The 108,660-nt window shown below is 64.3% G+C and carries 122 protein-coding genes and 2 tRNA genes (2 of these 124 cut by a window edge); 55 read left to right on the top strand and 69 right to left on the bottom strand.

What is annotated here, in order from left to right:
• Together fmt and def are read right to left on the bottom strand one after the other, a co-directional pair.
• Nucleotides 1-986, bottom strand: partial view of a methionyl-tRNA formyltransferase gene (gene fmt, locus ABV408_RS13895; protein WP_353979510.1) — the 5' portion only. Its footprint begins 37 nt before the window's first position; only the first 986 of its 1,023 coding nucleotides appear in the window; it begins with the start codon at nt 984-986; its stop codon lies beyond the left edge, outside the window.
• Nucleotides 987-1,071: 85 nt separating this feature from the next.
• The gene (gene def / locus ABV408_RS13890; RefSeq protein ID WP_353979509.1) at nt 1,072-1,584 is read right to left on the bottom strand and encodes a peptide deformylase; all 513 of its coding nucleotides are present in this window, start codon (nt 1,582-1,584) and stop codon (nt 1,072-1,074) included.
• Between the two features lie 389 nt (nt 1,585-1,973).
• Here def and ABV408_RS13885 point away from each other — a divergent pair, with 389 nt between their 5' ends.
• Nucleotides 1,974-3,092, top strand: coding sequence for a LysM domain-containing protein (locus tag ABV408_RS13885; RefSeq protein WP_353979508.1), 1,119 nt, complete (start codon nt 1,974-1,976; stop codon nt 3,090-3,092).
• On the top strand, nt 3,089-4,243 hold the full coding sequence (dprA, locus tag ABV408_RS13880) for a DNA-processing protein DprA (RefSeq protein ID WP_353979507.1): 1,155 nt from the start codon (nt 3,089-3,091) through the stop codon (nt 4,241-4,243). The genes ABV408_RS13885 and dprA overlap by 4 nt, the downstream gene beginning before the upstream one ends.
• 92 nt (nt 4,244-4,335) lie before the next feature.
• Here the strand turns inward: dprA and ABV408_RS13875 are convergent, their stop codons facing one another.
• Entirely contained in the window at nt 4,336-5,178 is an 843-nt protein-coding gene (locus tag ABV408_RS13875) for a 5'-nucleotidase, lipoprotein e(P4) family (RefSeq protein WP_353979506.1), read from the bottom strand.
• A gap of 257 nt (nt 5,179-5,435) precedes the next feature.
• Between ABV408_RS13875 and ABV408_RS13870 the strand changes: the two genes are divergently transcribed.
• The 3 genes from ABV408_RS13870 to aroE all read left to right on the top strand — a co-directional run bounded on the left by ABV408_RS13870 (nt 5,436) and on the right by aroE (nt 7,824).
• A complete protein-coding gene (locus ABV408_RS13870; RefSeq protein WP_353979505.1) occupies nt 5,436-5,984 on the top strand; it encodes a Sua5/YciO/YrdC/YwlC family protein in 549 nt (182 codons plus the stop codon).
• 98 nt (nt 5,985-6,082) lie between these two features.
• Complete coding sequence (gene hemF, locus ABV408_RS13865) at nt 6,083-7,015, top strand: oxygen-dependent coproporphyrinogen oxidase (RefSeq protein WP_353979504.1); 933 nt, start codon at nt 6,083-6,085, stop codon at nt 7,013-7,015.
• Nucleotides 7,012-7,824 carry a shikimate dehydrogenase gene (gene aroE / locus ABV408_RS13860; RefSeq protein ID WP_353979503.1) on the top strand — a complete coding sequence of 271 codons (813 nt, stop codon included), beginning with the start codon at nt 7,012-7,014 and terminating at the stop codon, nt 7,822-7,824. The genes hemF and aroE overlap by 4 nt, the downstream gene beginning before the upstream one ends.
• 185 nt (nt 7,825-8,009) lie before the next feature.
• Here the strand turns inward: aroE and ABV408_RS13855 are convergent, their stop codons facing one another.
• Nucleotides 8,010-8,816 carry a M48 family metallopeptidase gene (locus ABV408_RS13855; RefSeq protein ID WP_353979502.1) on the bottom strand — a complete coding sequence of 269 codons (807 nt, stop codon included), beginning with the start codon at nt 8,814-8,816 and terminating at the stop codon, nt 8,010-8,012.
• 164 nt (nt 8,817-8,980) lie between these two features.
• Entirely contained in the window at nt 8,981-9,598 is a 618-nt protein-coding gene (locus ABV408_RS13850) for a hypothetical protein (RefSeq protein WP_353979501.1), read from the bottom strand.
• A 149-nt stretch (nt 9,599-9,747) separates the two neighbouring features.
• Here ABV408_RS13850 and ABV408_RS13845 point away from each other — a divergent pair, with 149 nt between their 5' ends.
• From ABV408_RS13845 to ABV408_RS13830, 4 genes are all read left to right on the top strand, one after another.
• The gene (locus ABV408_RS13845) at nt 9,748-10,623 is read left to right on the top strand and encodes an ATP-binding protein (RefSeq protein WP_353979500.1); all 876 of its coding nucleotides are present in this window, start codon (nt 9,748-9,750) and stop codon (nt 10,621-10,623) included.
• 90 nt (nt 10,624-10,713) lie between these two features.
• Nucleotides 10,714-14,178: an ATP-binding protein gene (locus ABV408_RS13840; RefSeq protein ID WP_353979499.1), complete on the top strand. Its 3,465-nt coding sequence runs from the start codon at nt 10,714-10,716 to the stop codon at nt 14,176-14,178.
• Nucleotides 14,179-14,192: 14 nt separating this feature from the next.
• Nucleotides 14,193-14,582 (top strand): response regulator, encoded by a 390-nt coding sequence (locus tag ABV408_RS13835; RefSeq protein ID WP_353979498.1) that lies wholly within the window; start codon nt 14,193-14,195, stop codon nt 14,580-14,582.
• On the top strand, nt 14,572-16,185 hold the full coding sequence (locus ABV408_RS13830) for a diguanylate cyclase (RefSeq protein ID WP_353979497.1): 1,614 nt from the start codon (nt 14,572-14,574) through the stop codon (nt 16,183-16,185). The genes ABV408_RS13835 and ABV408_RS13830 overlap by 11 nt, the downstream gene beginning before the upstream one ends.
• Nucleotides 16,186-16,283: 98 nt before the next feature.
• On the opposite strand, the gene der is transcribed toward ABV408_RS13830, so the two are convergent.
• The 13 genes from der to ABV408_RS13765 form a co-directional block, all read right to left on the bottom strand.
• Nucleotides 16,284-17,687, bottom strand: a complete 1,404-nt coding sequence (gene der / locus ABV408_RS13825; RefSeq protein WP_353979496.1) for a ribosome biogenesis GTPase Der — start codon at nt 17,685-17,687, stop codon at nt 16,284-16,286.
• A 235-nt stretch (nt 17,688-17,922) separates the two neighbouring features.
• A complete protein-coding gene (gene bamB / locus ABV408_RS13820; RefSeq protein WP_353979495.1) occupies nt 17,923-19,083 on the bottom strand; it encodes an outer membrane protein assembly factor BamB in 1,161 nt (386 codons plus the stop codon).
• On the bottom strand, nt 19,080-19,739 hold the full coding sequence (locus ABV408_RS13815) for a tetratricopeptide repeat protein (protein ID WP_353979494.1): 660 nt from the start codon (nt 19,737-19,739) through the stop codon (nt 19,080-19,082). Before ABV408_RS13815 ends, bamB begins: the two co-directional genes overlap by 4 nt.
• A gap of 118 nt (nt 19,740-19,857) precedes the next feature.
• Entirely contained in the window at nt 19,858-21,147 is a 1,290-nt protein-coding gene (gene hisS / locus ABV408_RS13810; RefSeq protein WP_353979493.1) for a histidine--tRNA ligase, read from the bottom strand.
• 76 nt (nt 21,148-21,223) lie between these two features.
• Nucleotides 21,224-22,339, bottom strand: coding sequence for a flavodoxin-dependent (E)-4-hydroxy-3-methylbut-2-enyl-diphosphate synthase (gene ispG, locus ABV408_RS13805; RefSeq protein WP_353979492.1), 1,116 nt, complete (start codon nt 22,337-22,339; stop codon nt 21,224-21,226).
• Between the two features lie 8 nt (nt 22,340-22,347).
• Nucleotides 22,348-23,412: a RodZ domain-containing protein gene (locus ABV408_RS13800; RefSeq protein WP_353979491.1), complete on the bottom strand. Its 1,065-nt coding sequence runs from the start codon at nt 23,410-23,412 to the stop codon at nt 22,348-22,350.
• Nucleotides 23,413-23,449: 37 nt separating this feature from the next.
• Nucleotides 23,450-24,187 (bottom strand): type IV pilus biogenesis/stability protein PilW, encoded by a 738-nt coding sequence (gene pilW / locus ABV408_RS13795; protein ID WP_353979490.1) that lies wholly within the window; start codon nt 24,185-24,187, stop codon nt 23,450-23,452.
• 161 nt (nt 24,188-24,348) lie between these two features.
• Nucleotides 24,349-25,482 (bottom strand): 23S rRNA (adenine(2503)-C(2))-methyltransferase RlmN, encoded by a 1,134-nt coding sequence (gene rlmN / locus ABV408_RS13790; RefSeq protein WP_035469849.1) that lies wholly within the window; start codon nt 25,480-25,482, stop codon nt 24,349-24,351.
• Between the two features lie 82 nt (nt 25,483-25,564).
• A complete protein-coding gene (gene ndk / locus ABV408_RS13785) occupies nt 25,565-25,993 on the bottom strand; it encodes a nucleoside-diphosphate kinase (protein WP_035469851.1) in 429 nt (142 codons plus the stop codon).
• Nucleotides 25,994-26,239: 246 nt separating this feature from the next.
• Entirely contained in the window at nt 26,240-26,566 is a 327-nt protein-coding gene (locus tag ABV408_RS13780) for an iron-sulfur cluster assembly accessory protein (RefSeq protein ID WP_035469853.1), read from the bottom strand.
• A 26-nt stretch (nt 26,567-26,592) separates the two neighbouring features.
• Nucleotides 26,593-27,780, bottom strand: a complete 1,188-nt coding sequence (locus tag ABV408_RS13775) for an aminotransferase class V-fold PLP-dependent enzyme (protein WP_353979489.1) — start codon at nt 27,778-27,780, stop codon at nt 26,593-26,595.
• Nucleotides 27,781-28,024: 244 nt separating this feature from the next.
• The gene (gene iscR / locus ABV408_RS13770; RefSeq protein ID WP_051895539.1) at nt 28,025-28,510 is read right to left on the bottom strand and encodes a Fe-S cluster assembly transcriptional regulator IscR; all 486 of its coding nucleotides are present in this window, start codon (nt 28,508-28,510) and stop codon (nt 28,025-28,027) included.
• A gap of 121 nt (nt 28,511-28,631) precedes the next feature.
• Nucleotides 28,632-29,405, bottom strand: a complete 774-nt coding sequence (locus ABV408_RS13765) for an RNA methyltransferase (protein WP_353979488.1) — start codon at nt 29,403-29,405, stop codon at nt 28,632-28,634.
• Between the two features lie 198 nt (nt 29,406-29,603).
• Between ABV408_RS13765 and ABV408_RS13760 the strand changes: the two genes are divergently transcribed.
• Nucleotides 29,604-30,398: an inositol monophosphatase family protein gene (locus ABV408_RS13760; protein ID WP_353979487.1), complete on the top strand. Its 795-nt coding sequence runs from the start codon at nt 29,604-29,606 to the stop codon at nt 30,396-30,398.
• A 195-nt stretch (nt 30,399-30,593) separates the two neighbouring features.
• Here the strand turns inward: ABV408_RS13760 and ABV408_RS13755 are convergent, their stop codons facing one another.
• The 7 genes from ABV408_RS13755 to queA form a co-directional block, all read right to left on the bottom strand.
• On the bottom strand, nt 30,594-32,435 hold the full coding sequence (locus ABV408_RS13755) for an autotransporter domain-containing protein (RefSeq protein WP_353979486.1): 1,842 nt from the start codon (nt 32,433-32,435) through the stop codon (nt 30,594-30,596).
• A gap of 214 nt (nt 32,436-32,649) precedes the next feature.
• Nucleotides 32,650-33,783, bottom strand: a complete 1,134-nt coding sequence (locus ABV408_RS13750; protein ID WP_353979485.1) for an AI-2E family transporter — start codon at nt 33,781-33,783, stop codon at nt 32,650-32,652.
• 191 nt (nt 33,784-33,974) lie between these two features.
• A complete protein-coding gene (gene secF, locus ABV408_RS13745) occupies nt 33,975-34,886 on the bottom strand; it encodes a protein translocase subunit SecF (RefSeq protein WP_353979484.1) in 912 nt (303 codons plus the stop codon).
• Between the two features lie 12 nt (nt 34,887-34,898).
• Complete coding sequence (secD, locus tag ABV408_RS13740; RefSeq protein ID WP_353979483.1) at nt 34,899-36,746, bottom strand: protein translocase subunit SecD; 1,848 nt, start codon at nt 36,744-36,746, stop codon at nt 34,899-34,901.
• Nucleotides 36,747-36,850: 104 nt separating this feature from the next.
• Nucleotides 36,851-37,183, bottom strand: a complete 333-nt coding sequence (gene yajC, locus ABV408_RS13735) for a preprotein translocase subunit YajC (protein WP_106419738.1) — start codon at nt 37,181-37,183, stop codon at nt 36,851-36,853.
• A 114-nt stretch (nt 37,184-37,297) separates the two neighbouring features.
• Nucleotides 37,298-38,416 (bottom strand): tRNA guanosine(34) transglycosylase Tgt, encoded by a 1,119-nt coding sequence (gene tgt / locus ABV408_RS13730; protein WP_035475916.1) that lies wholly within the window; start codon nt 38,414-38,416, stop codon nt 37,298-37,300.
• A 177-nt stretch (nt 38,417-38,593) separates the two neighbouring features.
• Nucleotides 38,594-39,637 (bottom strand): tRNA preQ1(34) S-adenosylmethionine ribosyltransferase-isomerase QueA, encoded by a 1,044-nt coding sequence (queA, locus tag ABV408_RS13725; protein WP_164673670.1) that lies wholly within the window; start codon nt 39,635-39,637, stop codon nt 38,594-38,596.
• A gap of 179 nt (nt 39,638-39,816) precedes the next feature.
• On the opposite strand from queA, the gene ABV408_RS13720 reads away from it, so the two are divergent.
• Nucleotides 39,817-39,903 (top strand) — tRNA-Leu (locus ABV408_RS13720).
• Between the two features lie 72 nt (nt 39,904-39,975).
• Here the strand turns inward: ABV408_RS13720 and ABV408_RS13715 are convergent.
• The 13 genes from ABV408_RS13715 to ABV408_RS13655 form a co-directional block, all read right to left on the bottom strand.
• Nucleotides 39,976-40,965, bottom strand: coding sequence for a tyrosine-type recombinase/integrase (locus ABV408_RS13715; protein ID WP_353979482.1), 990 nt, complete (start codon nt 40,963-40,965; stop codon nt 39,976-39,978).
• Complete coding sequence (locus ABV408_RS13710; RefSeq protein WP_353979481.1) at nt 40,965-42,260, bottom strand: hypothetical protein; 1,296 nt, start codon at nt 42,258-42,260, stop codon at nt 40,965-40,967. Before ABV408_RS13710 ends, ABV408_RS13715 begins: the two co-directional genes overlap by 1 nt.
• 330 nt (nt 42,261-42,590) lie before the next feature.
• The gene (locus ABV408_RS13705; protein WP_353979480.1) at nt 42,591-43,334 is read right to left on the bottom strand and encodes a TraX family protein; all 744 of its coding nucleotides are present in this window, start codon (nt 43,332-43,334) and stop codon (nt 42,591-42,593) included.
• Nucleotides 43,331-44,602: a secretin N-terminal domain-containing protein gene (locus ABV408_RS13700; RefSeq protein ID WP_353979479.1), complete on the bottom strand. Its 1,272-nt coding sequence runs from the start codon at nt 44,600-44,602 to the stop codon at nt 43,331-43,333. Before ABV408_RS13700 ends, ABV408_RS13705 begins: the two co-directional genes overlap by 4 nt.
• Nucleotides 44,583-45,656 (bottom strand): zonular occludens toxin domain-containing protein, encoded by a 1,074-nt coding sequence (locus ABV408_RS13695; protein ID WP_353979478.1) that lies wholly within the window; start codon nt 45,654-45,656, stop codon nt 44,583-44,585. Before ABV408_RS13695 ends, ABV408_RS13700 begins: the two co-directional genes overlap by 20 nt.
• A complete protein-coding gene (locus ABV408_RS13690) occupies nt 45,656-46,006 on the bottom strand; it encodes a DUF5455 family protein (RefSeq protein ID WP_353979477.1) in 351 nt (116 codons plus the stop codon). The genes ABV408_RS13695 and ABV408_RS13690 overlap by 1 nt, the downstream gene beginning before the upstream one ends.
• Before the next feature lie 2 nt (nt 46,007-46,008).
• Entirely contained in the window at nt 46,009-47,487 is a 1,479-nt protein-coding gene (locus ABV408_RS13685; protein ID WP_353979476.1) for a hypothetical protein, read from the bottom strand.
• A 172-nt stretch (nt 47,488-47,659) separates the two neighbouring features.
• The gene (locus ABV408_RS13680; RefSeq protein ID WP_106419744.1) at nt 47,660-47,932 is read right to left on the bottom strand and encodes a major coat protein; all 273 of its coding nucleotides are present in this window, start codon (nt 47,930-47,932) and stop codon (nt 47,660-47,662) included.
• Between the two features lie 100 nt (nt 47,933-48,032).
• Nucleotides 48,033-48,131, bottom strand: a complete 99-nt coding sequence (locus ABV408_RS13675) for a tail virion protein G7P-2 (protein ID WP_223161995.1) — start codon at nt 48,129-48,131, stop codon at nt 48,033-48,035.
• A 15-nt stretch (nt 48,132-48,146) separates the two neighbouring features.
• The gene (locus tag ABV408_RS13670) at nt 48,147-48,488 is read right to left on the bottom strand and encodes a hypothetical protein (RefSeq protein ID WP_285950177.1); all 342 of its coding nucleotides are present in this window, start codon (nt 48,486-48,488) and stop codon (nt 48,147-48,149) included.
• A gap of 369 nt (nt 48,489-48,857) precedes the next feature.
• Nucleotides 48,858-49,061 carry a hypothetical protein gene (locus tag ABV408_RS13665; RefSeq protein WP_285950176.1) on the bottom strand — a complete coding sequence of 68 codons (204 nt, stop codon included), beginning with the start codon at nt 49,059-49,061 and terminating at the stop codon, nt 48,858-48,860.
• On the bottom strand, nt 49,058-49,786 hold the full coding sequence (locus ABV408_RS13660) for a hypothetical protein (RefSeq protein WP_353979475.1): 729 nt from the start codon (nt 49,784-49,786) through the stop codon (nt 49,058-49,060). Before ABV408_RS13660 ends, ABV408_RS13665 begins: the two co-directional genes overlap by 4 nt.
• Nucleotides 49,783-49,989, bottom strand: coding sequence for a DNA-binding protein (locus tag ABV408_RS13655; RefSeq protein WP_353979474.1), 207 nt, complete (start codon nt 49,987-49,989; stop codon nt 49,783-49,785). Before ABV408_RS13655 ends, ABV408_RS13660 begins: the two co-directional genes overlap by 4 nt.
• A gap of 109 nt (nt 49,990-50,098) precedes the next feature.
• Between ABV408_RS13655 and ABV408_RS13650 the strand changes: the two genes are divergently transcribed.
• The 5 genes from ABV408_RS13650 (at nt 50,099) to glpT (ending at nt 54,454) form a co-directional block, all read left to right on the top strand.
• On the top strand, nt 50,099-50,392 hold the full coding sequence (locus tag ABV408_RS13650) for a helix-turn-helix transcriptional regulator (RefSeq protein ID WP_353979473.1): 294 nt from the start codon (nt 50,099-50,101) through the stop codon (nt 50,390-50,392).
• A 416-nt stretch (nt 50,393-50,808) separates the two neighbouring features.
• Nucleotides 50,809-51,903: a hypothetical protein gene (locus ABV408_RS13645; RefSeq protein WP_353979472.1), complete on the top strand. Its 1,095-nt coding sequence runs from the start codon at nt 50,809-50,811 to the stop codon at nt 51,901-51,903.
• A 4-nt stretch (nt 51,904-51,907) separates the two neighbouring features.
• Entirely contained in the window at nt 51,908-52,144 is a 237-nt protein-coding gene (locus ABV408_RS13640; protein ID WP_353979471.1) for a hypothetical protein, read from the top strand.
• On the top strand, nt 52,141-52,617 hold the full coding sequence (locus ABV408_RS13635) for a hypothetical protein (protein WP_353979470.1): 477 nt from the start codon (nt 52,141-52,143) through the stop codon (nt 52,615-52,617). The genes ABV408_RS13640 and ABV408_RS13635 overlap by 4 nt, the downstream gene beginning before the upstream one ends.
• A gap of 514 nt (nt 52,618-53,131) precedes the next feature.
• On the top strand, nt 53,132-54,454 hold the full coding sequence (gene glpT / locus ABV408_RS13630; RefSeq protein ID WP_353979469.1) for a glycerol-3-phosphate transporter: 1,323 nt from the start codon (nt 53,132-53,134) through the stop codon (nt 54,452-54,454).
• Between the two features lie 754 nt (nt 54,455-55,208).
• Here the strand turns inward: glpT and ABV408_RS13625 are convergent.
• On the bottom strand, nt 55,209-55,430 hold the full coding sequence (locus tag ABV408_RS13625) for a hypothetical protein (protein ID WP_353979468.1): 222 nt from the start codon (nt 55,428-55,430) through the stop codon (nt 55,209-55,211).
• Between the two features lie 131 nt (nt 55,431-55,561).
• Complete coding sequence (locus tag ABV408_RS13620) at nt 55,562-55,978, bottom strand: hypothetical protein (RefSeq protein WP_353979467.1); 417 nt, start codon at nt 55,976-55,978, stop codon at nt 55,562-55,564.
• Between the two features lie 218 nt (nt 55,979-56,196).
• Here ABV408_RS13620 and ABV408_RS13615 point away from each other — a divergent pair, with 218 nt between their 5' ends.
• Nucleotides 56,197-56,874 carry a Crp/Fnr family transcriptional regulator gene (locus tag ABV408_RS13615; protein WP_353979466.1) on the top strand — a complete coding sequence of 226 codons (678 nt, stop codon included), beginning with the start codon at nt 56,197-56,199 and terminating at the stop codon, nt 56,872-56,874.
• A gap of 162 nt (nt 56,875-57,036) precedes the next feature.
• On the opposite strand, the gene ABV408_RS13610 is transcribed toward ABV408_RS13615, so the two are convergent.
• Entirely contained in the window at nt 57,037-57,447 is a 411-nt protein-coding gene (locus ABV408_RS13610; RefSeq protein ID WP_353979465.1) for a carboxymuconolactone decarboxylase family protein, read from the bottom strand.
• A gap of 139 nt (nt 57,448-57,586) precedes the next feature.
• Nucleotides 57,587-57,910, bottom strand: coding sequence for a glycine zipper domain-containing protein (locus ABV408_RS13605; RefSeq protein ID WP_353979464.1), 324 nt, complete (start codon nt 57,908-57,910; stop codon nt 57,587-57,589).
• Between the two features lie 266 nt (nt 57,911-58,176).
• On the opposite strand from ABV408_RS13605, the gene ABV408_RS13600 reads away from it, so the two are divergent.
• Nucleotides 58,177-58,785 (top strand): LysE family translocator, encoded by a 609-nt coding sequence (locus ABV408_RS13600; RefSeq protein ID WP_353979463.1) that lies wholly within the window; start codon nt 58,177-58,179, stop codon nt 58,783-58,785.
• 41 nt (nt 58,786-58,826) lie between these two features.
• Here ABV408_RS13600 and ABV408_RS13595 read toward each other — a convergent pair whose 3' ends face one another.
• Nucleotides 58,827-60,482, bottom strand: coding sequence for an acyl-CoA dehydrogenase family protein (locus tag ABV408_RS13595; protein WP_353979462.1), 1,656 nt, complete (start codon nt 60,480-60,482; stop codon nt 58,827-58,829).
• Nucleotides 60,483-60,897: 415 nt separating this feature from the next.
• Between ABV408_RS13595 and ABV408_RS13590 the strand changes: the two genes are divergently transcribed.
• On the top strand, nt 60,898-61,941 hold the full coding sequence (locus tag ABV408_RS13590; RefSeq protein ID WP_353979461.1) for a linear amide C-N hydrolase: 1,044 nt from the start codon (nt 60,898-60,900) through the stop codon (nt 61,939-61,941).
• Nucleotides 61,942-61,996: 55 nt separating this feature from the next.
• On the opposite strand, the gene ABV408_RS13585 is transcribed toward ABV408_RS13590, so the two are convergent.
• Nucleotides 61,997-63,064, bottom strand: coding sequence for a GGDEF domain-containing protein (locus ABV408_RS13585; RefSeq protein ID WP_353979460.1), 1,068 nt, complete (start codon nt 63,062-63,064; stop codon nt 61,997-61,999).
• A gap of 457 nt (nt 63,065-63,521) precedes the next feature.
• On the opposite strand from ABV408_RS13585, the gene ABV408_RS13580 reads away from it, so the two are divergent.
• Together ABV408_RS13580 and ABV408_RS13575 are read left to right on the top strand one after the other, a co-directional pair.
• Complete coding sequence (locus ABV408_RS13580) at nt 63,522-64,028, top strand: NUDIX domain-containing protein (protein ID WP_353979459.1); 507 nt, start codon at nt 63,522-63,524, stop codon at nt 64,026-64,028.
• A gap of 96 nt (nt 64,029-64,124) precedes the next feature.
• Nucleotides 64,125-64,619 (top strand): glutathione peroxidase, encoded by a 495-nt coding sequence (locus ABV408_RS13575; RefSeq protein WP_353979458.1) that lies wholly within the window; start codon nt 64,125-64,127, stop codon nt 64,617-64,619.
• 32 nt (nt 64,620-64,651) lie between these two features.
• Here the strand turns inward: ABV408_RS13575 and ABV408_RS13570 are convergent, their stop codons facing one another.
• A complete protein-coding gene (locus ABV408_RS13570) occupies nt 64,652-65,056 on the bottom strand; it encodes a hypothetical protein (RefSeq protein WP_285950164.1) in 405 nt (134 codons plus the stop codon).
• 330 nt (nt 65,057-65,386) lie between these two features.
• On the opposite strand from ABV408_RS13570, the gene fabV reads away from it, so the two are divergent.
• The 9 genes from fabV to ABV408_RS13525 all read left to right on the top strand — a co-directional run bounded on the left by fabV (nt 65,387) and on the right by ABV408_RS13525 (nt 77,152).
• A complete protein-coding gene (gene fabV, locus ABV408_RS13565; RefSeq protein WP_353979457.1) occupies nt 65,387-66,586 on the top strand; it encodes an enoyl-ACP reductase FabV in 1,200 nt (399 codons plus the stop codon).
• Nucleotides 66,587-66,651: 65 nt separating this feature from the next.
• On the top strand, nt 66,652-67,653 hold the full coding sequence (locus tag ABV408_RS13560) for a GlxA family transcriptional regulator (protein WP_353979456.1): 1,002 nt from the start codon (nt 66,652-66,654) through the stop codon (nt 67,651-67,653).
• A complete protein-coding gene (ampD, locus tag ABV408_RS13555; protein ID WP_405049915.1) occupies nt 67,650-68,222 on the top strand; it encodes a 1,6-anhydro-N-acetylmuramyl-L-alanine amidase AmpD in 573 nt (190 codons plus the stop codon). Before ABV408_RS13560 ends, ampD begins: the two co-directional genes overlap by 4 nt.
• Before the next feature lie 456 nt (nt 68,223-68,678).
• Nucleotides 68,679-71,369, top strand: coding sequence for a pyruvate dehydrogenase (acetyl-transferring), homodimeric type (aceE, locus tag ABV408_RS13550; protein WP_353979455.1), 2,691 nt, complete (start codon nt 68,679-68,681; stop codon nt 71,367-71,369).
• 106 nt (nt 71,370-71,475) lie between these two features.
• Nucleotides 71,476-73,572: a pyruvate dehydrogenase complex dihydrolipoyllysine-residue acetyltransferase gene (gene aceF / locus ABV408_RS13545; RefSeq protein WP_353979454.1), complete on the top strand. Its 2,097-nt coding sequence runs from the start codon at nt 71,476-71,478 to the stop codon at nt 73,570-73,572.
• A 353-nt stretch (nt 73,573-73,925) separates the two neighbouring features.
• Entirely contained in the window at nt 73,926-74,582 is a 657-nt protein-coding gene (gene adk, locus ABV408_RS13540; protein ID WP_353979453.1) for an adenylate kinase, read from the top strand.
• A 96-nt stretch (nt 74,583-74,678) separates the two neighbouring features.
• Nucleotides 74,679-75,368 (top strand): tRNA (adenosine(37)-N6)-threonylcarbamoyltransferase complex dimerization subunit type 1 TsaB, encoded by a 690-nt coding sequence (tsaB, locus tag ABV408_RS13535; protein ID WP_353979452.1) that lies wholly within the window; start codon nt 74,679-74,681, stop codon nt 75,366-75,368.
• Between the two features lie 192 nt (nt 75,369-75,560).
• Nucleotides 75,561-76,358 carry an undecaprenyl-diphosphate phosphatase gene (locus tag ABV408_RS13530; protein WP_353979451.1) on the top strand — a complete coding sequence of 266 codons (798 nt, stop codon included), beginning with the start codon at nt 75,561-75,563 and terminating at the stop codon, nt 76,356-76,358.
• Entirely contained in the window at nt 76,346-77,152 is an 807-nt protein-coding gene (locus ABV408_RS13525; RefSeq protein ID WP_353979450.1) for a class I SAM-dependent methyltransferase, read from the top strand. The genes ABV408_RS13530 and ABV408_RS13525 overlap by 13 nt, the downstream gene beginning before the upstream one ends.
• Here ABV408_RS13525 and ABV408_RS13520 read toward each other — a convergent pair.
• The 5 genes from ABV408_RS13520 to ABV408_RS13500 form a co-directional block, all read right to left on the bottom strand.
• Entirely contained in the window at nt 77,110-78,126 is a 1,017-nt protein-coding gene (locus tag ABV408_RS13520) for a DMT family transporter (RefSeq protein WP_353979449.1), read from the bottom strand. The genes ABV408_RS13525 and ABV408_RS13520 overlap by 43 nt on opposite strands.
• A gap of 366 nt (nt 78,127-78,492) precedes the next feature.
• The gene (locus tag ABV408_RS13515; RefSeq protein ID WP_353979448.1) at nt 78,493-79,800 is read right to left on the bottom strand and encodes an arsenic transporter; all 1,308 of its coding nucleotides are present in this window, start codon (nt 79,798-79,800) and stop codon (nt 78,493-78,495) included.
• Nucleotides 79,801-79,887: 87 nt separating this feature from the next.
• The gene (gene arsH / locus ABV408_RS13510) at nt 79,888-80,610 is read right to left on the bottom strand and encodes an arsenical resistance protein ArsH (protein WP_353979447.1); all 723 of its coding nucleotides are present in this window, start codon (nt 80,608-80,610) and stop codon (nt 79,888-79,890) included.
• Between the two features lie 5 nt (nt 80,611-80,615).
• Nucleotides 80,616-81,047, bottom strand: a complete 432-nt coding sequence (gene arsC / locus ABV408_RS13505) for an arsenate reductase (glutaredoxin) (RefSeq protein ID WP_353979446.1) — start codon at nt 81,045-81,047, stop codon at nt 80,616-80,618.
• Between the two features lie 8 nt (nt 81,048-81,055).
• Entirely contained in the window at nt 81,056-81,421 is a 366-nt protein-coding gene (locus tag ABV408_RS13500; protein ID WP_353979445.1) for a helix-turn-helix transcriptional regulator, read from the bottom strand.
• A 164-nt stretch (nt 81,422-81,585) separates the two neighbouring features.
• Here ABV408_RS13500 and ABV408_RS13495 point away from each other — a divergent pair, with 164 nt between their 5' ends.
• The 3 genes from ABV408_RS13495 to nspC all read left to right on the top strand — a co-directional run bounded on the left by ABV408_RS13495 (nt 81,586) and on the right by nspC (nt 84,539).
• Nucleotides 81,586-81,837: a CsbD family protein gene (locus ABV408_RS13495; RefSeq protein ID WP_353979444.1), complete on the top strand. Its 252-nt coding sequence runs from the start codon at nt 81,586-81,588 to the stop codon at nt 81,835-81,837.
• A gap of 300 nt (nt 81,838-82,137) precedes the next feature.
• Nucleotides 82,138-83,337, top strand: a complete 1,200-nt coding sequence (locus tag ABV408_RS13490; RefSeq protein WP_353979443.1) for a saccharopine dehydrogenase family protein — start codon at nt 82,138-82,140, stop codon at nt 83,335-83,337.
• Nucleotides 83,338-83,360: 23 nt separating this feature from the next.
• Nucleotides 83,361-84,539, top strand: a complete 1,179-nt coding sequence (gene nspC / locus ABV408_RS13485) for a carboxynorspermidine decarboxylase (protein ID WP_353979442.1) — start codon at nt 83,361-83,363, stop codon at nt 84,537-84,539.
• 224 nt (nt 84,540-84,763) lie between these two features.
• Here the strand turns inward: nspC and ABV408_RS13480 are convergent, their stop codons facing one another.
• The 3 genes from ABV408_RS13480 to ABV408_RS13470 all read right to left on the bottom strand — a co-directional run bounded on the left by ABV408_RS13480 (nt 84,764) and on the right by ABV408_RS13470 (nt 86,491).
• The gene (locus ABV408_RS13480; RefSeq protein WP_353979441.1) at nt 84,764-84,967 is read right to left on the bottom strand and encodes a hypothetical protein; all 204 of its coding nucleotides are present in this window, start codon (nt 84,965-84,967) and stop codon (nt 84,764-84,766) included.
• On the bottom strand, nt 84,964-85,209 hold the full coding sequence (locus ABV408_RS13475) for a hypothetical protein (RefSeq protein ID WP_353979440.1): 246 nt from the start codon (nt 85,207-85,209) through the stop codon (nt 84,964-84,966). The genes ABV408_RS13480 and ABV408_RS13475 overlap by 4 nt, the downstream gene beginning before the upstream one ends.
• A 352-nt stretch (nt 85,210-85,561) precedes the next feature.
• The gene (locus ABV408_RS13470) at nt 85,562-86,491 is read right to left on the bottom strand and encodes a LysR family transcriptional regulator (protein ID WP_353979439.1); all 930 of its coding nucleotides are present in this window, start codon (nt 86,489-86,491) and stop codon (nt 85,562-85,564) included.
• Between the two features lie 154 nt (nt 86,492-86,645).
• Between ABV408_RS13470 and ABV408_RS13465 the strand changes: the two genes are divergently transcribed.
• On the top strand, nt 86,646-87,281 hold the full coding sequence (locus tag ABV408_RS13465) for a hypothetical protein (protein ID WP_353979438.1): 636 nt from the start codon (nt 86,646-86,648) through the stop codon (nt 87,279-87,281).
• Nucleotides 87,282-87,363: 82 nt separating this feature from the next.
• On the opposite strand, the gene ABV408_RS13460 is transcribed toward ABV408_RS13465, so the two are convergent.
• Entirely contained in the window at nt 87,364-87,567 is a 204-nt protein-coding gene (locus ABV408_RS13460; protein ID WP_035475974.1) for a cold-shock protein, read from the bottom strand.
• Nucleotides 87,568-88,072: 505 nt separating this feature from the next.
• The gene (locus tag ABV408_RS13455) at nt 88,073-88,324 is read right to left on the bottom strand and encodes a hypothetical protein (protein WP_353979437.1); all 252 of its coding nucleotides are present in this window, start codon (nt 88,322-88,324) and stop codon (nt 88,073-88,075) included.
• 206 nt (nt 88,325-88,530) lie between these two features.
• On the opposite strand from ABV408_RS13455, the gene ABV408_RS13450 reads away from it, so the two are divergent.
• The gene (locus tag ABV408_RS13450; RefSeq protein WP_353979436.1) at nt 88,531-88,752 is read left to right on the top strand and encodes a DUF2945 domain-containing protein; all 222 of its coding nucleotides are present in this window, start codon (nt 88,531-88,533) and stop codon (nt 88,750-88,752) included.
• Here the strand turns inward: ABV408_RS13450 and ABV408_RS13445 are convergent.
• Nucleotides 88,749-89,828 carry a nitronate monooxygenase gene (locus tag ABV408_RS13445; RefSeq protein WP_353979435.1) on the bottom strand — a complete coding sequence of 360 codons (1,080 nt, stop codon included), beginning with the start codon at nt 89,826-89,828 and terminating at the stop codon, nt 88,749-88,751. The two genes, ABV408_RS13450 and ABV408_RS13445, sit on opposite strands and share 4 nt — an antisense overlap.
• 60 nt (nt 89,829-89,888) lie before the next feature.
• A complete protein-coding gene (gene hmpA / locus ABV408_RS13440) occupies nt 89,889-91,112 on the bottom strand; it encodes an NO-inducible flavohemoprotein (RefSeq protein ID WP_353979434.1) in 1,224 nt (407 codons plus the stop codon).
• 116 nt (nt 91,113-91,228) lie between these two features.
• On the opposite strand from hmpA, the gene ABV408_RS13435 reads away from it, so the two are divergent.
• The 4 genes from ABV408_RS13435 to ABV408_RS13420 all read left to right on the top strand — a co-directional run bounded on the left by ABV408_RS13435 (nt 91,229) and on the right by ABV408_RS13420 (nt 93,417).
• The gene (locus ABV408_RS13435; protein ID WP_353979433.1) at nt 91,229-91,666 is read left to right on the top strand and encodes an Rrf2 family transcriptional regulator; all 438 of its coding nucleotides are present in this window, start codon (nt 91,229-91,231) and stop codon (nt 91,664-91,666) included.
• 100 nt (nt 91,667-91,766) lie between these two features.
• On the top strand, nt 91,767-92,381 hold the full coding sequence (locus tag ABV408_RS13430) for a LysE family transporter (RefSeq protein WP_353979432.1): 615 nt from the start codon (nt 91,767-91,769) through the stop codon (nt 92,379-92,381).
• Nucleotides 92,382-92,390: 9 nt separating this feature from the next.
• Entirely contained in the window at nt 92,391-93,212 is an 822-nt protein-coding gene (locus ABV408_RS13425; protein ID WP_353979431.1) for an AraC family transcriptional regulator, read from the top strand.
• Nucleotides 93,213-93,340: 128 nt separating this feature from the next.
• Nucleotides 93,341-93,417: transfer RNA gene (locus tag ABV408_RS13420), tRNA-Arg, on the top strand.
• An 8-nt stretch (nt 93,418-93,425) separates the two neighbouring features.
• Here ABV408_RS13420 and ABV408_RS13415 read toward each other — a convergent pair.
• Nucleotides 93,426-94,568, bottom strand: a complete 1,143-nt coding sequence (locus ABV408_RS13415) for a site-specific integrase (RefSeq protein WP_353979430.1) — start codon at nt 94,566-94,568, stop codon at nt 93,426-93,428.
• Nucleotides 94,454-94,798, bottom strand: a complete 345-nt coding sequence (locus tag ABV408_RS13410; RefSeq protein ID WP_353979429.1) for a helix-turn-helix domain-containing protein — start codon at nt 94,796-94,798, stop codon at nt 94,454-94,456. The genes ABV408_RS13415 and ABV408_RS13410 overlap by 115 nt, the downstream gene beginning before the upstream one ends.
• On the opposite strand from ABV408_RS13410, the gene ABV408_RS13405 reads away from it, so the two are divergent.
• Entirely contained in the window at nt 94,791-94,985 is a 195-nt protein-coding gene (locus tag ABV408_RS13405; RefSeq protein WP_353979428.1) for a hypothetical protein, read from the top strand. The two genes, ABV408_RS13410 and ABV408_RS13405, sit on opposite strands and share 8 nt — an antisense overlap.
• A gap of 157 nt (nt 94,986-95,142) precedes the next feature.
• On the opposite strand, the gene ABV408_RS13400 is transcribed toward ABV408_RS13405, so the two are convergent.
• The 3 genes from ABV408_RS13400 to ABV408_RS13390 all read right to left on the bottom strand — a co-directional run bounded on the left by ABV408_RS13400 (nt 95,143) and on the right by ABV408_RS13390 (nt 97,252).
• Nucleotides 95,143-95,487, bottom strand: coding sequence for a hypothetical protein (locus tag ABV408_RS13400; protein WP_353979427.1), 345 nt, complete (start codon nt 95,485-95,487; stop codon nt 95,143-95,145).
• Between the two features lie 99 nt (nt 95,488-95,586).
• Nucleotides 95,587-96,942: a DNA cytosine methyltransferase gene (locus tag ABV408_RS13395; protein WP_353979426.1), complete on the bottom strand. Its 1,356-nt coding sequence runs from the start codon at nt 96,940-96,942 to the stop codon at nt 95,587-95,589.
• A gap of 31 nt (nt 96,943-96,973) precedes the next feature.
• On the bottom strand, nt 96,974-97,252 hold the full coding sequence (locus ABV408_RS13390) for a hypothetical protein (RefSeq protein WP_353979425.1): 279 nt from the start codon (nt 97,250-97,252) through the stop codon (nt 96,974-96,976).
• 110 nt (nt 97,253-97,362) lie between these two features.
• Here ABV408_RS13390 and ABV408_RS13385 point away from each other — a divergent pair, with 110 nt between their 5' ends.
• Nucleotides 97,363-98,253, top strand: a complete 891-nt coding sequence (locus ABV408_RS13385) for a hypothetical protein (protein WP_353979424.1) — start codon at nt 97,363-97,365, stop codon at nt 98,251-98,253.
• A gap of 191 nt (nt 98,254-98,444) precedes the next feature.
• Here the strand turns inward: ABV408_RS13385 and ABV408_RS13380 are convergent, their stop codons facing one another.
• From ABV408_RS13380 to ABV408_RS13365, 4 genes are all read right to left on the bottom strand, one after another.
• Entirely contained in the window at nt 98,445-98,726 is a 282-nt protein-coding gene (locus ABV408_RS13380) for a hypothetical protein (protein ID WP_353979423.1), read from the bottom strand.
• On the bottom strand, nt 98,717-99,010 hold the full coding sequence (locus ABV408_RS13375) for a hypothetical protein (protein WP_353979422.1): 294 nt from the start codon (nt 99,008-99,010) through the stop codon (nt 98,717-98,719). The genes ABV408_RS13380 and ABV408_RS13375 overlap by 10 nt, the downstream gene beginning before the upstream one ends.
• The gene (locus tag ABV408_RS13370; RefSeq protein ID WP_353979421.1) at nt 99,007-99,420 is read right to left on the bottom strand and encodes a LuxR C-terminal-related transcriptional regulator; all 414 of its coding nucleotides are present in this window, start codon (nt 99,418-99,420) and stop codon (nt 99,007-99,009) included. The genes ABV408_RS13375 and ABV408_RS13370 overlap by 4 nt, the downstream gene beginning before the upstream one ends.
• A gap of 825 nt (nt 99,421-100,245) precedes the next feature.
• Nucleotides 100,246-101,022 (bottom strand): helix-turn-helix transcriptional regulator, encoded by a 777-nt coding sequence (locus tag ABV408_RS13365; protein WP_353979420.1) that lies wholly within the window; start codon nt 101,020-101,022, stop codon nt 100,246-100,248.
• Nucleotides 101,023-101,126: 104 nt separating this feature from the next.
• On the opposite strand from ABV408_RS13365, the gene ABV408_RS13360 reads away from it, so the two are divergent.
• A complete protein-coding gene (locus tag ABV408_RS13360) occupies nt 101,127-101,420 on the top strand; it encodes a hypothetical protein (RefSeq protein WP_353979419.1) in 294 nt (97 codons plus the stop codon).
• 161 nt (nt 101,421-101,581) lie between these two features.
• Here ABV408_RS13360 and ABV408_RS13355 read toward each other — a convergent pair whose 3' ends face one another.
• The gene (locus tag ABV408_RS13355) at nt 101,582-101,848 is read right to left on the bottom strand and encodes a hypothetical protein (protein ID WP_353979418.1); all 267 of its coding nucleotides are present in this window, start codon (nt 101,846-101,848) and stop codon (nt 101,582-101,584) included.
• Nucleotides 101,849-101,967: 119 nt separating this feature from the next.
• On the opposite strand from ABV408_RS13355, the gene ABV408_RS13350 reads away from it, so the two are divergent.
• The 8 genes from ABV408_RS13350 to ABV408_RS13315 are packed head-to-tail and all read left to right on the top strand — an operon-like array spanning nt 101,968 to nt 105,744.
• On the top strand, nt 101,968-102,306 hold the full coding sequence (locus ABV408_RS13350; RefSeq protein ID WP_353979417.1) for a hypothetical protein: 339 nt from the start codon (nt 101,968-101,970) through the stop codon (nt 102,304-102,306).
• On the top strand, nt 102,306-103,265 hold the full coding sequence (locus ABV408_RS13345) for a DnaT-like ssDNA-binding domain-containing protein (RefSeq protein ID WP_353979416.1): 960 nt from the start codon (nt 102,306-102,308) through the stop codon (nt 103,263-103,265). Before ABV408_RS13350 ends, ABV408_RS13345 begins: the two co-directional genes overlap by 1 nt.
• Nucleotides 103,246-103,908 carry a replication protein P gene (locus tag ABV408_RS13340; RefSeq protein WP_353979415.1) on the top strand — a complete coding sequence of 221 codons (663 nt, stop codon included), beginning with the start codon at nt 103,246-103,248 and terminating at the stop codon, nt 103,906-103,908. Before ABV408_RS13345 ends, ABV408_RS13340 begins: the two co-directional genes overlap by 20 nt.
• Nucleotides 103,909-103,910: 2 nt before the next feature.
• Entirely contained in the window at nt 103,911-104,072 is a 162-nt protein-coding gene (locus ABV408_RS13335; protein WP_353979414.1) for a hypothetical protein, read from the top strand.
• A complete protein-coding gene (locus tag ABV408_RS13330; RefSeq protein WP_353979413.1) occupies nt 104,069-104,350 on the top strand; it encodes a hypothetical protein in 282 nt (93 codons plus the stop codon). The genes ABV408_RS13335 and ABV408_RS13330 overlap by 4 nt, the downstream gene beginning before the upstream one ends.
• Nucleotides 104,350-104,640: a hypothetical protein gene (locus ABV408_RS13325; RefSeq protein WP_353979412.1), complete on the top strand. Its 291-nt coding sequence runs from the start codon at nt 104,350-104,352 to the stop codon at nt 104,638-104,640. Before ABV408_RS13330 ends, ABV408_RS13325 begins: the two co-directional genes overlap by 1 nt.
• Entirely contained in the window at nt 104,637-105,116 is a 480-nt protein-coding gene (locus tag ABV408_RS13320; RefSeq protein WP_353979411.1) for a VRR-NUC domain-containing protein, read from the top strand. The genes ABV408_RS13325 and ABV408_RS13320 overlap by 4 nt, the downstream gene beginning before the upstream one ends.
• A 28-nt stretch (nt 105,117-105,144) precedes the next feature.
• Nucleotides 105,145-105,744, top strand: coding sequence for a hypothetical protein (locus ABV408_RS13315; protein ID WP_353979410.1), 600 nt, complete (start codon nt 105,145-105,147; stop codon nt 105,742-105,744).
• A 3-nt stretch (nt 105,745-105,747) separates the two neighbouring features.
• Here the strand turns inward: ABV408_RS13315 and ABV408_RS13310 are convergent, their stop codons facing one another.
• Complete coding sequence (locus ABV408_RS13310) at nt 105,748-105,939, bottom strand: hypothetical protein (RefSeq protein ID WP_353979409.1); 192 nt, start codon at nt 105,937-105,939, stop codon at nt 105,748-105,750.
• 451 nt (nt 105,940-106,390) lie between these two features.
• Here ABV408_RS13310 and ABV408_RS13305 point away from each other — a divergent pair, with 451 nt between their 5' ends.
• Genes ABV408_RS13305 through ABV408_RS13285 form a run of 5 tightly spaced genes read left to right on the top strand, consistent with a single transcriptional unit; the run spans nt 106,391 to nt 108,521 of the window.
• On the top strand, nt 106,391-107,068 hold the full coding sequence (locus tag ABV408_RS13305) for a hypothetical protein (protein ID WP_353979408.1): 678 nt from the start codon (nt 106,391-106,393) through the stop codon (nt 107,066-107,068).
• Nucleotides 107,065-107,340: a hypothetical protein gene (locus tag ABV408_RS13300; protein ID WP_353979407.1), complete on the top strand. Its 276-nt coding sequence runs from the start codon at nt 107,065-107,067 to the stop codon at nt 107,338-107,340. The genes ABV408_RS13305 and ABV408_RS13300 overlap by 4 nt, the downstream gene beginning before the upstream one ends.
• A 25-nt stretch (nt 107,341-107,365) precedes the next feature.
• Nucleotides 107,366-107,698: a phage holin family protein gene (locus tag ABV408_RS13295; RefSeq protein ID WP_285950902.1), complete on the top strand. Its 333-nt coding sequence runs from the start codon at nt 107,366-107,368 to the stop codon at nt 107,696-107,698.
• Nucleotides 107,695-108,060, top strand: a complete 366-nt coding sequence (locus ABV408_RS13290) for a hypothetical protein (protein WP_353979406.1) — start codon at nt 107,695-107,697, stop codon at nt 108,058-108,060. Before ABV408_RS13295 ends, ABV408_RS13290 begins: the two co-directional genes overlap by 4 nt.
• Entirely contained in the window at nt 108,057-108,521 is a 465-nt protein-coding gene (locus tag ABV408_RS13285; protein ID WP_353979405.1) for a 3TM-type holin, read from the top strand. Before ABV408_RS13290 ends, ABV408_RS13285 begins: the two co-directional genes overlap by 4 nt.
• Here ABV408_RS13285 and ABV408_RS13280 read toward each other — a convergent pair.
• Nucleotides 108,518-108,660: the 3' portion of a hypothetical protein gene (locus ABV408_RS13280; RefSeq protein WP_353979404.1), read on the bottom strand. It continues 61 nt past the right edge of the window; 143 of the gene's 204 nt are visible here — the last part of the coding sequence; its start codon lies off the right edge, out of view — the gene reads right to left on this strand; the stop codon is at nt 108,518-108,520. The two genes, ABV408_RS13285 and ABV408_RS13280, sit on opposite strands and share 4 nt — an antisense overlap.

Here is a 108,660-nt window from a genome sequence, read left to right as displayed (position 1 = left end):
AGGTCTGGCTGGCCCAGGCGTTGCCCGGCGCCGAGCCGTGACGCCTTGGCGTTGAGCAGGTCGCGCGCCGCCAGCGGCTTGCCGCCCGGCAGCTGCAGCCGGGTGACCCGCAGTACCTCGCGTCCCTCGCTGCCGCAGGCGATGCGCAGGGCGTCGTCCGCCGGGGAGAGCAGGGTGCCGGGGGGCGTGGCGGTCTGGGCGGTGTCCGCCTCGGCCTCGGCCAGCCACAGGCGCACGCTGTCACCGTCGAGCCGTGTCCAGGCCACCGGCCACGGGTTGAAGGCGCGCACCCGGCGCGCCAGCGCCGCGGCCGGCTGGCGGAAGTCGAGTTCGGCTTCCGCCTTGGAGAGCTTGCTGGCGTAGGTGACGCCGTCATCAGGCTGTGGCGTCGGTGTCAGGCTGGCGTCGCTCAGCGCGTCGAGGCCGGCGATCAGGGTCTCTCCGCCGAGGGCGGCCAGGGTATCGTGGAGTGTGCCGCCGGTGGTGGTGGCATCGATCGGCGTGCGCCGCACCAGCAGCATGTCGCCGGTATCCAGGCCGGCATCCATCTGCATCAGAGTGATGCCGCTTTCGCTGTCGCCGGCCTCGATGGCGCGCTGGATCGGCGCCGCACCGCGCCAGCGCGGCAGCAGCGAGGCGTGCACGTTGAGACACCCCAGCCGTGGCAGGTCGAGCACCGCCTGCGGCAGCAGCAGGCCGTAGGCGACCACCACCATCACGTCGGCCGCGAAGTCGGCCAGCGTCTGCTGCGCCTCGGGCGTCTTGAGCGAGGTCGGCTGACAGACCGGCAGGGCGTGATCCAGCGCCAACTGCTTGACCGGGCTCGGCGTCAGCTTGCGCCCGCGGCCGGCGGGGCGGTCGGGCTGGGTGTAGACGGCGACGACCTGATGACGCGAGTCGAGCAGCGCTTGCAGGCTCTCGGCGGCGAAGTCGGGGGTGCCGGCGAAGACGATACGTAGCGCGCGGCCGTCGGTGCTGTGGCTCATGCGGCGGGGTTCCTCTCGAAGCACGAAAGGCCGGCGTCGCGGTGACGGCCGGCCTCGAACGAAGACTGACGTGGGCGAATCCGGATCAGGCGTCCTGATCCTGCTTGTGGCGCTTCTGCATCTTCTTGAGCACGCGGTCGCGCTTGAGCGGCGACAGGTAATCGACGAACAGCACGCCTTCGAGGTGATCGCACTCGTGCTGGATGCAGTGGGCGAGCAGACCGTCGGCGTCGAGCTCGTAGGCCTTGCCGTCACGGTCGGTCGCTTTCAGGTGAACGCGCAGGGCGCGCGGCACTTCGGCGTAGTAGTCGGGGATCGACAGGCAGCCTTCCTGCAGCGGCTGGCGCTCGTCATCCAGCGGCGTGTAGCTCGGGTTGATCAGCACCAGCGGCGAATTGCGGTCGTCGCTGACGTCCATGACGATGACGCGCTGGTGTACGTCGATCTGGGTCGCCGCCAGACCGATGCCCGAGGCGTCGTACATGGTCTCGATCATGTCGTCGACCAGGGCGCGGATCTCGTCGTCGACCTGCGCCACCGGGGCAGCCTTGGTGCGCAAGCGGGGATCGGGATATTCGAGGATGGTTCTGATGGCCATAGCGTTCTGGGTGCCCGTCGGCATGGTTGACGTAATCCTCTATTGTAGAGCCGCGGCGGTGCGTTCTCAAAATCCCGCGACGCGATCTCCCCTATCTTAGGGTTTGTACGAAAAGTCAGCGAGCGAAGGCAAGACAAGGCAAAAAACGGCGAAAACGCGGAGTTTACGGGGTGTAAATGAGCATGTGACTCGCTCCGCTCGCCCTTCGGGCCGTCCTTCGGACGTTCTGAACGTGGTTCAGTGAGACGATTTTTAACCCCGTATTGCCGAGCGCAGGTAGTTTTCGTACAAAGCCGGGGGTGCATTCAAGTCCCGTCGGCATGGGCCGATCTACTCCTGACAGGCGCGGCACCGCCGCGCGACCGATATCCAGCGTCAGGAACAAAGCGATGGCGAACGGCCTGCGGCTCCCACCCACTCGGTTCTTTCGCCGGCTGGTGTCATCGGCACTCGGCTGTGGGCTTTTGCTGTTCACGCTGACCGGGCCGGGTGCCGGCCCGGCGCTGGCCTACACCCTCAAGCCCGATGCCCCGAGTCGCTATCAGGTGCGCCCTGGCGACACCCTGTGGGGCGTGGCGGCGCGCTTTCTCGAAGATCCCTGGTCCTGGCGCGAGCTTCTGCGGCGCAATCCCGGCGTAGCCGGGCCCGAGCAGCTCTATCCCGGCGATGTGCTGGTGCTCGACCCTGGCGCCGGCGAGCCCGCGCTGCGTATCGAGCGCGGGCGTGGTGAGACGGTCAGACTCTCGCCCCAGGTGCGCCGAGCGCCGGTGCGAGAGGCATTGCCCAGCCTGCCGCTGGAGCGGGTACGGGTGTTCCTGGAGGCCTACCGGATCGTCGATCCTGCCCTGCTGGACTCGGCGCCGCGGGTGGTGGCGGGGCAGGGCGGGCGCCTGCTCAGCGGCGCCGGGGATCGGCTCTACGCCCAGGGTCGGCTGCCGCCGGTGGGCACGCGGCTGGGCATCTACCGCGCCGGAGACGACTACCGCGCCCCTGCTGACGGCGCTCCTCTGGGGCGTGAACTCCAGCGCCTGGGCGAGGCGCGGGTGGTGCAGCGGTATCCTGACATGAGCGAGCTGGAAGTGCTCGATGCCGGGCGCGAGATCCGCGCCGGGGATGCCCTGCTGACGCTGGACGATGGCGGCATCACCACCGAGTTCCTGCCGCGGGCGCCGGCCTCGCCGATCACCGCGACCCTGCTCGCGGTGCCTGGCGGTGTGCGCTTCATCGGCCGTGACGACGTGGTGGCGATCGATCGCGGGCGTGCCGACGGGCTCGAGCCGGGGCACGTGCTGCAGGTGATGCGTCAGGGCGAGCGGGTACGCGCCGCCGACGGCGATGGCTGGATCGCCCTGCCGGCGCACGAGGCGGGCGCGGTGATGGTGTTCCGGGTCTTCGACCATCTCGCCTATGCGCTGGTGATGCGGGCATCCGAGGCGCTGGCGGTGGGCGATCTGCTGACCACGCCCCGGGCGCTGGGCGCCAGCGTGGCGCATACGGAGACGCCATGAGTTCGGCGGGGCCGACACTGCGCGATTGGCTGGCGCTGGCCGCACTACCCGGGCTCGGCCCCACGCGGCTGGCACCGCTGCTGCAGCGCTGGCGCGAGCCCGAGTCGCTAGCCTGGCCGCAGGGCTGGCTGGCGGCACTACCGGCTCGGCTGGCCCAGCCGCTGCGGCTGTGGCTCGATCACCCCGCGAGTAGCCCGCTCGAAGCTTCGGTTGAGGCGGCGCTGACATGGCAGGCCGAGAGTCCGCGGCACCATTTGCTGTCTCCTTCCCATCCCGCCTGGCCCGTGCTGCTCGATCAGCTCCCCGACCCGCCGCTGGTGCTGTGGGCCAAGGGCGAGCTGAGCGCGCTGACGCCACCGGCGATCGCCATCGTCGGCACGCGCAAGCCGACCCGTGAGGGGCGCGACAACGCCGCGACCTTCGCCCGTGACTTGATCGCGCGCGGCTTCGGCGTGGTCAGCGGCATGGCGCTGGGTATCGATGGCATCGCCCAGCACACTGCGCTGCAGGCTGGCGGTGCCACCGTCGGCGTGCTCGGTTGCGGCGTCGACGTGGTCTATCCGCCGCGTCACGCTGGGCTCTATCGCGATCTGCTGGCGGGTCGAGGGCTGCTGCTGTCGGAGCATCCGGCCGATACCGCGGCGCATCCGCGCTTCTTTCCGCGGCGCAATCGGCTGATCACCGGGTTGTCTCAGGGGGTGCTGGTGGTGGAAGCCGCGGAGAAGAGTGGCTCGCTGGTCAGCGCACGCCTGGGGCTCGAACAGGGGCGCGAGGTGTTCGCCCTGCCGGGCTCGATCCACAACCCCCAGGCCAGCGGCTGCCTGCGGCTGATCCAGCGCGGCGAGGCGGCGCTGGTGCGCAACGTCGACGACATACTCGCCGAACTGGGGCACTGGACACCGACAGTGGCTGGCGAGCATCTGGACACAGCGCCATCCGAGGCCGCCACGCCACCGGTCACGAGCCCGGAGGCGTCGGTCGGGCAGAACCCGGGGGTATTGGCGCAGCTGAGCGATACCCCGACGCCGATCGACGTGCTGGTAGCGGCATGTGGCGAGTCGGTCGCCACGCTGCAGCTGGCGCTGCTCGAACTCGAGCTGGAGGGGCAGGTGGCGCAGACCGCGGGAGGGTGGGTACGCCGCCGCGGTTGAAAGTCGGATAGACAGGAACGGTGCTCGGCCTCCGGACGTGGCTCGTCCCGGAGGCCGAATACGTTGGGTGGTTGGCAAATCAATCGCGCGGCTCAGGGCGTCTCGGGGCCGCCCCACTGCTGCAGGTGATTGCGCCGGGCGCGGGCTTTCTGCGCGTCGTCCAGGCTCCAGTCGTTGTGATAGAGCGCACCCTCCCAGGCGCCGTAGGCGGGGTTGGGCAGCACGATATAGCGGCTGCCGAAGGCGTCCGGCTGGGCCTCGACGGCAGCGCGACGGGCCTCGGCGGTGGCGCGCTCGAAGCCCGCCGAAAAGTCGCCCAGATTGTCTCCCATCAGCAGGATCACCCAGTGCGACTGCGTCACGCGCTGGCGGCGGGCGGTCTTGTCGCTGCTCTGGGTGCGCGGCAGGAAATGCGCCTCGTCGGCATCGGGGAAGCCGACCTGACGCAGGTTGCGCAACGTGGCCTGGGTCTCGTCGGCGCGCCGATTGGTGATGTAGAACACTGCCACCCCGCGTGAGGCAGCGTAGTCGAGAAACGCCTTGGCCCCGGGCATCGCCCGGGCGCTGGCCTTGTCCACCCACTGGTGCCAGGTGTCGCTCTGATAGTTCTCGCCGCTGGCGATCAGCCACGCCTCGTAGGGGCTGTTGTCGAGCACCGTCTCGTCGACATCGACCACGATCGCCGGCGGCCGCTGCTGCGCGTCGGGGGCGGCGAGCGCGCGGTCGAGATTTCGGCGTGCGAGATTGAACGCCTGATGGCTCAGCGCAGCGTACTCGCCGGAGGTCTGCATCCATAGCGTCGCCATCACCAGCTGATCGGAGAGCGCGGGCGCCGGCGGCTGGCTCGTCTGCTGGGCCGGCTGCTGGGCGCAGGCGCTGAGGCCACCGGCGCAGACCAGGCCGAGCAGCGCGAGGGATAGAGGCGATCGGGTCATCTTGGGCTCCTGAGACAAGCTGAGAGTCGGGGTGACGCTGGGCACGTTTCGGTACGCTGCCACTCGTTTCACTATGGCCGGCGCACGCCGCGGGCGCCATCTTCGCTGGCTGCGGGCCGGCCCTCGGCGTCCTGTGCTGCATGGAGGGCTGTGAAGGGCGAAGATGCGACGGGGTGCGACGCTCGGGCGCGGAGGCGAGCCTGAGGCGGCGTGTTAACATCGCCGCAGCTTGAACCGGGCAACTCGAGGAAGCGGAGATGTCAGAGTGGGCCGCCGCGATTGCGGCGCTGAAACAGGGAGGCGTGATCGCCTATCCCACCGAGGGGGTCTGGGGACTCGGCTGTGACCCGGACGATGCCGCTGCGCTGGCACGGGTGATCGCGCTCAAAGGGCGCGCCAGCGACAAGGGCTTGATTCTGATCGCCGGCAGTCTGGAGCAACTGGAACCTTGGCTCGCCGGCCTGGATGCCGAGCAGCGCGGGCGCCTGGCGGCGAGCTGGCCCGGCCCCAATACCTGGCTGATCCCCGATAACGGGCGCGCCCAGCCGCTGCTGCGGGGCGATCACACCACGCTGGCGGTACGGGTCAGCGACCACCCGCTGGTGCAGCAACTGTGTGCCGCCTGGGGCGGGCCGCTGGTCTCGACCTCGGCCAATCGTGCCGGCGACGCGCCGGCCATGAGCGCGCAGGCAGTGCGCGAGACCTTCGGCGGCGACGTGGCGGCGATCGTCGACGGCCCGCTGGGGGGACGCGATCGCCCCAGCACGATCCGCGACCTGCTCAGCGACCGCGTACTGCGCCCCTGAGCCGGGCGGCTGTCACGCGCCGCGCCCGCCTGACAGCCACCATGCGACCCTTGGCAGCCGGCGCCCCATTTCCCGTACCCCGCAGAAGGACATCGACCATGGCACATTCGCATCTCGATAGCGTCAAGACCTACCTGCTCTCGCTGCAGGACTCCCTGTGTGATTCGCTCGCGGCGCTGGATGGCGCCAAGGGATTTGCCGAGGATAGCTGGGAGCGCGCCGAAGGCGGCGGGGGGCGCAGCCGGGTGATCGAGGAGGGCGCGCTGTTCGAGAAGGGTGGGGTCAACTTCTCCCATGTGTACGGCGCCGAGCTGCCCGCCTCGGCCACCGCCGCCCGCCCCGAGCTGGCCGGGCGCAGCTTCCACGCGGTGGGGGTCTCCTGGGTGCTGCATCCGCGCAACCCGCATATCCCCACCGCCCACGGCAACGTGCGCTTCTTCATCGCCGACAAGCCCGGCGAGGCGCCGGTGTGGTGGTTCGGCGGCGGCTTCGACCTGACCCCCTATTATCCCTACCTCGAAGACGCCCAGCACTGGCACCGTGTGGCGCAGCGCGCCTGCGAGCCGTTCGGGGAGTCGGTCTATCCGCGCTTCAAGGCGTGGTGCGACGACTACTTCTTCCTCAAGCACCGCAATGAGACTCGCGGCGTTGGTGGACTCTTTTTCGACGATCTCAACGAGTGGCCGTTCGAGCAGTGCTTCGCCTTCCAGCGCGCGGTCGGCGACAGCTTTCTCGATGCCTATCTGCCGATCGCCGAGCGCCGCCGCGAGACCCCCTTCGGCGAGCGCGAACGCGAGTATCAGTCGTTCCGCCGCGGGCGCTACGTCGAGTTCAATCTGGTCTGGGACCGGGGTACCCTGTTCGGGCTGCAGAGCGGTGGGCGCACCGAATCGATCCTGATGTCGATGCCGCCGATCGCGCGCTGGGAGTATCAGTGGACCCCGGAGCCGGGCAGTCCGGAAGCGCGCCTGCTCGCCTATCTCAAACCGCATGACTGGCTGAACGCCACCCAGGAGCCGCAACCCGCATGAGCGATCGTTACGCTGTCTTCGGCAACCCCATCGGCCACTCGAAATCGCCGCGCATTCATGCCGCCTTCGCCGCGCAGACCGGCGAAGCGCTGGTCTATGAGGCGATCGAAGCCCCCAGCGACGATTTCGCCGGCGCCTGGCGCGCCTTCGTCGCCGGCGGTGGGCGCGGGGCCAACGTAACCGTACCGTTCAAGCAGGATGCCTTTGCCCTGGCCGAGGTGCATACCCCGCGTGCGCACCTCGCCGGCGCGGTGAACACCTTGTGGCTGGACGCCGACGGCCGGGTCCACGGTGATACCACCGATGGCGTGGGTCTGGTCCGCGATCTGCAGACGCATGCCGCCCCGCTGGCGGGCGCGCGGGTGCTGCTGCTGGGGGCGGGTGGCGCCTCGCGCGGGGTGATCCAGCCGCTGCTCGAGGCCGGCGTGGAGAGCCTGCGCGTGGCCAACCGCACGCCGGCCAAGGCGCAGGCGCTGGCGGCGCTGTTCGCCGGTAGCGGGCAGGTCGTGGGCTGCGGCTTCGAGGCGCTGGAAGGGGGCTTCGACCTGGTGATCAACGCCACCAGCGCGAGCCTCGCCGGTGAGTTGCCGCCGCTGCCGGAGACACTCTTCGCGCCCGAGGCGCTGGCCTACGACATGATGTACGGCGCCGAGCCGACGGTCTTCCTGCGCTGGGCCGCAGCGCACGGCGCGCGCACGGTGGATGGCCTGGGCATGCTGATCGAGCAGGCGGCGGAGTCGTTCTGGCTGTGGCGTCAGGTACGCCCGGAGACTGCGGCGCTACTTGAGACGCTGCGCGCCGAGCTTTGAGGCCGCGCGTTGCTCGTCGCGTTCGGTCAGCCATTTGCGATCGCAGCCCTTGGTGCAGTCGCCGAACGTAGAGCGTGGGCTAAAGACCAGCCGTAAAAACCAGTCGTAAGGCACAGATGGCAGACGGCCGCCGCCGGAGCGTTCCGGCGGCGGCCGTCGTCGTTGCAGGCCAGGATGTCCTCAGCTCACGCCTTGCAGTTGGGCCGACGTCCGGCCGCCTTGGCCTGTTCGTAGCGCGGCACCGCTTCGTCGAGGCGGTTCTTCAGCCCGCTCATGCGCTGGTCATTGCTGGGGTGGGTCGACATCCACGCCGGCGGCTCGCCCTGGCTGTTGGCGGCCATGTTCTGCCACAGCTTGAGGCTGGCGCGGGGGTCGAATCCGGCGTCCGCCATCAGATCCAGGCCCACCAGGTCGGCTTCCGACTCCTGCTTGCGCGAGAAGGGCAGGATCACACCGTATTGCGCCCCGGCGCCCAGTAGCCCCATCACCTGTTCGCCGCCGGCACCCTGCAGCCCGGCGGCGCTCTGCAGCACCGACAGCCCGGTCTGGGTGGCGGCCTGGGTGGAGACCCGCTCGTTGGCATGGTGCGCCAGCACGTGGCCGACCTCGTGGCCGATCACCGCGGCGAGCTGGTCCTGATTGGTGGCGACCTTGAGCAGCCCGGTGTTGACACCGATATAGCCGCCGGGCAGGGCGAAGGCGTTGGCGGTGTCATCCTTGAACAGCTTCACCTGCCACTTGCCGATACCGGTGCTGGCCGGCACCTGGGCGGTGATGGCGTCGGCCACGCACTGCACGTAGCGCGCCTGGGCACCGCCCACCGTGGGCAACTGCTGCTCGTACTGGCTGAAACTCTGCTTGCCCATCTGGGCCAGCTCGTCATCGGAGTAGAAGGCGAGCTGGTTGCGTCCCAGGGGCGAGGTGCTGCAGGCGCTGAGCAGCGCCGCGACGCCGAGAACGCCCAGGGCGCGGCGCGAAAGGGGGAGTGACATGCGGGTCTCCGAATACGAGTCTGGCGTTATCGTTGCTGTCTTGGCTGACGTCGAGTGCGGGGCGCCAGGGCATTGCCCGATCCGGCCGGTCGCGGCGCGTCAGCCCGTCCAAGATACCCGGCCTGCCCGGGCGGTCAACCTGCACGCATCGAGGGCCGCCGGCGTCACTCGGCCGGGGGTATATCGTCAGCGCGGGAGGTGTCGCCGACGTCGAGTTCCAGGGTCGGGGCCGAGACCACTCGCGCCAGCGCCGGCGGCAGTGCCGGGGTCAGGCTGAGATGGCTGCCCGGCGGCAGCTCGCCGCTGGTGCTGAGGCTACGCGCCAGGTCGAGCAGCGCGGCGACCTTCTGCGCGCGGCTGGGCAGGGCGTCGATGCCGCGCGGTTCCAGCGCCGCCGGCAGCGTCACCGTGGTGGTCTCACCCGCGTGCAGCGGCACTGGTTGATCGAACTCGCCGGCGACCGGCTCGGCTCCGGGTACCTGGAGTTCCCAGGCAAAACCCTGGAGTTCGAGCGACGGCGCGTTGGCGGGCAGCGAGAGCGCCAGCGGCAGATCGATGTTCACCGGCAGCCCGGCCAGAGCCAGCCCCGAGCTCAGCAGAGTCAGCTCGTCGATGCCTTCGAGGCCGGGGGCGAAGTGGTAGTTGCCGATGCGCACGTTGTCGACGCCGAGTGAGGAGAGCGCGATACGTCCGAGCAGGACACCGACCTGGGGCAGGGCGAGACAGCCGCCGAGCAGGGAGACCAGCAGCACAGCGCAGGCAAGGCGGATACGAGACGTCATCGTCTCTCCTCGGAGGGAGTCATGGGGAGGCGCCCGGCCGGGCTCGACTGGACCCGACGGCGCGCGCGGCACAAGATACGCCCATCGTGGCGATTGGCAATCCCCTGCCGGCGCCGGACGTGCAATATCGACCCGAGGAGACCCGAGAGATGGATGGAGAGCTGGCCCAACGGCTGAGCCGCCTGCTGGAGCGTGTCGAGGCGTGGCTACCCGAGCAGCCCCCGGCGGTGGACTGGACCCGTGACGTGGCGGCGCTGTGGCAGTCGCATCCGCTGGGCGGCCAACTGGTGCCGGTGGCGCCGCGGGATGCGGTAGGGCTCGACGATCTGATCGGCGTGGAACGCCAGAAGCGGGCGCTGGTCGACAACACTCGCGCCTTCCTGCAGGGGCACCCGGCCAATCATGCGCTGCTGTGGGGCGCGCGCGGCAGCGGCAAGTCGTCGATGGTGCGTGCGCTGCTCAACAGCCTGGCCGGCGAGGGGCTGCGCCTGATTCAGGTCGACCGCCACGATCTGGTCGCGTTGCCGGTGCTGGTCCAGCGCCTGCGCGATCACCATCACCGCTTCGTGGTCTATTGCGACGACCTCTCCTTCGAGGGCAACGACGATGCTTACAAGGCGCTCAAGAGCGTGCTCGACGGCACCCTGACCGGGCCGCCGGAGAATGTGCTGCTCTACGCCACCTCCAACCGCCGCCATCTGCTGCCGGAGTCGATGGCCGACAATCAGCAGACCCAGCTGGTCGACGGCGAGCTGCACCATGGCGATGCCGTGGAAGAGAAGATCTCGCTCTCCGACCGCTTCGGGCTGTGGCTGGCGTTTCATCCCTTCGACCAGCTGGCCTATCTCGAGGCATGCCGCCACTGGGTCGAGCATCTCGGTGGCGCCGAGAGCTGGGGCGAGGCGGCGCGAGCGGAGGCTAAGCGCTACGCCACCCTGCGCGGGGTGCGCAGTGGCCGTGCGGCGTGGCAATTCGCCTGTCAGTGGGTGGGAAGCGAAGCTATTCGCCAAATGCAATATCAGTGAAATGCGTTAAGCTCGTCGTCAGGGCATTTCTCTCGTGAAAAAGTCTGAGAGCCTTGCTCATACTTTTTCAGTGCCGACGAGAGGTTCCGGGTGAAAGTCTTGCGTTTACCGCTGCTGACGACGCTATTGGGTAGCGTACTGCTGACGGCCTTCTTCGGCTTCATGCTGAATCAGGCGCTGGACAACGATCGCGAGGCGTTCCAGCGCGATCTGGGGTTCCAGTCCCAGGAGCAGGGCATCACGGTCAGTGCCACCCGCGCCGGACTCGAGCGCCGGGTTCAGGTACTGGCCACGACCCTGGTGGCCGACCCGGTGGTCCGTGCGGTCATGTCCCAGGCGGCGCAGGAGGCGTCGCCGGATCGGCTGGCGACGCTGCGAGCACGCCTGCGCGACAACATCGGGCCCTACTGGCAGTCGCTGCGGGCTGGCGGTGCGCTGGAGCTCAATGTCTTCCTGCCCGGCGCCGACGATCGCAAACCGTTCCTGCACACCGAGCCGCCTGGCGTCGGCCGGGAAACCATCGCCGACAGCGATTATCTGCTGCAGCAGAGCGAGGCCACGGGAGAGCCGGTCTTCGGCATCGAGTTCGACGGTGAGCGGGCGACCACGGCGGCCATCGCGCCGATACTGGCCCCGGGCGACGAGCGCGGCGGTGCGCTCGTCGGCTTGCTGGAGGTGGAGTTCGGCCTGGTCGCCAATGTCCAACAGCTGTCAGAGCAGCTGGAGAGCGGTGTCGCCATCCTCGCACGCCGAGAGAGTGAGAATGGTGGGGGCCCGCTATGGCGGGTGAACGAAAGTTCCGACGAGCGCATCGTCGAATGGCTTGACCGGCATCGTTTCCCCGAGATACGGACGCGGGCCGAGTGGCGGGTCGTCCAAGGCAATAACCGCCACCACTATCTGTTGACCCTGGTGCCGGTGAGCCGCAGCGGCGATGAGGGCTCTCAGGCCGTGGCGGCGATCGCCATCTGGAAGGACGTCAACGTACAGTTTCAGCACCGCCAAGCGCAGATGCTCGCCACCTGGCTGCGCTGGGGAGTGGCCTGGGGGATCGCCGAAGTGTGCCTGCTGCTGCTGCTGTGGGGGACGCGTCGGGTCACCCGCGAGGCCATGTTGCAGCATCAGCAGCGCCTGGAGCAGCAGAAGACCTCGCTGGTGTTGCTCAACCAGAGCCTCGAGGCGCAGAAAGATGCACTGCAGACACTCAACGATATCGCCGCGCTGCAGGAGCGCTCGTTTGCCGTACTGATGGAGCGCGCGCTCGAGGCGGCGGCGGCGCATCTCGATATGCCGTTCGCGGTCGCCAACCAGATCGATGGCGAGAATTACATCATCCACTCTGGCTACTCGCCGGACAATCGCTTCGTGCGCGGGCAGGTGCTCAAGACCAGCGAGACCTACTGCAGTGCGGTGGTGGCGCGCAGCGATGTGGTGGCGTTCACCGACGCCGACAACGAGGGCTGGCGCGACCATCGCTGCCGTCTGCTGTTCGGACTGAAGAGCTATATCGGCGCGCCGATCTGGGTCCACGGCGAACGCTTCGGTGCGCTCGCCTTCAGCGACGAGCGCGTGCGTGGGCGGCCGTTCGACGAGGCCGACCGCGAGTTCGTGCGCCTGCTGGCGCGCTGGGTCGGCGCGACCCTGATGCGCTGGCAGGAGGTCGAAGCGCGCGAAGAGCTATCCGCACGCCTGACCAAGATCGCCTCCCAGGTGCCTGGGTTGATCTATCAGTATCATCAGGACACCGAAGGGCGCCCCTCCTTCCCCTACGCCAGCGAGGCGATCAAGGCGTATTACGATGTCACCCCGGAGCAGGCCAAGCACGACGCGACGCAAGTCTTCGAGCACATCGTGCCGGAAGACATGGAGCTGCTGCTCGAGTCGATACGTGAGTCTGAGCAGAACCTGACCCCGTGGCACTGCGAGTATCGCGTGAAGCGGCCCGATGGCGAGATCCTCTGGCTGTCGGGTCAATCGGTGCCCGAACGCGAGGAAGATGGCAGTACCACCTGGCACGGCTTCCTGCACGATGTCACCGAGCGCAAGCGCAACGAGCGCTTGAAGGGTGAGTTCATCTCCACCGTGAGCCATGAGTTGCGTACCCCGCTGACGTCGATCTCCGGCTCGCTGGGACTGATCCAGGGCGGGGCGCTGGGCGAGCCGCCGGAGAGCATGCGCTCGATGCTGGCGGTGGCGCATGGTAATGCCAAGCGGTTGATCCTTTTGATCAATGACCTGCTCGACATGGAGAAGCTGGTCGCCGGCAAGATGACCTTCCAGATGCAGGAACAGCCGCTGATGCCGTTGATCGATCAGGCGATCGAGTCCAATCAGGCCTACGCCGATCAATTCAAGGTGCACTATGTGGTCACCGAGCGTCTGGAGCAGACCGATGTCAATGTCGATGCCATGCGCTTGCAGCAGGTGCTGAGCAACCTGCTCTCCAATGCTGCCAAGTTCTCGCCCCCCGATATGCAGGTGGAGGTCCGGGTCGAACCGATCGGCGAGAATGTCCGCGTCAGCGTGATCGACCACGGCCCCGGAATTCCCGATGCGTTCCACGACCGTATCTTCCAGAAGTTCTCCCAGGCCGACGGCTCCAGCACGCGCAAGCAGGGCGGTACCGGTCTGGGCTTGGCGATCACCCGTGAGCTGGTCGAGCGCATGCGCGGCTCGATCAATTTCTTCTCCGAGGAGGGGCAGGGGGCCTGTTTCTTCTTCGAGCTGCCGCGGATCGATCGCCCAGCGGATGCCGAACCCGAGACGGTGCTGCCGATGTCGGAGACCGTTGCCGAGATGCCCGTCGATCCCGGCTCGCGGCTGCTGATCGTCGAGGACGATCCGGATACGGCCCTGTTGCTGGCGATTATGGTACGGCGCTGGGGCTATCAGGCCGAGATCGCGCATACGCTGGAAGAGGCGCTGGGCTGGATCGAACGGCGTAGCTTCGATGCCATCACCCTCGATCTGATGCTGCCCGATGGCAGTGGCCTGACGCTGTTGCGCCAGCTGCGCGAGCAGCCGGCAACACGCGAGCTGCCGGTGCTGGTGGTGTCGGCGATCGCCGAGGAGGGGCAGCTGGAGATCGGGGGCCAGCTCAACGCGGTCGACTGGCTGGCCAAGCCGTTCGACGAGGGCCGCCTGGCCAGTGCGCTGCAGGGCTCGCTCAGCGCCGGCCCGCGGCGGGAGCGCATCATGCATGTGGAGAGCGATGCCGACTTGACTCGGCGGGTCGCCGGCCAGATCGCGGCGAGCATGACGCTGGACGTGGCGCGCTCGGTCGCCGAGGCGCGCTACCTGCTCGACAGTAACGAGTACGGCCTGATCTCGCTCGATCTGACCGAAAATCAAGGACCGGGCTGGGAGATCATTCCGCTGCTCAGCCAGTTATCGCGCCAGCCGGCGGTGATCATTCTTTCCGAACAGGCGCTGGCCCCGACATTACTGGGCCGCGTCGAGACCGCCATCGCACGCCCCGGGCTCTCGGCCGAGGAGCTGATGGCGGCTTTCGATCGACAGTTACGCCACCGCGATGCCGACGGTGAGGAAACCTAAGGGACATTTCTGACATGCAACCGTTACAGCGCGTCCTCCATGTCGAGGACGACCCGTCTATTCAGGAAGTGGCGCGGATCGCGCTCGAAGTGGTCGGCGGCATGCAGGTGGCCAGTTGCGACAACGGCCTGTCGGCGCTGGAAAAGGCCACTGAATGGCAGCCGGATCTGATCCTGCTGGACGTGATGATGCCCGGGATCGATGGCCCCACGACGCTGGGTAAATTGCGCGAGCAGGCCGAGACACGCGAGATTCCGGTGGTCTTCATGACCGCCAAGGTACAGCCCAGCGAGCTGGAGCACTACCGTGAGATCGGCGCCCTCGATGTGGTGATCAAACCGTTCGATCCGATGACGTTGGCGAGCCAGCTGCGCGAGATATGGGAGCGTTCGGATGCAGGATGAGGACGTTCAGGCGCGCCTGGCGGCACTGCGTGAGCAGTACGCCGAGCGCCTCGGCCACGATTTGCAGACGCTGATGGCGCAGGCGCGCGAACTCGCCGCACGCCAGCGCACGGTCGAGCCCGAGGCGCTGGAGTCGTTGCGCCATGGGCTGCACCGGATCGCCGGCTCCGCCGGTACCTTCGGCTATCCGGCGCTGGGGCGGGAGGCGCGCGAGATGGAGCTGTGGGTGCAGGCCGTGCTGGAGACCTCGGTCGCGCCCACCTCGCCGATGCTGACCACGCTGCATGACCGCCTATCGGGTAGCTATCGGCTGCTCGAAGACAGTGCGAAGACGACGCTGGGCGAGCCGCAGGCGGACTTCGAACTGGTGAGCGGTGAGCGTTCGGTTCGGATCGCGATCCTGGCCGAGGGCGACACCCAGGTGCTGCTGCAGTCGCTGAGTGGCTTTGGCTACGACTGCCGCGGCCTGAGCCAGGTCGAGGAGGGCGACGCGTGGCAACCCGATGTGGTGATCATCGACACGGCCAATCTCGAGCCCGAGGTGTGGCAAGCTCGTATCGCCGAGGTGCCTGGCGCGATGCGGGTGCTGCTCAGCGCCGACGGCAGCTTTGAGGCTCGTCTGCGGGCCGTGCGTGGCGGTGCCCAGGGCTTCTTCACCCATCCGCTCGACGTGCCGGCGCTGGAGCGTCGTCTGCGTCATCTGGTGACCCTGCCCCAGCAGGACCCCTACCGGGTGCTGATCGTCGATGACGACACCGAGCTGGCCGAGCATTTCCGCCTGACGCTGAAAATCGCCGGCATCGAGTCGCGGGTGATCGACCAGCCCAGCGACGTGCTGCGTGGGCTGCGCGAGTTCGTGCCCGATCTGGTGCTGATCGATATCAACATGCCGGGCTGCTCGGGCCCGGAACTGGCACGGTTGATCCGCTTCGACGACGACTGGCTGCGCATTCCGCTGATCTATCTCTCGGCGGAGTCAGACGCCCAGCGCCAGGCCCAGGCGCTGGCCCAGGCGGGGGACGATTTCCTGGTCAAGCCGATCTCCGATTTGGCACTGACCGCGGCGGTGACCGCGCGCGCCCAGCGCTCGCGCCAGTTGAGCCAGGCGCTGGCCCGCGATGGCCTGACCGGGCTGATCAAGCACCCGGCAATCAAGGAGCTGATCGAGATCGAGCAGTCACGCACCCAGCGCAGCGGCGCCGAGGCGTGCGTGGTGATGATCGACATCGACCGCTTCAAGTCGATCAACGACACCTATGGTCACGGCACCGGCGACTATGTGATCCGCCTGCTCGCCAACCTGCTGCGTCAGCGCCTGCGTCGGGTCGACCATATCGGCCGCTACGGGGGGGAGGAGTTCGTTGCGGTGCTGCCGGCGTGCTCGCTGGAAAACGCGCGTGAGGCGATCGAACGTATTCGCGAGAGCTTTGCCCAGATGGAGTGCGTGGCGGGGAAGGAGGTGTTTCATGCCACCTTCAGTGCCGGTGTCGCCAGCACGCTCGACTGGACGGACGCCGGGGCGCTGTTGGAAGCCGCCGATCGCGCCATGTACGACGCCAAGCAGGGCGGGCGCAATCAGGTGCGGGTGGCGCGCGCCGCCTAAGGGAAGCGCCCAAGCGCGCACCGCTGCTTCTTGCCCGATCCGCGGCGGCACGCCGAGAAGCGTGCCGCCGACAGGTGCTGAACGTTAGTTGCCGAACCTCAGCGGCGGTTCTTGCGCGCTTCCTTGGTCCTACTGAGCTGACGCGCGCGCGCCTTCTCGCGATCGTTGGCGTCGCTGTGCTTGTCATAGGGGTTGTCGCCGGAGCGGAACTCGAAGCGGATCGGCGTACCCCGCACCTTGAGCACCTTGCGAAAGGTGTTGGTGAGATAGCGCTTGTAGGCTTCCGGCAGCGCCGATGTCTGGTTGCCATGGACGACGATGATCGGCGGGTTGCTGCCGCCCTGGTGGGCCATGCGCAGTTTGATCCGGCGGCCGTTGATCAGCGGCGGCTGATGCTCGCTGACCGCATCCTGCAGCAGGGTGGTCAGGCGGTTGGTCGACCAGTGGCTGTTGGCGCTGGCGAAGGCCTTGTCGACCGACTTGTAGAGATCGCCCACCCCGGTGCCGTGCAGCGCCGAGATGAAGTGCAGATCGGCGTAGTCGGCGAAGCCGAGGCGGCGCTTGATGTCCGCACGCATCTTCTCGCGCGCTTCCTGCTCCAGGCCATCCCATTTGTTCACCGCCAGCACCAGCGCCCGGCCGCTCGACAGCACGTAGTCGAGCAGGTGCAGATCCTGTTCGACCAGGCCGCTGCGGGCGTCGAGCACCATGATCGCGACATGGCACTCCTTGATCGCCTCAAGGGTCTTGACGATCGAGAACTTCTCAGCGGTGAGGGTGACGTTCTTGCGCCGCCGGATACCCGCGGTATCGACCAGCACGTAGGGCTTGCCGCGGCGCTCGAAGGGGATCTCGATGGCGTCGCGGGTGGTGCCGGCTTCGTCGAACACCACCACGCGCTCTTCGCCCAGCATACGGTTGACCAGGGTCGACTTGCCGACGTTGGGGCGGCCGATCACGCCGATGTGCACCCCGGGGTGGCCACCCTGCGGGCCGGCCAGCGGGTCGCGGGCGGGGAAGGGCTCGAGCACCTCGTCGATCAGCGTGGTGACGTTGCGCCCGTGGGAGGCGGCGATCGGCCGCGGGTCGCCGAGGCCCAGACCCCAGAAGTCGGCCATGCCGATCTGTTCGTCGAGGCCGTCGGTCTTGTTGACCACCAGCCAGGTCTTCTTCTGGTTCACCCGCAGGTGATTGGCGATGGCCTGATCCGCCGGCATCAGCCCGGCGCGGGCGTCGACCAGGAACAGCACGATATCGGCTTCGTCGATGGCGGTGAGCGACTGCTCCGCCATGGCGGCGTCGATGCCTTGTTCATCGCCACTGATACCACCGGTATCGATGACGGTGTAGGCCTTGTCGCCGAGCTGGCCGTTACCGTACTTGCGGTCGCGGGTGAGGCCGGGGAAATCGGCGACCAGCGCGTCGCGCGAGCGCGTCAGGCGATTGAACAGCGTCGACTTGCCGACATTGGGGCGGCCAACCAGGGCGATAACGGGGGTCATGGCGATTCGCAAACGAGCAGCGGGAGTATGGCGCCGGCGCGGGATGGGCGCCGACGACGTCAGGATATGGGCGAGGCTGAAAGCGTACCTGCCTCGCGTTCTGGCGCGATTCTAGCATAGACCGCCGCCGGGCACAGACCACGATCCTTCACCGGCGTGCGCCGGGGCACGGCGTACCCCAGACGACGACGGCCCCGCCTAGGCGGGGCCGTCGTCAAGACGCAGCGTGCGCGCCTCAGGGCTTGACGGTCTTGAGGTCGTAGGCGACCAGACGACCATCGTTGGCGTAGACGTAGAGACGCTTGTCGCCGGTCAGCAGCGGCAGGGTGAGGCCGCTGCCGCTGACATGGACGCGCCCGCTCATCTCGCCGGTGGTGGCGTCGAGCAGGTGCACGTAGCCCTCATAGTCGCCCACGGCGATATTGCCGTCGACGAAGGCGGGCGAGGTCAGCCAGCGCCCTTCGAGGGTGTCGGCGTCCCACATCACGCGACCCGAGTCGGCCTCGATGGCGAGCACGTGGCTGGCGGCATTGACCGTGAACAGGTAGTTGCCCACCACCAGCGGGGTCAGGTAGCTCGACTCCTTGCGCTCCCACAGCACCTTGCCGGAGGTCGCTTCGAGCGCCACCAGACGACCGTTGTAGCTGGTCACGAACAGGCGCCCATCGCGGGTCAGCACCGGCTGGCCGTCGAGATCGACCAGCTGGTCGACTTCGGTACGGCCCTGGGGCACCGCGACGCGCATGTCCCACAGGCTCTGGCCGCTGCGGTTGTCGAGGGTGACCAGGCGGCCGTTGGCGAAGCCGGCGAAGGTGACCGGCTCGATGGTCCGCGGCGTGCCAGTGCCGCGCAGGGTCAGCGCCGGCATCGCGCTGGAGTAGATCCACTTTTCCTGGCCATCGGCACGGTCGAGGGCGGTCACCGCGCCGTCGACGCTCTGCGCGATCACCAGCTGGCTGTTGACCTGGGGCGGCGCCAGCACTTCGCTGGAGACTCGCGAACGCCAGGCGATACTGCCGTCGGTGCGATCCACCGCCAGCACTTCGCCGTTGCGGGTGCCCAGATAGAGGCGGCCGGGGTCGGCGCCGATCCCGCTGGAGATCGGTGTGCCGAGCTCCACCTCCCACTGGGTGTCACCGCTGTCGGTGTCGATCGCGCGCAGATCGCCGGTCTGGTCGACGGCGTAGATCGTGCCGCCATCGACCAGCGGGGTCAGCGGGTACTGGGCGCGGCCCAGACCTTCGCCGATGTCCTGACTCCAGCGCTCGTCGAGTTCGACGGTGGCGGGGAAGTCCTTGAGCTCCTTGGGCGGATACTGGGGTTCGACGCTACCGGCGCAGCCGGCCAGCAGGGTCGCAGTCAGCCCCAGGGGCAGCAGTAGGCGGGTCAGTTTCATGGGGTAGCGTCCTTTGCACCGAGATCGTCGAGCTTGAGCTGAAGGCCGTAGAGCGTCTGGTCCGACGCCTGCGCCAGGTTCTGCGCTTCCTGATACGCCTGGCTGGCGTCGTCGTGGCGGTCGAGGGCGACGAAGGCATCACCGCGCACCGCCTGGCGCTGCGCCTCGAGCGCTTCGGGGAAGCTGCCGTCGAGGGTCTTCAAGGCGCTGTCGGCGTCCTTGGCGGCGATCTGCAGGCGCGCCAGTTCGAGCTTTGCCAGCCCCTGCATGTAGGGGCGGTCACCGTCGGCGATCACCGGTTCGAGCGCCTTCCGGGCGCGGGCGTCATCGTTGGCGCCCACCGCCAGCTTGGCCTCGATCAGGCCAGCGAGATCGGCGTAGAGCGTGCCGCCGTGATCGCTTTCGAGCTTGTCGGCCAGCTCGAAGGCCTGGGCGCGCGCCTTGTCATCGATGCTATCGCTGGCGGCGATGGCGATGAGCTGCTGATAGGTCACCGAGGCCTCGGCGGACTGGTTCTCCTGATGACGCTGCCAGGCGTGCCAGCCCAGCACCAGCGCCACGGCAACGACGATGCCGACCAGCAGCGCGGTGCCGTTGGACTTCCACCACTCCTTGATCGCATCCAGCTGTTCTTCTTCGCTTTTCAGCTCCGCCACGGGCGGTCTCCTTACACTGTGTGACTCGGCGCCCGCTCAATCAGGCGCGCTATCGATGCCGTCTCGCGTCGCGCAGATGCCTCCCCCGGCGCCGCGGCAACGGCGCCGAAGGCTGGCGTCATGACTCGCCGACGATGTGTTCGGCGAGCCAGGCGATGGCCGCTTCCTGCTCCAGGGTCTGCTGCTCGCCGTCATCGCGTAGCGGCTTGAGGGTCAGACGGCCGTTGGCGATCTCGTCCTCACCCAGGATCAGCGCGATCCGGGCGCCGCTGCGGTCGGCGCGGCGAATCTGGCTCTTGAAGCTGCCGCCGCCGCAGTGTACCTGAAGGCGCAGCCCCGGCAGAGTGTCGCGCAGACGCTCGCCCAGCAGCAGTGCCTGGCGCTCGGCGCCATCGCCCATCGCCAGCAGGTAGGCGTCGACACTGCCCATGGCTTCGTCGGGGAGCAGGTTTAGGGTCTCCAGCAGCAGCATCAGGCGTTCGAGGCCGATGGCGAAGCCCACCGCCGGCACGGCCTTGCCGCCGAGCTGCTCGACCAGCCCATCGTAGCGGCCGCCACCACACACCGTGCCCTGGCTGCCCAGCGCCGTGGTGGTCCACTCGAACACGGTGCGCGAGTAGTAGTCGAGCCCGCGCACCAGCCGCGGATTGAGGCGGTAGCCGATACCGGCGGCGTCCAGGGTCGCCTTGAGCTGCTCGAAGTGCTCGCGCGACTCGTCGTCGAGATGATCGAAGAGCTGCGGGGCGCCGGCGAGCATTTCGGCCATGTCCGGATTCTTGGAGTCGAGAATGCGCAGCGGGTTGCTGGTCAGGCGTCGCTGCGAGTCCTCGTCGAGCACCTCGCGATGGGCCTCGAAGTAGGCCACCAGCGCCTCGCGGTAGCGCGCCCGGGCCTCGGGCGAGCCCAGCGAATTGAGTTCGAGGGTGACGTGCTCCGACATGCCCAGCTGACGCCACAGGCGCGCCGAGAGCAGGATGATCTCGGCGTCGATATCCGGCCCGGTCATGCCGTAGGCTTCGATACCGATCTGGTGGAACTGGCGATAGCGCCCCTTCTGCGGCCGCTCGTAGCGGAACATCGGGCCCATGTACCAGAGCCGCTGGGTCTGGTTGTGCAGAAGGCCGTGCTCCATCGCCGCGCGCACCACCGCCGCGGTGTTCTCCGGGCGCAGGGTCAGGCTCTCGCCGTTGCGGTCGTCGAAGGTGTACATCTCCTTCTCGACCACGTCGGTGGCTTCGCCGATCGAGCGCGCGAACAGACCGGTCTGTTCGACGATCGGGGTACGAATCTCGCGGTAGTCGTAACGCGCCACCAGCGCGCGCAACTGGCGCTCCAGGTACTGCCACGCGGGCGACTGATCCGGCAGTAGATCGTTCATGCCGCGGATGGCTTGTATCTTGTTGCTCAACTGACACTCCTGCCTAAAGCAAAGCGCCGCGGACTCCCGGCCCGCCGGCGCTGGATGGTTCTTCGAGAGAAAGGGGTCAGGCCCCGCGGGCGATCACGGCCTCGTCGCGCGCTTCCTTCTCCTTGGCCTTGGCCCGGATCAGCGCTTCGAGATCGTCGACCAGATGGTCGTTGCGCAGTTTGCTCGCCGGCTTGCCGTCGATATAGACCAGGTTGGCTGGGCTGCCGCCGGTGAGCCCGATATCGCTCTCCTTGGCCTCGCCCGGGCCGTTGACCACGCAGCCGATCACCGAGACGTCGAGCGGGGTCATGATGTCATCGAGGCGCTCCTCGAGGGCATTCATGGTGCCGATCACGTCGAAGTTCTGGCGTGAGCAGCTGGGGCAGGCGATGAAGTTGATGCCCTTGGAGCGCAGCCGCAGACTCTTGAGCATGTCGTAACCGACCTTGATCTCCTCCACCGGGTCGGCGGCCAGCGAGACCCGGATGGTGTCGCCGATGCCATCCATCAGCAGCATGCCCAGGCCGATCGAGGACTTGACCGTGCCCGAGCGCAGCCCGCCCGCCTCGGTGATGCCCAGGTGCAGCGGCTGCTCGATCTGCGTCGCCAGTTGACGGTAGGCGGCCACCGCCATGAACACGTCGCTGGCCTTGACGCTGACCTTGAAATCGGGGAAGTCGAGCCGGTCGAGGTGGTCGATATGGCGCATGGCCGATTCGACCAGCGCTTCCGGGGTCGGTTCGCCGTACTTCTTCTGCAGGTCTTTCTCCAGCGAGCCGGCGTTGACGCCGATACGGATCGGGATGCCATTGTCGCGGGCGGCGCTGACCACCGCCTGCACCCGCTCCTCGCGGCCGATGTTGCCGGGGTTGATGCGCAGACAGTCGACGCCCAGTTCGGCCACGCGCAGGGCGATCTTGTAGTCGAAGTGGATGTCGGCGACCAGCGGCACGCTGACCCGACGCTTGATCTTGCCGAACGCCTCGGCGGCGTCCATGTCCGGCACCGAGACGCGCACGATATCGGCGCCGGCCATCTGCAGGCGCTCGATCTGTGCGACCGTGGCATCGACATCGAGGGTGTCGGTGTTGGTCATGCTCTGCACGGAGATGGGGGCACCGCCGCCGACGGCGACGTTGCCGACATGGATCTGGCGCGAGATGCGGCGGGTGATCGGAGAGTGCATGTGCATGGTGCTTCTCAGTCTCCCAGCGTGAAGCGGGCGACGTTGTTGCCGCCGGTGTATTGGCCAAGGTCGACCGTCTGGCCGCGGTAGCGCAGCGAGACACCGCTGGCGTTGCCGATGGTCAAACGGAAGGGCGGTTTGCCGCTGGCAGTCGCCTGACTGCCGGCGGACTGCAGACCGCTGAAGATGCGCTTGTCGGTGGCGTCGTAGATCTCGGTCCACGACTGCTGGTTGAAGGTCAGCGAGAGCGTGTTGACGTCGGCACTGGGTGTGCTCTGGGCGCTCTCGTCACTGGATGCCGCGGCGGTCTCTGCACTCTGGCCCGCAGCGTCTTGATCGCTAGTGCCCTGGGTGTCCGCGCCTTGGGTGTCCGTGCCCTGGGGGGCAGCGGTCTGGGCGCTGGTGGCGACGGACTGCGCCTCACGCTCGTCGGTTGCCGGCGGCGTGCCGTCCCTGGTCGACGCGGCGCCGGTGTCGCCGGCGGTGTCGGCAGCGGTCGGAGTATCTGTGGCCGTGGGCATCGGCGGCAGCGCGGTATCACTGTTGGGGGCGAGCTGAGTGCCGGTATCGGCGGCCGGCGCCGCGTCGCTCTTGCCGTCGAGGGAGTCGACCGCGATCGGGGCGTCGTCGCTGCCGCCACCGAACAGGTCGTTGCCCTCGCGGCTCTGCCACCACAGCAGGGTGAGCCCGATCAGCCCGACGATCACCAGCAGGGTGAACAGCCTGAAGATCCAGGCGCCGACCCGTGACGGTGGCCGCGTGGTGTTCACCGGCGAGAGCTTGCGTTCGATGTCGGACTGGCCATGGGCGGCGTTGTAGGCGCTCACCACCTGGCGCTCGTTCATGCCCAGCAGGCGCGCGTAGGCGCGCACGTAGCCACGGCGGTAGGCGGCGATGGGGACCTGCTCGAAGTTGTCCTGCTCCAGACCTTCGACCACGCTGGGTCGCAGGTTGAGCTGCAGCGCCACCTCGTCGAGGCTGAGTCCCTGGCGTTCACGTTCTGCCCGCAGCATCTTGCCGGCGGACTCGGCGTGGGTGCTGTGCTCGCTCTCTTGCTGCTGTTCGTCGATGGCGCTCATGCGCGAAAATCCTTCTGCATTCTAGGGTCCATGCGCCTCAGGAACCGCCCAGCTGTTGACGGTAGAAAGTCGCCCGCGTCGAATCGCCCTGGGCGCTGGCGATGTCACTCGCCAGGCGCAGGCTCTCGGGGCTGGTGCCGGCCACGGTGAAGTAACGCTGCAAGCGTTCCCAGGCGCGTTCGTTATTACCCTGCGTATGATCGATGCGTGCCAGGGCGAGCAGGCTGCGCGCGTTGCGCGGATCGATATCCAGCGCGCGACGATAACTCGCCTGCGCCGCCTGGGCATCGCCTGTCATGTCCTGACACTGGCCCAGATTCGCGAACAGCTGGGCGCGTTTGGTATAGGTGATATCGCGGCTGGCCAGCGTCAGCTGCTGGCACGCCTGCGCGTAGCGCTCGCGCTGATAGAGCAGCGCGGCGTAGTTGTTGCGGATACGGGTGGCATCGGGCGCCGCTGCCAGCGCGCGCTCGAAGAAGCGCGCGGCGAGGTCGAGCTCGCGCTGGCTTTGGTAGAGCAGTGCCAGACCTTCCAGCGCCTCTGCGTCACGCGCATCGAGGGTGAGCGCGTGTTCCAGCGCCTGCTGGGCGCGCGGAAGATTGTTCTCGGCCAGGTACGCCTTGCCCAGGCGGGTGTAGGCGGCGGCCGCATCGCTCTTGCTCTCGGCGCGCGGCGCATTGGAGGCCACCGGGGTGGCGCAGCCGTTGACCAGGCACACCAAGCCCACGGCGATAGCGACAGCGCGTACCGGTGGTGGACAGAATTGGCGGCTCATTGACGGCTCTCCCGCGGTTCGGACACGCATTGCGTGCTGGCCCTTGTTCCGAACGGCTGAAAACAAAGCGGTTTTGGGGCTCCCATCAAAGCGCCGCACCGGATCGAAGTCAAGGCGGCGAGGGTGCGATCGGCACCGGATGGGGGCGCAGCGGAACCGATTCAGTCGGCGTCGAGTTGAATCGACTGAATGTAGCGTTCGTGGCGCTTGGTCCGATCCTTGACCCGACCGACCAATTGGCCGCAGGCGGCATCGATGTCGTCGCCGCGGGTCGAGCGCACCGGTGCGGTATAGCCCAGGTCGTAGAGCCAGCGCTGGAAGCGCATGACCTGATTGCGCGACGGGGTCTCGTAGCCCGAGTGCGGGAACGGATTGAACGGGATCAGGTTGATCTTGCACGGCAGCTCGTCGAGCAGCTTGGCCAGCTGTTCGGCGTGCGCCTGCTGGTCGTTGACGTCCTTGATCAAGGTGTACTCGATAGTGATGTGGCGGGTGTCGCCGCACTTGTCGAGGTAACGCTTGCAGGCGTCGAGCAGCTTGCGAATGTTGTACTTGCGGTTGAGCGGCACCAGCTCGTTGCGCAGCTCGTCGTTGGCTGCGTGCAGCGAGATCGCCAGGCTCACGTCGAGCTCGTCGCCGAGCTTGTCGATCATCGGTACCACGCCGGAGGTGGAGAGCGTGACCCGGCGCTTGGACAGACCGTAGGCGTTATCGTCGAGCATCAGCTTCATCGACGGCACCACGTTGTCGTAGTTGAGCAGCGGCTCGCCCATGCCCATCATCACCACGTTGGTGATCGCGCGGCGACCGTCGGCGGCGCTCATGCGCCCGCCGGCACGCTGCTGGGCGACCCACACCTGGCCAATGATCTCGGCGCTGGTGAGGTTGCGCTGGAAGCCCTGCTTGCCGGTGGAACAGAAGCTGCAGTCGAGCGAGCAGCCCACCTGGGACGAGACGCACAGCGTGCGGCGCGTGCCGTTGTCGGCGGGGATCAGCACGGTCTCGACGTAGCTGCCGTCCTCGACCTCGAGCACCCACTTGCGGGTACCATCGCTGGAGGTGCCTTCGTAGACCACACCCGGGCCGCGGATCTCGGCGTGTTCGGCCAGGCGTGCACGCAGCGGCTTCGACAGATTGGTCATCGACTCGAAATCGTCGCAGCCTTCCTGGTGGATCCATTTCATGACCTGGGCGGCGCGAAACTTCTTCTCGCCCAGCGAGACGAAGAAGGCTTCCATCTGTTCGCGGGAGAGACCCAGAAGATTGGTACGCGGGGTGTCAGTGGCAGCGCTCATGGCAACGGGACCGGCTCGAGAATGGCGGGGTGTCCGGGGGACGTGGGCGACGACCGGCCGCAGCGGCCGGTCGTCTGGCGAATCAGCCGCGCGGGCAGATTTCGCTCTCTTCGAAGAAGTAGCTGATTTCGCGCGCGGCGGATTCGGCGGCGTCGGAGCCGTGCACCGCGTTGGCGTCGATGGAGGTGGCGAAGTCGGCGCGGATGGTGCCCGGCTCGGCTTCCTTCGGGTTGGTGGCACCCATCAGCTCGCGGTTCTTGGCCACGGCGCCTTCACCTTCGAGGACCTGGACCATGACCGGACCGGAGGTCATGAACGCGACCAGGTCGGCGAAGAAACCGCGCTCTTTGTGCTCGGCGTAGAAGCCTTCCGCCTGCGCCTGGGAGAGGTGCAGCATCTTGGCTGCGACGATGCGCAGGCCGGCTTTTTCGAAACGGCTGTAGATGTCGCCGATCGCGTTCTTGGCAACGGCATCGGGCTTGATGATGGACAGCGTGCGCTCGGTAGCCATGAGTTCGGTCTCCTGATCAGTAGAGAAAGGTGGAACCGGCCGCGGTGGCGGCCGGGTATCCGGTTGGGATAGATGAAACGACGCGCCACCGGAGTGGCGCGTCGTCGAAAACGGTTTCGGCCAGGCGCTTTCTACCTCGACACTCTGGACTCTGGGAGAAGGGGCCGAAAAATCGCGCCATTGTAGCCTAAGCATCCGGGGGACGCACCCCAGCCGCGCTGCGCGATCAGACGCTGAAGCTCTCTTTTACACGCTGAAGCTTTCGCCGCACCCGCACTCGTCGGTGACGTTGGGGTTGTTGAAGCGGAAGAAGCGGTTGAGCCCTTCGTTGACGTAGTCGACCTCGGTGCCGTCGAGGATCGCCAGCGCCTCGCGGTCGACCAGCACCTTGACCCCGCGCTCCTCGAAGGCGATCTCGTCGTCGCGCGCTTCGTCGGCGATATCGAGGACGTAGCTGTAGCCGGAGCAGCCGCTCGGCTTGACCGCCACCCGCAGCCCGAGGCCGCTGCCGCGCTCGGCGAGCACGTGGCGGATCTGGTTGGCGGCGGCTTCACTGATGCTGATGCTTTGCATGGCTGTCTCTCCCTGCTCGTGGCGAGTCAATGGCTCGCCTCGCGTTGATGCATGGCGGCACTGGCCGGTTGGCGCAGGCCGTCTAGCGCGCGGCGGATCTCCGCCACGGCGTTGTCTATGTCGTCGGCGCGGGTGAAGCGGCCGAAACTGAAGCGGATCGATGCCAGCGCCTGGGCGTGGGGCACGCCGATCCCCTTGAGGACATAGGAGGGATCGACGCTGGCCGAGTTGCAGGCCGAGCCGGTAGAGACCGCAAGCCCGCGCAGCGCCATCAGCAGCGACTCGCCGTCGACCCCGTCGAAGGCGAGATTGACGATATTGGGCACGTTGTGCGCCGTCGGCGAGTGGTTGTGAATGCCCGCACAGGGCGCTAGCCCATCGAGAAAGCGCTGACGCAGCTCGCGCAGGCGGGCGTCGTCCTGCTCGCGCTCGTCCAGGGCCAGCGCAAAGGCGCTGCCCATGCCGACGATCTGGTGGGTGGGCAGGGTGCCGGAGCGCATGCCGCGCTCATGCCCGCCGCCGTGGATCAGCGCCTCGACGCGCAGATTTGGGTCGCGGCGCACGTAGAGCGCGCCGATCCCCTTGGGGCCGTAGGCCTTGTGCGCCGACAGCGACATCAGGTCTACCCCCATGGCGGTGACGTCGAGCGCCAAACGCCCCGCGGCCTGGGCCGCATCGCTGTGGAAGAAGGCGCCGTTGGCATGGGCGACCTCGGCCAGGGCGGCGATATCGTTGACGCTGCCGAGTTCGTTGTTGACCGCCATCAGTGACACCAGCACGGTGTCGTCGCGCATCGCCTCGCGCAGCGCCTGCGGGGTGATCAGGCCCTCGCGGGTCGGGGTCAGCCAGGTGACCTCGAAACCCTCGGCCTCCAGCGCCTTGGCCGTGTCGACCACCGCCTTGTGCTCGATGGTCGAGGTGACCAGATGGCGGCCGCGGGCGCGGTTGGCGCGCATCAGGCCGGTCAGGGCCAGGTTGTCGGCCTCGGTGGCGCCGGAGGTCCAGACGATCTCGCGCGGGTCGGCGCCGATCAGGTCGGCGACCTGACGGCGCGCCTGTTCCACCGCCTGTTCCGCCAGCCAGCCGGGCATATGGCTGCGCGAGGCGGGGTTGGCATAGACCCCGTCGAGCGTCAGATGACGCATCATCTGCTCGACCACGCGGGGGTCGGCAGGGGTGGTGGCGGCATAGTCGAGATAGATGGGGGCGCTCATGGCACGGCGAATCTCTAAGTTCGGTCGGAGAGCTGAGGCGCTCCCCGAACTCAATATAAAGGCGCCTCTAGATCAAGGCGTAGCCAGATAAAGGCGTCTCTGGCGCTCAGTCGTGAAGTTTGTCCGTAAAGCCTGATCGTGAAGCCTGTTCTAGCAGCTTAGACGTAAAGCATGGTCTTGGAGCTGAGTCTTGAAGCTTGGTCTTGAAGCTGAGTCGTGACGCATGACCTCGAAGCTTAGCCGCTCAGTGCGACGATACCGTGATCGTCGCCGGGTCGTCCTGGCGCGAGGCCGGCGTCTGCCGCTGGCGTTCGGCGATCACCCGCACCTCCTCTCGGCGCACCAGCTCCTGCAGCGTGATGTCGCTGAGAAAGCGCTGGATCTCGTCGGAGAGATCGCACCATAGATGGTGGGTGATGCACTTGCTGCCCTGCTGGCAGTCGGCCTGGCCGTGGCAACGGGTGGCGTCCACCGACTCGTTGACGGCGTCGATCACGCCGGCGACAGAGATCGCCTCGGAGGCGCGGGCCAGCCGATAGCCGCCGCCCGGGCCGCGCACGCTGGTCACCAGTTGCGCCCGGCGCAGACGCGCGAACAGCTGCTCGAGATAGGAGAGCGAAATGCCTTGGCGCTTGGAGATGTCAGCCAGGCATACCGGCCCTTGATCGGCGTTGAGTGCCAGATCGAGCATGGCGGTGACGGCGTAGCGGCCCTTGGTGGTCAGACGCATCGGCGGAGTCGGCGGTCGCTGCAAAGATGCCGGCATTATGGAAAACCCGAGTAGAACGGTCAACCATTCCCCGCAGCGTCGCGTCGCCCTGGCCTCTGTCGTGGCGAGAGCGCCGGTACGCTCACTCGTCGTCGCGGCGCAGGCGCTTGTCCATGGTGCCGAGGATGCCGCGCAGGATGTTCATCTCCATGCTGTCGAGATGCGCGCGGAGGAACAGTCGGCGCAGGCGGGCCATGAGCTGGCGCGGGTTGTCCGGGTCGTGGAACTCCAGCGTGGTCAGGGTGCGCTCCAGATGGGCGAAGAAACGCTCCATGTCGGCGTGGCTGGCCGGCGGGTTGTCCCAGGCCACGCCGAACGGCTGGGCGGCATCGTCATCAGCGGCCGGGGCCGACTCGCTGGCGCTGAGCCACGCCTGACGGCACTCGTAGGCCAGCACCTGCACCGCCGCGGCGAGGTTGAGCGAGCTGAAGTCGGGGTTGGTGGGGATGTGCACGTGGCGATGGCAACGCTGCAGTTCGGCATTAGTGAGCCCGGTATCCTCGCGGCCGAACACCAGGGCGACCCGGCTCTGGGCCGGGGCCAGCGCCGTGGGCAGGCTTTCCGCCAGCGCCCGCGGGCCGATCAGCGGCCAGGGTAGGTGGCGTGAACGCGCGCTGGCGCCCACCACCAGGGTGCAGTCGGCGACCGCCTCCTCGAGCTGGTCATGGACGCGGGCGCCTTCCACCAGCGCGTTGGCGCCGGAGGCGCGGGAGTAGGCCTCGCGATCCTGGGGGTCGCAGCGCGGCGCCACCAGCGCCAGGTCGTCGAGCCCCATATTGCGCATGGCGCGGGCGGCCCCGCCGATATTGCCGGGGTGGCTGGTGCCGATCAAAACGATACGAATACGGTCGAGCATGGAGCGGTCGGGCCTGGAAGTGTCGAGTGGCGGGATACCGAGCCCAGGGCTGGCGAGCAAGAGCGCGTCGGCCATCGGGCGCAAAACGGGAAAACGCGTAGTCTATCATGCCCGTGCTCTGTTAGACTCTGCCGCGCTCTTTAACAGCTTTCGATCCCGCTCTCGATACCGTTCTCGATAGATACCAAGGCCAGATCCATGCATCCGATGGTTCAATTCGCGCTGCGTGCCGCACGTAGCGCCGCTGAACAGTTCGTTCGCATCCGCGACCGTCTCGAAGTCAGCCACGATGAGCAGGCCACCTCCGGTCTGCTGCAAGACACCGCGCGTAATGCCGAAACGCTGATCGTGCATCAGCTCTCCCGCGGTTACCCCAAACACGGCGTGTCCGGACGCTTCACCCCTTACCGCGAAGGCAAGGGCGAGGAGCGCGACACCGTATGGCACATCGAGCCCTTCCACGGCGAGTCCAATCTCGGCGTGGGCAGTCGCCAGTTCGCGATCTCGATGGTTTGTCTGGTCAAGGGTCGCCCCGAGCATGCGGTGATCGTTTCGCCGTTCAGCGATGACGAGTTCCTGGTCAGCCGCGGTCGCGGTGCCCAGGGCAACGGCAAGCGCCTGCGCGTCTCCAAGACGGTCGGCGTGCCCGGGGCGCGTCTCGCGCTCTCCTGGCCCAGTGAAGAGTATCGCTCGCGCTGGCTGCCGCAGTACCTCACCGTGGTCGAGCGTCTCGGGCCGCAGATCGATACGCTGATCGGCAGCGGCTGTGCGCTGCTCGACCTGCTCGAGTTCGCCGCCGGGCGTACCGATGCCGCTTTCGTGCTCGGTCTCGAGGAGCAGGATCACTGGGTCGGCTCGCTGCTGCTCAAGGAGGCCGGTGCGCTCTCCGGCGCCATCGACGGCTCGCCCAGCGTGGAAGTGGGCGGCACCCTGATGGCTGCCGGCCCGCGTCTCTACAAGGCGCTGGCACAGCAGTTGAAAGCGAGCGTCTGACGCCTCGGGCGTCACGCCCACCCCAGGGTAGCTGCTGGACTCGTCGCCTCTAGATAAAGTAGCCCCCTAGATAAAGACACCCCGCCGGTTTCGCCGGCGGGGTGTCTTTGTTTATAGCTCGTGTTTATGGCTTGGGCTGCTGAAGGGTGGCCTGCGCTTTGCGGGAACGGGGCGCCTGAGAGGGCGCCCCGGCGCTTAGATACGCTTGCCCAGATTCACGAACAGCGTGCTGGTGCGCGCATTGTCGGGATCGACGCTGGCACCGACCTGGGTATCGACACCCCAGAGTGTGGCACGTGCGCCGACGTTGACCTCGACATAGTCACGATCGAAGGTGAGCTTGGGCACCCGATACTCGCCCAGCTGCGGCAGGCTCTGCAGCGTTGCCGCGACCCCTTCGCTCTCCTCGAACTCGTGGTTGTAGGTGAGCTGCAGGTAGGGGTTGAGCGTCGGCCCGTGGCGGCGGATCTGCCAGCCGACCCGGCCCACCAGCGAGTCGATGTCCTGATCGGGATAGCTCAGCGAGGTCGACGCCTGGCCCTCTTCGTCATAGCCATCGAGCTTGACCCGCTGCCAGGTCACCCCGGCGATCGGCCCGGTGCGCACGTCGCCCTCGGGGATCGCGAAGGCGCTGAACTCGTAACCGGCGTTGAGTGCGGCACTCAGGTTGCTGCCGTCCGGCGAGCCGCGGTGGTGGCGGGTCGCGCTGCCCAGCTGCACTTCGCGGTCGATATCGTAGTCGAGCCAGCTGTAGCTCAACTGGGCGTTGACCCAGGCGCTCTCGGCATACCAGCCGGAAAAGAGACCGACGGTCGTGTCCTTGCGCTGGAAGTCGCCGCGGCCGTCGCCGAAGTCGGCATCTTGATCGCCGTAGCCGACGAACCCGCCGAGTACCAGCCCGTCTTGATACCAGTCCACCCCGAACAGCCCCGCCGGCATGTTGGCGTCATACAGATCGCCGGAGTCGAGCTGCTGATGCTCGGCGCGCAAATCGCCCCACCAGCGCAGGCCGTTGGCCAGCGGCACCGCATCGAGATGCTCGGCGACCCGGTTGGCCCGCGAGCGCCCGCTGAGCACCGCCGAATGGGTCAGCAACTGCTGCTGCTGCGGGGCTTCGAGCAGCGAGATCACGTACTCACCGATGATCCGATGAGTGGCGGTGGTGGGGTGAACGTCGTCGGCGAACACATAGCTTTCGTCGGCGCCGGGAGCGACCAGGGTGTTGGGCGTGCACAGCGGCAGCGTCTGGGTACAGGCGCGATCGGTGACATTGGTGAAGCCGTAGGCGCTGGGCTCGGCGACCACCTCCTGCAGCAGACTGAATGTATCCACCGGGATCACCTCGGCGCCGCTGGCGGCCACCGCGGCGTAGAGCGCGCTGTTGTACTGGCTCGCCAGCGCGGTGGCGGTCGCGCTGGTGACGGGGTCGCCGTTGAAGCGCGGCGTCAGGCCGAAGTCGGGAATGTTGAACAGCAGCACATGGCGCGCGCCGGCACCTTCCAGCGTGGCGAGAATACCGGCGGTGCCGGTGACCGCCGTGGTGATGGTGCTCTGGGCGTCGGCGCCGCCGGCCACCGCGAACAGATCGTTGGCGCCGCCCCAGACGGCGTAGAGGGCATCGCCATCGGCCACACCGCCGGTGCTGGCGAGATAGGTCGCGACCTGCTCGCTGAGGGCGGGTGCGGCGCCGAACGGGGTCGTGGCCGGCGTGGTCACCCGGGCGCCGCCGACGGCGTAGTCGTTGCCGCCGACATTGCTGGGCTGGGCGTTGCTGGCGTAGTGGCCGGCGACCCGCTCGGCCCACACCGGCCCGGGATTGGTGGTGAAACGGCCTATGAACGCCTGCTGGCCCGGGGTCAGCGAGAGCGCGCTGCCGATGGCGCCACGGTAGTAGCCGCTGTCGCTCAGGCTATCGCCGAAGAAGACGGTGTCGTCGAAGGTGTCGTGAAAGCTGGAGGCGGCCAGGGCCGGGAGCGGCAGGGCGCTGGCCCCGACGATCACCCCCAGCGCCAGTTGCCGAGAGTGCGGCATTGGCATGGTATCGATCCCTTATGAGCTGTTGTCATGGCGCGTGGGAGTGCAGGCCGGCCCCGGCAGTGGGGCGGCGCGCGATCCTCAAACGAGCGTTTACGTTATGACACAGCGCCGCCGCCGCGGCTGTAAGAGAAAGGTCGTACTCATGCTCGGTAGCATCGAACTCGCGGCGCGTGGTGCGCAAGCGGAAGCGCCACGCCATCGCCCTGGGGCGAGATCAGTCCGGCCGCTGACCGGTATAGCGGGCGATCAGCCGCGGGTTGCCGTAGCCCCAGCGCTCCGCCTCGCTGGGGGCGTCCGGGGCATCGTCGTCGTGCAGCCACTCGCGCCAGCTGGCCACCAGCAGGGCCATCAGCACCGGCCCCACGAAGAGCCCCACCAGCCCCATGGTCTTCACCCCGCCGACCAGGCCGAAGAAGGTGGGCAGGAAGGGGAGTTTGATCGGCCCGCCGACCAGCCGCGGGCGTAGCGTCTTGTCGACGATGAACAGCTCGATCGCCCCCCACAAGAACAGCCCGATGCCATTGGGCAGATGCCCGGTGGCGATCAGATAGAGCGACACCAGGGTGAAGGTGAGCGGGGCGCCGCCGGGGACCAGCGCCATGAAGGCGGTGATCACGCCGAGGACCACCGGCGACTGCACCCCGGCGATCCAGTAGGCGGTGCCCAGCACCACCCCCTCGCCGAGGGCGATCAGGCCCATGCCGACCACGGTGGAGCTGATGGTTGCCGGCACCACCCGCGAGAAGCGCTGCCAGCGTGCCGGCAGAATGCGCTCGCCGACGATATCCAGCTGGCGCGCCATGCCCACCCCGTCGCGGTAGAGAAAGAACAGGGTGATCAGCATGAACAGCAGAGTGAGGGCGAGATGCACCGCATTGCTGCCGAGCGCCAGCACCCAGCGCGAGATATTGCCGATGTGCTCGCCGCCCACCAGCTGGAGATAGGACTCCAGCGCGTGGGGCTCGGTCAGATAGGACTGCCACTGCTCGCGCACCCAGCTACCGATCCCCGGCAGCTGGGCGGCCCAGGCCGGCACCGGGATGCCGTGCTGGTTGGCGGCCAGCAGCCAGCCGATCCAGCCCTTGAGTTCCTGGAAGGCGTAAGTGCAGGCCATCACGATGGGGATCACCAGGCACAGAATGATCAGCACCAGGGCGATGCTCGCGGCCAGGGTGCGGCGCTGGCCGCAGCGCGCCAGTAGCCATCGGTAGAGTGGCCAGCTGGCGACACAGATGATCAGTGCGGCGAGCACCGGAATCAGGAAGTCGATGAAGAAGTAGACGCCGGCGATCAGCACCAGCACCAGCAGCCAGCGGGCGACGCTGGAATCGGCAAAGATAGGAGCCATGGATCTCCCTGATGGCAAGCGTGGAGGGCGACTCATCATACCCCAGCTCGGCGCCTTGAGGGCGAGTCCCGAGCGCGCTGACGCGGCGCCGAGAACGACACCGAGGAGGAGCGCGACGCGCCCGGGCAGACGACAATGAAAAAGGCCTCTCCGGGGAGAGGCCTTGGGTCCAGCAGAGGTCTCGGCGCGGCTCAGGGCAGCTCTTCTTCGCCTTCGACGTTCTCCTTCTTCGCCGGGATCAGATCCTGGCGCTCGAGCTTGAACACCAGCAGCAGCGCTGCGGCGACATAGACCGAGGAGAAGGTACCGGCGACGATCCCCAGGATCAGCGAGATCGAGAAGTTGTGGATCATGTCACCGCCGAGGAAGAACAGCGCGAACAGCACCAGCAAGGTGGTGCCCGAGGTCGCCAGAGTGCGTGACAGGGTCTGGTTGATCGCTTCGTTGAAGATCTGCGCCATGTCGTCGCTGCGCGAGAGCCGGATGTTCTCGCGGATACGGTCGTAGACGATGATGGTGTCGTTCAGCGAGTAGCCGATGACCGCCATGATCCCGGCCAGCACGGTGAGGTCGAACTCCCACTGGAACAGCGCGAACAGCCCCAGCACGATCACCACGTCGTGGGCCAGCGAGATCAGCGCGCACAGGGCAAACTTGTACTGGAAGCGGAAGGCGACGTAGACCGCGACGCCGGCCATGGCGACCAGCATGCCCAGACCGCTCTGGTCACGCAGCTGGTCACCGACCTGAGCGCCGACGAACTCGGCCCGGACCAGTTCGATCGAAGCACCGTTGGCGTCGAGTGCGGCGACCACCTGATTGCCGACATCGTTGTTGAAGGTCTGCTGCAGGCGCACCAGCACTTCGTTGGCGGCGCCGAAGGTCTGCACCTGGAAGTTCTCGAAGCCGTGGCTGGCGAGCAGGGCGCGCACGTCGTCGAGCGACGGCGCGGCGGCGTAGTGCAGCTCGACCACGGTGCCGCCGGTGAAATCCAGACCCAGATTGAGGTTGAGCAGCACGAGCGCACCGATCGAGACGATCGTCAGTACGATCGAGACGATGAAGGCGATGCGGCGTTTGCCCATGAAATCGAATTGGCGCATGGCTCGCGTCTCCTAGATCCAGAGTTTCTTCAACGGCTTGCCGCCGATGGAGAGATTGACGAGGGCACGCGACACCATGATGCCGGTGAACATCGATGTCAGGATGCCGATCGACAGCGTCACCGCGAAGCCCTTGACCGGGCCGGTGCCGATGGAGAACAGCACCACCGCCACCAGCAGCGTGGTCAGGTTGGCGTCGACGATCGAGGTGAAGGCGCGCCCGTAGCCGGCGTGAATCGCCTGCTGTGCCGGCGTCTTGCGCCTGAGCTCCTCGCGTATGCGCTCGTAGATCAGGACGTTGGCATCCACCGCCATCCCCAGGGTGAGCACGATACCGGCGATGCCGGGCAGCGTGAGGGTGGCGCCCAGCAGCGACATGATCGCGATCAGCAGGGTGAGGTTGACCGCCAGGGCGGCGTTGGCGATGACGCCGAACGCCTTGTAGCGGATCAGCATGAACGCCACCACCAGCAGCCCGCCGACGATTACCGAGAAGATCCCGCGCTGGATGTTCTGCGCGCCCAGGCTTGGCCCGATGGTGCTCTCCTGCACGAAGTAGATCGGTGCGGCGAGCGAACCGGAACGCAGCAGCAGGGCCAGCTCACGCGCTTCGGTCGGGGAGTCCAGACCGGTGATGCGGAAGCGGTTGCTCAGCGCGCTCTGGATGGTCGCCAGGCTGATGATGCTGCGCTCGGTGGAGGGGATGTGCTCCACCACCTGCTTGCCATCCTTCATCACCGTGCGCGTCTCGGTCTTGTGCTCGATATAGAGCACCGCCATGCTGCGGCCGATGTTGGTGCGGGTGGCCTGGTTCATCAGCGAACCGCCGGTGCCGTCCAGGTTGATGTTGACCTGGGGGCGGCCGTTCTGGTCGAAGCCCTGGCTGGCGCTGGAGACGCGGTCACCGGTGATGATCACGTCACGTGACAGGGTCGCGGTGCGCTGCGGGTTGTTGCGGAACGGGAAGGTCTCGGTCTCGGAGGCCGGCGCATCCGGGCGCGCCTCGAGGCGGAACTCCAGGTTGGCGGTGGCGCCGACGATACGCTTGGCCTCGGCGGTGTCCTGCACCCCCGGCAGCTCGACCACGATACGGTTGGGCCCCTGGCGCTGGACCAGCGGCTCGGAGACGCCCAGCTCGTTGACGCGGTTGCGGATCGTGGTCAGGTTCTGCTCGACGGCGTAGTCCTGAATGTCCTTGATCGACTGCTCGGTGAGCGACATGTCGAGGAAGGCGCGGCGGCCCTCTTCACGGCTCTGCAGCTGGAACTCGCGGAAACTCTGCCGGATCTGGTCGCGGGCGGCGTTGCGATCCTCGACGTTGGCGAACTCGAGATGCAGGGCGTTGCCGTCGATCTCGGTGCCGCGGTAGCGGATGTGCTGGTCGCGCAGGTCGGCGCGGATGGCGCTGGCGGTGGCTTCCAGACGCTGCTTGACCGCGGCCTGCATGTCCACTTCGAGCAGGAAGTGCACGCCGCCGCGCAGGTCGAGGCCGAGTTTCATCGGGGTCGCGCCCAGGCTGGTCAGCCACTCGGGGGTGGAGTCGGCCAGGTTGAGCGCCACGGTGTAGTTGTCGTCGAGCGCCTTGTCGATCGCGTCGCGCGCGGGTAACTGCTGTTCGGCGTTGTCGAGACGAATGAGGGCAGTCGAGTTGCCGGTCATGCTGGCCGACTTGACCGCGATGCCGTCGTCGGCGAGAACTTGGGTCACACGCTCTAGCTGCTGGCTGTCCAGGGTGCCATTGGTCGTGCTGATCTGAACGGCGGGGTCCTGCGGATAAAGATTGGGTAACGCGTAGATGACACCGACCACGAAGACGATGAGTATCAGCAGATACTTCCACAGGGGGTAACGATTGAGCATGGAAGCCCTGTCCTTTCATTCAATGACGATCGGGGGGATCGTCGTGCGAAGACTGTCGCGGAAATGAGGCGGGCCACCGGCGACGATGCCGGTGGCCCGAAGGATTACAGCGACTTCAGGGTACCCTTGGGCAGTACGGAGGCCACGGCGCTCTTCTGCACGTTGACCACGGTGCCTTCGGCGATTTCCATGCTGATGAAGTCGTCGGTCACCTCGGTGATGCGGCCCATCAGCCCGCCGCCGATGACGATTTCGTCACCCTTGGAGAGGTTGGAGATCAACTGCTTGTGCTGCTTGGCACGCTTGGACTGCGGGCGCCACAGCAGGAAATAGAAGATCAGCACGAAGCCGACCAGCATGATGATCTGGGCAATGCCACCACCGCCAGGTGCGGCTGCATCCTGGGCGTGGGCCGCAGGGATGAAAAAGTCCAGCATGGATGGTTCTCCGAAGTTGCGCGATGGAAGTCGCGAGAGTTGCGATGTGAACGGGTGATACGTTACGAGACTTATCCGGCCCGCCGGCGTTACCACCGGCCAGCGCGTCTCTTGTCAGTCGACCCCGGGCGGTACGGGAAGCCCCCGCCGCCGATAGAATTGTGCTACGAAGTCGGCCAATGTACCCGCTTCGATAGCCCCGCGCAAACCGGCCATCAGGCGCTGGTAGTAGCGCAGATTGTGGATGGTGTTGAGCATCGAGCCGAGCATTTCGCCGCACCGATCGAGGTGGTGCAGATAGCCGCGCGAGAAGTGCTGGCAGGTGTAGCAGTCGCAGTCCGATTCCAGCGGCCGGGTGTCGTGGCGGTGGGTGGCGTTACGAATCTTGACCGTGCCCTCGGCGGTGAACAGGTGGCCGTTACGCGCGTTGCGGGTCGGCATCACGCAGTCGAACATGTCGACCCCACGGCGCACGCCCTCGACCAGATCCTCCGGCTTGCCCACGCCCATCAGATAGCGCGGCTGCTCTTCCGGCATCCACTGGGGTAGGTAGTCGAGCACGCCGATCATCTCCTCCTTGGGTTCGCCCACCGAGAGACCGCCGATCGCCAGGCCATCGAAGCCGATCTCGAGCAGCCCCTCCAGCGAGCGCTTGCGCAGCTCCGGGTACATGCCGCCCTGGACGATGCCGAACAGCGCCGATGGCGAGTCGCCGTGGGCCTCGCGCGAGCGCTTGGCCCAGCGCAGCGAGAGCTCCATCGACTTCTGCGCCTCCTGCTCGGTGGCGGGGTAGGGGGTGCACTCGTCGAAGATCATCACGATGTCCGAGCCCAGCGAGCGCTGGACCGCCATCGACTCCTCCGGCCCCATGAACACCTTGGCGCCATCCACCGGCGAGCGGAAGTGCACGCCCTGCTCGGTGATCTTGCGCATGGCGCCCAGCGAGAAGACCTGGAAGCCGCCGGAGTCGGTGAGGATCGGCCCCTGCCACTGGGAGAAGTCGTGCAGGTCGCCGTGGGCCTCGATCACCTCGGTACCCGGGCGCAGCCACAGATGAAAGGTATTGCCGAGGATGATCTCGGCGCCGATCGCCTCGACGTCACGCGGGGTCATCCCCTTGACCGTGCCGTAGGTCCCCACCGGCATGAAGGCGGGGGTCTCCACCGTGCCGCGGGGGAAGGTCAGGCGGCCACGCCGGGCGCGGCCATCCTGACCCAGGCGTTCGAACTTCATGAAGCACTCTTGTCGCATAGGATTCTCTGTCTCTCGGCGCGTCGGCAATCGCACGCCACGCTCGGGCCCCTCGGGGCCGCTGGATGTCTTTCTTTCTATTTCTCTACGTTCGGCGACCCAGCGATCGGCTCTATATTGCTCAGGTCGCCGGCACTTGCGCGATACGTGCCCGGGCGATTACGCGTCTCGGCGCGTGAGGAACATGGCATCGCCGTAGCTGAAGAAGCGGTACTCCTCTTCCACCGCGGCGGCATAGGCGCGCATCACGCTTTCATAGCCAGCAAAGGCGGAGACCAGCATCAATAGCGTCGACTCCGGCAGGTGGAAGTTGGTGACCAGAGCATCCACGCAGCGCCAGCGATAGCCGGGATAGATGAAGATATCGGTCTCGCCGCGGTAGGGCGCCAGGCGCCCATCTTCCTGGCTGGCACTCTCCAGGCAGCGCACGCTGGTGGTGCCGATGGCGACGACCCGCTTGCCCGCCTCCCGCGCGCGATTGACGCTGGCGCAGACCTGCTCGTCCACCTCCAGCCACTCGCTGTGCATATGGTGCTCGCGGATGTCGTCGACGCGTACCGGCTGAAAGGTACCCGCGCCCACGTGCAGGGTGACGAAGGCGATCTCGACCCCCTTGGCCCGCAGCGCTGCCATCATCGCCTCGTCGAAGTGCAGGCCGGCGGTGGGCGCGGCGACCGCGCCTTCGCGGCGGGCGTAGACGGTCTGGTAGCGCTCACGGTCGGCGAGTTCGTCCTCGCGGGTGATATAGGGCGGCAGCGGCATATGGCCGTGCTGTTCGAGCAGCGCGATCAGCGGCGTCTCGCCGAGGAAGCGCAACTCGAACAGTGCGTCCTGCCGGCCTTCCACCACGGCGTGAATACCGCCCTCGAAGATCAGCTCGGTGCCCGGCTTGGGCGACTTGCTGGCGCGCAGATGGGCCAGGCCGCGATGGGCGTCCAGCGGGCGCTCCAGCAGCATCTCCACCTTGCCGCCGCTCGCCTTCTGGCCGAACAGACGCGCCGGGATCACCCGCGTGTCGTTGAATACCACCACGTCGCCGGGTTCGAGATGCCCGAGCAGATCGGGGAAGCGCTCATGCGCCAGCGCCCCGGAAGGGCCATCGACGCATAGCAGGCGGCAATCGGTGCGCTGCTCGGAAGGGTAGCGAGCGATCAACTCGTCGGGGAGATCGAAATGGAAGTCGGCGCGCTGCATGGCACTCATGAATCGGCGAAAAGGGATGACGTGACCGCAGCCTGGCGCGGCCACTCGAAGCGGGCCGCTGCCGCGGCATCGAAGGCCGCCGGGCGACCCAAGCGAGGGCGCCATGATAAAGCAGGCGGGGAGCGAAGTCAGCGCAGCGATTGACGCAAAGGCCGGGGTCCGTATAATGCCACTCCGCTGCCGGCGTGGCGGAATTGGTAGACGCAGCGGATTCAAAATCCGCCGCTGGAAACAGTGTGTCGGTTCGAGTCCGACCGCCGGCACCATGCAAATCAAGCACTTATAGCGTTTTTCCCTCCGCTTGATTCCTGCTTTTTTCTCGATGTGTCAACGCAGTGTCAACCGATTTTCGGGGCGTATTTGATCGCGTCCGCGAGATGGTCGGGGGACAGGTGTGCGTAGCGCATTGTCATCGTAATGGTCTGGTGCCCCAGGATCTTTTGCAGCGTTAATACGTCGCCGCCATTCATCATGAAATGGCTGGCAAAGGTGTGGCGTAACACGTGCGTTCTCTGCCCCTTGGGGAGCTGAATTCCCGCCTCCTTGATCGCATCCGAAAACGGGTTATATCCGGTCGTTGGGAAGACGCGCCCGACCTTGGGGGCGTGTTCGATCAGCGTCTGGTAGAGCCCCGGATTCAGCGGGATGGTGCGGTTACGGCCGTTCTTGGTGCCGGTGAAGGTGACACGACCGTCGCGGAGGTTTTCGGCGCGCAGATACTGGGCCTCCGACCAACGGGCACCGGTGGCGAGGCAGAGCCGGGTGATCAGAGCGGCATCCTTGTTGGTGCGACGGTCCAGGATCTCGAGCAGCCGGGCTATCTGGTCTTCGGTGAGGTAGCTGAGTTCGGTTTCGTCCAGGCGCAGCGGCTGGAGGCTGGCAAAGGGGTTTCCCTGGTGCCACTCGCCGAGCTTGGTCAGCTTGTTGAACACGGCGCGCAGGTGGGCCTGATCGTGGTTGGCGGTGGTGGGCGTGATCCCTGAAGCCAGGCGCTTTTGCCGGAACCGCGCGGCGTCCATGGCGGTGATGGTGGAGGCTATCGGGTTGCCCATCATGTCGGCGAGGGCGAGCATCTGCGCATAGCGACGCTTGCCGTCCTTGAGCGAGACGCCATGGAATTCATACCAGAGGTCGATGAGGTCACTCAGCCGCCGCTTGTCGCGTTTCTTGGGCGCGTAGTCTTCCCCCGCCGCAGCCTTGCCGAGCGTGAGGGTCATAAAGCGTTGAGCTTCCAGCTTGGTCGGAAACGTCTTGCGTATGCGCCGGTAACCGCGCCCTCCTGGTTGTATGTCGACCTGCCAGCCCCTGGCTGTTTTCTTGATCGCCACTAGGCAGCCTTCCCAAGTAACCGCCGCTCGACCAGCCGTTGTTCGATGAGCTGGCGTAGCTGTCCCGCATCCAATCCCCGTCGGCGGTAGTAGTTGGCAATGTCGTCCCAGGCCCCACAGCGGGAGAGCCCTTGCATGGCTTGCTGGATGGTGAAGCCCTGGCGTGCGTAGAGGGAGATGAGGTTACCCACGACCAGGGCGACGTTCTTTTCGTTGCCGAGCCCCGGGGCCTTGCGCGCTCGCTTGTAGAGCAGATGGGGTTCGTGGTCATAGAAGCGGGCGTCTTCCTGCAGGAGCTGCCACACGCAGTCGATGAGGTTGCGGGCGTGGTCGAGCCGGTACTTGCCCATGGCGGTGCGCCAGAGGCCGGTGAGGTGGGGCACGGTGTCGTTGAAGCGCTTGAAGCCGTGGTCCATGTCGAGGCATTCACCGGTGTCGACGTTGCAGGGGGTGCCTTGGGCGAACTCACGCAGCACCGATTGGTGAAAGCGCATCTCGATTCGCCAGACCGGCTTGTCGGGGTTGTAGTCGGAGACCGTGGGGTCATCGCCGGCGGCTTTCTGCCAGATGCTTTCCCAGAAGTGGATCTTGTCGCGGTAGTGGGCCTCCTTGGTCTTGTTGTAGATGCAGCACTGGAGGGCGCCCGCGGTGCCGAACATGAAGGTTTCGGCGTTGCCGTAGGAGGTGGCGATGTGGCCGTGGTTGAAGCTGAAGTCGTCGATGCCGTTGATGCGCGTGACTTTCTTGGAGCGGGTGACGAAGCGTTCGAGGAAGTCGGCGGGTGGCTTCCAGCCCTGGACGTCTAGCGCGAGGTGTACGGCACAGCCCATGGGCTCGACGTAGGCGAGAAGCTGCTTGGCGATGTTGTCCAGGTAGGCTTGCACGTCGGCGGTGCTGTGTTCGTGGATGAAGTGCGGGGAGAGCTCGATCTTGAGGTGGGTGCCGATGTCTTCAGCCTTCACGTGCCGGGCGTAGAACAGGACGATGACGCCCAGGTCGTTGTTCTGCAGGCGGTAGCGGAAGCCGCTTTGGGTGTTGCCCGCGCCGACGCTCCAGGTGGTGCCGAACAGGTCCATGGTGGCGCCCCGACCTTCGCGGTAGACCTCGATGATTTGATCGAACAGGGCCATGCAGGGCTTCCCTGCGTAGAGCTGGCGCACGGTGTCGACGCCGGCGTGGAGGATCTTGATGTGATCGAGCTGGCGCTGGCCCTTGGGACTCAGGAACAAACGGCCTTTGGGGTCTTCCCGACTCTCGATCAAGGAGGCGATGGAGTAGCGTTCCCAACGGTTCATAAAGTGTTCTCCTGATAAAGACGTTTAGTGACGGTTTATGGAGGTTTCGGAGGTCAATGTGCGAGACGTGTTACAGGGAGGGTCTCGCTTATCCAATAACTCGATGGTGATACGTGTTTTTTCATAAGTCACTGTCCTGGTTGAATACAAATAGAATGGTTCAAGCGATTTTCGTTACTGACAAACAGTGACGGTTAATGGCACTCGCTTTTTTTTAGCCTTGGAGAATTAGGCAAGTGGGAAAGCGGCTGTCGACTACCGTTGCCCGACGACAGATTCGTCTACCCCCACTCACTAGTCGTCGGGCCCCGGCAGTCCGTTTTGACCCCCTCATGACGTGATGCCCCCAGTGGCCAGGGTGATGACGAGCAGGTGCAGCGGATACCAGGAGAGCCGCAGCGGGCGGGGTATCGCTGGGATCGGTAGGCGCCAGACCAGGGAGCCGTTGGTGAGCAGGATGAGAACGGCGGTCGTGGCGAGGCTGATGGCCATGGCAGCGGGCGTGGCATTGATCAGCACCGAGAGCAGCAGCGCGGGAATGGCGGCCAGGGTGTGTTGGGGGTAGCGAAACGCCACGACCAGGGCCGGGACCAGGAGTAGCCCACACAGGCCGTACTCAAGATATGGGGCCGTGGCACCGGCGGCGATGAGCGCGAGGATGCCCGCGGCGAGTTGCAGGGCACGTTCTCGAAGGTTGGCGAAGGTGACCACGGCGAGAAGCCCCAGGCCCAGGGTAAAGCAGACGTTGAGCTTGTCCGGGGTGACGACCAGGGCGTAAGGGAGCTGGGCGACGAGGCCGACCAGCAGCAGGCGACAGCCGTAGCGCAGCGGGTGGCGGGTGTTGTGCAGCAGATGCCACGCAACCATGCCGGCGAACAGCGGGAAGGCGATGCGCCCGACCAGGATGGCCCAGGGCACGGCGGGCGAGTCTGGCCAGATGAACTTGATGGCGTGTTCCTGCGACATGGCGAGGATCGCGAGCCACTGGGCGAGCGGTACCCAGGCGTTGGATAGCGGGTGGCTATGAGATCCCCTGCGATCGGCGGGTGAAAAACTATCGATTGGTGTGCTCATGAGGCGGCCTCCAGGGTAGGCAGCACGGTGGCTTGCAGCAGAACGTAGAGGTTGCTGCTCTGGTGGCTGGTCGAGGTGGAGCGGAATAGGGCGCCGATGACGGGGATGTCGGAGAGCACTGGCACGCGGTTCTGCTGCTGCCGGTTCTCTTCGGAGACGAGGCCGCCCAGGAGCACCGACTGGCCGGATTGAATCTGTACCGTGGTGTTGATGCTGCGCTGGTTGGTGATGATGTCCGAGGCGAGCACCGAGTCGGTGAGGCTGTCCGCGGCGGTACCCACGTCCATGACGATCAGGCCCGAGGGGGTGACCACCGGCAGCACATTGAGGGTGATGCCGATGTCGCGGCGCTCGATGGTCTGGAAGGGGTTTTCGATGTTGGCCGCTTCGCCGGTGACCCGCCCGGTAATAAAGGGGACGTTCTGGCCGACCGAGATGGTGCCGCGCTGGCCGGAGAGCGCCAGGATTTGCGGCGTAGAGAGAACCCGGGCGTTGGAGTCGCGGCGGATCGCGTTGACGGCCAGGGCCAGCACGTCGCCGTCGAAGATGCCGAAGGCGCCACCGGGCACCGAGAGCGTGCGACCGAGCCCCGAGGTGTTGAAGCCCCCGGCGGGGTTGCTGCCAGCGCGGGCGCGGCCAAACGAGACGCCGAGGTCGAGGGTGTCGCCGTCGGTGGTCTCGAAGATCAACGCGCGGATGAGCACCTGGGCGCGGGTAACGTCGATCTGGGGCAGCAGCCGTTCGAGCGCCTGGATGCGGTCGGCGGGGCCGCTGACCAGGAGCGCGTTAGCGGCGTGCAGCACCTGGGCGTGGGTGGCCTGCGCGCTACCGGGGGTGTTCTGTATCAGGAAGGCGTCGACCAGGGGCGCGAGATCGTCGGCGCGTAGATGGTTGATCGACAGCACGCGGGAGACGCTGGGCTCACGTGGGGCCGGGGTGGCGATACGGCTCATGAACGTCTGGTCGGGCTTGGCCGGGACCAGGGTAGGCGGGTTGCCGGGGACGAGCTGATAGCCGTGGGATTGCATGACGCCCTGGAAGAACTCGGGGAGCTGATCGGGTGGCACGTCCGGGGCGTAGACAGTCAGGGTGCCGTTAACCCGCGGGTCGATGGCGATGGGGGTGGCGGTTTCCTGGCTGTACCAGTGCACGAAGTCGCGCACGTCGGCGTCCTGCATATCGATGGGCAGGGCGTGAGCGGTGGGCGTGAGCAGCAGGGCGCCGGCGGCGAGGGCGGCGCGGGCGAGATTAGCAACCGATGTCGACATGGTGGGCTCCAGAGCCGAGGCGGAGATGACAGGCACCCATCGGGATGACGTCGAGGCCGAGGCGTTCGAGGTCGTCACTGGTGGTGGGCCGGTGGTCGCCGTCCAGGAGGCGATAGGTGGTGCGGTCGCCCAGCTGGGCGTAGCCGGTGATGCGCGCGCGGTCGAAGCGGGAGAGATCGACGGCGGGCGCAGGATCGGGCGTGACCTCGGGGTCGGCGTTGCGGGCGTCGACCTGATCGACGACGAGCACGGACGTGGTGAGGACGATGCCCAGAACGAAGGAAGCGAGACCCAGCAACGGGCGGTTGAAGCGCTTCCAGTAGATACGGGTCATGCGCATGTAAAACCTCGCATCGCGGGGGACGCGGAACACGCCATGGGTGAGCCACGGCGGCAGCATCGAGTAGGTCTGGTGCGGGTAGGCGTCGGAGAAGGCTTGCTTGGTGTCATAGGCCGGGTAGAGCGCGCGGCCGGTGTAGGTCCAGCGCTCGACGACGAGGCTTTGCGGGGAGTCGCCGTATTTGACGATGCCGAGGTGGAGCTTGGGCATCGGCAGCTTGCCGCCGGCGAACATTGACCAGAGGGAGCCGATGATCGGCAGCGACAGGCGATCGAGACGCCGGCAGTAGACGACGTGTTCGGCCAGCGCGACGCGTGCCTGCTTGTCCATGATCGAGAGATCCTGGATCAAGAAGATGATGTCCCAGCCGAGCTTCCGGGCATGGAGAAACCAGTCGATGACCGCCTGGCGCGACTTGTCGGCCCAGGAGCGCGAGTTAAACCAGGTGCCGCACTCATCGAGCACCAGGAGGCCGTTCTTGGCTTCGTCGTAGGTGTCGTTGCCGCGTCCGATGGCTTCCAGGTCGGCGAGCTGGGGTTTGTCGGGGATGCGATAGACGCGGGTGTTGCGCGCGCGTTCGCCGACCAGCTTATGCAGGCGAAGGTCGAGATTGGTGGCCACCGGGCAGCCGTGGTTGAGCTTGTCCTTGATCTTGCCGACGGCGACCAGCGTCTTGCCCGCGCCCAGTTTGCCGGTGACGACATAGACCGCCATCACACACCCCCAAGCCCCAGCACGCGGTCTTTGACGTGCAGGGCCATGACCGTGAACTTGGCCAGCACGATGGCCGAGACACAGGTGGAGAAGTTGTCGGGGAGGATGCGGTTGACGCCATCGGCCAGCACCGCGGGCATGGCCACGGTAAGGCTGTCGACGATGCTGGAAATCACGTCAGCGGTGCCGGTGATCAGGGCGACGAAAATCCCGACTTTGATCAGGAACAGCCCGAAGCGGGCGACCTTGAGCCAGAAGAAGAACTGAAGAAACCACGTCCCGAAGTACTTGAAAAAGTTACGCGCCAGCGGGATCAAGGCGGTGAAGAGCAGCCGAACGAGCGCACCCATGGTCAGCCCTCCGACGCGCTGCGATAAGACAGCGCGATCATGGTGATTTGGTAGCAGGTGAAGAAGAACAGCAGCCAGGAGAGCGCGGCCTTGATCAGGTCGAAGACGCGGCACTCGATGGTGACGGTGTGGCCCTGGAAGCTGAAGGTGAGCGGGACGCAGCCGCCGCCACCGGGAATCTCGGGGAGCCAGGCGGTGGCCACGCCTTTGACGTAGCTCAGGCCCTGGCCCAGGAGGCTGCTGTCATCCTCGAACAGATCGCGATAGCGCTGGGTGATCTCCCCCTGTACGTCTTCGTTCTGGGTGTCGAGCTGGCTCATCAGGTCGTCGGTAAGGCCCTGGCCATCGAACTCGCTTTCCACATCGGCGGCGGAAGGGGCGCCGTCCTGGTTGGTGAAGGTGTCGACGAGGTTGGAAAAGCCGTCGTTGATTGCCTTACGCACGCCGCCAATGGCATCCAGCACCGCATCGAGACCGTCGCCAGGTTCTTCGCTCTCTTCACCGTCGCCGCTGTCGTTGCTGCCACTGTCGTTGCTACCGCCGTCATTGCTGCCGGTATCGCCTTGGGTGGGCGTATCGGTGTCGTCGGTGGGCGTGGTGTCGTCATCGGTCGAGGTATCGCCGCCACCGTTCGAGGTATCGCCACCACCGGTCGAGGTGCCACCCCCGGTAGAGCCACCACCGGAAGACCCGCCACCGGAAGACCCGCCACCGCCGCCGCTACCCGATGAGCCGCCACCGGAGGAACCACCGGTGCCACCGCCATCGGTGCCTGTATGCCCGCCAGTATTGTCAGAGCCGCCGCTGGTATCGCCGCTATCAGAACCAGAGCCGCCATTATCAGGTTCGTCATCAGGCACAGAGATGATGTTTAAATCAGTTGAGCCGCCGATGTAGCAATAAGATTTTCCACCACTCGAATAGCTCCCCTTGGAGCAAGACGAAGGGTTGTCCGTCAGTTGAAAAGGAGAGGAGGTTGTAGAAGAAACACCCGCATCAAACTTAGAAGTCTCACCGGTAGACTCGGCTTTCCATTCCGTGTAGCAATTCTGCGTGCCGTTATCAAAGTTCGTACAGAATGTGACGCCTGGGGTTTGATACAGCTTACAGCCGGCGACGGTCACGACTGTCGTAGGAGAATCAAGCGCATTAGACGGGACTGCAACACCCACGGTTTTACCGTCATAAATAGACCGGCATTGATCGTCAGAGTACTCGATATTATAAACCCCCTTGGCTAAATCCTCGGCGGGTATATCCTTGGGGTCGCCCTCCCAAGCTGACCAGGAATACCAAAAATAACCGTCTGTACCAACATCACTATCACATTTAATAGGTTGAGATAACTGTGGCTCAGAACAGATGGACGGGTCTTTACTGGCATTACCACCAGCCCAATACGCAAACGCATTAGCCGGAAAGACAGCGCCAAGAAAAGAGACGACAAGAGAACTGATAACGAATAGCCAGAATCGATGCATTATCATTGTCACCACCCGCGAGAGCTTGCCGTTGCATAGAGGGCTCCCAATGCGCAAAACAGCAGTAGAAGACATCTCATAACGCACCCATGAAAAAGGGGCCTCGAAAGGCCCCTGGCGACCGGCCCCGGTATGCGCCCAGGGCGGACAGCGGGGCCGGTTGAACCACCGATCAGGTGGCCTTGTTGGCGAACTTCTTGAACAGCCCGATGGCAAGCAGCGAGCCGACGATGGCGGTGACCACCGGCCACGCTTCACTCGCCATGCTGCTGGCTTGGCTGCTGAGTTCGGAGAAGGCCGCAGAGGCTGCCGAGCCACCGGAATCGGAGGCCATGGCGGCGCTGGCCGTGGCGATGGTGCCGACGCCGATCATGGCGACCTTGCCGGGGATCGAACGGGCGGCGTTGCGGGTGGTGATGAGCGCGTCTTTCAGTTGGGTTTTCATAGGGTTTTCTCCGCGAATTGCTTGAACGCGAGTGTGGTTTTGCCCCACGCCCAACCGAGGGCGTAGGCGCCGAGCAGGTAGCCGATGAGTTCCGAACCGCTCATCGTTGGCCACCCTTGATTGCACCGAGCCCGAACGCGAGGACGAGCCCGATACAAAAGGTGAGGAGCCACAGGGCATTGAATTGGTCGTCAGTCATCTGTGGCACCCCGTGTTAGCTGGTCTTGCCGCTGGCCGCGTCGGGCTTGGCGTCGGCCTGACGCGAACGCCCGCTCACGGAGGCTTCACGCACGGCGATGGCGTGCATCGTGACCTTGCCCTGGGAGGCGCGAATCTCGACATCGAGTTCGAGATTGCCGGGCAGGCGCGGGTTGAGTTCGCGGATGCGGTCGACCATCTCGTAAGGCGCGGACATGGTGGAGGTCTGGAAGCCGAAGAGGTTGTCATTGGTAGGGTCGGCTTCGTTCATGATGATGAGCTTGGCGCCCTTGATGCCTTCGACTTCGTAGCGAGAGGCACCGATGACGTGGGCTTGAATGGTGTTGATCATGGACATGGTTAGTTTCCTTCAGCGTTGGTACCGGGTTGCCAGGATGTGGCAGTGGCGAGCGAGTACGACTAGCTCAGTGAGGTCGGATGACTCGGGGTCGAGCATCCGGGTTAGGTGTTCCGCCTGGGCGTAGAGCAGGGCGGCGTGGCCGTAGTCACGGCCCTGGAGGCACCGCTTGGCCCGCTCCCTCAAGACTCGGGGCTCCGGGCAGGCGGCTACCCACCCTTGCCCGTCGTCCATCGGTCGGGATGCACGGCGGCCGATCCCGCGCCCCCCGTCAACCCGTGCTGCGCAGGGTATGACGGGGGGCGCGGTGCCGGCCTGGGACGCCGTGCGACCGATGGGCGACGGGTGACGGGCAGGCAGCAACATGACTTAAGCCCCGGCGTCCGGGCGGGCCGGGGTGGTGCCTTCCAACGGCGAGCGGTCGCCGCTTTCGAGCAGGGAGAGGCCGTATTGCATGAGCCGTTCGCCCAGGGCGGAAGGGGTCAGGCGGTTGGTGCCAGCCTGGACGAGAAACCGGGAGTGGTCGCTCTGGTCCAGGAACACACGAACGGGCTGTTTCTTGGTCGTGGTCATTGGGTGTTCCTCGTGGTGGGGACTGCGTGGCGATGACCGCCCGAGAAACGCGGTACGGTCGGGGGAATAAAAAGCGCCCAGGCACTGGCAGAGGCAGGCGACGGGGGGAGCGAGCCACCGGTGACCTGGGCGAAGGGGAACGCGGTATTGGCGGGGCGTGGGTCGGCCCCGGCTTGAATGTCGGCGGCAGTGACGCGGCGATAGGTGCCGTCGGTGTAGTGCAAGAGGTTGAAGGTCAACGCCGGGTAGACGTTGAAGACGCGCTTGGTGGGACGCGCAGCGGGCACGGGCTCAGGCGATGCGCATTCAGGAGTGAACGCGAGATCGCGGGAGCCGTTGCCCTGGCAGGGGTCATTCCAGGTGCGCTGGTCGATCAGCACGCGGGATAGGCGGCGCTGGGCATCCAGGCTATCGAGGACGAGCTGGTAGAAGCTCTTGGCACACTGGGAATGGCAGATAGCCCGGGCGCGAGACCTCAGTTGCCGGTAAGCCAGACGTAGAGCAAGCCGAGACACAAGACGTAGGGCAGCGGATCGATCAGCGACGGTGACATGGCCGCGGGCCTCGCGAAGACGAGTAGGAAGCCAGAACGAGCGATGGAAGTAGACAAAGGCGGCGCCGGCGGCGTCCTGGCCGATATAGCCCGCGTACCGGCCATCCAGGTGAAAGGCAGTGCCCTGGGCAGGGGCGTCGGCGACGAGGTGGGCGAAAGTGACCTGGATCATGAGAAGTCATCCCCTTCCAGCAGCTCGGCCTGGAGTAGGGCGATGTTGATCATGCGGTGGCGGCCCAGCTTGTACGAGGGCAAGTAACCACGACGCAGGTGGCCTTCAATGGTGTCGAGAGACAGACCAGAAAGGTCCGCGAAGCGCTCTTTGGTCATCAGGGGCACGAGGGCCGGGACCTGGGGCGATTTGCTGGGTTCCATTGTCGTAAGCCGCCTTTGTTGGTCTGTGATAGGCTTTTTTTGATGAGAGAAGGTGGGTTACGCAAGGTTGCGTAGCCTGTGGGGCTGAATCTACGCAGGGTTGCGTATAGTGTCAACAGACATTGGCGAAAAAATTCGGGGAATCCGAGAAGCTGAGGGGCTGAGCAGGAAGGAGTTTGCGGAGGCTGCTGGTATCAATGCGCGGTCACTCGAGAGAATCGAGAACGGTGGGAGCTGTTCGAAGGAAAACCTATTGGCGGTGCTAAAGCGGTTTCCTCATTACGCGGCTTGGCTGGCAGGTGCAGACATGAGTGAGGAAATCGTGCAGACCACGCCTGAGCTAGAGAAAACAAGAGATCGGCTCAAGCCGACCGGAACGGGTACCGAGTCGCGCGGAGAGTAGCTAAGAGCTGGTACCGGGGATCAGGGAACGTGTGAGGGGTGGGTAAGGGAGATAGAGCACGTAGATGCTCAACTTCTCAAGGATCTACAGACGACAATTTATGTAGTTGAATAAATCTGTGGAAACCAGCAGAGGGGGGCGCTCATGCCTGAAGAGCTGACGCACAACCTGTATGGGGATTTCTTTCTATTCGTGGGGGGGGGGCTTGTGCTTTCGTTCTCTTGGATTATTATCGAAGCAAAAATAAGAAAGCGCTTTTTTAAGAGTTCCAAGAGGCGCAAGCGATGAGCGAGAGAATGCGTTGGGCTGTGAGGAAGATAGTTACGGATACCGAGGCATGCAGCCCAGGTGCTGACTCCGGGAGGCAGGCACCGCGCGATAGGCGGAGCAGGTAAAACAGTTGAGAAAAGAAGACTATGGTTATCAACGAATTAATTGAGTTTTTGTCAAAGTATCAAAATGTTGATAAATATTTGACGACTCTGCAAAATGATTGTGAGCTTGAAAGGCTGGCAGACAGAGAATATTTTTTTGGCGAGAAGGGGGTTACAAAGTTCACAGAAACTGTATCTCAAATAAAACTAATTCTGCCGGAAATAGAGAAGATACTTTCTGGTGAAGACGACTGGAAGTCTTTTGAAAAAGATCTGGAGTCGTGTTTTTCCAAGTACAAGGAGGAACAAGATGCTGAGTCCGTGCTTGTTATTGCCTTTTATATATATGCCTTGTGTAAAGAGTGTGTGAGGTTTGCATCAGGCGCTGAGCGTAATACCTTGCATCAAGGTGAGGCATATTTTAAAGGCTTGATAAGTGGGCTGCCAAAAGATCATAAGGTCAGTATGCTTTGGGGTAGGTACATTCGTCAATACTCGGTTGACTTTGATAATATAGTCTCTAGGAAAACAATCTGGGAGGCCGTCGATAAAGCTTTAGAAAGAAGGTTTTCTAACGTCGAAAATAGGCTGGAAAGTTTCGAGAGCTCTGTTTCTAAATTTGAAAAAAGAGTCGATGAAGGGAGAAAAACTGAGAATTTTGTTAGCCTGACAAAGGGCTTTGAACAATTGAGGGGCAAAGTGGCAACAAGGTTGCGTATACTTGGCTCAATATCTTGGGGCTTGAGAACTTTTATAATATCTCTTGCCGGGTATTTTGCATATGACAAGCTGCATCAAGATATTACAATAGACGACATGCCGACATTGATTGCGCCTGCAGCCTTTATTGCAATTATGCTTTATTTTCTAAAGCTTGAGTTAAGGGAGAAGCAGGACGAGCAGGAAAAGATGAATCAGATCGACAATAAAATTGCAATTATAGCTTTTATAGAGGATTACGTAAAGTTTTACGGGGGTAAGAATGGTGGGAACTCAGAAGATGCCATGAAAAGTTTTAATGAACTTATATTCTCCCCTATAGCCGGCAGTAAAAAAGATAAAATCCCAGAGTATACGGATGATGCCCAGCAGGTGATAAATATCGTGAGAGGCAAGATGTCTAAAAAAGGAGAGTGAGTTCATGAAAGATAAATACATGGGTAGGATTAATCTTAAATGTGATGTTTGTGGTGGTGATCAGTTTTCGCATGAGAGCGATGAAGAAATAGTTTGCGCCGAGTGCGGTAAGGAATACACTAAGGAGGAGTTGATAGATAGTAATTCGGAAGAGCTGGATAATCGTAAAGACGAACTTCTGGATGATGTCAAAAAGGATCTCGAAAAGTCAATGAAAGACATCTTTAGGAAATGGAGATGAGCATAAGTGTCGATAGTAGTGACGTAATGGCGCTTCTTGCACTATTGGTTTCCATCTACGCAACATGGAAGACCGTGAGGTTTAATAGGAAGCAGGAAGGGTTGATTAAGAAACAAGAAGAGCTCAGCGCTCTTTATTTGGAGAGCGAGAGAGAGTCTGCCAAGAAAAAGAAAATGGCAGATATAAGAGCAAAATTTGTCAACCTTGGCAAAAATTCTGATCGCCTTAAAGTATACAATGTTGGCGAGGGGGATGCTTTTGATGTAGATATACAGTTTCCTGGCGGGGAGGATTTTTTGATTAAAAGCGATTTTGATTCAAAAATGCCTTATCCAAAAATGGTGAAGCATGATTCTGTTAACTTGATGGCTTCTTTTTCCATGAAGTCAGCTTTTAATTATGATGCAGTTATCACCTGGAAGGATGAAAGTGGACAGAGTCAAAAAGCTGAAGTTTTTCTTACGCACCCGTAATATGTCAACTATGTGGCGACGGCGTTGACGCCTAGAGACGGGTGTTGAAGGCTTCAGGGCTGCATAAGTATCTGTTTTCTCAGGTACAGGCAGCCACTGACGTTCTTAAACTAGAATTCAAAATCCGTCATTAGAAAACGCAAGCCTACGCCGGATTTGATCATCGCTGACTTTGTTAGCGTGAGGACGACTTTGGGCGCCTTCCCCGCGCTGCCGGATGTTCATTTCTGCACATCGAGCGAGAGTGTGTTCTCAGATCATCCCACGTGCATGCCCGTCGGCGACATCAACGTCACGCCTCCCACTCGCACCCAACATAACCCTGCAAGCCAGACTTTTCGTGCCTTCCGGCTGGCGTTACGGGCGCCATTAGACTAAAGCCTAGCAGCTTATATGACAGAAATATGACAGTTTGCGCGTCCGTTCGCTTTCGAAAGTGAACATCGTGCTCGCCTGCCTGTCGGCGAGTCGGCCGGTGGGGTATCGGCACTCATTCCGTGTTCACGAGGTAATCATGCTAGGCATCTTCAAGGCGGGTGGCGCGGCGGCGCGGCTGCCCGAGGCGCGTATCGATCCGGTCTATCGGCGGCTGCGCTGGCAGATCTTCGCCGGGATCTTCTTCGGCTACGCGGGCTACTATCTGGTGCGCAAGAACTTCACCCTGGCGATTCCGCATCTGGTGGAGCAGGGCTACTCGCGTGGTGACCTGGGTGTGGCGCTGGCCGGGGTCTCGGTGGCCTACGGTATCTCGAAGTTTCTGATGGGCGCGGTCTCCGACCGCTCCAACCCGCGTATCTTCCTGCCGACCGGGCTGCTGCTCTCGGCGCTGATCATGTTCCTGTTCGGCTTTACCGACTGGGCCACTTCCAGCGTGGCGATCATGTTCGTGCTGCTGTTCCTCAATGGTTGGGTGCAGGGCATGGGCTGGCCGCCCTGTGGCCGTACCATGGTGCACTGGTGGTCGCAGAAGGAGCGCGGGCGCATCGTCTCGACCTGGAACATCGCCCATAACGTCGGCGGTGGGCTGATCGGGCCGCTCTTCATTCTGGGCATGGCCTGGTACAACGACTGGCATTCGGCATTCTACGTGCCCGCCGCGGTGGCGGTGGGCGTGGCGGTGTTCGCCTTCCTGACCATGCGCGACACGCCCCAGACCTGCGGACTGCCGCCGATCGAGGCGTACAAGAACGACTACCCGGAGGGCTACGACGACTCCCACGAGAAGGAGTTCTCTACCCGCGAGATATTCGTCGAGCACGTGCTCAAGAACCGGCTGCTGTGGTACATCGCGCTGGCCAACGTCTTCGTCTATCTACTGCGCTACGGCGTGCTCGACTGGGCGCCGACCTATCTGCAGGAGGTGAAGGACTTCACCGTCGATAAATCCTCCTGGGCCTACTTCCTCTACGAGTGGGCGGGCATTCCCGGCACGCTGCTGTGCGGCTGGCTTTCCGATCGGTTGTTCAAGGGCAATCGCGCGGCAACCGGGATCACCTTCATGGTGCTGGTGACGCTGTTCACTGCGCTCTACTGGCTGACGCCGCCGGGGCACGCCATGCTCGACATGTTCAGCCTGATCGCCATCGGTTTTCTGATCTATGGCCCGGTGATGCTGATCGGTCTGCATGCGCTCGAACTGGTGCCCAAGAAGGCGGCCGGCACCGCAGCGGGGTTCACCGGCCTGTTCGGCTATCTGGGTGGCTCGGTCGCCGCCAGTGCGCTGGTGGGCTACACCGTGGATGCCTACGGCTGGGATGGCGGCTTCGCTCTGCTGATCGGCGCCTGTGTGCTGGCCATCGTGCTGCTGGCGATGACATCGCGCCACGCCGCGCGTTGATCGCCATCCTGAAGTCAGAGCGCCCTGACGGCCATGCCGTCGGGGCGTTGTTGTCTCTGGACCAGGGGGGCGGGGGGCTGTGCAGAGTTGGGAGCAGACGCGCAAAAAAAGCCCGACGCCTTGGCGTCGGGCAAAAAGATCGCTCAGAGAAGCGACCATGAACAGGGTCTGGGCGGTTCGGCATGGCCGATCGCCGCACAGCTTTGATCGTTGAATCATGCGGCAAGATTGTGCGTTATGCACTATTTAGTCGCTACTAATATTGATTGTTTTTGTGTCCAGTCGATAGGTCAGAGGGGCGTGCGGGCAAGCATGCTGACTCAGCCTGAGCCAGGGACATCGTGGTGGTGCCGGATGGGACTACGAGAGTGCGGACAATAAAAGCCCGCGGTGCGCTGGTCTTCATCGTTGAGGAGAGCGGCCGCGGGCGGTATGGCGTTATGAACTGCTTCGAGTGCGCTTACCTGCGCACTTCCGTTCATGGTCGTCTGTATCTGTCATGAATCGAACGCAGAGCGGCCCACTTGCGCCGTCTGGGGTTCGATTCACCAAAGCAGTCTACGCCGGTTTGTCACGCCGCAGCACGGGAAAATTGTAACTAGCCGTTGATTGTTAAATATAATTAGCCATGGGGCTAGAAAGCGCCCAGCTTTCTTGTTCGAACCCGCGGTGGCGCCAGCGTATGCAAACGAACCTCGACTGCTCGGCGCCATCCGCGGCACTGCTTGCCGCCTCTCTCTTGGTAGTGGGTCGCTCAGGGGTTGCGGGGCCTACCCTGGGGTCCGATCGGCGTCTCCAGCGCCAGCTTGATCGCCTTGTCGCGATCGTACCCCCGGTCGACTAGAGTCTTGACCCGACTCTTGAGAGTACCCAGTGGCATGCCCGCTTCTGCGGCCAGGCTTGCCAGGCTCCCCGGTTGACGCCGGCTGCGTTTGCGTTCGGGAAGCCTGGCCAGTTCGTGTTTCGTCAAGCGCACGACTTGTTCCTTGTCACAGCCATGAGAAGGATCGCTAATTTTTGTTAGCGACCTCATCGTTGTATCGGCAGTGTTCTGGATTTCTTCATTGCCGCCCCTAAGCGGCTGGTAGCTAGCCCATTCGGCGTCGGTCAGGCGTTGGGCGCATCGGCCAGGCACTCGCTCAGGCCAGCGTCGTTCAGGGTCTGGCGGCAGGCGTTCAGAGCGCCCTCCGGGAGGGTGAACTCGCGTAGTTCCGACTGCAGCGCCCAGATCAGATCCTGCTCGACCATCGAGCGGGCATTGTGAGGATGCAGCTTGAGCTTCTCCATCGCCACCAGGCGCGCAGCATCCAGGCCCTCTAGAGTACACCAGAGCGTGGCGCGGGATTCGCGAATCGAGGCCGCATAACAGGTGAGCAGGAAGAAGCCGAAGGCTTCGCGCAGGGCTTCCTGGTAAGCCGGGTTCTGCGTGTCCGCTTCCGAGCGGGCGACGCCATGCTTGGATAGGGCGCCTTGGCGCGCGGTTTGCCACAACGCTTCGTAGTCGAAATCTGCACGCTCTTGCATGGGGTAACGTCCTGTCGTCGATGAAGAGGGCCTCGGTTGTTTATCGGCAGGGGGTTGTTGAGCCTGATCCCTTAGACGCCATTTCGCTCGCCGATCTAACCGGTGTTATATAACTCGTCTTCCTAACATGCTGTCATGCCTGAAAAATTTTAAGAAGGCAGGGAAGCATGGGTCAGCAGGAAGGCTGTCTATCTCAGCATTTCAAACATTATGGTAGATTGTCCGAGAGCGAGTGCCGCCTGCTCGATGGACTGGAAGGTCCGGCGCTGGCGATGCCCAAGGGGCACGTGTTCTGGCGTGAAGGCGATGCCGCCCGGGAGTTCGGCACACTGAGCCGGGGCTGGGCATACTCTTTTCGTGATCTGGAGGATGGCACCCGCCATATCCTCGAGGTGTTCATGCCGGGCGACGTGATCGGGTTGCGCGAGTTCCCCTTCAAGCAGCGGCTGTCGAGCGTGGCGATGCTGGAGGATGGCGAGATTCGCCTGACACCACACCGGCGGCTGATCGAGATCTTCCGTGACTCCACGCGTCTGACCTCATTGTGCTTTGCCGTCTCTTCCTACCAGCAGGCGCTATTGAGCGAGCGGCTGGTGCACTTGTCGCGGCGCAGCGCACGTCAGCGGGTGGCCTATCTGCTGTTCGAACTCTATTCGCGCACCAAGCGTAACGATGACTCGATAGGGGAGTGCTTCCGCGTGCCGCTGTCACAGCAGCAGCTCGCCGATGCGCTGGGGCTCTCTCCGGTACATGTCAGCCGAACCTTGACCGCCTTTCGTCAGGAGGGGGTGCTACGCCGCCTGCGCGGCTGGGTGCATCTGCTCGATGCCGCTGCGCTCGAGGCCGAGGGAAGCATCGTGGGCCACCTGCATGATGAGATCGAACGGGTGGAGTGAGCTCACGCTATGGTCACCGCCACGGTGGCGAGCTCTCGCTTTTATCCGGATCGGTTCTTGCCCGCCTTGTTGTTCGCCCGCCTAGCTATCTGGCCAACAACGACGAAAGCCCCGCCGGGGCGGGGCTTCGAGGATGAGCCCTGGAGAGATCGGACGACGCGATCAGATCGCGGCGCGGCGCGAGGCGCGGCTCAGCGCGCTGGTCATCTCGATCGCCATGGTCAGATCGGCCAGTTCACGCGCCGAGAACGCGGTGAGTGCCAGCTTGCGCGTGGCCGGGTCGGCCGGGCGGAAGCGGGTGAAGGATTCACACCAGGCCAGCGCGGCCTTTTCACGCTCGTCGAACTCGTCGGATTCGGACCAGGCGTCGAGCGCTGAGAGCTTGCTGGGGGCGATGCCCAGCGCCTCGGCCTGCTCCTGGCGGAAGTGGGTGCAGGTCAGGCAGCCGTTGATCTGAGACGCGCGCAGTTCCGCGAGACAGCGGATCGACGGGTCTAGCGAACAGGCATGCAGGGATCTGGCGGATCTGTCGATGTGTTTCACGTCGATCGTCTGCCACTTGTCAGCGCTCATCTCGGGTCTCCTGAAAGCGGGTGTACCACGATTAAACGACTATCGTTCTCAATATTCCACAGCTTCGATTGGAAAGTTTAATCGTGGTTAATCATTGAAGCTATGGTTGTCGAAATCGGTCGTCGCGATCGAGTGACGGTCAGCGGCGGCCGAGCAGCAGACCGATCACCGCGCCAGCGGCGGCTGCGGCGCCGATGGCGCGCCACGGGTTGTCACGCACGTAGCGGTCGCACTCATCGAGAGAGCGGCGGGTCGAGCGGCCTAAGCGGCGCTGGCGCCGGCGGGCTTCGGCGGCCGCGCGGGCATACTGCTCTTCACTGCGCAGGCGGGCTTCCTCGATGGCGTCCGCGGTCTCGTCGCGCAGGTCGCGTCCCAGCGCCCGGCTCTGATCGCCAATATCATGAATGTCGTCGCGGATACGTTCGGCTCGCGTCTGTGAGTCTTCACGCTTGAATAAGCTCATGGTCCACCTCCCTGGTGTCTGGACCTGTGACAGCGTAGACGGAGAAAAGTGTCCTGGCGATAGCGCTGGGTGTTGGATAGCGCTTGGTGAATGGCTCTTGGCAGTGGATGGCGTACTGGGATGCGTGACGATAGAGACCCTGTGACGCCGTCGCGCTGGCCCTATGCCCCCGTGGAGGGTAACGTCGGCACTTTTCCAGGCCCGACTGGCCGACCTGGTCGTCGCGCCGACTGCCCGTCAAACCGAGTCGTACAAGGAGTATCAGCGTGTCCCCGGAACTCTGGTTGTCGCTTTTGCTGATCTGCGCCCTGGGGGCGATGTCGCCGGGCCCGAGCCTGGCCATGGTGATGCGTCACACCGTCAGCGGCGGCCGCACGCCTGGTGTGGTGGCGGCGCTTACCCATGCGCTGGGGGTGGGGCTCTATGCCGGGCTTACCGTGCTCGGCTTGGCCACGGTGATCGCGCATCAACCCTGGCTGTTCCGGCTGGTGACACTGGGCGGCGCGCTCTATCTGGCCTGGCTCGGCGTGCAGGCGCTACGTGCCGGGGGTGGCGAGGGGCTGCGGGTGGCGCAGGTCGCCAGCGGCCGCCGGCTTGCCATGCGTGATGGCCTGCTGGTGGCGCTGGGCAACCCCAAGCTGATCGTGTTCTTCGTCGCGCTGTTGAGCCAGTTCGTGAGTGCCGACATGAGCGCCGCTGGGCGCTGGCTGATCGTGGCCACGGCGACTCTGGTGGATGGCGGCTGGTATGTGCTGGTGGCGCTGCTGCTCTCCCACTCGCGGGTTCTGCCCTGGCTGCAGCGCCGTGCGGTGTGGATCAACCGTCTTACGGGGGTGGTGCTGCTAGGGTTGGCGGCGAGGGTCGCGCTGGGCTGAGCGGTGGCCGTTGCCACGTACTTCGGCGTTGGCCACGGCATTCACCCCAGCCGCGCCAGGATATCGGCCACCGGGGCGCCGGTGGGCAATACCCCGTACTGCGGGGTGGCCGCGGCCAGGCGCGTGGCACAGAAGGTCTCCGCCACGGCGGTTGGCGCCTGGCGCAGCAGCAGTGCGGACTGCAGCGCCTGGGCCATGCGCTGGGTCAGCCAGCGGGCCTGCGCCGCTTGCGTCTCGGCGGGGGCGGCGAGCAGGGTATCGAGCTCTTTCAGGGCGCTATCCAGCGCCGGATGCCCGCCGCGTGCCGGTGCCAGTTCCTGGCGCAGCGCCGCGATGCTCTCCGGGTGACGCGCGAGGATGCGCAGCACATCGAGACAGATCACGTTGCCCGAACCCTCCCAGATCGAGTTGACCGGCGCCTCACGGTAGAGGCGTGCCAGCGGTGACTCCTCCACATAGCCGATTCCGCCCAGGCACTCCATCGCCTCTGCCATGAAGCCGGGGCCGCGCTTGTTGTGCCAGAACTTGGCCAGTGCCGGCAGCAGCCGCGCCAGCGCCGCTTCGTGGGCGTCGGTGGTGGCGCGGTCCATGGCCCGGGCGCCGCGCATGGCTAGCCACAGGCTGGCTTCGGTCTCCAGTGCCAGGTCGGCGAGCACGCGCTGCATCAGCGGCTGTTCTACCAGGCGGGCACCGAAGGCCGCGCGTCCGCTGGCATGCGTGTGGGCGGCTCGCAGCGCCTGGCGCATCATGCCGGCCGGAGCGGTGGCGGCATCCAGCCGGGTCTGCTGCACCATCTCCAGAATCGCGGCAACGCCGCGTCCCGGTTCTCCCACCAGTTTTGCCCAGGCGCCGCGGTACTCGATCTCGGCGGAGGCGTTGGCGCGGTTGCCGCACTTCTCCTTCAGCCGCTGGAGCTCGATGGCGTTACGTTCGCCGTCCGGCGTGAAGCGCGGGGCGAGAAAACAGGAGAGACCCTCGTCGGTCTGCGCCAGAGTGAGAAAGGCGTCCGACATCGGCGCACTGCAGAACCACTTGTGCCCACTCAGCCGGTACCAGGCGCCGCTGCCCGGGGCCTCGACCGGCTCGGCGCGGGTGGTGTTGCGGCGCACGTCGCTGCCGCCCTGTTTCTCGGTCATCGCCATGCCGAAGGTGTTGGTCGACTTGTGCCACGCCGGCAGCGCGCGTGGGTCATAGTGGCAGCCGCGCAGGCGCTGCTGCCAGCCCGTGTCGGCTTCGAGGTGGCGCAGTACCGGCATCGCCGCATGGGTCATGGTGAGTGGGCAGCAGAAGCCGGGTTCGGCCTGGGTCAGCAGATAGAGCCCGGCGACGTGGGCCTGATGGCCGCCGTCGTGCTCGCGCTCCCAGGCCACGGCGTGCCAGCCACCCTCGATCGCCAGTGTCATCAATGCATGGTAGGCGGGGTGGTAGTCGACCTCGTCGAGGCGTTGGCCGTAACGGTCGAAGGCGCGCAGCGTGGGCGGATAGCGGTTGGCCTGGTCGGCCCACTCGGCGATGTCGGGCTGACCCAGACGCTGCCCCAGGCGTGCCAGGCGCTCGCCGACCCAGGCCGGGGCCGCGTAGGCGACGGCCTCGCGCAGGGCGGTATCGCTGGCCCAGAGATCGTCTGCGGCGGGCGCGCAAGGCTGATTCTCGACCCGGTGGGTGGAAAGCTCGGTGCGCGGGGCGTAATCGGTCATACGCGGCCTCCGAAGCCTCAGGTTCGATAGCGTTGACCCTAGAGCATAGCGCCGGGTGATGGGGGTGGGCGGGATATTCGACCAATGCGGCAGATGGGGGGCAAAGGCTAGACCCGGGCGCCTAGCTAAGGCAAAAATCGGTAAAGAACGGACCGGGCTGGCGCTCCTGCCGGTTTTCAAAGCCGTATTGTCGAGCGCAGATGGTCTTCGTACAAAGCCCTTTTCGAATCTGAAGAAATAGGCTTTCTGCTGACTCTCTTGATAAGGCTGTTTTGAGGCGTGCCTCGATTTTCTCGAGCAGTGTTTTGCCCTTTTAATGAATGGGTTGGTGAAGTGCTGGGTGTTTGATTTGGCACCCGTTAACGTGAACCAGGCGCTGTCTATTCAGCCTCAGGTGTGGAAAAGGAAGTCGTCTATGTGTACCCGGATTTTAAATAATATCGATGTGTCCCATGTGACCGTCGGTCGATGCATGGATTGGGAGTTTATGCTCCCTGCGTATATCTACTGCCAGCCCGCCAATCGATACTGTATGGGGCTCAGGTCTGAGCAAGCCCGTGAGCTAGAGATCGGTGAAGCGCATATTTTGACTTGGCAAGCACGCTATGCGTCGGTGACCACCCAAGTGGGAGAAGAGGGGGTGTTTGGTACGGATGATGGTATCAATGAAGCGGGGTTGGTTGTTAATGTTCTGTACGACGCTGACTGTGATTATGGTACGGTTCCTTCCAGTGGCGACTTCCATGCGCTGAGCGTTTTGCGCTGGGGGCAATTCATTCTTGATAGCTTTGCCACTGTAGATAGTGCACTTGCGTATTTCAAACGACACCAGATTCATCTGGTGAGTGAATCTGTCCCAGGGGACGAGTCTTCGGGCGCTGAATTGCATGTCGCGTTGTCGGATGCAAAAGGCGACTCCGCCGTGATCGAAATACATAAAGGGGAAATGGTTTTTTACGAGAGCCCGCAATATACGGTGGTGACCAATCAGCCCAGTTATGAGGCGCAGCTGGTGATGTCGCAGTACTGGTTTTATCAATGGGGGTTGTCTGAGGCGACCAATAATAATCCAGTGTATACCTGTCCTGGTGGTGACACCCCGGTTCAGCGCTTTCAGCGAGCTTGCTTCTATCGTTATATGCACCGTGCTCAAGAGAAGCGAGTCGATCGTCTTATGCAGGTTCGTTCGATGATCAATACTTGCGCTGTACCGCTTGGTTTCCAAGCGGATAATCATGGGGGCGACGATAGCCCTTATACGTTATGGTTGAATCTGGCTGACAGTAAGCAGTTGCGCTACTATTTTTTGTTTACAGACCGCTTGGGAGGCCTGGAGTTCGATGTCAAGGGGATTACGGAAACCAAACGGCTTCAGGTAGCTGGTGAGGGAGCGACAACATTGAGTTTTGGGCCGGCTAATGAAGCGATGCAGCCTTGTGAGCCGTTGTTTGAGGCTTGATATCAGCTGAGTGCAGGTACGAGGCCGCACCGAAGCGGACGGCCTCGTATCTTCATCAGGGAGAATACTTGACCAGCTTGTAACAATTCTTTCCCGAGGTCTTGGCGCTGTATAGGGCCTCATCCACGCTGCGTAGTGTTGCGCGGTGCTCTTTGGCGTTATGAAATGCGCATCCTAGACTGACCGTCACTGGGCGCCCTGTAGCAAACTGATGACTCGAGACGGCTTCCAATAAGCGCTGTGGGAATCGCATCACTTCTTTTTCGTGGCTGGCATTGATCGCGATGATGAACTCTTCGCCACCCCATCGTCCTACGGTGCCATCGGTACCTGCAACAGACTGCATGATCTTGCCTAGACTGATGAGGACTTCGTCGCCGACCGCGTGCCCGAATTCATCATTGATGTTTTTGAAATTGTCCACGTCGGCCATGATGATGAATAAGCTTTTTTCTGAGTTCAGAAGCAGATCTTCCATATGGCGACGATTGAATAGCCCGGTCAAGGCGTCAGTCGATGCCAGGGTTCTCAGCTTGTCATTGGATTCCTGAAGAAGCTGGTGAGCGTAGCGACGGCTGGCTTCGTAATAGCACGACAGCATGAAAAGTAGTAGATAAATGGCGATGATGTTGGAGAAAGAGTCCCTGTCCCAGGGCGCAGGCTGCCAAACGCCTAGGTTGCTGCCTGATAGCCACATGACAAATGCTAAATACAGAAGGCTGTACAGCGTGCCATACAGGTAGCCGAGTAAGAAGATGCTGATCAATGGCGCGACAAAGGCCCAGGCCAACGAGTAGTCAAGATTGTTTCTGTCTACCATGACCATGAAACAGACACCGGTCACCATCAGGATCAAAATAAATGATGCCAGTAAGATCCAGCGAAAGCGTAGGAAAATATACAGTGACACGCCTCCCAGTAACGTGCCGGCCAAATCGACGTAAAAAAGAGGTGGGTAGTAGTCAATAACCAGGTTGTAAAATGTGAAAAATGCCGATACGGCAGTGCAGGATAGGATCGTGATGAGAATCAAGCCTAGGCGGCGGTACTGGTCGTTGGATTTGGAAATATTGAGATATTTGGATAGCAGGAACTCAACCACTTTTGTGCCTTTTACGTTCAATGTGGTTCTTCCTTTCTCATGAGTTAGTTTTTTATTGTTCGAGTCATGATGCGTGAAGGCAGATTGAAAAACGCATTATATACCGAAAGATGACAGGGTTGGAAAGTCCTCCCACCGGCGTCTAGGTCGCGCAGCACGAGCCCCGCTCAGGGCGGCATTGCTGGCCCTGAGATCGTCTGCGGCGGGCGCGCAAGGCTGGTTCTCGACCCGCTGGTTGGCCAGCTCGTTGCGCGGAGTGTCGTCGATCATGCCCGGCCTCTGAAGCCTCAGATTCGATAGCGTTTACCCTGGAGCATAGCGCCGGGTGATGTGGGTGGGCGTGATATCCGACCAATGTGGCAGGGGGGATCTGGCAGAAGCATGGCGGCAAGCCATTGAGACGAATCAGGAGACGATGAGGTGAATACAGGCTGCTAAGCTGGCGTGCATCTTCTGGCCGATGGAACACGAGCATCCCATGAGCGACACCATCATCGCCGACGAGCAGGTGCAGCTCGTCGATCCCCGCAACCGCCCCTGTGGCAGCGCTTCCCGGGTCACAATGCGGCGCCTGGGGTGCTGGCACCGCGCCACCTATATCGTGGTGCGCAATCCGGCCGGCGAGCTCTGCGTGCAGACACGAACGCTGATCAAGGAGACCCACCCGGGCTGGTACGATCTCGCCGCCGGTGGCGTGGTCGGGGCGGGGGAAGCGGCGTTACCGGCAGCGCGGCGCGAGCTCGAGGAGGAGCTGGGCATTCGGCGGGTACCGCTGGTCGCGCTGGGCGAGTTCCGTTTCGTCGATGGCGCCCTGCGCATCTATGGCAGTCTTTACGGTGCGCGCTATGCCGGCCCGCTACGCCTGCAGCCGGAGGAGGTGGCAGCGGTCAGCTGGCTGACACCTTCCGCAGCGCTGGCCCTGGCGCACGCCACGCCGGATACCCGTGTGGCGCTGGAACTGGCATTGAATCAGGATGGCTGGTGAAGCGCTGCCCGGCGTGGCAACCTTGTCGCCTCGATACTCAACGAACCCGTCGCGCTTTGCGGCGACGGCGTTCCAGGTCAGGATGAGCGGCCCGCCATGTCGCTGTACACGCAAGATTGCCGCACCCATGCCGGCGAACCCTTCAATCTGCGCGCGCTGCGCGGCCAGGTGCTGCTGGTGGTCAACGTCGCCAGCCAGTGCGGTTTCACGCCCCAGTTAGAGGGGTTGGAGAAGCTCTATCGCGAGTACCGCGACCAGGGCTTCACCATTCTCGCCTTTCCGTGCAACCAGTTCGGCCGCCAGTCGCCGGAGTCGGCCAGCCAGTTCGGCGCCTTCTGCGAACAGCGCTACTCGGTGACCTTCCCGCTGATGGAGAAGGTCAAGGTCAACGGCCGCGACGCCCATCCGCTGTTCACGCAGCTCAGGCGGCAGGCGCCGGGGTTTCTCGGCAGCACGCCGATCAAGTGGAACTTCACCAAGTTTCTGGTCGGCCGTGATGGCCAGATCATCCGCCGCTTCGGCCCCCGCGCCTCGCCGCGCTCGCTGCGGCGGGATATCCAGAAAGCGCTGGATACGCCGTTCTCGGCGTGAGTTTCGCGTGAGGCTCCCAGATGGGTGGGCGCTCAGGTCGGTGGGCGTTCGCCACGCTCTACCATCAACCGATAGACCAGTTCGTCGAAGCGCGGCCGGCTCATCATGGTGGTAAGCCCGGAAAAGAGGGTAGCAACGGCCTTGCGCGCGCCGCTCAGACGGCGGTTATGGCGGACCAGGCGCAAGAGCAGCAGGTTCTCGTCGAAAGCGCGCCACTCACCTGCCATCGACACTTGATAGCGCACCATCACTGGCGACATCTCCAGCCGATAGACCCACTCCAGCTCCTTCAGCGTCAGGCCGCTGGCCTCGATCTCGCGCACCATGCGCGCAAAGTCCGTCTCGCGCGGTTCGCGCTCCAGCCATAGCGCCGACAGCGCCAGCCACAGCGCGCCGCGGCGGGCGATCAATGTTTCGATTTCCTGTTCGTCGCTCATGCTGACTCTCTGGCCGCAGGGGCTCGGGGGATATGGCGCGCCATCTTCGGATAGTGGGCAGGCCGACACAAGAGAACCGCCGCATAAATGCCTGCACGAGCGAATGGCTACGTTGCGCGGTACTCGAAGGCTCGCCTAACCCCATGTTATGTCTCGACTTCTGCGTTCCGTGCGCCTTGCCCTTCATCTCGTTCGGCGATTTATTCTGCGCTTCCCAAGCCTGCGCGGGCTGCGCACAAGTTTTCGTCACCCTGTTAGAATGCGCTCAACATCGCTGTGGGGGGAGCCTCCCACAGCGTTCCGATTCGGTACTGAAAGACGAGGTTAGACGTGATCATCAAGCCCAAGGTCCGCGGTTTCATCTGCACCACGACCCATCCGCTCGGCTGCGAGCGCAACGTGCTCGAACAGATCGAGGCGACCCGCGCGAATCTCGATGGCGTCGAAGGCGGGCCGCGCAATGTGCTGGTCATCGGTGCCTCCAGCGGTTACGGCCTGGCGGCGCGTATCACCGCCGCCTTCGGCTACGGTGCCGACACCCTGGGCGTGTTCTTCGAAAAGCCCGGCAGCGAGAAGAAGCCGGGGACTGCGGGTTGGTACAACGCCGCCGCGTTCGACAAGTTCGCCAAGGCCGAAGGGCTCTACAGCAAGGCGATCAATGGCGACGCCTTCTCCCACGAAGTGCGCGAGAAGGCGATCGAGCTGATCCGTGAAGACATGGGCCAGATCGATCTGGTGATCTACTCCCTCGCTTCGCCGGTGCGCAAGATGCCGGACAGCGGTGAACTCAAGCGCTCGAGCCTCAAGCCGATCGGTGAGACCTACACCGCGACCGCCATCGACACCAACAAGGACACCATCATCGAGGCCTCGGTGGAGCCAGCTACCGAGCAGGAAGTCGCCGATACCATCGACGTCATGGGCGGCCAGGATTGGGAGCTGTGGATCGATGCCCTGGACAAGGCCGGCGTGCTCGCACCCGGTGCCAAGTCGGTGGCGTTCAGCTATATCGGCACCGATATCACCTGGCCGATCTACTGGCACGGTGCCCTGGGCAAGGCCAAGGAGGATCTCGATCGCGCTGCCAGTGAGATCGACGCGCGCCTCGGCCAGCAGGGTGGCAGCGCCAACGTGGCGGTGCTCAAGTCGGTGGTGACCCAGGCCAGCGCCGCGATCCCGGTGATGCCGCTCTATATCTCCATGGTCTACAAGGTGATGAAGGCGCAGGGCGTTCACGAGGGCACCATCGAGCAGCTCAACCGGCTGTTCGGCGAGCGCCTCTACGCCGCCGGCGAGCCGCCGCTCGACGAGGCCGGGCGTCTGCGCCTGGACGACTGGGAACTGCGCGACGATATCCAGGACGCGTGCAAGGCGCTGTGGCCGCAGGTCACCAGTGACAACCTGTTCGAGCTCACCGACTACGCCGGCTACAAGCACGAGTTTCTCAAGCTGTTCGGCTTCGAGCGTGAAGACGTCGATTACGATGCCGAGGTCGATCCGATGGTCGAGTTCGATGTCGTCCAGATGTGATCCGCGTGCGCTGAGCGGGCAGGGCGCCGGGGGCTCGCGGGCGTGATACCGAGAGTTCCGACAGCGTGACCACGCCTGCCCATGACGCCCCACGGCAGGTGGGGTTCGTGCTCCTGCCCGGGTTTTCGCTGCTGGCCCAGGCCTGCGCCATCGAGCCGCTGATCGTCGCCAATGGCCTGGCCGAGCGACGCCTCTACGGGGTCACCACCTTCGGCATTGATGGCCGCCCGGTGGCCAGCGTGGCCGAGCTGGCGCTGACGCCCCAGGGCGTGGCCGGCAGCGATGCGCGCCATCTCGATCTGCTGTTCGTGTGCGCGCCGCCGCTGGCCGCTGACGTGGCGCGGGATGCCAACGACACCCTGCTCGCCTGGCTCAAGCGGCTGGCCCAGCGCGGCGTGATGCTGGGCGGTATCGCCGGCGGTACCCAGTGGCTGGCCCGCGCCGGGGTGCTCGACGGCTATCGCGCCTCGATCCCCTACGCCAGCGCCGACACCTTCAGCCGCGCCTTTCCCGCGATTCACGTCTCACATCAGCTGTTCGAGATCGACCGGGACCGCCTGACCTGCGGCGGCGGTACCGCGGCAATGGATATGTTGATGACGCTGATCGGGCAGCAGCAGGGCGCGGGGCTGGCCCAGCGCATCTCCGAGCACTTCGTGTGCGAGCGTATCCGCATGGCCGACGAGCCCCAGCAGCTGCCGCTGCGCTCGCGGCTGGGCAACGCCCCCGAGAGCCTGCTCGACGCGGTGGCGCTGATGGAGGCCAATATCGAAGAGCCGCTCACCACTCACGAGCTGTCGGCGCACCTGGGAATCTCCCGGCGTCAGTTGGAGCGGCTGTTCAAGAAGCATCTGCAGGCGGTGCCCAGCCGCTACTATCTCAACCTGCGTCTGCAGCGCGCGCGGCGGCTGCTGCGCGAGAGCGATCAGGCGGTGGGCGATATCGCCCTGGCCCACGGCTTCTCCTCGGGGGCGCACTTTTCCACCAGCTATCGCCACCATTTCGGCATCAGCCCGCGCGATGAGCGCTTGGTACACGTACCCCGCGATCCGGAGGGCGACGCATGACACTGACGCTCGAGCAGCACTGGCTGACCCAGGCACGGCGGGTGCCTTCGCCCAATGCCAACGCCCGCCCCGAGGGGGAGGTCTCGGCGGTGGTAGTGCACGGCATCAGTCTGCCGCCGGGCGAGTTCGGCGGGCCGGCGATCGAACAGCTGTTCACCAATACACTGGTACCCACGGCGCACCCTTACTTCGCCAGCATCGCTGCGCTGCGGGTCTCGGCGCATCTGCTGATCCGGCGTGACGGCGAGCTGGTGCAGTTCGTGCCCTTCGATGCCCGCGCCTGGCATGCCGGGCGTTCGCGCTGGCGTGACGAGACGGGCCGTCTGCGCGAGGGGCTCAACGACTTCGCCATCGGTATCGAGCTGGAGGGCACCGACGAACGCCCCTATCGGGCGGCGCAGTACCACGCCCTGGCCGCGGTGCTCTCGACCCTGATGCAGCACTATCCGGCAATCACCCCGGCGCGCCTGGTAGGCCACGCGCAGATCGCGCCGCTGCGCAAACGCGACCCCGGGCCGGCCTTCGACTGGGCCTATCTGCGCCGCTGCCTGGGCCGAGTCTTTTCCTGACAACTCCAGGCCCGAGGTCCCCAGCCTGACAACCTCAGTTCTGACAAACCCTGGCCGGCTGCTATGGTGAGGAGGTCAGCGGCGTGCGCCAGGGCTGGGCGAGGCGTGTGTCAATTCAGCGTTGGTTTGCCCCGAGGTAAATTCACTACCGCTTGGCGGGACACCGATCATCGTGCTGGCTCAAAACTCAAGTGTCTGTAAAGAAAGGATTTATACGAGCGTTTGACGGCGGAAACGGTGGCGGTGAATTGGCAGCGGTGCGCGTTTGCGGTATCTTCTTCGCCGGATTTTCCGCGTCACGCACGCCCGCTGTAATTCAGTTACAGCCGAACAATCTCGGAAAGCGGCCCCAAAAGAGCTGCACCTGCACCGAAGAGCGCATATTCCCAAGCCCCGCTGCGGCTACCCGCCACGGCCGGGCGAATGGCAAACCTTTTCCCATTCGGAGAGTTGTCTATGAGTCTGGAGACACGAGAAGATCTCGATCCGGTCGAAACCACGGAATGGCTGGACTCCCTGGCCTCGGTCGTCGAGCATGAGGGCGAGGAGCGCGCTCGGTACATCCTGAGTCGGCTGGCTGATCGCCTGCGTCGTGACGGCTCTTCGCCGCCGTTCTCCGGCACCACGCCGCACCGCAATACCATTCCGGTGCATCGTGAAGCCAAGATCCCCGGCGACATGTTCATCGAGCGCAAGATCCGCTCGGCGATCCGCTGGAACGCCATGGTCCAGGTGCTGCGGGCCAACAAGAAGCACAAGGGGCTGGGCGGCCATATCGCCAGCTACCAGTCCAGTGCGACCCTCTACGAAGTCGGCTTCAACCACTTCTTCCGCGCCGACAACGGTGACCACAAGGGTGACTTGCTCTACATCCAGGGCCATGTGACGCCTGGCATCTACGCGCGCTCCTTCCTGGAAGGTCGTCTCGACGAGACGCAGATGGACAGCTTCCGTCAGGAAGTCGATGGCGAAGGTCTGCCTTCTTATCCGCACCCCTACCTGATGCCGGACTACTGGCAGTTCCCCACCGTCTCCATGGGGCTGGGTCCGATCCAGGCGATCTATCAGGCCCACGTGATGAAGTATCTCAACTCGCGTGAGCTCGAGGACATGCAGGACCGCAAGGTCTGGGCCTTCCTCGGCGATGGCGAGTGTGACGAGCCGGAATCCCTCGGTGCGCTGCATCTGGCCAGCCGCGAGAAGCTCGACAATCTGATCTTCGTCATCAACTGCAACCTGCAGCGTCTCGACGGCCCGGTACGCGGCAACTCGCGCGTGATCGACGAGCTTGAAGGGGTGTTCCGCGGTGCCGGCTGGAACGTCATCAAGGTGGTCTGGGGCGGTCTGTGGGACCCGCTGTTCGAGAAAGACACCAAGGGCATGCTGCAGAAGCGCATGGACGAGGCGGTCGACGGCGAGTACCAGAACTACAAGGCCCAGGGTGGCAAGTACACCCGCGACAACTTCTTCGGCAAGTACGAAGAGACCGCCGAGATGGTCAAGGATTACTCCGACGAGGAGGTCTTCCGTCTCAACCGCGGTGGCCACGATCCGCAGAAGGTCTACGCGGCCTACCACGAGGCGGTCAACAACGCCAACGGGCGTCCCACCGTGATCCTGGCGCACACCGTCAAGGGCTACGGCATGGGTGGCGGCCACGGCGAAGCCGACATGGAAGCGCACCAGATCAAGTCGATGGACGTCGACGCGCTCAAGGCGTTCCGTGATCGCTTCGGCATCCCGATCTCCGACAAGCAGATCGAGAGTGGCGACATCCCCTACTACAAGCCCGACGACGACAGCCCGGAGATGAAGTACCTGCATCTCCAGCGCGAAAAGCTCGGCGGCTTCCTGCCGGCGCGCAAGTCGGACTTCGAGGCGCTGGAAATCCCTGGCCTCGACGACAAGATGTTCGCCACCCAGCTCAAGGGCTCGGGCGACCGCGAAGTCTCCACCACCATGTCCTTCGTGCGTGTGCTCAATGGACTGGTCAAGCACAAGCAGCTGGGCTCGCGGGTGGTGCCGATCATCCCCGACGAAGCGCGCACCTTCGGCATGGAAGGGATGTTCCGTCAGCTCGGTATCTACGCCGCCGAAGGCCAGAAGTACGAGCCGATGGATGCCGGCCAGATCATGTACTACCGCGAGGACAAGAAGGGTCAGATCCTCGAGGAGGGCATCACCGAAGCCGGCTCGATGTCGGCGTGGATCGCTGCGGCGACCGCCTACGCCAACCATCACCTGCCGCTGATGCCGTTCTACATCTACTACTCGATGTTCGGCTACCAGCGTATCGGTGACCTGATCTGGGCTGCCGGTGACCTGCAGGCGCGCGGCTTCATGGTCGGCGGCACCGCCGGGCGTACCACCATCAACGGTGAAGGCCTGCAGCACCAGGACGGCCACAGCCACATCCTGATGTCCACGGTGCCCACCTGCCGTGCCTACGACCCCTGCTACGGCCACGAAGTGGCAGTGATCGTCCAGGACGGCCTCAAGCGGATGTTCCAGGACAAGGAGAACTGCTTCTACTACCTGACCGTGATGAACGAGAACTACGCGCATCCGGAGATGGTGGAAGGCAGCGAAGAGGGCATCGTGCGCGGCATGTACCGCCTGCACGAAGGCAAGGCCGCGGCCAAGAAGAAGCAGCCGCGGGTTCAGCTGCTGGGCAGCGGCACCATCCTGCGCGAAGTCGAAGCCGCCGCCGAGATGCTCGCCGAAGAGCATGGCGTGGTCGCTGACGTCTGGAGCGTGACCAGCTTCAACGAGCTGCGTCGCGAAGCGCTGGAGTACGATCGTCAGCAGTTCCTCGACTACGACGAGAAGCGCGAGAAGCCGTGGGTGTCGCAGCAGCTCGAAGGCACCGAAGGCCCGGTGATCGCCGCGACCGACTACATGAAGCTCTACGCCGACCAGATCCGTGCCTGGGTGCCGGGCGATTTCCATGTCCTGGGTACCGATGGCTTCGGCCGCTCCGATACGCGTGAGCAGCTGCGTCACTTCTTCGAGGTCGACCGCTACTACGTCACCGTTCAGGCGCTGCGCGCCCTGGCCAAACGCGGTGAGATCGACGGCAAGGTCGTCAACGACGCGATGAAGAAATATGGCCTCGATCCGGCCAAGCCCAGCCCGCTGGTGTCTTGATCGGCAGTTTCCATCGCAGGGTCGCCGCCTCCAGGGGCGGTGACCGCGGCCAGTTGAGCCGGCGCGTGTGCATGACGCGCTGGCGGATGATCAGAGGAGCGCGACCTTGAGTAGCGAAATCATCAAAGTTCCCGACATCGGCGGTAGCGACGGTGTCGAAATCATCGAGATCTCGGTGCAGGCGGGCGACGTCATCGCCGCCGAAGACACCATGATCGTGCTGGAGTCCGACAAGGCCTCGATGGACGTGCCGGCACCCAAGGCCGGCAAGGTCGTCAAGGTGCTGGTGAAGGAGGGCGACACCGTCTCCGAAGGCGACGACATCCTCGAACTCGAAGCGGAAGGCGAGGGTGACGCCGACGCCGAGCAGGACGAGAGTGACGCCGAAGCGGATGACGCCCAGGAAGAGAGCCAGGACGCTGAGTCCGAGCACGCCTCCGCCAGCGAAGCGGCGCCGAAGAAGAAGTCCGGCGGCGGCAAGCGCACCGTCGAGGTCAAGGTGCCGGATATCGGCGGCGGCGACGGCGTCGAGATCATCGAAGTCGCGGTGAGCGAGGGCGACGAGATCAGCGCCGAAGACACGCTGATCACCCTGGAGTCCGACAAGGCCTCCATGGACGTGCCCAGCCCCTACAGCGGCAAGATCGTCTCGCTCTCGATCAAGGAGGGCGACAGCGTCTCCGAAGGTGACCTGATCGGCACCATGGAGATCGCCGGTGAGGGCGACGACGACGCCGAAGACGACGCGCCCGCGGCGGACGATGCCGAAGCGCCAAGTACCGACGACAGCACCGATGCTGAAGACGATAGCGCCGACGAAGACGGTGACGACGAAGGCACCGACGACAGCGCAGGCGGTCGTCAGGAGATTCGCGTGCCGGATATCGGCGGCAGCGAAGGCGTCGAGATCATCGAAGTCGCGATCAGCGAAGGCGATGAGATCGACAAGGAAGACACCCTGATCACCCTGGAGTCCGACAAGGCCTCCATGGACGTGCCCAGCCCGGTCAAGGGCAAAGTGGTCGAGCTGGCGGTCAAGGAGGGCGATAGCGTCTCCGAGGGCGACCTGATCGGCTACGTCGAAGTCGCCGGCCAGTCGGGTGGCAAGAAGAAAGCCGCCAAGTCCGGTGGTGACAAGGACAAGGCCGGGTCGAAGGCGCCGGCGGCCAAGAAAGACGATGCCAAGGCAGCCACCGATTCGCGTGCGCAGAAGCAGCAGAGCGGCGAGCCGAGCCCGGAAGCGCGTCACAAGCACGGCGATGACAAGAGCGCCGGTGCCCATGTGCATGCCGGGCCCGCGGTGCGCAAGATGGCCCGCGAGCTGGGCGTCGAGCTGAACGAAGTCAAGGGCTCCGGTCCCAAGGGGCGCATCCTCAAGGATGACGTCGACGGCTTCGTCAAGCAGGTGATGCAGGCACGCAAGCAGGGTGGTGGGCAGGCGGCAGCGCCCGCGGCCAGCGGCGGCGCCGGTATCCCGCCGGTACCGGCGGTCGACTTCAGCCAGTTCGGCGAGATCGAAGAGAAGCCGATGGGCCGCCTGATGAAGGCCGGGGCGACCAACCTGCATCGCAGCTGGCTCAACGTGCCCCACGTCACCCAGTTCGACGAGGCGGACATCACCGAGCTGGAAGCCTTCCGCAAGGCGATGAAGGACGAGGCACAGCAGCAGGGCGCCAAGCTCACGCCGCTGCCGTTCATGATCAAGGCTGCGGCCAAGGCGCTGGAGAAATTCCCGCAGTTCAACGTCTCGCTGCATCCGGATGGCGACAAGCTCATCCAGAAGAAGTATTTCCACATCGGCGTGGCGGTGGACACCCCCAACGGCCTGATGGTGCCGGTGATCCGCAATGTGGATCAGAAGGGCATCATCGAGCTGGCCAAGGAGGTGATCGACCTCGCCGGGCGCGCCCAGGAGGGCAAGCTCAAGCGCGACGAGATGCAGGGTGGCTGTTTCACCATCTCCAGCCTGGGCTCGATCGGCGGTACTGCCTTCACGCCGATCGTCAACACGCCGGAAGTGGCGATTCTGGGGGTCTCCAAGTCGCAGATGAAACCGGTCTGGAACGGTTCGGAGTTCAAGCCGCGGCTGATGTGCCCGCTGTCGCTCTCCTACGATCACCGGGCGGTCAACGGTGCCGATGCGGCGCGCTTCACCGCCTATCTGGCCCAGGTGCTCACCGACATCCGCCGCATGCTGGTCTAAGCGCGCGGTTCGGCAGTACCAGCGCCGATGGCTTCTGCGGGAGCCATCGGCGTTTTTTGTGAAGAGCCATCGGCGTTTTTCATGAAGAGCCATCAGCGTTTTTTGTAAATGGTCATCGGCGTTCTGTAAGTAGCCATCGGCATTTTTTGTGGCGGTTTTACAGAGCGCCATCGGCGCTTTCACGCCCCTATCCCCCACGATTTCTCACCTCGGGCCCGCTCTGCGCCCAACCGAGCCTTGTGCGCCCGAGTGGCGAAAGGTATCGTCATGTGCCACTGACGATGTTACCGGCGTCGCCTCGGGCGGCCGTGAGGTCACATAAGAACGATGCCATTCACGAAGGAGCTGTATCGATGCGTTTGATCCTCTTGGGCGCCCCTGGCGCTGGCAAGGGCACCCAAGCTCAGTTCATCTGCGAGCACTTCCATATCCCGCAGATTTCCACCGGCGATATGCTGCGTGCCGCCGTCAAGGAAGGCAGCGAACTGGGGATCAAGGTCAAGGAGACCATGAACAGCGGCTCGCTGGTGTCGGACGATCTGATCATCGCCCTGGTCAAGGAGCGCATCGCGCAGCCGGATTGCGCCAACGGCTTCCTGTTCGACGGTTTTCCGCGCACCCTGCCGCAGGCCGACGCCATGAAGGATGCCGGCATCAAGCTGGACCACGTGGTCGAGATCGCGGTCGACGACGAAGAGATCGTCAAGCGTCTGGCCGGTCGCCGCGTCCACCCGGATTCCGGGCGTGTCTACCACCTCGAGTACAAGCCGCCGCGCGAGCCGGGCAAGGACGACGTCACCGGCGAGCCGCTGATCCAGCGTGACGACGATACCGAGAAGACCGTGCGTCATCGTCTCTCGGTCTATCACGATCAGACCGCGCCGCTGGTCGGCTACTACCAGGAGTGGGCCGCCGAAGACCCCGAAGCGGCGCCGGCCTACCACCGTATCGCCGGTGTCGGCAGCGTCGACGATATCCGCTCCCGCGTGCTCTCCGCCCTCGAGGGCTGAGACCGTGCGACCGTCCCGCCAGTCGGCGGGGCGGTCGTCGCCACGCCTGTCACACGCTATACTCGCCCCTCCTTTTGTAGTCACCCCGGGAAACCGATGTCGACGCTGCTGGCCCTAGACGCCTCCTCGACCGCCTGCTCCTGCGCGCTCTGGCGGGACGACGACCTGATTCATCGTTTTGAAATCGCCCCGCGCGAACATACCCGCCGGCTGCTGCCGATGGTCGACGAACTCCTCGCCGAGGCGGATCTCGCTCTCACCGCGCTGGATGCCATTGCCTATGGTCATGGTCCCGGTTCGTTCACCGGGCTGCGCATCGCTGCGGGTATCGCCCAGGGTCTTGCCTACGGCGCCGAGCTGCCGCTGATGGGGGTCTCCACCCTCGAGGCGCTGGCGCTGGCGGCACACCGCAAGTGGCATGCGCGCCATGTGATCGCGGCGCTGGATGCGCGCATGGACGAGATCTACGTTGGCGCCTATCGCTGTGCCGACGGCGAGCTGACGCCCTGCCTCGAGGAGCGCGTGATCGCCCCCGAGCGGCTGCGGTTGCCGGCGGAGAGCGGTGATCGCGAATGGCTGGGCATCGGTAGCGGCTGGCAACTGCTGGCACGCATGCCGGTGGAGATACAGGCCGTGCTGCCCCAGACTCTGCCTGACGAGCTGCCGGCGGCCGAAGACATTGCGCGTCTCGCCGCCGCCGCTTGGGCGCGCGGCGAGCGTGGCGCACCGCCGCATGCGGTGACGCCGGTCTATCTGCGCAATGAGGTGGCATGGCGCAAGGCTTAGGTATGGTTTAGAAAGGACGGCGCTCGCCCGCTTGTCAGACAGTCCTGAACGCTGTCTGGACCAAGCTCCGCGACTCGCGATAGGCAGCCCAGGAAGGGCTGAGTCCGGCAGGGCAGTGTGACTCGCGGCGGCAGTGGCCATTCCACGCTTATCCCGGGGCGGCTGGCCCCCTCTGCAAGGAAACGCTTCATCATGGACGTGTTGCATCTCGCGGCGCTGGCGCTGATCCAGGGCCTGACCGAATTCCTTCCGATCTCTTCCTCTGCCCATCTGATCCTGCCGTCGCAGTTGCTCGGCTGGCCGGATCAGGGGCTGGCATTCGATGTCGCCGTGCACATCGGCTCGCTGGGCGCGGTGCTGGTGGCCTTCCGCCACGAGGTGATCAAGATTCTTTGCGCCTGGTTCGGGCAGTTCGGCGCGCGTGGGCCGAGCCCCGAGAGCCGACTGGGCTGGGCGATCATCGTCGCCACGCTCCCGGCAGTGGTGTTCGGCCTGCTGGTCGACGACTGGGTCGAATCCGCCGGGCGCTCGGTGCTGGTGATCGCCACCACCACGATCGTCTTCGGCGTGCTGCTGGGCATCGCCGACGCTCGCGGCAGCCGGGTCGAGCCGCTGGGCGCGATGACCTTAAAGCGCGCGCTGCTGATCGGCCTGGCCCAGGCGGCGGCGCTGATTCCCGGCACCTCACGCTCGGGCATCACCATGACCGCCGCGCTCATGCTCGGCTTCACCCGGCAGGCGGCGGCACGCTTCTCGTTTCTGCTCTCGATTCCGCTGATCCTGGCCGCCGGTACCCTCAAGGGGGTCGAGCTGGCGCAGTCGGGTACCGCCACCCAGTGGCACGAGATCGCCCTTGGCGTGGGCTTCTCCTTCGTCGCCGCCTGGCTCTGCATCAAGCTGTTCCTGGCTGCGCTCGACCGCATCGGCATGCTGCCGTTCGTGATCTACCGTCTGCTACTCGGCGTGGTGCTGTTCGTATGGGCGACCTGAGCGGCGCTCTGCCGGTGGATGAGGCGGTGGTCGTGGTAGGCGAGCCGCTGCGCCCGCTGGCGGCTCGCTATGGGCTGACGTGGCGCGCCGAGCCGCCAGCCGAGGGTCTGGCCCTGCGCCAGGGCCCGGCGGGGCTGGAGATCGCCGGTGATCCGGCGCTCTACGGCCACCCTGTGCGTGCGGACTTCGTCAGCGGCGCTGCCGACCATCGGCGCCGCTTCGGCGGCGGCCGCGGCCAGCTGGTGGCCAAGGCGTGCGGCTTCGGCAAGGGCGTGCTACCCCAGGTGGTGGATGCCACCGCCGGACTCGGGCGTGACGCCTTCGTGCTCGCCTCGCTGGGCGCCCAGGTGCTGATGGTCGAGCGCGTGGCCGCGATCCATGCGCTGCTCGACGACGCCCTCGCGCGGCTGGCGGTTGCCGACGAACTCGGCGAGATCGCGGCACGACTGGCGCTGCGCCATGCCGATGGCACCACGGCGCTGGCGGATGCCATCGCCGACTGGCCGCACGCGCCGCAGGTGATCCATCTCGACCCGATGTTCCCCCATCGGGAGAAGTCCGCGCTGGTCAAGAGAGAGATGCGGCTGTTCCGCGAGCTGGCTGGCGCCGATGACGACGCCCCGCAGCTGCTGGCAGCGGCGTTGGATCTCGCCACCCACCGGGTGGTGGTCAAGCGCCCGCGCAAGGCGCCGCCCATCGCTGGCCCGGCGCCTCAGCACGTGATCGAGGGCAAGACCAGCCGCTACGATCTCTACGTGCGTCGCTCGCTGCGCACGGATGCCGCCTCGCCCTGAGCCACTGCCGTGGCCGCTGTCGCCCCTGCTGTCGTGCCCGTCGTCGCTGGTTTGCCTGCTGACGGCTGCTCCAGGGTCTCTCCCCGGCCTGCTGGGCGCTTGAATAGAATCAGCCACAGCGCCAGCGCGATCAGCGCGCCGCCGGCGGCGTGGGCCCAGGTCACCTGCTCGTCGAGAAACAGCGCGCCCCACAGCACGCCGAACAGCGGCACCAGTAGCGTCACCGTCAGCGGTTTGATCGGGCCCAGCTCCTCGACCAGACGGAAGTAGAGCAGATAGGCCAGCGACGTGCAGGCCAGCCCCAGTGCCAGCAGCGCCAGCCAGACGTGGACATCGTGCCACTCTCCCGCCGTGGGCTGCAGCGTCACCTGGCCCAGCATCAACGGCGCCAGTAGCAGCGTCGCGCCGAGCTGCGAGCCGAGCGCGATCAGACGTGAGTCGAGGCCGCCACGCTGGGCGATCCAGCGCCCCACCAGAAAGCCGCTGATGCCGTAGCAGGCCGCCGCCCCAAGGCAGGCCAGGGCGCCGATCATCAGACCGCTGCTCAGCGCCACCGGCCCGCTGACCACCAGTACCGCCACCCCCATCATGCCGACCACCACGCCGCCCAAGCGCTCGCGGGTCAGCCGCTCGGAAAAGCAGGCGGCGCCGATGAGTACACCCATCAGCGGCGTGGAGGCGTTGAGCAGCGCCGAGTAGCCCGCCGGGATGAAGCGCGCGGCGACGCAGAAAAGCGCAAACGGCAGCCCCGAGTTGATCATGCCGATCACCAGGGTGGTGACGAACTTGCCGTCGAAGCGCCAGCGCACGCGCCATACCAGTAGTACCGCGATCAGGCCGAGAGCACCGAAGAAGACGCGAAAGAAGGCGGTGGGAAAGACCCCCAGCGCCGGCGTGGCAATGCGCATGAACAGAAAGCTGGCACCCCATAACGAGGAGAGAAAAATCAGGCGCAGTACGGCGGGCAATGGCATGGGGCTCCTCCAGGCATCTCTTCCAGGTGCGCGCCCGGGGCCGAGGCGCGCTGACAGTCAGCAGTCTACGCCCGTTCGGTAGCATCGCCTGGCCATTTGCGGCGGCGGTGTTCGCTACGTGCGTGTGGCCACGGCAGTAAGCCTCACTTCGCTCAGAGGGTGTTTACAAAATGCCTGCGCTCGGCAATACGGCGTTGAAATCCACCTCACTGAACAACGTTCAGAACGTCCGTAGGACGGCCCGAAGGGCGAGCGGAGCGAGTCATATACTCATTTACTCCAAGTAAACTGGAACGCCAGCCCGGTCCTTTTTTCGGCCGATTTCGCCTTGTCTTGCCTTCGCTCGTCGAATTTGTAAACACCCTCTCAGGGGGCGATCAGCGGTAGCCACAGCGCCAGCGCGACCAACGTGGCCAGCAGTACCGGCGGTGTGATCAGCAGCCCGATCTTCATGTAGCGACCCCAGCCGATGCGATAGCCCTTCTTGGCCAGCACGTGCAGCCACAGCAGGGTCGCCAGGCTGCCGATCGGGGTGAACTTGGGCCCCAGGTCGTTGCCGATCACATTGGCATAGATCATCAGCTCGCGGGTCACCGCCGGCACGTCGGCCTGGTGGATCGCCAGCGCCCCGACCAGGGTCGAAGGCAGGTTGTTCATTACCGAGGCGAGCAGGGCGCTGAAGAAGCCGGTGCCGACGGTGGCCACCAGCGGGCCGTGCTGGCCCAGCCACTCGAGCACGCCGGCGGCCAGCGGCGTGAGCCCGGCGTGGCCGAGACCGTAGACCACCAGATACATGCCCACCGAAAACCACACGATCTGCCACGGCGCGTGGCGCAGGGCGTGGCCGACCGAGACCACCGCGCCGCGGCCTGCCTGCCACCAGCGCCCGGCGATGACGATCAGCGACAGCGCCGCCGCGCCGGTGACGAAGGCCACCGGCACGTGCCAGGCGGCGGTGACGAAGTAGGCCACCAGCAGCGTGATCAGCAGCGGAAAGGCGGCGCGGAACACCAGCGGATCACGGATCGCGGTGTGTGGTGGGTCCAGCTTCTCCAGCGCGTAGCGCTTGGGCACCCGGCGACCGAAGGTGAGCCACAGCACTGCCAGGGTCGCCAGCAGCGAGACCAGATTGACCGGCAGCATGACAACGGCGTAGCGCGAGAACGAGATGCCGAAGAAGTTGGCGCTGACGATGTTGACCAAGTTGGAGATCACCAGCGGCAGGCTGGTGGAGTCGGCGACGAAGCCGGTGGCGATGATGAACGCCAGTGCCGCCTGGGGCGAGAACTCCAGGCGCAGCAGAATCGCCAGCACGATCGGTGTCAGCAGCAGCGCCGCACCGTCGTTGGCGAAGAACGCCGAGATCACCGCGCCGAGCACCACCACCAGCGGGAACAGCCAGTGGCCGCGGCCATTGCCCCAGCGTGCCACGTGCAGCGCCGCCCAGGCGAAGAAACCGGCCTCGTCGAGGATCAGCGAGATGACGATCAGGCCGACGAAGGTAAAGGTAGCGTCCCAGACGATATCCCAGACCGTGCCGATATCGCCTGGCTGGACGACACCGGTCGCCAGCGCGAGCACGGCGCCGCCGACGGCGCTCCAGCCGATACCCAGGCCGCGGGGTTGCCAGATCACCAGGATCAGGGTGACGACGAAGATGGCCAGCGCCAGCATGCCAAGACTCTCCACGAAGGGGGCGGGAGCCGGGCGCCGCGAGACACCGCCCGGCACGGGCACCCGATAATCGATTAGGGAATGCGATCACAGATCGCGCTGATTGACCCGGGCGGAGAGCTGGGCGGCGCTCTCCACGCGCTCCGAGTAGCGGTCGGTCAGATAGGCCGCACGCCCGCGGGTCAGCCAGGTGAACTTCACCAGCTCCTCGCAGACGTCGACGATGCGCTGGTAGTAGGGCGAGGCGCGCATGCGGCCAGCGTCATCGAACTCGTTGAACGCCTTGGGCACCGATGACTGGTTGGGGATGGTCAGCATGCGCATCCAGCGGCCAAGAATACGCATCTGATTGACCGCGTTGAAGCTCTGGCTACCGCCGCAGACCTGCATGACCGCCAATGTCTTGCCCTGGGTGGGGCGGATGCCGCCCAGCGACAGCGGCAGCCAGTCGATCTGTGCCTTCATCACCGCGGTCATGGCGCCGTGGCGTTCCGGGCTCACCCACACCATGCCTTCGGCCCAGGTGGCCAGCTCGCGTAGCGCCGCGACCCGCGGGTGCTCCGGCGCCGCGGCATCCGGCAGCGGCAGGTCGCGCGGGTCGAAGGTGGCCACCTCGCAGCCGAAGGCTTGCAGCAGCCGGCCCGCTTCTTCGGCCACCAGGCGCGAATAAGCGCGCTCGCGCAGCGAGCCATAGAGCACCAGGATGCGCGGCGGATGATGGGGCCCCGCCTCTCCCGCCAGGGCCTCGCCATCGATGGGTGCGAAGGCGGCGGGATCGAGCTGGGGCAGGGTGTCGAATGACGCAGGCATGGCGGCTACTCAGCGGCGGGCGGATGGCTGGACTTCGGTGTCGAGTGCACGACCTCGCCATCTTCCTTGGTGAAGGTGGCGATCGGATGATCCAGCAGCGACAGCACGACCTCCGAGGGACGGCACAGCGCAGCGCCCTTGGCGGTGACCACGACCGGGCGGTTGATCAGAATGGGATGGGCGAGCATCGTCGTGATCAGTGTTTCGTCGTCGAGGGTCGGGTCGTCCAGGCCGAGTGTGTCGTAGGGGGTGCCCTTGCGTCGCAGCAGCTCGCGCGGCGACAGCCCCGTGGCTGCCAACAGGGCCACCAGTTGGGCGCGATCCGGTGGGGTCTCGAGATAGTGGATCACCTGGGGCGTCTCCCCTGAGGCTTCGATCATCGCCAGGGCGTTACGCGAGGTACCGCAGTCGGGATTGTGATAGATCACGGGGTTCATGGTGTCTCTCATGACGGATCGGTCGATGGGCTGGCTGCGGCGCTGGCACAGCCGCCGAGCAGGCTATCCAGTGGCGCGCAGACCTCGGGGCTGCCTTGGCAGCAGTCGCTGACCAGGAACGCGGCCAGGGCGCCGACGGCGGCGAGGTCGGCGCGGTAGATCATCGAGCGGCTCTGACGCTGGGCATGAATCAGGCCGGCGCGGCTGAGCACCGCCAGATGCGCCGACATCGTGTTGTGCGGCACGTCGAGGTGGCGCGCCACCTCGCCGGCGGCGAGGCCGTCGGGTTCGTGCCGGGTCAGCAGGCGAAAGGCCGCCAACCGGGTTGGCTGCGACAGCGCGGCGAAGGCGTCGAGAGCGTCATTAGTGTCCATATATCCAAGAATATCGACATAAGGTCGAGGCGGCAATCACCACGATGGCCTTTCGGCGAGAGTGAGAGCGGTATGACCTTTGTGTGACCTGTATGAGCGAACTACGCTCAAGAAGCTGTCTGGGCGGCAACCCGCCCAGCGCCCTATACGATCAAGGAGGTCGCATGTACGAAGAGCAGATGAAAGGACGCACGGAGTCCCTCAAGGGCCAGGCGCAGGAAGCCGTGGGCCGGTTCACCGAGGACGAAGAGCTGCGCGACGAGGGCCGTGCGCGCCACGCTGCGGGCAAGCTGCAGGCCAACTACGGCGAGAAGCTCGACAGCGTGCGCGAGGCGACGGTCAAGAATCCGATCAGCGCGCTGGCGATCGCCGGTGGCGTCGGGGTGTTCCTGGGTATCCTACTCGGACGCCGCTGATACGTCCGAGTGCGCTACCCGCTCCCTGACGACGAAAGCCCCGGCTCAGCCCGGGGCTTTCATCGTCAGGAGGTATCGGAAGGTAGATGTCGACGCAGTTTCACATTTGACGCGGAAAATACTTGAGGCCAGCCTTCGTCGGGGCCATTATCTGCGCCCTTCCATCGGTCGCTGTGGCCGGCGGAGGACCAAGACCGGGGTGGCATCGGGTCGGGGTGCGCTGAATCTGCACGACAGATGAGTTGCCCACTACCGATAAGACCTTCCACTGTTGACTTTTCCCGATCTGGAATCGAACTCATGAGCAAAGTCCTGATTATTGGCGCCGGTGGCGTCGGCGGTGTCGTCACGCACAAATGTGCGCAGCATCCCGAAGTGTTCACGGAAATCTGCCTCGCCAGCCGCAATGAAGCGAAGTGCAAGGCGATCGCCGAGCAGTTGCCGCGTCCCATCCAGACCGCCCAGGTCGACGCCGACGACGTGGACGCGATCGTGGCACTGATCGAATCGTTCAAGCCGGACGTCCTGATTCACGTGGCGCTGCCGTATCAGGATCTGACCATCATGGAGGCGTGCCTGCGCACCGGCGTGCCTTATCTGGATACCGCCAACTACGAACATCCGGACGAAGCCAAGTTCGAGTACAAGGAGCAGTGGGCATTCCAGGAGCGCTACCAGAAGGCCGGCAACATGGCCACGCTGGGCTGCGGCTTCGACCCCGGCATGACCAATATCTACTGCGCTTACGGCCAGAAGAACCTGTTCGACGAGATCCACCGCATCGATATCCTGGATGCCAACGGCGGCGACCACGGCTATCCGTTCGCCACCAACTTCAACCCGGAGATCAACATTCGCGAGATCACCGCGAATGGCCGCTACTGGGAGAAGGGTGAGTGGGTCGAGACCGCGCCGCTGGCCGAGAAGCGCACCTTCGACTTCGACGGCATCGGTGAAAAGGATCTCTACCTGCTCTATCACGAAGAGCTGGAATCGCTCTCCCAGAACATCAAGGGGCTCGAGCGCATCCGCTTCTGGATGACCTTCTCCGAGAAGTACATCACCCATCTCAAGGTGCTCGAGAACGTCGGCATGACCAGCATCGAGCCGATCGAGGTCGACGGTGCCCAGGTTTCGCCGCTGCAGTTTTTGAAGCGCGTGCTGCCGGACCCCGCATCGCTCGGCCCGCGCACCAAGGGCAAGACCAACATCGGCGTCATCCTCGACGGCATCAAGGATGGCAAGCGGCGCAAGGTGTACATCTACAACATCTGCGACCACGAGAAGTGCTACGCCGAAGTGCAGTCCCAGGCGATCTCCTATACCACCGGCGTGCCGGCGGTGACCGGCGCCATGCTGATGCTCGAGGGCATCTGGAAGGGCGATGGGGTGTTCAACGTCGAGCAGCTCGACCCCAACCCGTTCATGGAGCGCATCGGTGAGATGGGCCTGCCGTGGCAGATGGTCGAGCTCGATCCCGACGTCGACCCGCTGGCCTGAGGGCCGGCGTGATGGCTGATGCGATGAGCGATTCCACGCACGCGACGCCGGCGGAGATCTGCGGTTTCGATATCCACGCCTGCCCGTCGCCGGCCTACGTGGTCGACGATGCGCGCCTCACGCGCAATCTGGAGCTGCTGGCGCGGGTTCAGGCCGAGAGCGGTGCCAAGATACTGCTGGCGCTCAAGGGGTTCGCCATGTGGGATACCTTCCCGCTGGTGAGCCGCTATCTGGTCGGCACCACCGCCAGTGGGCAGGACGAGGCGCGTCTCGGCGCGGAGACCTTCGGCGGCGAGGTGCATGTCTACTCGCCCGCCTTCACCGCGCCGGAGATGGAGGTGGTGCTGCGCTACGCCGACCATCTCAGCTTCAACTCTCCTGGCCAGTGGCGCCACTTCCGCGACACCGTCGCGGCGGCGCCGCGGCCGGTTTCCTGCGGGCTGCGGGTCAATCCGGAGCACTCCACCGGCGAGGTCGCGCTCTATGACCCCTGCGCGCCGGGCTCGCGTCTCGGCACGCGGGCATCCGAGCTGCGCCCGGGGGATCTGGAAGGGCTGGAAGGGCTCCACTTCCATACCCTGTGCCAGCAGAACAGCGACGCGCTGGAGGCGACCCTGGCGGCGTTCGAGGCCCGGTTCGGCGAGTATCTCGGCGGGCTGCGCTGGGTCAACTTCGGCGGTGGGCACCACATCACCCGGGCCGACTACGACGTCGCGCGGCTGGTGCGGGTGATTCGCGAGTTTCGTGCCCGGCATCCGCATCTCGAGGTCTATCTGGAGCCGGGCGAGGCGATCGCGCTGAATACCGGCTTTCTGGTGGCCACGGTGCTGGATATTGTCGACAACGATGGCCCCATCGCGATTCTGGATACCTCCGCCACCGCGCACATGCCCGACGTGCTGGAGATGCCGTATCGCCCTGAGATTCTCGGCGCGGCCGAGCCGGGCGCGAAGGCTTACACCTATCGCCTGGGCGGCACGACCTGTCTGGCGGGTGATGTGATCGGCGACTACGCGTTCGACGCCCCGCTCGCCATCGGCGATCGGCTGGTGTTCACCGACATGGCCCACTACACCATGGTCAAGACCACCACCTTCAACGGCATTCGTCTGCCGTCGATCTGCCGGGTCGACGCCGAGAGTCGCGAGGTGCGCACGGTCAGGACCTTTGGTTACGAGGATTATCGCCAGCGCTTGGGTTGAAGGCCGGTGTCGCCCGGTGGTGTCCGATAAACCCCGCTTCGGCGGGGTTTTTTAATGTCTGTAGGCAAGGCATCCCGGCCAAGGGGGGAGCGAGAGGATATATGGGAGGGTCGCGAGCAGGCACAAAAAAGGCCGCCGAGACGGGGGAGGCGGCCAAAGGGCTTGGACAAAACGTTCGAACGCTGCGAGTCAGTGAAAGCTGGCGTTGCGACAGGATCAGTGGCTTATACGGCGACCGAGGGCGAGCGTTTCTCGCTCATTGCAGTCACCGCGGTATCGGCACGACGCGATTCGTAGCGGGGTGGCTCGAAGTGGTGCGCCGTACATTGAGCGCAGCGCAGCTTGCGCGTCTCACCCGGGCCCGAGGCGACGTAGAACTCGCGGAAGCCGCAGATCAGACACGGCTGCTCGAGTTGCAGTCGACTCACGCCGAACGTCGCGCCGTCGGGTCGTTGAGCGCTCGGCTGGAGCGCGCCATCTGCAGGATCAACCCGCGTGACAGATTGAGCGCATGCATGGGATAGGAGACAGAGTGAGTATCGGCGTAGTGGCCGCAGGTATCGATGAACTCACCGCAATCGGTGCAGGTGATTTCGTCCCAGTCGTTGGCGGTATCCGGGGCGATGGCGTGCTGACTTCCACAGCGGGTGCATGAGATCTGGTAGTTCATGACTTCCCTCCTTGGCGCTGAGAGTGGACTTCCGGTGTCCAGGGGGTCGGCATCCTTGCCGGTCCGGCCAGTGCGGGGGAGGCTGGCCTTCGGGACATCCTGTCCGTGTGTGACACCCTAAACTTGGCATAACCCGTAAAACTGTACAAGGGTTTTTTCAAGTACAACTCTGGGTCAGCTTGTGCGATCCGTGTCATGGCGCGACATGGCGTCTCTGTGGCAGGGGTCGCACTGGCCATGGGCCGTTGCTAATCACGCTAGCGCTCGATCTTTGCATGTCGATGACAGGCCGGTGTCAGCCCGCCGGACGCTCTCGAGAGAGGGGCTGTGGAGAGAGGTTCTGGAGAGGGTCTCAGGAGGCCGACGGCGGCGCACCGAGAGGGCCCATCTCGCCATTCAGAATGGTGTCCAGCAGCTCTTGGGCGCAGTTGGGCAGCACGCCCTCGTCACGAATCAGCAGCGTGCGCTCGCGGTAGGCCCAGGCATCGCCGAGATGGCGTACCTGCAGCTTCATGCTGGCCTGATAGCGCCGCGCGCAGGACTCGGGAATGATCCCCACGCCGACCCCGGCCTCGATCATGCGGCAGGCCGATTCGAAGCCGAACACCTGTATGCGCACCGGCAGCGGCAGGCCGAGCTCAAGCGCCTTCACCTGCAGGAAATGAAACAGCGTGCTGCCCTCGTGGAGCCCGACATGGGGGAAGTCGAGCGCATCCTCGAAGGTCACGGCGTCGCGGGTCGCCAGCGGGTGCTCCCACGGGGTGGCCAGAACCAGCCGGTCGCGGCTGAAGGGCAGCGAGCGCAGCCGCGGCGGCACCTCCATCCCCACCATGATGCCGAGAACCCCCATGTCGGCGGTGCCATCGAGCACGCCGCGAATGATATCGCTGGTCATGCGCTCCTGCAGATCGACGGTCACACCGGGCCGGGTGGCGAGGAACGCGGCCAGTACCTCGGGCATGAACTCGATCACTGCGGTGGTGTTGGCGAAGATGCGCAGGTGCCCGCTGGCGCCATCGGCGTAGGCGGAAAAGTCGCTCTTGACCCGCTCCACCTGGCGCAGGATCAGGCGTGCATGATTCAGCAGGCGCTCTCCGGCGGGCGTCAGCTCCACACCCTGGGCGCTGCGATAGAACAGGCGGCTATCGAGCTGCTGTTCGAGAGTCTTGATCCGCCCGCTGACTGCGGCGGTGGAGAGATGCGCGCGGCTAGCGCCGGCGGTCAGGCTGCGGGCCTCGGCGACATGAACGAAGATACGAAGATCGGCGAGATCGAAATGCATGGCGCTCGGCGTCGCTGGGGGAGTGTCAGGGCAGACGAGTATAGCGTTCTGGGCCCTGGCATCACTAGGCCGTGGCAAAGGACCACATAGGTTATCGTAGCGCCCGGTGGAGAGGCCCTAGAGTGGCGGCACTTTCATAAGGAGGTGCTGATCCATGGAGTGGTTCGCACAGAACAGCCGGGCGATTACCGCGGTGAGCAGCCTGCTCACGCTGTTTGTCTGGGTATTTTACGCACAGATTCTCTACCGCAATTTCGCGCGTACTCGGCGGCCCAGGATCATCATCAACCGGGGCCATGGCAACGGCCTCGGGGCGCGCTGCTTGATCAGCAACATGAGTTCCGAGCCGATCTTTCTCGAGCACGTGATCGTCTCCCTGCACACCAGTGAAGGGTGGTTGACCAAGGATCTGATCGACGAAGAGGTCAACTATCTGCGAGAGGCGGAATCCGACAGCCAGCACGTCTCTAGCCAGGGGCCGATGCTCTCCGGCAGCTTCAGCCATATCGGCACTTTTCGCGCGATCATCCAGCAGATCTGCCGCAACCACGACATCGACTTCGCCCAGGGGCATACCAGTAACGGCGCCAAGCTGCACCATCTCGATGTGCGGGTGGTGGCGATCTATGGCAGCGAGGACCATCCCATTGGGGCGGCGCGCCGCTTTCGCATGGAGCAGGAGGAAGACGGGGATACCTGCGTACTCGTGCCGGTCTCTTTCGATACCAAGCGCTATGCCAGCCGGCTGCAGCGCTGGCGGGTGCGCCAGTGGATTCGTCGCCTCGACTGAGAATCGACGCCCAAACGCAACGAAGCCCGCGTATGCGGGCTTCGTCGGTGCTATCTTGCGCCGTGGCGCAGGGCTAGCGAGATCAGAGCGGCTTGATGTTGGAAGCCTGCAGACCTTTTTTGCCTTGAGTCACGTCGAAGGAGACTTCCTGGCCTTCCTGCAGCGACTTGAAGCCACTCGCTTGGATTTCAGAGAAGTGCGCGAACAGGTCGTCGCCGCCTTCAGACGGAGTGATGAAGCCAAAGCCCTTGGAGTCGTTGAACCACTTAACGGTGCCAGTTGCCATGTGTCGAATTCCTCAATACGTGAGCTTGCGCTCAAAAGTTGCCGGGTAATACCCGAATTAGTGGGCAAAACAAGGGGATATAACCAGGCTACCGATTGACTCGACTGCGACTGACAATATGCGACTTGCTACCTACCTGCCTCAGGGTGCGGCCTTGAGGCGGAAGTGTCAAACGATATTTTCGCTGAGGCGAGAAAATATCGCCCGAGGCCCGTGCGGGACGAGACGCCTGGGCAAGCTGTTGCCAAAAGCATCATCCCGAACAGGGGAATCGGGGCCACGTAGGGGGCTCAGCGTCTGGCGCTCGCGCGCTGTGCGCTACGATGTCCATCGGTGAGCGGAGAAGCGCCACAAACGCGGTGTGCGCCGATGGCGGCAGCGATTCGTGAGCGCCCCAACTGGCGGTGAGCACTGCAGCGCTCGCAGATGGCGCGCTCGGGGGCGAGTGAAACATCGAAACGATCGTGTCCACAGACCCAGCATCTGACGTCGAGACGTACCGCTGTCATGCCGCTTCCCCGGTGATGCCGATGAGGCTGGCATTACCCGGCTGCTCGCGTGCCATGCGTAACAGCGTCTCGACGGAGAGACTCAGCGTGTGCAGGCGATGATTGCGCGACCCGAAGGTGGCGTTGTGGTCGCGTGTGGCGATGAACTCGCCGCAGCCGACGCAGATGATCTCGTCCCAGTCCTGGGCGGCGTCGTTGGAGTGGCCTTGGGTATGGCCACAGCGGTGACAGGCAATATCGTGTTTCATTGGGGGCCTTCCTCGGCATCCAACCGTCGATCTTCCTGACCGGCGGTACTCAAAGGTGGCAATCCTTGCCAGGCGGTTCCAGCATCCGATGCTGACTCCAGTAGCCACAATCCTTGCGGCGTGATGGCAGAGTGGCACACTGCCAAAACTTGTACAAGTATAATTAGAGGTACAATTCGTGCAGAGCTGGAAACGGGGAGCTGGCGATGTCGACGTCGACCTTCAAGCAGCGTGAGTGGGTCAAATGGAAGTGGGGGCCGAACTGGGCCGAAGGGCAGGTGACCAAGCGTTTTCACGAGCCGGTGACGCGCAAGCTGCAGGGCAGCGAGATCACCCGCAAGGGCTCCAAGGCCAACCCGGCCTACCTGATCAAACAGGAGGATGGCTCGCGTGTGTTGAAGCTGCACAGCGAGCTGGAAAAAGCCTAGGTACTGCTGGCCTGGCGCCACTCTGCGGCGATCGCCTCGACAAGGGCCGTTGCCGGCAGCGTTCGCGCCCGGTCGGCTCCGGTGCCCGCCCACTGGGCGCCGTAAGTGCCATCGCCATTGGCCTTGGCGGCGGCGTTCAGTGCCTTGCCCAGATCGTAGGCGCAGGGGTAGGCGGGGATCTCGTCCGCCTGCGCGTCTCGTGCCCAGGCCGTGAAACCGTTCTCCAGGCAGCGTGCCGGGCGCCCGGAAATCGCCCGGGTCATTACGGTTTTGCCCCCGACTGCCAGGCGTTCGCGGTAGGCCGGGTCGGCGGCGCTCTCCGGGCAGCCGATGAAGGCCGTGCCCAACTGCGCCGCGCTGGCTCCCCAGGAGAGCGCCCGGGCGATATCCACGCCATCCATCAGCCCGCCGGCGGCAATGATCGGCAGGTCGAATTCCGCCACCAGTCGGCGCGTCAGCGCCTCGGTGGAGAGACGCTCATCCTCGACCTCAGGGTCGAAGATGCCGCGGTGCCCCCCCGCTGACCACCCCTGGGCGATGATCGCATCGAGGCCGCTGGCGGCGATCCGGCGCCCCTCGTCCAGGGATGTGGCGGTGGCCAGCAGCAGGCAGCCTGCGCGGCGCAGTGACTCGATCTGCGCCGCCGTGGGTAGACCGAAGTGGAAACTGACCACGGCCGGGCGGGTCTCCTGCAGCACCTCCAGCATCGCTGGGTCCAACTGAAAAGGAGAATAGATCTCCTCCAGCGCTGGCGGCGGCGCGCTGCCGAAGGTCTCGAATAGCGGCCGGGCGCGTTCGATCCAGCGCGACTCGACCTCGCTGTCGCGTGCCAGCGCTGCATGGCAGAACAGGTTGACCTGAAAGGGGCGTGCGGTCAGCGCCTGGGTGCGGGTGATCGCCATATGGGCGGCCGCCGGGGTCGAGGCCCCCAGGCCCAGCCCGCCCAGCGCGCCGGCATTGGAGACCGCCGCGGCCAGCTCGGGGGTGGCCGTGCCGGCCATGGGCGCCTGCAGCAGCGGCAGCGTCAGCGTCAGCGTCTGAAACAGCGCCTGTGTCGAAGCGTGTCGTGGGTTCACGGGTCACCTGTGTCTTGGAGTCGTTAACCTTCACCGAGTCCTTGGTCGCGCCGGGCGTGATCAGCTCGCCAGCACCTGCCCAGGGCCGAAGCACTCGTAGTGGCGGTTCTCCGCGCTCACCCCCTGTTCGGCCAGCATCCGGTCCAGCGCGCGCATCATCGGCAGCGGCCCGCATATATGGTAGCTGGCTGCCGAATCACCCACCCAGGCGGCGAGATCTGCCGCGTCCAACAGACCCTGCTTGATATCTGCCGCCCAGTCGGCGGGTGCATCCGTACGCGGTTCGTCGTAACACAGATGCAGCGAAAAGTTGGCGTGGGCCCGGGCCAGTGCCGCCAGCTCTTCGCCGAAGGCGCGTACGCCGGCGTGCCGGGCAAGCTGGATCATCACCACCCGCCGCTCCGGTGACGCGGCCACGGCGGCATGCGCCATCGAGATCAGCGGGGTGATCCCCACGCCACCGCCGATCAGTACCACCGGGCGGGCCGGGTCTTCCGGCAGCGTGAGTTCGAAGGTGCCATAGGGCGGTGTGAGCTCGACCTGATCCCCCTCGGCGAGCGTGGCATGAATCTGTGGCGATACCTGGCCTGCCGGCTGCTCGGCGTTACCCGTCTCATGCTTGATGCTGAGGCGATAGGTCTCACTGCCGGGGGCATTGGAGAGGCTGTACTGGCGCATTAGCCAGTTGCCTGCCGCATCCGTCAGCCGCAGGGTCACGTACTGACCGGCGGTGTGGGCCGGCAGTGTGCGGCCGTCGCTCGGCGCCAGATAGAGCGAGACGATGTTCTCGCTCTCCGCCTGGCGGCGTACGATGGTGAATGGCAGGAAGCCGGCCCAGCCCTGGGTTTCGCGCTGCTGAGTGTAGAGTTCATGCTCGCGGCCGATGAACACCGCAGCCAGCTGGGCGTAAGCTGCCTTCCAGGCGTCAATGATCTCCGGTGTGGCGGCATCGCCCAAAACCTCCTGGATCGAGGCGATCAGGTTCTCACCCACGATGGGATAGTGCTCCGGGCGAATGGTCAGCGAGGCATGCTTGTGCGCGATCACCTCCACCGCCGGCGCCAGCGCGGCCGTATCATCGATATGGCGTGCGTAGGCCAGGATCGCCCCCGCCAGGGCCCGTTGCTGCGCGCCCTCGCGCTGATGCGCGGGATTGAAGTAGGGCTTCACCTCGGGATTGTGCGCGAACATGCGAGTGTAAAAATGGCGGGTCAATGTCTCCCCATGAGCCTCGAGCACGGGAATGGTCTGCTTGACGGTGGCGATCTGGTCTGGACTGAGCATGGTGACTCCCCGATGGCGGGTAGGGCTGGCGGATGGCGCCAGCGTTTCTTAATTGGTATGTCATCTACCAATTTAAATTGGAGTATCATTTACCACTTTATGACTGTCAAGCGATCATGAAACTCACCACGCACACCGACTACGCGCTGCGGCTGCTGATCTATCTGGCGATCCGGGGCGATGACATGCCCGCGACCGTGCAATCGGCGGCGGGCCACTACGGTATTTCCGGACACCATCTGGCCAAGGTGTCGCAGACGCTGGTGCAGTTGGGCTATGTCTCCAGCCTGCGCGGGCGGGGCGGTGGCCTGCGCCTGAATCGTCCGCCCGAAGAGATCAATATCGGCGCGCTGATTCGGCAGACCGAGAACCTCGAACTGCTGGAGTGCTTCGGGCCCAACTCGACCTGCCCGATCGACCCCGCCTGTCGGCTCAAGCATGTGCTGGGGTCCGCCCAGAGGGCGTTCATGCAGGTGCTGGATGGCTACGTACTGGCGGACATGATCGAAAATCGCGAGGCGCTGCGCCTGCTGATCTCCGGCGACGCTAGCTGAGAGCGGCGCCGACTGCACGATCGTTCAATACCGCTCCCTCGGGCGCCTTCACACTGGCGACGCATTCATGTGAATGGCACCGAGAAATAGCGAGTCAATCATGGAGATCGTGCTGTACGCCTTTACCGTCATGTACACCCCGGGGCCGGTCAATCTGCTGGGGCTCAACGCCGGGCTCACACGCTCCCCGCGGGAGAGTCTGGGATTTTTCCTGGGAGTGGCTCTGGCGATGTTCGTCTGGTTCGTGGTGATCGGCTTCGCCGGGCAGCTGTTCGTGGTTCAGCGTATGCTGCCCTATATCGCATTCGCCGGTAGCGCCTACATTCTCTACCTGGCGTTCAAGCTGTTTCGCGCACCTGTCTCGCTCGATGCGCAGACAGCGCCCGCCGCCAGGCTGATGTTTCGCGATGGCTTTCTGATGCAACTGCTCAACCCCAAGAACTCGCTGGTGGTGATCCCCATCGCCACGGTGATGTTTCCGGGGCGCGGCATCGCCGGTGGCGAGCTACTGGCATGCTCGGCGGCGATCGCCCTGGGCGGCGGCGGGGCACCCGCGCTCTACGCGCTGGCCGGCCATCTGATTGGCCGGCGTATCGCCCGGGCCGAGGTGTTCCGCCTGTGCCATCGGCTGATGGCGCTGCTGCTGGTGGTCGTGGCGATCCTGATGTTGCGTGACTATGTCTGGTATAGCGATGTCTGGGCAGCATTGCTCTGAGGAGATGACATGGCAGAGGCGGAGGGAAGACGGAAGAGTGATTGGCTGATCGCATCGCCGACATCGCGGCTGGAGCGAATCGAAGCGCGCTTCCAGGGGCATGCCTACGATATGCACCGGCACGACAGCTTCGCCATCGGCCTGACCCTGAACGGCGTGCAGAGCTTCAACTACCGCCGTGGCTATCGCCATAGCCTGCCCGGCACGGTGCTGGTGCTGCACCCGGACGAACCCCACGACGGCCATGCCGGTGACGCCCGCGGGTTTCACTACCGCATGCTCTATATCGAGCCAGCGCTGATCCAGAGTGCCCTGGGCGGGCAGCCGCTGCCGTTCGTGGCTGGCGGGCTCTGCTGCGAGCCGCGACTTGCCACGGCAGTGCAGGCGTTATTGGCCAGCCTCGACGGCGCGCTCGACCCGCTGGAGGAGAGCGACGGCATCGCCGAGCTGGCCGATGCTCTGGCCGCCAATGGAGATGCCCGCCGCAGCCCGCCCAAGCGCTTGCCCGATTACCGTGCCGCGCAGCGGGTGCGCGAACGGCTCGACGCGGCGCTGCTGGACGGCGTCTCGCTGGATGAGCTGGAAGCCATTGCCGGCCAGCCGCGCTGGACGCTGTCGCGGGACTTTCGCGCGCTCTTCGGCACCAGCCCCTACCGCTATCTGACCCAGCGCCAACTAGCGCTCGCCCGCCAGCAGATCGCCGCGGGCACTGGCTTGGCCGAGGCGGCGCATGCCGCCGGCTTCGCTGACCAGAGCCATATGACCCGCGCCTTCGGGCGGACCTATGGCCTCTCTCCGGCGCGCTGGCGCGGGCTGCTCGGGACTCGCTGAGTGCCGGCCCATCCGCCGCACAGCTCGGGCCGGCAGCACTCGGGGCCACAACGGGTTTATCTCGGAGAATCCGGCGCTTATACTGTGCGCCGCTTGGAAACAGCGGCGCCATGCCGTCTCGCCACCACGCCCCCGTAGCTCAGCTGGATAGAGCGGCCCCCTCCTAAGGGGCAGGTCATAGGTTCGAATCCTATCGGGGGCACCAGCGCCATCTCAGTGATACCGCGGCCTCCCGGCCTCTCCCTCGATGTGCTGAATGGTCATGCCAGTGCTAGCGTGACTATTTCGTGCCGGAACCAGGTTGTCGACCGCCTCTCGGAGAGCATCGGGGTGCAAGTGCGCGTAACGCTCGGTCAGCTTGACTGACGAGTGCCCCAGCATGTCCCGCACCTTCATCAGCTCCGTTCCCGACATGACCATCCAGCTGGCGAGCGTGTGCCTCTGATCATGTTGGCGGAAGTCACTGATTCCCGCGTCACGCTTAGCGGCTGCGAAGGACTTCTTCATGTCCTTGATCATCTCGCCCTTCTTGTTGCAGAACACCCACTCGGTGTCAGGGCAATGCTGATCGCACCATCGCCTACGGCTGTGCAGCGCTTCCACAGCGATCGGGTGCAATGGCACCGTTCGGCGCCTCGCGCTCTTCGTGTTCTCTGCTTCCAGCAGGATCAGCCGGCGCGACAGGTCGACTCGCTTCCACGTTATCGAGGTCGCCTCGCCCCGACGCATGCCGGTGTAGAGACACAGCTGAATGAAGTCGGCCAGCCATGGCGCTCGCTCCCGCTGCCTGGCGGCATCTATCAGAGACCCAGCCTCCTCGTGGCTCAGCCACCTCACACGCCCTTCGGGCTCCTTCATTTTCTTTCGCGCCGCTGGGTTGCCGATCTGCCAGCCCAGCTCGTCCCGGCAGAAGTTGCATGCGGCGGAGAACACTCCGACTTCCTTGTTGATGGTGCCGGGCGAGACATCGAGCGCTCTCATCCGCATGTACTGCTTCACATCGTGGTCGGTGATGGTGTCCATGTACCGGCCGTGAAACACGGGGTAGAGGGGCTTGATCGTCGATAGACGGCGTCTCTCCGGTGTTCGGGTCTTGTGCCCGCGCAGATAGGCCAGCATCACCTCATCGAACGTGTGGCGCTGGCGAACCTCGTCGGCCTCCTTTCCCCACATCCTTTGCTGGTGCACCTCCAGCTTCCACTTCGCCAGGATCGCTTCAGCTTCCTGGCGCCCCGCCGCGCCTACCGGTACCCCAGTAGAGCGCCTAACTCGTCTCCCTTCTGAGTCGGTGAAGCTCGCCCACCAGCACGGCGAGTCATTTCTTTCGTAGATACCTTCTTTTGCCTTTCGCGGCATACGTCGATCTCCCCATCTGACGCATGCGGCCCCGCGACCGCATCATTATGACTGCCCCTGAAACGCTCCGCATAGGCCTCGAGGTCGCGGTAGTGGATCAGCACCCGGCGCCCAGGATGTTTCCGCGCAGCGATCTCGCCACGGCGGACGAGTCGCCGGATCGTCTCGGCTGAGTATGGGATCAGCGCCGCGGCCTCGATCTCGTCTGGTGTCCAAAGCAGCTTGTCCATCTCACCCTCCCCGGAGGCGCTTGCGCAGCGCCATGTCGTCGTCACGCTGCCGCTCTTCCTCTCGTTGCTGCTGAGCGGCGAGCGCTTCTCGGACCCCGGGTATCTGCAGCAGCTGTCGGTAGTGCTGGCGGGCGCCGTCCAGATCGGCGACAGCTCGGTCGCGCTGGCGGCGCATCATGGCGAGTAGATCTTCCGGCGGCAGTGGCTCGCCGTCGGTGCCGACGAGCCCGGCGCCATCGCACATGGCGCACGGGGCAGACCCGAACATGCCTATCCACTCGCCGGTTCCCTTGCACTGCGGGCACTTGATCGTCTCAGGCTCCTGCCAGTGCAGCGGCTTCGACTTAGCCATCGGAGCCCTCGGTGGCTTTGGTATCGCTGTATGCCCAGGTCTGCACCGGCCCATCCTCGGTGTCGATGATTGCCAGCAGAAACCAGCCCGGGTCTTCGCTGGGCGGTTGCAGGGGCCAGGCGCTTAGATCTACTGGCTCGCACGCATCGAGCTGGGCAATCAAGGGGCTGTCGGGGTCTTCTTCCAGCGTTCGGGTTTCGACGACGAGCTGATGAGTCACGCACCACTCGTCTAGTTCGTCGGCATCGATGTAATCGCGGTCGTCGAACAGTGCCTCCCACGCTGAGTGAGTCCACATGCCGTCGCTGTTCCGCTGGATCTCTTCGGGCTGAATCATGGTTCTGTCCTTGCTGTTGTCCTTCAGTCGCGGTTGTCGTCGGCCCACTGGCGGTTGCTGGCGGCCACCTGGCGCCGGCACCATCCGGCCGCTTTGGCTTCACGCAGCGTTCGCCGGCGCGGCCATGAATTTCTGCTCGTGGGTGAAATTGGCCTCGACCAGGGCGCGAGCCAGGGGCGGGCACACGCTGTTGCCGATCAGGCGCACCTGAGTGCGCTTGGGCACCGGCTTGCCGTCGATCTCTGCGAACTGATAGCTGGCAGGGAAGCCCTGGGCGGCTGCAAGCTCGTGTGGCTGGAACATGCGCGTGCCAATGTCCGTAATGGCGTAGCTCTCGCCATCGATCGTGACGGTGACCAACTGGAAGCGATCAGTCGTAGTGATGGTGGGGAGCGGCTTGCGCAGATCTCGCCCTGTCTCGCCTGACCCGGTGCCGTAGTACGGTGCGAGGAAAGCGGCTACCAGAGCTGGCTTGGCACCACTGGCTTGCGCGGCAGGCGTAAGCGATACGGTAACGAGCCCGTTATGGTCGGTGGCGGTGATGGTGGGTAGCGGCTTGCGTAAGTCGTCACCGATCACGCCGGTGTAATGCTTGGCCACAAAGGCTGCGACCTTGCACGACTGATCTTCAGCGCTAGCGATTACCGGCGCTATGAATGGGTCTGATGCCTGGACGACAAAGCGCATCACGCCATTGGCGATACGGTCCAACGTGGCAGCGGCAAGCGTTTTTTTCCGGCCGAAGATGCTGGGGCACGGTATCGACCAGTCAATGCACTCTGCGGCGGTGCGGTAGGGCGCCAGCTTGCCGCGCTGGACAGCCGGTGCCGCCGGGTCTCCGTGGGTGGCCTTCGGCCAGGAGATCGGCAGGCCGTCACGCCGCGCTATCAGGAACAGCCGCTTACGAATTGTCGGCGTGCCGTAGTCGCAGGCTCGTAGGATGCGCCAGTCGACCTCGTAACCGTGGCGCTGGAGCGCGCGCACAAAGCCGCGGAACATCTGTCCCTTGCGCTTCGGGTCTGGCACCAGGTGGCCCTTGGCGTTCTTGACTAAGGGGCCCCAGTCGAGGAACTCCTCGACGTTCTCCAGAATGATCGCACGCGGTTTCACCCGCGCTGCCCAGCGCACTGACACCCAGGCCAAGCCGCGCACGCTCTTGCTCACCGGGCGCCCGCCCTTGGCCTTGGAGTGGTGTCGGCAATCGGGCGAGAACCACGCCAGGCCCACTGGTTGGCCGCCGGTAGCCTCATCGGGGTTGATGTCCCATACGTCGGCGACGGCATGCCGCGTGGCGGGGTGGTTGGCAGTGTGCGCGGCAATAGCCAAGGCGTCGTGGTTGACCGCGAGATCCACGGGCCGGCCCAGGGCCTGCTCAATGCCCTCCGATGCGCCGCCGGCACCAGCGAAGTTATCCGCCGTCTGCTCATGGCATAGGTTGAGTGCAAGACTGGTCATGTTGTCGTGTCTCCTGGGTCTTCCCATGCGCTCAGGCAAACAGCCGGCGGTCTGCATCCACCGGGTAGTCGGGGTTGTGGTAGCACCAGAGCGAGCCGCGCCGGTGCGGGAAGTGGTAGCCGTCACAGCGGCAGGTCAGCGCCCGCCAGGGCTTGGCGTCGGCCCACTTGTCGATGCGCAGCGTGTTGAACCGGTGGCAGTTGCGGCACCGCGGCCCGCGCACGTATTCGTCGGGATGCATTGGTTTCGTCTGGCGCGCGCCACACACCCGGCAGCGGCAATGCCGCCGGGTCGGCAGGTAGATCGGCATGACTGCCTCCGGATAGAGGGCAGCACAAAGGCCAGCGCCCGATCGGTCTGGCGCTCGCCGTTATGCTTGTGTAGTGTTTGAACGACTGTTTTGGGTTGTTTGGAGAAAAGATGGAAAACAATAAATCTTTATTTCAGCTAAAGCGATTCTGGTGGGCGTTGATAGTACCGCTTTTAATATCTGTGCTTGCGGCCGTTTATGTCTTTTGCACATCAAGACTTAGTTACGAATCCGGATATGAAGCGTTCAATTTTCTTTTAGTGGCTTATAAAATCCCTTTGGGGTTGCTAGCTTTAGTGTTTCCGCTCGTAGCGCTGGTTGCAGCAAGTCATAGATCGGAGCAAGCGGCCAATCAAATATATATCGCAAACGAGCAGGCAAAGTTGACAAGAGATCAGTTGTCAAAAGTGGAAGCGCAACTGTTACGGCAGCTTCGTCAGGACAATATTTCTAACTATTTTCAACACGTCAGTGAATTCAATAAGTTGCTCGATAGGCTTGAAAATTCCTACAAGGTTGAGTTTCACCAAAGAGATCAGTTGTATAAACTGATTTTTCCAGACAATAGTCCTGAGAATGTATCCTATGTTGGCGGAAGCGATGACGAAACGTCCTCTTATTTAGAAATGATAAAAAGCCAGTGTGAACAAGAGTTTTTCGCTAGAGACTCTAAAGGAGGTGTTAGTGACGAAGTGGATGTGATTGGTCTGTTGCTGACCTGGAGAGAAGCAGACAGGTCTTTGTTCTACAGCCATCGCCATGGAAGACTTGTCACGCCTAGAAAAGCAGGTGTTGATGCTGAGGAGTTTATAGTTAAATTCCATCCTCATGATCCTGCTATTCACATCGATACGTTTGCCTCGATCCTTAGGCATCTATCAGCATTTTCCATCGAAAAACAGCATTTTCTCCTAGAGAGCTATCTAACCGGTTACGCATATGAGGCAGCTAACAACTATTTATCGCGGTGCCAAACCGCGAAAGATAAAGATTTAAGTTGAGTTTCATTGGGCAGAATTCTTGCACCGCGTCGAGTGCATAGACGCTGAGAGCTAGAGTCCTCTCCGATGGCCAGCGGATTACGCACCGCTGGCACTGCGTGGGGTCCGAGTTGTTAAAGAGCTGCTGCATCTGGCAGCGCCACACGTGACGCTCTCAGTTGCAGGCCGCCGTGCGCTGGCGGCTGCGTCGTTCAGTTGCTGGCGTAGGCGTTGCTGTTCGTGCTGCTGAGCGCCGTGGCGCAGATCTCGGCGGCAATGCCGTCGTAGTCGGGGTGGCCGTAGCGGCGGGCCGGTGGCACGCCGCGGGCGGCTTCGGCGCGCCAGGTGGCGACGCCGTCGCAATAGCGGGCCTGCTGCATGAGCTGCACGTCGTAGTCGCTTGGGCCGAGCAGGTCGGTAGACGCCACGGTGAGCACCGCCAGGGTGATGATCCCGGCGGCGACGCCGGCCAGGGGGCTGGTGATCAGGCGCATGCGTTGGCCTCCTTGCGTTTGCGGGCGATGGCGATCAGGCGGATCTGGTCGGCGATCCAAGCGCGGGCATTTATCTCGCGGCCGAAGCACTTATCTGTGATGACGACGATTCGCTGCTTTGCCGGGAGGAAGAGCGCCGGGCGGTAGCCGCTGGCGGGTGCGCCCCATTCGCGCAGGCGGCCCAGATACTGCACGCCGGTGTCGGGCTGGCCGTTGGTGCAGAGCTGCTCGTCGTATACGGCAACGATCTGGTGCGCCGGATAGCAGAAGGTCTTGAGGCTCATGCGGCCACCCCGCTGACATCGTGGCTCTCCTGGCGGCGGCTGAGCTTCGTGATGCTGATCGTCTGGCGGCCGCCGCTGGAGCGCAGGCGCTGCATGTGCACGTCCGGCGAGATGGCGCTGATCGTGATTGCCAGCAGCAGCGGGGCGATCCACGTGCGCCGCATAGCCTGGGCGACAGCTTCCGTGGCTCGTTGGGCTCTAAGGGTGAAGTAGATCGCTTCAACGGTGCTTTTGACGGTCGCCGGCGAAACCCCGCGAGCCTTGGCGATCTCTTTCTGAGTCATGCCGGCGGCAATGCCCGCAATGACAAAGGCCTGATTGGCGGTGGGGAGGCCTTGGGCGCGTTTGCCTACCCGGCAGCGGTAGCCGAAGGCGTGGATCGTTTGAGTGGTTTGAATGACCTTGTGCATTTTGTTACCCAAGATGGCGTTGTCTTGAGGTAACTATTACCCACAGGTAATCTATAGGTCAATACCCAGGGGTTACGAAATTTCTACGAGACAGAAAAAACCCGCCTCTGAGGGCGGGTTTCGCTCACCTATCTCTGGTTCAGAGATCTAGATCATCCTGGTTGCTTGCTGGTGGATGCCTGGAAGACGTACGAGTCAGGGGCGCAAAGGACTGCAACTCCTTCCACTCTTGCAGGGTCTTGCCAGCATCGCTAGCCACACGGTGGCGCTCTTCCGGCGGATAGCTCATCAGTGGCTTGCGAGGTCGATACTGAGGCATCTTGCGTGCTCCTTATGAGCATGCGAGACAGCTGGTGCACGGTAGGTCGGAAAAGATGTGTGACTGTGTGTGGCAAAAAGACAACCAGAATGGCTGTTATCCGCCTTTACACTTTGAGTGTCACACTCTAAATTACACCTACGGTAACTTCTGGGACCCTGGGTGAGCGGCGCTGCAACGCTGATGCTCGCCATAGGAGAAGGCTACCTGTACACCTTAGTCTCTAAGGGGTTTAGAAGGGCTCTCCAGCAGGAGAGCCTTTCCTCTTGGCGGATAAGTTGCTACCCGCTGCAAAAACTATATATGGTAGCCATTTGGTTTTCCAAGCAAAGATGTGGTTTTTTTCTGTGAGTTTCCTGTGGATAATTTTGCCCTGTCAGCCAAGCCGCATGGTTGCGCTAAACGTACCCTGCGAAGAGAATAAAATTTCTCCCATACGAATGCGAAAAAGCCCCGCTAGAATGACCGAGCGGGGCTTCTTTATTTAGATATATATATGATTAGAATCAGTGCAGAACCACGCTATACCAGAAGACCTTGCCGATGACGTTCACCTGCTCCGGCCAGTCCGGCCCCAGATCCTCATCGGGGTGCTCTATCTTATCGGGGTTGGCGCTGCGTATACGTAGCCCTCCACCTGGCAGCCGATAGAGAAACTTCACTCGAAGCAGCCCGTCGTGGTCGATGGCGTACATCTTGCCGCTCTTGATCTGCTTATCGGAAGTGTCCACTCCCACCGAAGCCCCATCCGGCAGTATGGGCTCCATGCTGCTACCTTCAACGTAAGCACATGCTGCTGACTCCTTCGACACCCCTGCGCTCCTTAGGGTGCGACGCTTGAAGCGCAAAGTCGCCCCGTTGTTTTCGACTACCTGCGTGCGGCCCCCGCCGCCCGACAACGCAACCTCCCGGAATAGTGGGATCTCTACCTCGTCATCTGCCAAAGGTCTGGAATGGTCCCAAGGGTTCACGTTCTCGGTGAAGGTGAGCTCGTTGTCGGCCTCAGGCTTTCCTATTGCTTCCGGCGTGCCTACACCTCGGGATACGTCATTCGCCTGCCCGTGCTCCAGCTCGTCCAGCCAACGAGTAGGAAGGCCCAGCAGGTCTTCCACGTGTCGCGCAAAGTCTTCGCCAATCCGTTTACGGTGTGCGCCATCAGATAGGCATCGTGATACGTAGCTCGGCTGCCGATCGATAGCGTCGGCCAGCTTGGATTTGTTCCCACCGAAACGCTCTTTCAGCAGTGTCAGCAGGTTGCTGCGGCGAATGTCGTAGATGTCCATGCGGGAATCTTCCGCGCTCGTTACTCGCAGGTAAATTCCCTGCGGGTATTGATTTAATCATTACCCATGGGTAATCATGGTGGCGTTTCTTACTGGAGCCACCGATGAAGACACGCATTGAAGGCCTGCTCGTCTGGCTGAAGAGTGCCACCGACCAGCAGGTCGCCGACACCGGCACGACCCGGTCCTACCTCCGCTTGATCGGCTACGGCCATAAGACAGCGTCTGTCGGCACGGCGGCCCTGATCGAGAAAGCCTCCAACGGTGCTGCCACTCGACAGCAGCTGCGCCCTGACGACTGGCACGTGATGTGGCCGGAACTCGACTGCTTTCATGCCTCTTCTGGTGCCCAGTCTACCCAAGCCAAGAGCTCGAAAACTGCCTCCTATCGGGGGTGAAAATTCATACAGGGGCGGGGAGCACGCCATGACTCATGAACAATCGCTGATGGCGGCCAAGGTTGCGCTCGATACATCAAGTTCGCGCCTGCTCCGCCTTCGAGCCGAGCAGGCGCGAGAAGAGGGTGATGATCTTGGAGCCAGTCTCTTAGCGGCTGGTTCTACTTGCCACGCTCTTCGAGCATCGCGAACTCGAGATGCTCTTCGCTCATCGCAAACACCTGCGCGGGAGTCCAGTGATGCTTCTGCATGAGGTAGTAGCGAACCGCGTAGATGCCGCACAGCTCGGAACTCTTGTAGCCCTCCCGCTTGGCGATCTGGTCGCCCCTAAGCGTCAAGACGCGGGAGCGGTGGTAGGTAATCTGGGCTTCTGCCTCAGCCAGCCTCTTTTGCTCGTCAGTGAGCGAGCTCTGTTCAGTTTCGGCCATGTCGCCGGTACCTCAGTCGGTTGTGTGAGAACTCCCACTGTAACCGCTGGCGGCATGGCCCTCTATTGCCCGCTGGTCGGCTGTTTGCCGGCCGCGGGAACGCTTCGGGGGAGCACACCATGACCAAGACAATCACGCCGAGCTACTCCAGCTGGCTGACCAGCGATTTGTCCGATGAGATCTACCGCCTCACCCGGCAGCGCGCGGAGTTGGCGAGCGAGAAGCCGATGGACGAGGCGAAGCGGCGCTTGGAGCTGGCCCACACTGGCGCACGCTACCACGCCGCTACGGCCGAGCTGATGAGCCGAGCCGAACCATTCGACGATGACGCTCGGGCGCGCCGCGACAAGACGATCGCGTTTCATCTGAGTGAGTCGGCCCGTTTCCATGCCCTGGCGTTGGGCACGGAAATGCTGCCCAACGCGCCGCTGCCTACGTTCGATGCTCGGGTGAGCTGATGCAATACCTCGTCGCCATCAATCAGGCCCGCGCTGTGGAGTGGGGGCTCAACGCGCAGCAGGCGATGCTGTTCGCCTTCCTGCACCAGGTGCCGACCTGGGCGGACGCGCGCCAGCTCGACGGGCAGACGTTCTACAACGTGAGCAAGTCGAAGGTGGTCGCCGAGCTGCCGCTGCTGACCGACAAGCAGGACACCGCCTATCGGCTCATGAAGCAGCTGGCGGTGCTGGGTGTAATCCAGATCACCAGCTGCGACAACCGCACCTACATGCGGCTGACGGAGAAGGGCAAGACCTGGAACCGCGGGGCGCCGAAGGCAGGGTCGGAAAAATCTCCGACCCTCAGCAGAAGCGCCGATGAGCAAGGGTCGGAAAAATATCCGACCTCGGAAAAATCTCCGAGCGGGGTCGGAAAAATCTCCGAGCCAGGGTCGGAAAAATCTCCGACGAATCAAGATACCAATGATCCTAACCCCAACACTCACACTGCGGGCGGGCCGCTCGATCACGCTCAACAGTTTGCCGACGACGGCCAGCCGCTGGTCGACAAGATCGGCAAGCCGGCGTCCCTGGGTGGCAACAGTGCTCACCCTGCGCGCAAGCACGCCATGGCGCTGGATTGGGAGCCGAATCCCGAGATGTTCGCCGCCCAGTGCTATCGCGCCGGCATGTCGCCGGAAACCCGCTACGAGCCCCACCAGCTCGCGAAGTTCGTGGCCCATCACGCTGGTGATCCAAACCGCCAATTGGCGCCAGCGGGTTGGATCGGTCGCTTCGTAGACTGGGTCCGCAACGATCAACGCAACGCTATCGCTCAACCGCAATCGACTGGAGGTGCCTATGCAAACGGCCGCCAACGTACTCCCCCACGCCGTCGCACAGCTGCCGAAGCAAGGGCAGCAGCAGAAGCCGAGCGGCAGGGCGGAGAGCGTCCATCCGATGGGCAATGGCACCGCTAGCCCTGAGGTCGTCGATGCGCTGTTCGACGGTATGCGGAATCTCTACGGGGCGAAGTTCGAGAAGCAGTGGGGCGAGTTTGACGAGCAAGGCGTGTGGGGGGCCGAGCTTGCTCATCTGGCGATCAGCCACCTCGAGCGTGGTTTCCATCGGTTGCGCGTTGAGATTCGAGACGCGGCCCGTTCCGGCGACACGGCCTGGCCGCCACAGCCGGCTGCTTTCGCCGCGATGTGTGAGCCAAGGCCCGAGGACGTGGGGCTACCGACGGTCGACGCGGCTTGGCGCGAGGCCTGCGCACACTGCCACGACCCCGCGGGCTGGCGCTGGAGCCACGACGCCGTGCGCATGGCCGGGCAGGCGATCGGCTGGCGCGAGATCCACGGTACCACGGCGCAGAGCGTGCGCGTCCGGCTGGAGAAGCGGTTTTCTCACGAGTACGGCGCCCTGGTCAATCGGGTGATGGCGGGGCAGCCACTGGCCGCCCAGGGGCTGATCGAGAACGACGCTACCCGCAATCGCGCCGAGCTTGCGGAGCGCGCCAGCCGTGAGGCCGCCCAGCAGCAGGCGGAGGCCGCGGGCCTGCCGCACCGCATGAATGCCAGCCAGGGGCTGGCGATGTTGAAAGCCGCCACGGGGAGGGCGTGAGCATGACCCGCTCCACTCGCTACAACCAGGCGCGCCGACGCCGGCCCGCCCGGCGCCATTGCGGCTTGTGTGGCCAGCCCCGCGGCACGATGTGCTTCGACCCGGGCGAGCCGTACTGCTGCCACTGCATGAGCCGTCGCCGCGCCGAGGGGGTGGGCCAGTGAGACGCACGGACACCCAGGCCGCCCGCGCGGCGCTGATCGGCGCCAATCCGCAGTTCCGGCTCTATCTCGACCATCGGCGCCGATACCGGGAGGAGTTGACGCCCGAGCTGCTGCCCGACGGCACGCACGATGAGCAGGATGCCGCCGACTTCATCCGGCACGCCTGCGGCATCAAGAGCCGCCGGGAGCTGGACACGAACCACGACGCGCGGCTGATGCTCGACCGCATCGTCGCCGACTACCAGCGCTGGGCGCGCCGTCAGGCGAGGGGGAAGTGATGCCAGAGAGTCAGTACACCCAGATCATGGCGGCAGAGGCAAAGCCAGCAGAACCAGCCAGCTGCGTGAAAGGCGGGCGGTCTTGGGAGTGCCAAGGCGAGGGCGACCTGGGCGCCTATCGGCTGGATGAGATCAGCCTGGCGGCCGAGACGTTCCCGCCGGGCACCAAGGTTCTGGTGATGGTGCCGTCATGCCCAACGCCCGGCTGCTCGCTGCACGCGGATCATGCCGAGGGTGGCGTCTGCGAATGCGGCTATGACTGGCAAGCCTGGGCAGAGGTTCTGCAATGACCGTCACCGCTACTCGCAGCCGGACGGCGCGGGCGCCCCGGGCCCCGCGGGTCGATCACGAGGGCATCGAGCAGATGGTGCTGATCCGCTGGCTGTTCGGCGAGCAGCAGCGCGGCATGCCCGTGGGCGATCTCTACGACGTGATCTATCACGTGCCAAACGGTGGCCAGCGCAACAAGAAGACGGCGGCGGATCTCAAGCGCCAGGGTGTTCGCTCGGGTGTCTCCGACCTGGTGGTGATGGAAGGTCGCGGTGGGTGGCTTGGGCTCTACCTCGAGTTCAAGGCGACGCCGCCGAATCACGCCGCTACGGCGGCCAGTCAGCGCGAGTGGCTGGAGAAGGCTGATCGCCGCGGGTACTGCGCGGTGCTGGCCCGTGGCTTGGAGGAGGCCAAAGCGGTACTGAGGAAGTACGCCGGGTGGGAGCCGACGATTATTGAGCAGCGGCAGGCCATGCCGCATGGGACGAAGTGGTAACGATTCAGGACAGGGATAGGGGGAGAGCATGCGACAGCTGGAGCTGATGGGGATCAATCAACTGTTGGCGGTGATCAGGCGCGAGCCGGAGGGCAGCACACTGCGTGCCCGGGCGCTGCGCCGTTGTCTCGATGAGCTGATCGAGGTCGAGATCGAGTGGCGGCTGGACTATCGGCACCTCAATCTGGGGCATCACAAAGTCAGCCCGCTGGCGGGCATGGGCGAGGGGCGCGGCGAGGTGACGGGTTGCGTTGACCACGTGATGGAGGCCGCGGAGCGCTATCGGCATGCCTGCCGCTGGCGGTCGATGGCCCAGGCACTGCTGGTGCACCTCACCGAGAGGCAGCGGATGGCCCTGCTGCTGGCGGGATATGCGATCCCGGTTCAGCAGTGGGCCCAGCCGGTGCTCGGCGACCAGCAGCGCATGGAAGCGATTAAGCAGGGGCATCGTGGTTTGACGCTGGCGGAGGTGTGTGGCGCCCAGCGAGTTATCCTGCAGCGGCTGGGGTATGCGATGGGGGCTAGCGGCAGCGTGTTCATGACGGCCGAAGCGCTGCGCAACTCTGCGAAGAACGCGCGGAAGATGCTGGTGGCGCTAGTAGGTGAGCAGGCGCAGATGGTGGCCTGAGCGTCAGATTCTACCGTATGGTGGTATCACGTACTGCAGCAGAAACACCCCGGCGAGTATGATGGCGCCAATGATCACCAGCACCGTGATCACGGTGTTGTTGGCTCCCCGGCTCATAGGTTTCTCGCTGTGTTTGTTCGCCATGGCTATCCCAGCGATGACGGCGACGATGATTGTGATGGCTCCCAACAGCATTGCTGCTCTCCCTGAATGTTGAGCTGAGATAACGGGTTTAACGAGCGCCAGAAAATAGCACGAATACTATATGTTGTGTTCGTGACCGCTCGGGGGTACTATTCAGCTAAGCTTGTCTTCTCTGCGCCCTGATCGGTATCACCGGCCGGGGCGCAGTCGTCATTAGGTTCCCTCTTTGCTGGACTTGGCTGCATTAAGCAAAACCTTGCGGGCTTGGAAAGGCGCATTATCAAATGCTTCTTTATAGGTTGCGGGCAATCGAATCTGCCCCCGTGATCCATCTGAATATCCTACCGCGACGTAGTATATGTCTGGTCCTTTGGTAGAAACTCCTCCGATATCGACTATTTCAAGCATCGTTTTACTCCTGGTTGGCGGTGCGGTTATTTAATTTAACTCGTGTTCGCCGCCTGTGCTCGCTCCCCGCGTGCTCCCCCACGTTTCCCAGAGCATGGGCGGCGCCTTTTTCGCGCCATCTGGCTTGCTGCGCGATCTTGCCGCCGTGCTGCGGCCTTTCTATTCGGAGTTCCCCATGCGATTCATGCGCGATGTCGAGATGATCGGCAGCGGTCGCTATCCGCTGCGCGTGCGCCTCGCCTGGGGCGCTCATGTGTCCGACGCCTTCGTCGATGCGCTGTTCGCGCTGTCGGCGCGCTTCGGTTGGTCGCTGGACCACGTCAACTGGCTAATGGCCTGCATGGCGTTCGAGACCGGCCGGACGTTCGACCCTGCCGTGCGCAATGCGGCGGGCTCTGGCGCTACCGGCCTGATCCAGTTCATGCCCCTGACCGCTCGCGGCCTGGGCACGACGACCGAAGCGCTGGCGGCGATGACGGACATCGAACAGCTCGAGTATGTCGAGGCCTACTTCCGCCCTTATCACCGCCGCATCTCGACGCTGCCCGATATGTACCTAGCCATCCTGCTGCCCGCCTATGTGGGTCGGCCGGGTGGCGCGGTGCTGTTCACCGAGGGACGTGTCTCGTACCGCCAGAATGCCGGACTCGATGCGGACAACGATGGTCGCGTCACCAAGGACGAGGCCGCCCAGCGGGTGCAGGAGATGCTGATCGAAGGCCAGCGCCCGGCGGACGCTCGGGACGTGTGGCAGGAGGAGGTGGCGGCATGATCGGCTCCCTGATGGCTGCGGCCAATTTCCTGATCGCTGTTGGTCTCATCATCCAATGCTTGATCGCGCTCAACCGCGTCGATGATGGCTGGACACGCTTCGCCATCCACCTAGTGATCGCGACCGCCGGCGGGCTGTTGGCGTTTCGTGGTGCTGACATGGCGGTGGATATCGCTCTGAGCGACCGAACAGCCATCGGCCGGTTACTGCTCAATCTGTCGATGATCCCCGCCTGGATACTGATTCACCGGGCTTCGCAAAAACGAGGTTAGCCGCGCGACATAACCGGGGATCGAGATGCCGGACCAAATCACTGAGCTCTGGCTGACGGTTTCCGCGTTCGCCCGAGAGCCTGCCCAGTCTGCGGCGCTTTGCGCGATATTCATGTCGTCTTTGCGCGTGCTGACGTCCGGCGGGCTGCGCAAGCCGAAGCGCTGGATCGAGACGTTGATGGTCGGCTTCCTGGCCTGGACCTCGCTGCCGTTCATTCAGCATTGGGGATTCGAGGCCGATACCGGCCGTTTCTTCGCGGCTTTCCTGGGCTACATCGGCGTGCACGGCTTCGAGAAGCGTGTCGATCGGCTGCTGGACAACATCGCCGACGTTGCGTCGGCACTGAGGCGGAAATGATCAAGCGGTGGTGGCAGTCGCTCAGCAGAGATAGTCGGTCGCACCTGCTGGTCGCGGCCTTGTGCTTCGCCTGGGCGGTGTCGTCTCAGATGCAGGTGGGTGCCGCTGATCGGCGTGTGGTCGAGCAGCAGGCCAGCGAGCGCGCAGTGGCGTATGGGCTCTGGTACGCCCTGACGCAAGAGCAGGCCAAGGCCGGCCAGTTCGAGGCAGAGCGCAACGCCGCGTGGGCAGAGCTGCGTGGTGTGCGCTATCAGCTCGGTGCCGCGGATGCGCGGCTCGAAGCCTGCAATGCGACCACCGCGATGACGACGGATGAGGGCTGGACCGGCCAGCTGCAGCTTAAGACGGAGAAGACGCGATGAGCATCATCGATAAGGCGCTAGGTGCGGTGATCAGCCCGGTGCTCGACATCGTCGATAAGGCTGTGACTGACAAGGATGAGGCGGCCCGCCTCAAGGCCGAGCTGACGCGCCAGCTTATCACCGAGCGTTCCAAGAGCCTGGACGCCCGCATGCAGGTGGTGATGGCTGAAGCCAATGGCGAGAGCTGGCTGCAGCGAAACTGGCGCCCGCTGCTGATGCTGGTGATCGTCGCGATCGTGGCCAACAACTATCTCGTTGCACCGTATCTCGGTGCGATGTTCGGCGTTGGGCTGACGCTACCGTTACCTCAGTCCCTGTGGGATCTCATGACACTGGGGGTTGGTGGCTACATCGCCGGGCAGACTGCCGAGCGCGGCCTCGCCACCTGGCAGCAAGGCCAGGTGGCGAGGGAGCAGGCCAGGTCGGGTCGTCTGGCGAGTGAGATTGATGCTAACCGTTAAACCACCATGGGAGTTTTACGTGGCGCCTTTGGATCTCTCAGCACTACTACCGAGTTATCCACGCCGTCAATTGCAGAGATCACTTGAATGACTTTGTAGCGCTTACGGTCGAGAGAAATTGTTTCCTTGGGTTTTGGGA

Source organism: Salinicola endophyticus, from assembly GCF_040536835.1.
Lineage (GTDB): Bacteria > Pseudomonadota > Gammaproteobacteria > Pseudomonadales > Halomonadaceae > Salinicola > Salinicola endophyticus_A.
Note: the sequence above shows the minus strand (reverse complement) of the source record. Positions and strands in the feature narration are given on the sequence as shown.

Coding starts and splice junctions, on each gene's coding strand:
- def (WP_353979509.1), bottom strand. CDS start 1,584: ATGGCCATCAGAACCATCCTCGAATATCCCGATCCCCGCTTGCGCACC.
- ABV408_RS13885 (WP_353979508.1), top strand. CDS start 1,974: ATGGCGAACGGCCTGCGGCTCCCACCCACTCGGTTCTTTCGCCGGCTG.
- dprA (WP_353979507.1), top strand. CDS start 3,089: ATGAGTTCGGCGGGGCCGACACTGCGCGATTGGCTGGCGCTGGCCGCA.
- ABV408_RS13875 (WP_353979506.1), bottom strand. CDS start 5,178: ATGACCCGATCGCCTCTATCCCTCGCGCTGCTCGGCCTGGTCTGCGCC.
- ABV408_RS13870 (WP_353979505.1), top strand. CDS start 5,436: ATGTCAGAGTGGGCCGCCGCGATTGCGGCGCTGAAACAGGGAGGCGTG.
- hemF (WP_353979504.1), top strand. CDS start 6,083: ATGGCACATTCGCATCTCGATAGCGTCAAGACCTACCTGCTCTCGCTG.
- aroE (WP_353979503.1), top strand. CDS start 7,012: ATGAGCGATCGTTACGCTGTCTTCGGCAACCCCATCGGCCACTCGAAA.
- ABV408_RS13855 (WP_353979502.1), bottom strand. CDS start 8,816: ATGTCACTCCCCCTTTCGCGCCGCGCCCTGGGCGTTCTCGGCGTCGCG.
- ABV408_RS13850 (WP_353979501.1), bottom strand. CDS start 9,598: ATGACGTCTCGTATCCGCCTTGCCTGCGCTGTGCTGCTGGTCTCCCTG.
- ABV408_RS13845 (WP_353979500.1), top strand. CDS start 9,748: ATGGATGGAGAGCTGGCCCAACGGCTGAGCCGCCTGCTGGAGCGTGTC.
- ABV408_RS13835 (WP_353979498.1), top strand. CDS start 14,193: ATGCAACCGTTACAGCGCGTCCTCCATGTCGAGGACGACCCGTCTATT.
- ABV408_RS13830 (WP_353979497.1), top strand. CDS start 14,572: ATGCAGGATGAGGACGTTCAGGCGCGCCTGGCGGCACTGCGTGAGCAG.
- der (WP_353979496.1), bottom strand. CDS start 17,687: ATGACCCCCGTTATCGCCCTGGTTGGCCGCCCCAATGTCGGCAAGTCG.
- bamB (WP_353979495.1), bottom strand. CDS start 19,083: ATGAAACTGACCCGCCTACTGCTGCCCCTGGGGCTGACTGCGACCCTG.
- ispG (WP_353979492.1), bottom strand. CDS start 22,339: ATGCACATGCACTCTCCGATCACCCGCCGCATCTCGCGCCAGATCCAT.
- ABV408_RS13800 (WP_353979491.1), bottom strand. CDS start 23,412: ATGAGCGCCATCGACGAACAGCAGCAAGAGAGCGAGCACAGCACCCAC.
- pilW (WP_353979490.1), bottom strand. CDS start 24,187: ATGAGCCGCCAATTCTGTCCACCACCGGTACGCGCTGTCGCTATCGCC.
- rlmN (WP_035469849.1), bottom strand. CDS start 25,482: ATGAGCGCTGCCACTGACACCCCGCGTACCAATCTTCTGGGTCTCTCC.
- ndk (WP_035469851.1), bottom strand. CDS start 25,993: ATGGCTACCGAGCGCACGCTGTCCATCATCAAGCCCGATGCCGTTGCC.
- ABV408_RS13780 (WP_035469853.1), bottom strand. CDS start 26,566: ATGCAAAGCATCAGCATCAGTGAAGCCGCCGCCAACCAGATCCGCCAC.
- ABV408_RS13775 (WP_353979489.1), bottom strand. CDS start 27,780: ATGAGCGCCCCCATCTATCTCGACTATGCCGCCACCACCCCTGCCGAC.
- iscR (WP_051895539.1), bottom strand. CDS start 28,510: ATGCGTCTGACCACCAAGGGCCGCTACGCCGTCACCGCCATGCTCGAT.
- ABV408_RS13765 (WP_353979488.1), bottom strand. CDS start 29,405: ATGCTCGACCGTATTCGTATCGTTTTGATCGGCACCAGCCACCCCGGC.
- ABV408_RS13760 (WP_353979487.1), top strand. CDS start 29,604: ATGCATCCGATGGTTCAATTCGCGCTGCGTGCCGCACGTAGCGCCGCT.
- ABV408_RS13755 (WP_353979486.1), bottom strand. CDS start 32,435: ATGCCAATGCCGCACTCTCGGCAACTGGCGCTGGGGGTGATCGTCGGG.
- ABV408_RS13750 (WP_353979485.1), bottom strand. CDS start 33,783: ATGGCTCCTATCTTTGCCGATTCCAGCGTCGCCCGCTGGCTGCTGGTG.
- secF (WP_353979484.1), bottom strand. CDS start 34,886: ATGCGCCAATTCGATTTCATGGGCAAACGCCGCATCGCCTTCATCGTC.
- secD (WP_353979483.1), bottom strand. CDS start 36,746: ATGCTCAATCGTTACCCCCTGTGGAAGTATCTGCTGATACTCATCGTC.
- yajC (WP_106419738.1), bottom strand. CDS start 37,183: ATGCTGGACTTTTTCATCCCTGCGGCCCACGCCCAGGATGCAGCCGCA.
- tgt (WP_035475916.1), bottom strand. CDS start 38,416: ATGAAGTTCGAACGCCTGGGTCAGGATGGCCGCGCCCGGCGTGGCCGC.
- queA (WP_164673670.1), bottom strand. CDS start 39,637: ATGAGTGCCATGCAGCGCGCCGACTTCCATTTCGATCTCCCCGACGAG.
- ABV408_RS13710 (WP_353979481.1), bottom strand. CDS start 42,260: ATGAACCGTTGGGAACGCTACTCCATCGCCTCCTTGATCGAGAGTCGG.
- ABV408_RS13705 (WP_353979480.1), bottom strand. CDS start 43,334: ATGAGCACACCAATCGATAGTTTTTCACCCGCCGATCGCAGGGGATCT.
- ABV408_RS13700 (WP_353979479.1), bottom strand. CDS start 44,602: ATGTCGACATCGGTTGCTAATCTCGCCCGCGCCGCCCTCGCCGCCGGC.
- ABV408_RS13695 (WP_353979478.1), bottom strand. CDS start 45,656: ATGGCGGTCTATGTCGTCACCGGCAAACTGGGCGCGGGCAAGACGCTG.
- ABV408_RS13690 (WP_353979477.1), bottom strand. CDS start 46,006: ATGGGTGCGCTCGTTCGGCTGCTCTTCACCGCCTTGATCCCGCTGGCG.
- ABV408_RS13685 (WP_353979476.1), bottom strand. CDS start 47,487: ATGCATCGATTCTGGCTATTCGTTATCAGTTCTCTTGTCGTCTCTTTT.
- ABV408_RS13680 (WP_106419744.1), bottom strand. CDS start 47,932: ATGAAAACCCAACTGAAAGACGCGCTCATCACCACCCGCAACGCCGCC.
- ABV408_RS13675 (WP_223161995.1), bottom strand. CDS start 48,131: ATGACTGACGACCAATTCAATGCCCTGTGGCTCCTCACCTTTTGTATC.
- ABV408_RS13670 (WP_285950177.1), bottom strand. CDS start 48,488: ATGTCCATGATCAACACCATTCAAGCCCACGTCATCGGTGCCTCTCGC.
- ABV408_RS13665 (WP_285950176.1), bottom strand. CDS start 49,061: ATGACCACGACCAAGAAACAGCCCGTTCGTGTGTTCCTGGACCAGAGC.
- ABV408_RS13660 (WP_353979475.1), bottom strand. CDS start 49,786: ATGATCCAGGTCACTTTCGCCCACCTCGTCGCCGACGCCCCTGCCCAG.
- ABV408_RS13655 (WP_353979474.1), bottom strand. CDS start 49,989: ATGGAACCCAGCAAATCGCCCCAGGTCCCGGCCCTCGTGCCCCTGATG.
- ABV408_RS13645 (WP_353979472.1), top strand. CDS start 50,809: ATGGTTATCAACGAATTAATTGAGTTTTTGTCAAAGTATCAAAATGTT.
- ABV408_RS13640 (WP_353979471.1), top strand. CDS start 51,908: ATGAAAGATAAATACATGGGTAGGATTAATCTTAAATGTGATGTTTGT.
- ABV408_RS13635 (WP_353979470.1), top strand. CDS start 52,141: ATGAGCATAAGTGTCGATAGTAGTGACGTAATGGCGCTTCTTGCACTA.
- glpT (WP_353979469.1), top strand. CDS start 53,132: ATGCTAGGCATCTTCAAGGCGGGTGGCGCGGCGGCGCGGCTGCCCGAG.
- ABV408_RS13620 (WP_353979467.1), bottom strand. CDS start 55,978: ATGCAAGAGCGTGCAGATTTCGACTACGAAGCGTTGTGGCAAACCGCG.
- ABV408_RS13610 (WP_353979465.1), bottom strand. CDS start 57,447: ATGAGCGCTGACAAGTGGCAGACGATCGACGTGAAACACATCGACAGA.
- ABV408_RS13605 (WP_353979464.1), bottom strand. CDS start 57,910: ATGAGCTTATTCAAGCGTGAAGACTCACAGACGCGAGCCGAACGTATC.
- ABV408_RS13595 (WP_353979462.1), bottom strand. CDS start 60,482: ATGACCGATTACGCCCCGCGCACCGAGCTTTCCACCCACCGGGTCGAG.
- ABV408_RS13590 (WP_353979461.1), top strand. CDS start 60,898: ATGTGTACCCGGATTTTAAATAATATCGATGTGTCCCATGTGACCGTC.
- ABV408_RS13580 (WP_353979459.1), top strand. CDS start 63,522: ATGAGCGACACCATCATCGCCGACGAGCAGGTGCAGCTCGTCGATCCC.
- ABV408_RS13575 (WP_353979458.1), top strand. CDS start 64,125: ATGTCGCTGTACACGCAAGATTGCCGCACCCATGCCGGCGAACCCTTC.
- ABV408_RS13570 (WP_285950164.1), bottom strand. CDS start 65,056: ATGAGCGACGAACAGGAAATCGAAACATTGATCGCCCGCCGCGGCGCG.
- ampD (WP_405049915.1), top strand. CDS start 67,650: ATGACACTGACGCTCGAGCAGCACTGGCTGACCCAGGCACGGCGGGTG.
- aceE (WP_353979455.1), top strand. CDS start 68,679: ATGAGTCTGGAGACACGAGAAGATCTCGATCCGGTCGAAACCACGGAA.
- adk (WP_353979453.1), top strand. CDS start 73,926: ATGCGTTTGATCCTCTTGGGCGCCCCTGGCGCTGGCAAGGGCACCCAA.
- tsaB (WP_353979452.1), top strand. CDS start 74,679: ATGTCGACGCTGCTGGCCCTAGACGCCTCCTCGACCGCCTGCTCCTGC.
- ABV408_RS13530 (WP_353979451.1), top strand. CDS start 75,561: ATGGACGTGTTGCATCTCGCGGCGCTGGCGCTGATCCAGGGCCTGACC.
- ABV408_RS13525 (WP_353979450.1), top strand. CDS start 76,346: ATGGGCGACCTGAGCGGCGCTCTGCCGGTGGATGAGGCGGTGGTCGTG.
- ABV408_RS13520 (WP_353979449.1), bottom strand. CDS start 78,126: ATGCCATTGCCCGCCGTACTGCGCCTGATTTTTCTCTCCTCGTTATGG.
- ABV408_RS13515 (WP_353979448.1), bottom strand. CDS start 79,800: ATGCTGGCGCTGGCCATCTTCGTCGTCACCCTGATCCTGGTGATCTGG.
- arsH (WP_353979447.1), bottom strand. CDS start 80,610: ATGCCTGCGTCATTCGACACCCTGCCCCAGCTCGATCCCGCCGCCTTC.
- arsC (WP_353979446.1), bottom strand. CDS start 81,047: ATGAACCCCGTGATCTATCACAATCCCGACTGCGGTACCTCGCGTAAC.
- ABV408_RS13500 (WP_353979445.1), bottom strand. CDS start 81,421: ATGGACACTAATGACGCTCTCGACGCCTTCGCCGCGCTGTCGCAGCCA.
- ABV408_RS13495 (WP_353979444.1), top strand. CDS start 81,586: ATGTACGAAGAGCAGATGAAAGGACGCACGGAGTCCCTCAAGGGCCAG.
- ABV408_RS13490 (WP_353979443.1), top strand. CDS start 82,138: ATGAGCAAAGTCCTGATTATTGGCGCCGGTGGCGTCGGCGGTGTCGTC.
- nspC (WP_353979442.1), top strand. CDS start 83,361: ATGAGCGATTCCACGCACGCGACGCCGGCGGAGATCTGCGGTTTCGAT.
- ABV408_RS13475 (WP_353979440.1), bottom strand. CDS start 85,209: ATGAACTACCAGATCTCATGCACCCGCTGTGGAAGTCAGCACGCCATC.
- ABV408_RS13470 (WP_353979439.1), bottom strand. CDS start 86,491: ATGCATTTCGATCTCGCCGATCTTCGTATCTTCGTTCATGTCGCCGAG.
- ABV408_RS13465 (WP_353979438.1), top strand. CDS start 86,646: ATGGAGTGGTTCGCACAGAACAGCCGGGCGATTACCGCGGTGAGCAGC.
- ABV408_RS13460 (WP_035475974.1), bottom strand. CDS start 87,567: ATGGCAACTGGCACCGTTAAGTGGTTCAACGACTCCAAGGGCTTTGGC.
- ABV408_RS13455 (WP_353979437.1), bottom strand. CDS start 88,324: ATGAAACACGATATTGCCTGTCACCGCTGTGGCCATACCCAAGGCCAC.
- ABV408_RS13450 (WP_353979436.1), top strand. CDS start 88,531: ATGTCGACGTCGACCTTCAAGCAGCGTGAGTGGGTCAAATGGAAGTGG.
- hmpA (WP_353979434.1), bottom strand. CDS start 91,112: ATGCTCAGTCCAGACCAGATCGCCACCGTCAAGCAGACCATTCCCGTG.
- ABV408_RS13435 (WP_353979433.1), top strand. CDS start 91,229: ATGAAACTCACCACGCACACCGACTACGCGCTGCGGCTGCTGATCTAT.
- ABV408_RS13430 (WP_353979432.1), top strand. CDS start 91,767: ATGGAGATCGTGCTGTACGCCTTTACCGTCATGTACACCCCGGGGCCG.
- ABV408_RS13425 (WP_353979431.1), top strand. CDS start 92,391: ATGGCAGAGGCGGAGGGAAGACGGAAGAGTGATTGGCTGATCGCATCG.
- ABV408_RS13415 (WP_353979430.1), bottom strand. CDS start 94,568: ATGCCGCGAAAGGCAAAAGAAGGTATCTACGAAAGAAATGACTCGCCG.
- ABV408_RS13410 (WP_353979429.1), bottom strand. CDS start 94,798: ATGGACAAGCTGCTTTGGACACCAGACGAGATCGAGGCCGCGGCGCTG.
- ABV408_RS13400 (WP_353979427.1), bottom strand. CDS start 95,487: ATGATTCAGCCCGAAGAGATCCAGCGGAACAGCGACGGCATGTGGACT.
- ABV408_RS13395 (WP_353979426.1), bottom strand. CDS start 96,942: ATGACCAGTCTTGCACTCAACCTATGCCATGAGCAGACGGCGGATAAC.
- ABV408_RS13390 (WP_353979425.1), bottom strand. CDS start 97,252: ATGCCGATCTACCTGCCGACCCGGCGGCATTGCCGCTGCCGGGTGTGT.
- ABV408_RS13385 (WP_353979424.1), top strand. CDS start 97,363: ATGGAAAACAATAAATCTTTATTTCAGCTAAAGCGATTCTGGTGGGCG.
- ABV408_RS13380 (WP_353979423.1), bottom strand. CDS start 98,726: ATGCGCCTGATCACCAGCCCCCTGGCCGGCGTCGCCGCCGGGATCATC.
- ABV408_RS13375 (WP_353979422.1), bottom strand. CDS start 99,010: ATGAGCCTCAAGACCTTCTGCTATCCGGCGCACCAGATCGTTGCCGTA.
- ABV408_RS13370 (WP_353979421.1), bottom strand. CDS start 99,420: ATGCACAAGGTCATTCAAACCACTCAAACGATCCACGCCTTCGGCTAC.
- ABV408_RS13365 (WP_353979420.1), bottom strand. CDS start 101,022: ATGGACATCTACGACATTCGCCGCAGCAACCTGCTGACACTGCTGAAA.
- ABV408_RS13360 (WP_353979419.1), top strand. CDS start 101,127: ATGAAGACACGCATTGAAGGCCTGCTCGTCTGGCTGAAGAGTGCCACC.
- ABV408_RS13355 (WP_353979418.1), bottom strand. CDS start 101,848: ATGGCCGAAACTGAACAGAGCTCGCTCACTGACGAGCAAAAGAGGCTG.
- ABV408_RS13350 (WP_353979417.1), top strand. CDS start 101,968: ATGACCAAGACAATCACGCCGAGCTACTCCAGCTGGCTGACCAGCGAT.
- ABV408_RS13345 (WP_353979416.1), top strand. CDS start 102,306: ATGCAATACCTCGTCGCCATCAATCAGGCCCGCGCTGTGGAGTGGGGG.
- ABV408_RS13340 (WP_353979415.1), top strand. CDS start 103,246: ATGGGCAATGGCACCGCTAGCCCTGAGGTCGTCGATGCGCTGTTCGAC.
- ABV408_RS13335 (WP_353979414.1), top strand. CDS start 103,911: ATGACCCGCTCCACTCGCTACAACCAGGCGCGCCGACGCCGGCCCGCC.
- ABV408_RS13325 (WP_353979412.1), top strand. CDS start 104,350: ATGCCAGAGAGTCAGTACACCCAGATCATGGCGGCAGAGGCAAAGCCA.
- ABV408_RS13320 (WP_353979411.1), top strand. CDS start 104,637: ATGACCGTCACCGCTACTCGCAGCCGGACGGCGCGGGCGCCCCGGGCC.
- ABV408_RS13315 (WP_353979410.1), top strand. CDS start 105,145: ATGCGACAGCTGGAGCTGATGGGGATCAATCAACTGTTGGCGGTGATC.
- ABV408_RS13310 (WP_353979409.1), bottom strand. CDS start 105,939: ATGCTGTTGGGAGCCATCACAATCATCGTCGCCGTCATCGCTGGGATA.
- ABV408_RS13305 (WP_353979408.1), top strand. CDS start 106,391: ATGGGCGGCGCCTTTTTCGCGCCATCTGGCTTGCTGCGCGATCTTGCC.
- ABV408_RS13300 (WP_353979407.1), top strand. CDS start 107,065: ATGATCGGCTCCCTGATGGCTGCGGCCAATTTCCTGATCGCTGTTGGT.
- ABV408_RS13295 (WP_285950902.1), top strand. CDS start 107,366: ATGCCGGACCAAATCACTGAGCTCTGGCTGACGGTTTCCGCGTTCGCC.
- ABV408_RS13290 (WP_353979406.1), top strand. CDS start 107,695: ATGATCAAGCGGTGGTGGCAGTCGCTCAGCAGAGATAGTCGGTCGCAC.
- ABV408_RS13285 (WP_353979405.1), top strand. CDS start 108,057: ATGAGCATCATCGATAAGGCGCTAGGTGCGGTGATCAGCCCGGTGCTC.